Annotated in this window: 54 protein-coding genes and 1 pseudogene; 12 read left to right on the forward strand and 43 right to left on the reverse strand. The window is 56.4% G+C overall.

The genetic code is table 11. The annotated features are described in order from the left end of the window. The first annotated feature begins 349 nt into the window (after positions 1-349). The gene (locus tag FE783_RS30470) at positions 350-805 is read left to right on the forward strand and encodes an NUDIX hydrolase (RefSeq protein ID WP_138883174.1); all 456 of its coding nucleotides are present in this window, start codon (positions 350-352) and stop codon (positions 803-805) included. 148 nt (positions 806-953) lie between these two features. Further along, positions 954-1,703, forward strand: a complete 750-nt coding sequence (locus tag FE783_RS30475) for an MBL fold metallo-hydrolase (protein ID WP_138883175.1) — start codon at positions 954-956, stop codon at positions 1,701-1,703. 80 nt (positions 1,704-1,783) lie between these two features. Here the strand turns inward: FE783_RS30475 and FE783_RS30480 are convergent, their stop codons facing one another. The 10 genes from FE783_RS30480 to FE783_RS30525 form a co-directional block, all read right to left on the reverse strand. After that, complete coding sequence (locus FE783_RS30480) at positions 1,784-2,353, reverse strand: GNAT family N-acetyltransferase (protein ID WP_138883176.1); 570 nt, start codon at positions 2,351-2,353, stop codon at positions 1,784-1,786. Positions 2,354-2,587: 234 nt separating this feature from the next. Further along, positions 2,588-3,058, reverse strand: coding sequence for a GNAT family N-acetyltransferase (locus tag FE783_RS30485; RefSeq protein WP_138883177.1), 471 nt, complete (start codon positions 3,056-3,058; stop codon positions 2,588-2,590). An 11-nt stretch (positions 3,059-3,069) separates the two neighbouring features. Then, on the reverse strand, positions 3,070-3,501 hold the full coding sequence (locus FE783_RS30490) for a GNAT family N-acetyltransferase (protein ID WP_138883178.1): 432 nt from the start codon (positions 3,499-3,501) through the stop codon (positions 3,070-3,072). 19 nt (positions 3,502-3,520) lie between these two features. Then, entirely contained in the window at positions 3,521-4,315 is a 795-nt protein-coding gene (locus tag FE783_RS30495; RefSeq protein WP_138883179.1) for a class I SAM-dependent methyltransferase, read from the reverse strand. A 157-nt stretch (positions 4,316-4,472) separates the two neighbouring features. Next, complete coding sequence (locus tag FE783_RS30500) at positions 4,473-6,419, reverse strand: hypothetical protein (protein WP_138883180.1); 1,947 nt, start codon at positions 6,417-6,419, stop codon at positions 4,473-4,475. 27 nt (positions 6,420-6,446) lie between these two features. Continuing rightward, the gene (locus tag FE783_RS30505) at positions 6,447-7,775 is read right to left on the reverse strand and encodes an extracellular solute-binding protein (RefSeq protein ID WP_138883181.1); all 1,329 of its coding nucleotides are present in this window, start codon (positions 7,773-7,775) and stop codon (positions 6,447-6,449) included. Positions 7,776-8,033: 258 nt separating this feature from the next. Then, positions 8,034-9,755, reverse strand: coding sequence for an extracellular solute-binding protein (locus tag FE783_RS30510; RefSeq protein WP_138883182.1), 1,722 nt, complete (start codon positions 9,753-9,755; stop codon positions 8,034-8,036). Between the two features lie 145 nt (positions 9,756-9,900). Next, positions 9,901-12,183 (reverse strand): AraC family transcriptional regulator, encoded by a 2,283-nt coding sequence (locus FE783_RS30515; protein WP_138883183.1) that lies wholly within the window; start codon positions 12,181-12,183, stop codon positions 9,901-9,903. Positions 12,184-12,467: 284 nt separating this feature from the next. Beyond that, the gene (locus FE783_RS30520; protein WP_158302128.1) at positions 12,468-14,648 is read right to left on the reverse strand and encodes an NAD(P)-binding protein; all 2,181 of its coding nucleotides are present in this window, start codon (positions 14,646-14,648) and stop codon (positions 12,468-12,470) included. After that, a complete protein-coding gene (locus FE783_RS30525) occupies positions 14,612-15,427 on the reverse strand; it encodes a hypothetical protein (RefSeq protein ID WP_138883185.1) in 816 nt (271 codons plus the stop codon). The genes FE783_RS30520 and FE783_RS30525 overlap by 37 nt, the downstream gene beginning before the upstream one ends. Positions 15,428-15,749: 322 nt before the next feature. Between FE783_RS30525 and FE783_RS30530 the strand changes: the two genes are divergently transcribed. The 5 genes from FE783_RS30530 (at position 15,750) to FE783_RS30550 (ending at position 22,791) form a co-directional block, all read left to right on the forward strand. Beyond that, complete coding sequence (locus tag FE783_RS30530) at positions 15,750-16,154, forward strand: GNAT family N-acetyltransferase (RefSeq protein ID WP_138883186.1); 405 nt, start codon at positions 15,750-15,752, stop codon at positions 16,152-16,154. Positions 16,155-16,350: 196 nt separating this feature from the next. Continuing rightward, the gene (locus tag FE783_RS30535) at positions 16,351-16,797 is read left to right on the forward strand and encodes an NUDIX domain-containing protein (protein WP_138883187.1); all 447 of its coding nucleotides are present in this window, start codon (positions 16,351-16,353) and stop codon (positions 16,795-16,797) included. A gap of 275 nt (positions 16,798-17,072) precedes the next feature. Further along, positions 17,073-21,827 (forward strand): InlB B-repeat-containing protein, encoded by a 4,755-nt coding sequence (locus tag FE783_RS30540; protein WP_158302129.1) that lies wholly within the window; start codon positions 17,073-17,075, stop codon positions 21,825-21,827. Between the two features lie 226 nt (positions 21,828-22,053). Continuing rightward, complete coding sequence (locus tag FE783_RS30545; protein WP_138883189.1) at positions 22,054-22,425, forward strand: hypothetical protein; 372 nt, start codon at positions 22,054-22,056, stop codon at positions 22,423-22,425. A gap of 27 nt (positions 22,426-22,452) precedes the next feature. Then, positions 22,453-22,791 carry a helix-turn-helix domain-containing protein gene (locus FE783_RS30550; protein ID WP_138883190.1) on the forward strand — a complete coding sequence of 113 codons (339 nt, stop codon included), beginning with the start codon at positions 22,453-22,455 and terminating at the stop codon, positions 22,789-22,791. Between the two features lie 293 nt (positions 22,792-23,084). Here the strand turns inward: FE783_RS30550 and FE783_RS30555 are convergent, their stop codons facing one another. The 6 genes from FE783_RS30555 to FE783_RS30580 all read right to left on the reverse strand — a co-directional run bounded on the left by FE783_RS30555 (position 23,085) and on the right by FE783_RS30580 (position 32,418). Further along, entirely contained in the window at positions 23,085-23,681 is a 597-nt protein-coding gene (locus FE783_RS30555) for a hypothetical protein (RefSeq protein WP_138883191.1), read from the reverse strand. Next, the gene (locus FE783_RS30560; protein WP_138883192.1) at positions 23,672-25,636 is read right to left on the reverse strand and encodes a glycoside hydrolase family 15 protein; all 1,965 of its coding nucleotides are present in this window, start codon (positions 25,634-25,636) and stop codon (positions 23,672-23,674) included. Before FE783_RS30560 ends, FE783_RS30555 begins: the two co-directional genes overlap by 10 nt. A 247-nt stretch (positions 25,637-25,883) precedes the next feature. Beyond that, a complete protein-coding gene (locus FE783_RS30565; RefSeq protein ID WP_138883193.1) occupies positions 25,884-26,123 on the reverse strand; it encodes a hypothetical protein in 240 nt (79 codons plus the stop codon). Positions 26,124-26,296: 173 nt separating this feature from the next. Continuing rightward, positions 26,297-28,702 carry a sugar phosphate nucleotidyltransferase gene (locus FE783_RS30570; RefSeq protein WP_138883194.1) on the reverse strand — a complete coding sequence of 802 codons (2,406 nt, stop codon included), beginning with the start codon at positions 28,700-28,702 and terminating at the stop codon, positions 26,297-26,299. A gap of 252 nt (positions 28,703-28,954) precedes the next feature. Continuing rightward, entirely contained in the window at positions 28,955-31,894 is a 2,940-nt protein-coding gene (locus FE783_RS30575) for a 1,4-alpha-glucan branching protein domain-containing protein (protein ID WP_138883195.1), read from the reverse strand. Between the two features lie 20 nt (positions 31,895-31,914). Further along, on the reverse strand, positions 31,915-32,418 hold the full coding sequence (locus FE783_RS30580; protein ID WP_238403317.1) for a DUF4912 domain-containing protein: 504 nt from the start codon (positions 32,416-32,418) through the stop codon (positions 31,915-31,917). A gap of 324 nt (positions 32,419-32,742) precedes the next feature. Between FE783_RS30580 and FE783_RS30585 the strand changes: the two genes are divergently transcribed. Beyond that, positions 32,743-35,016: a helix-turn-helix domain-containing protein gene (locus FE783_RS30585; protein ID WP_138883197.1), complete on the forward strand. Its 2,274-nt coding sequence runs from the start codon at positions 32,743-32,745 to the stop codon at positions 35,014-35,016. Positions 35,017-35,035: 19 nt separating this feature from the next. On the opposite strand, the gene FE783_RS30590 is transcribed toward FE783_RS30585, so the two are convergent. From FE783_RS30590 to FE783_RS30605, 4 genes are all read right to left on the reverse strand, one after another. Next, a complete protein-coding gene (locus tag FE783_RS30590) occupies positions 35,036-36,637 on the reverse strand; it encodes an extracellular solute-binding protein (RefSeq protein ID WP_138883198.1) in 1,602 nt (533 codons plus the stop codon). 80 nt (positions 36,638-36,717) lie between these two features. Beyond that, a complete protein-coding gene (locus FE783_RS30595) occupies positions 36,718-38,043 on the reverse strand; it encodes an ABC transporter substrate-binding protein (RefSeq protein ID WP_158302131.1) in 1,326 nt (441 codons plus the stop codon). Between the two features lie 14 nt (positions 38,044-38,057). Next, on the reverse strand, positions 38,058-39,392 hold the full coding sequence (locus tag FE783_RS30600; protein WP_158302132.1) for an ABC transporter substrate-binding protein: 1,335 nt from the start codon (positions 39,390-39,392) through the stop codon (positions 38,058-38,060). Between the two features lie 32 nt (positions 39,393-39,424). Then, a complete protein-coding gene (locus tag FE783_RS30605) occupies positions 39,425-41,506 on the reverse strand; it encodes a glycosyl hydrolase family 28-related protein (RefSeq protein ID WP_138883201.1) in 2,082 nt (693 codons plus the stop codon). 487 nt (positions 41,507-41,993) lie between these two features. Between FE783_RS30605 and FE783_RS30610 the strand changes: the two genes are divergently transcribed. After that, complete coding sequence (locus FE783_RS30610; protein WP_138883202.1) at positions 41,994-42,785, forward strand: sugar phosphate isomerase/epimerase family protein; 792 nt, start codon at positions 41,994-41,996, stop codon at positions 42,783-42,785. 95 nt (positions 42,786-42,880) lie between these two features. Here the strand turns inward: FE783_RS30610 and FE783_RS30615 are convergent, their stop codons facing one another. The 11 genes from FE783_RS30615 to FE783_RS30665 all read right to left on the reverse strand — a co-directional run bounded on the left by FE783_RS30615 (position 42,881) and on the right by FE783_RS30665 (position 71,394). Continuing rightward, positions 42,881-46,117 (reverse strand): right-handed parallel beta-helix repeat-containing protein, encoded by a 3,237-nt coding sequence (locus FE783_RS30615; protein WP_158302133.1) that lies wholly within the window; start codon positions 46,115-46,117, stop codon positions 42,881-42,883. A gap of 42 nt (positions 46,118-46,159) precedes the next feature. Further along, complete coding sequence (locus FE783_RS30620) at positions 46,160-46,993, reverse strand: AraC family transcriptional regulator (RefSeq protein WP_138883204.1); 834 nt, start codon at positions 46,991-46,993, stop codon at positions 46,160-46,162. Positions 46,994-47,073: 80 nt separating this feature from the next. Then, a complete protein-coding gene (locus FE783_RS30625) occupies positions 47,074-48,930 on the reverse strand; it encodes an FAD-dependent oxidoreductase (RefSeq protein WP_138883205.1) in 1,857 nt (618 codons plus the stop codon). Beyond that, entirely contained in the window at positions 48,908-49,753 is an 846-nt protein-coding gene (locus tag FE783_RS30630; protein WP_138883206.1) for a hypothetical protein, read from the reverse strand. Before FE783_RS30630 ends, FE783_RS30625 begins: the two co-directional genes overlap by 23 nt. A 43-nt stretch (positions 49,754-49,796) precedes the next feature. Continuing rightward, positions 49,797-51,113: an ABC transporter substrate-binding protein gene (locus tag FE783_RS30635; protein ID WP_138883207.1), complete on the reverse strand. Its 1,317-nt coding sequence runs from the start codon at positions 51,111-51,113 to the stop codon at positions 49,797-49,799. Between the two features lie 576 nt (positions 51,114-51,689). Then, entirely contained in the window at positions 51,690-54,626 is a 2,937-nt protein-coding gene (locus tag FE783_RS30640; RefSeq protein WP_138883208.1) for a TIM-barrel domain-containing protein, read from the reverse strand. Between the two features lie 118 nt (positions 54,627-54,744). Continuing rightward, entirely contained in the window at positions 54,745-57,822 is a 3,078-nt protein-coding gene (locus tag FE783_RS30645; RefSeq protein ID WP_138883209.1) for a hybrid sensor histidine kinase/response regulator, read from the reverse strand. 50 nt (positions 57,823-57,872) lie between these two features. Beyond that, the gene (locus tag FE783_RS30650) at positions 57,873-59,039 is read right to left on the reverse strand and encodes a response regulator (RefSeq protein ID WP_138883210.1); all 1,167 of its coding nucleotides are present in this window, start codon (positions 59,037-59,039) and stop codon (positions 57,873-57,875) included. Between the two features lie 198 nt (positions 59,040-59,237). Then, entirely contained in the window at positions 59,238-66,299 is a 7,062-nt protein-coding gene (locus tag FE783_RS30655) for a DUF8202 domain-containing protein (RefSeq protein ID WP_158302134.1), read from the reverse strand. Positions 66,300-67,085: 786 nt separating this feature from the next. Then, entirely contained in the window at positions 67,086-68,408 is a 1,323-nt protein-coding gene (locus FE783_RS30660) for an ABC transporter substrate-binding protein (RefSeq protein ID WP_158302135.1), read from the reverse strand. A 22-nt stretch (positions 68,409-68,430) separates the two neighbouring features. Continuing rightward, positions 68,431-71,394, reverse strand: a complete 2,964-nt coding sequence (locus FE783_RS30665; RefSeq protein ID WP_138883213.1) for a hypothetical protein — start codon at positions 71,392-71,394, stop codon at positions 68,431-68,433. Positions 71,395-71,727: 333 nt separating this feature from the next. On the opposite strand from FE783_RS30665, the gene FE783_RS30670 reads away from it, so the two are divergent. Then, positions 71,728-72,564 carry an AraC family transcriptional regulator gene (locus FE783_RS30670; protein WP_138883214.1) on the forward strand — a complete coding sequence of 279 codons (837 nt, stop codon included), beginning with the start codon at positions 71,728-71,730 and terminating at the stop codon, positions 72,562-72,564. 278 nt (positions 72,565-72,842) lie between these two features. Here FE783_RS30670 and FE783_RS30675 read toward each other — a convergent pair whose 3' ends face one another. The 3 genes from FE783_RS30675 to tnpB form a co-directional block, all read right to left on the reverse strand. Next, positions 72,843-74,360 carry an MATE family efflux transporter gene (locus tag FE783_RS30675; RefSeq protein WP_138883215.1) on the reverse strand — a complete coding sequence of 506 codons (1,518 nt, stop codon included), beginning with the start codon at positions 74,358-74,360 and terminating at the stop codon, positions 72,843-72,845. A 127-nt stretch (positions 74,361-74,487) separates the two neighbouring features. Then, positions 74,488-75,042: a helix-turn-helix transcriptional regulator gene (locus FE783_RS30680; RefSeq protein WP_202916293.1), complete on the reverse strand. Its 555-nt coding sequence runs from the start codon at positions 75,040-75,042 to the stop codon at positions 74,488-74,490. 74 nt (positions 75,043-75,116) lie between these two features. After that, positions 75,117-76,208, reverse strand: coding sequence for an IS200/IS605 family element RNA-guided endonuclease TnpB (tnpB, locus tag FE783_RS30685; RefSeq protein WP_138883217.1), 1,092 nt, complete (start codon positions 76,206-76,208; stop codon positions 75,117-75,119). Positions 76,209-76,445: 237 nt separating this feature from the next. Here tnpB and FE783_RS30690 point away from each other — a divergent pair, with 237 nt between their 5' ends. Then, positions 76,446-77,390, forward strand: a complete 945-nt coding sequence (locus tag FE783_RS30690; protein WP_138883218.1) for a hypothetical protein — start codon at positions 76,446-76,448, stop codon at positions 77,388-77,390. Positions 77,391-77,685: 295 nt separating this feature from the next. Here the strand turns inward: FE783_RS30690 and FE783_RS30695 are convergent, their stop codons facing one another. The 4 genes from FE783_RS30695 to FE783_RS30710 form a co-directional block, all read right to left on the reverse strand. Next, on the reverse strand, positions 77,686-79,731 hold the full coding sequence (locus tag FE783_RS30695) for a right-handed parallel beta-helix repeat-containing protein (protein WP_138883219.1): 2,046 nt from the start codon (positions 79,729-79,731) through the stop codon (positions 77,686-77,688). Positions 79,732-79,768: 37 nt separating this feature from the next. Beyond that, entirely contained in the window at positions 79,769-81,118 is a 1,350-nt protein-coding gene (locus FE783_RS30700) for an ABC transporter substrate-binding protein (protein ID WP_158302136.1), read from the reverse strand. Positions 81,119-81,250: 132 nt separating this feature from the next. Beyond that, positions 81,251-82,366 (reverse strand): AraC family transcriptional regulator, encoded by a 1,116-nt coding sequence (locus FE783_RS30705; protein ID WP_138883221.1) that lies wholly within the window; start codon positions 82,364-82,366, stop codon positions 81,251-81,253. Beyond that, positions 82,324-82,947 carry an AraC family ligand binding domain-containing protein gene (locus tag FE783_RS30710; protein WP_158302137.1) on the reverse strand — a complete coding sequence of 208 codons (624 nt, stop codon included), beginning with the start codon at positions 82,945-82,947 and terminating at the stop codon, positions 82,324-82,326. The genes FE783_RS30705 and FE783_RS30710 overlap by 43 nt, the downstream gene beginning before the upstream one ends. 386 nt (positions 82,948-83,333) lie before the next feature. Here FE783_RS30710 and FE783_RS30715 point away from each other — a divergent pair, with 386 nt between their 5' ends. Beyond that, entirely contained in the window at positions 83,334-84,056 is a 723-nt protein-coding gene (locus FE783_RS30715; protein ID WP_138883228.1) for an AAA family ATPase, read from the forward strand. Between the two features lie 91 nt (positions 84,057-84,147). Here FE783_RS30715 and FE783_RS30720 read toward each other — a convergent pair whose 3' ends face one another. The 5 genes and pseudogenes from FE783_RS30720 to FE783_RS30740 form a co-directional block, all read right to left on the reverse strand. Continuing rightward, on the reverse strand, positions 84,148-84,378 hold the full coding sequence (locus tag FE783_RS30720) for a hypothetical protein (RefSeq protein ID WP_138883223.1): 231 nt from the start codon (positions 84,376-84,378) through the stop codon (positions 84,148-84,150). A 174-nt stretch (positions 84,379-84,552) separates the two neighbouring features. Then, on the reverse strand, positions 84,553-84,846 hold the full coding sequence (locus FE783_RS30725; RefSeq protein ID WP_138883224.1) for a hypothetical protein: 294 nt from the start codon (positions 84,844-84,846) through the stop codon (positions 84,553-84,555). Positions 84,847-84,874: 28 nt separating this feature from the next. Next, positions 84,875-86,962 (reverse strand): hypothetical protein, encoded by a 2,088-nt coding sequence (locus FE783_RS30730; RefSeq protein ID WP_138883225.1) that lies wholly within the window; start codon positions 86,960-86,962, stop codon positions 84,875-84,877. A gap of 77 nt (positions 86,963-87,039) precedes the next feature. Then, positions 87,040-90,246 carry a DUF4838 domain-containing protein gene (locus FE783_RS30735; protein WP_138883226.1) on the reverse strand — a complete coding sequence of 1,069 codons (3,207 nt, stop codon included), beginning with the start codon at positions 90,244-90,246 and terminating at the stop codon, positions 87,040-87,042. Between the two features lie 192 nt (positions 90,247-90,438). Continuing rightward, a pseudogene (locus FE783_RS30740) lies at positions 90,439-90,903 on the reverse strand (hypothetical protein); the annotation flags it as partial.

The following is a 90,903-nucleotide window of genomic DNA, read 5'->3' on the forward strand; positions in this document are numbered from 1 at the left end:
TTCGTTCGATCTCTTCCGGACTCATTTTCATCAGTGGTCCCCTTTTCCATTTGAACTCGGTTACCCATTATTAACCAAGTTTTCTACGTTTGAAAAGGGGGGACCTAAGTAGTAACACAAATGCGCACTATATCCGCCAAAACGCCGCCATTTCAGCAAACTAGTGTTCAAATGTACACTAACTATTCCATTCGTGGAGGGGGGGCCGATCCCGAGGGGGATTCGCTCGCCCGTATACGAGAATATCCGCTCCTGTTTCGCGGCAAGCGGGTCGCGACCTTCTCAAACCGCCCGTCATTTGGTACACTAGGCTGAATGATAGCGGCAGTTATTCGAGGAGGCTGAGGCAGTGGGGTACATAGAGGAGCTTAGAGCCGTTGTAGGGCATAGACCGTTAATTTTGGTCGGGGCGGTAGTCGTCATCATGGATGAACGGAATCGCATCCTGCTCCAGCAGCGGGTTCATCCCCGCGGCAAATGGGCATTCCCCGGAGGCTTGATGGAGCTGGGGGAATCGGCCGAGGACACCGCCCGCAGGGAAGTGCTCGAGGAGACCGGCTTGGAAGTCGGCGAGCTGCGGCTCATCGACGTATTCTCCGGTCCGCAATCGTTCATGACCGCTCCGAACGGCGACGAGTTTTATGCGGTGACGATCGCCTACAGCACCCGGGAAGTGCATGGCGACATGGTCATCGACTTGTCGGAATCGATGGATTTCCGGTACTTCCCCTTGACCGAGCTGCCGGAGGAAATCGTGGGAAGCCATAAAATGATCTTGGACCGGTTTCTATCGCAACTTCCATAAGGTTTCCTACGAATATTATCTATTGACAAAATTTTATTTTTGTGGTATAATTAAAATTTATGTTATTTACAAAAACCCTCCTATTTGTTAAGCTATGAAGCAGCTTCGAGCGAAGCCGATTCATAGCCGAACACTAGGAGGGTTTTCTATGCAAATCGCGAACGGAATAGCGGTGCTCCCCATTTCCGCAATCATGATGGGAAGAACTGAAACGATCTATCCTGCGCTTCTATGGGACTCGCAGACGATGGTGCTAATAGATACGGGCTATCCCGGCCAAGCGGACAAGTTCCGCGATCAATTTGCCGTCGCCGGACCGGCCGGCAGGAAGCTGGGGCAGATCATCATCACCCATCAAGACTTGGACCATATCGGCTCGCTCCCTGCCCTGCTGGACAGCGCCTCCGGTACAATCGAAGTATTGGCCGGCGCTATCGAGCAGCCTTACATTCAAGGCGAGAAGCCGCTGGTGAAAATCACGCCGGAAACGATCGCCAAGGCGATGGAATCGCTGCCGCCGGAAGTGCCGGAAGAATGGCGCCAAGCGTTCAAGCATACGCTGGAGCACCCGCCCCGCGCCAAGGTGGACCGGACGATAGCCGGCGGTCAAGAACTGCCTTATTGCGGCGGCATTACGGTTATCGATACGCCGGGACATACTCCCGGGCATATCAGCTTGTACCATAAACCGAGCAAAACGCTGATCGCCGCAGACGCCATGATCGTGAATGACGGCCAACTATTCGGCCCGACGCCCGAGCACGCTTATGACATCGAGATGGCCCGACAATCGCTGCGCCAATTTCTCCGTTACGATATCGAGACCGTCATCTGTTACCATGGCGGGGTGTTCCGAGGCAGCGTCAACGAGCGAATCGCTCAAATCATCGGCGAATAACCCGGGTTCCGGCGAACATTCAAGAGCGGCATCCGCGATCGGCCGATCCGCAAGATGCCGCTCCGTCTGCCACCCCGCCCTCATAGCAGATGCTTAATTAGAGCGAGTGCTTCCTTCGTTTGATTCATGACGCCTCCTGGCTCCGGCTCGTCCAGCTCCAATTCGAAGCCGGCCCACCGGTACAGCTTGATCGCTTTATGGCTCCACGTCTGGGTCGGAATGTACATGACGCAATCGCCCTCCAAGTCCACCATCAGCCGTACGCCCCTCGCTATGATCGCCTTGCCGAGGCCAAGCCCTTGATAGCTCGGCTTCACGGCTACCCAATGCATGAACGGATGACGGCGGCTGCCCGTATAATTCCACCAAGCCGTGAACGTAGCCACTTTCCTGCCGTCGTCGCGTTGGACGAATAAGGTTCTGCGTCTGACTTCGCTGTCATAAGGGACATAATGTTTGTTGAAGTAGTCCACCGCGTCTTCGACCTGATCGAATTCCAGCACCGACGCCTCGATCTCCCCCCAAGCTTCGGCGTCTCCGTCCCGGTACATCACGAAGGAGTAGCCTTCCGGCAAAGGCGCCTGCGGAATCGGGGTTCCCGCCGTCCTCTTCATAATGACTCTGTAGTAGTCCAAGCTTTTGTCCAGCACGATAACCGCCTTCTTTCCGCTCGAATGCTAGTCTTCATGAAACGGATGGGCCGCAACTGCCGCTTGATGCCTTTTCGCCGATACTGACCCTGTTCCGAACAACCGTAGCGCGACGCTGCCGGGCTTATCGCTCCTGATCCCCCTAGCCCGGACCGCGAATCCGGCCAACAATCCGGCACTTCGATTGCTCCTACGGCACGATATAGTCCAGCTGGCGCCAATCGAGCGCCCGTCCTAGGGAAGCCGTTTCACCATCGTTACGCTTTCGCCATCCAAACCGCTCTTGGAGTAACCCATTCTTTCATAGAAGCCGACCGCATCCGACCAATGATGGATCGTCTTCAGCATGACACTCGAATATCCCCGTTGCGCCGCCATACGCTCCAGCGTCCCGAGAAGCAGGCTTGCGTAGCCGTTTCTCCTGAACTCTTTGCGCACCGACATGCGCACGATCCGCCCCGTCTCCGGGTCGACCTCCTTCAAGGCGCCGGTGCAAACGACCCGCTCCTCCAGCGTGCCGACGAGGAAAATATGCCCGGCCTCCACGTAGCTGTCCATAATATCGCGCAAATCCGGGTTCAGCGAGCGATCCAGAAATCCGAAATGCTCCTTCAGACCTTCGAGAATCATCTCTTCGGCTTCGGCCTGATTGCTTCTCTGAACCGGCCCGATCGTGATCGCGGCAGCCTTCCTCTCCTCCGCCATACCGATCCCCCTCAGTCTTCCGTTTCCGTCGTATCGTACGTACACTTGAATCGTTCGACTCCCGGGTATTTCTCCCCCAGGCTTTCGATCGTGAAGCCGATGCTCCTATAGAAGCCGACCGCTTCGTCGTCCGTCTCCGCAGCGATCCACCGCGGATGTTTCAGCTCGATCAGTCCCAGGACGAGGTCTCTTCCGTACCCCTTGCCCCGATAATCGGGCCGCACCGCGATGTGCTTGATTACCAGACCGCCTGCATCGTCCATAGTAAATCCGGCTAACGCTACGACGGCACCTTCCTCTTCCGTACCGTATAATTCGTGACCGGCACCCGATTCATACGTCCGGATCGCTTCTTCTATCCGTTCGGGGTCCGGGAATACGGATTGGCCTAACAATTCCGCAACGGCGTCGTCGCGCAATTTGGAGTGAATATCGATTAGCATGGGAGCCTCCATTCTTCTTTCACGCTTTCTTGAACCGCAGCACGATCACGGGAGGGATTTCGTCCCACTCGAACTTGCCGCCGCCGCTTTCTTCTTTACGGAAAGTCGGCTCCTCCATTCCGTCCAGCACGAGGCCGTGCGAACAAAATAAAGCGATATAGGCCGTTAAAGGCCGGTGGAACATATAATGCGGCACGGGCTGGCCCTTGATGCCGATGCTTTCATAAGAGCCCGGCGTCGTATACTGTGAAATGTGGATGACGCTTCGCGATAGGAGCGCTCCATCGCGGTCTTCCGTCTCGTAAGCTTTTCTCGTGCCGGGAGGCTGGAAGCAGGGGTGGGGGATGGAGAATACGAACACGCCATCCGGCTTCAGACAGTCACCTAGGGATTGGGCCAAAGGCGCAATGTCGGCGATGTCCATGAGCGCCATATTCGACACCGCGCTGTCGAACGGCCCCTCCGCCTTCACCCCGTCCAAATCGTCGCGGTTCGTCGCATCGACCACCTTGTATTCGATGCGGTCCGCATAAGCTTGAGACCGCTGCCTGGCCCGCTCGATCATCGTAGGACTGTAATCGAACGCCACGACGTTAGCCCCGAGCTCGACAAGCCTTCTGGAAAAATTCCCGTTGCCGCAGGCGATATCCAGCACGATATGGCCTTCTTGTACGTTCAGCAGCCGCTCGGTGGCCGGTCGGATCAGCTCGCGATGCCAGCGATTGCTTTTATCCCCCATATAGTCATCCCAAAATCCGGCGTTGTCCTCCCACCTCGATTTCGAAGCTTCGTTCAAATGGCTCCATTCGTCCATCGGTATCTCCCCTTTCGCTCTCACCGACATAGTCCTTCGTCTTATTAATACATTCGCGCAAGAGCCGCTTTTTCCTTGTTTCCGTGCCTGTCCCGGCAACAAGAACCCCCCTTACAGCCGCTGCTATAAGGGGGGCGATGCGTTATACCGGCCGCCGCTATCCGACCTGCACGCCTATGCGGACATCGGCACCGGTGCCGCCGGCCTGGGAAAGCTTAATCTTGAATACGAGATTCGCCGCATCCGCGGCTTGAAGCCGAATATACTCGATTTGGCCGTCCCATGTCGCGGACCTATCTTCGACGCTCCATGACACTTCGCGGAAATCGGGCTGGTAAATCAAACGGTGCGGCACCGTAATCGTCTGCTCCGCGACATCGGACATATCGAACGTGAAATAGACCCGGGAACGCGTTCCGTAAGGGGCATTGCTCCATGCGGCGCTGATGTCCCAATGCTGCGCCCGGTTTTGCACGTCGGGCCTGCTGCCGGCAAACAACGGCTTCGGTGACGAATTGTTCAACACGAGCCGGATGCTTTCGCAGGTAGGGGTTCCGGTCGATGTAAAACCGATAGCGGCCTCATTCACCGTTCCGGAGATACAGTTGCCCCTGTTGACGTTGCCGCTGCCGGCGTCGCGGACAAGCCCCGAGCCGTTCGTCACATCGCGCACGTTCAGTTCGATAGAGGACGTAACCGCCCGGACGACGACCGCATCGCCGTTGATGCGGTGTGCGTTGACGCGGACCGTCTGATTGACGCCTTCGATCACGGCAGCGCTGCCTGCGTAATACGCTCCCGTTGCCGCATTCGCGTAGCCCCGGCTCGTCAAGTGGACCGTGTTGTAGGCGCCGCTTACTTTCAGCGAAGGCCAGCCGTCCTGGCTCGGCCCGTTGCGCTGCACGTGCAGGCCGGAAATCTGCATCCCCCACGACGATTCGCACAAGCAGCCTTCGAGCGGGGGCAGCGGGGGAGAGCCGGAGATCGAGGCTTTGTACTCCGGAGGAATTCTCCCGTTCGCATGAACCTCCAGTATCGAGACGACGCCCCAAGCCCCATCCTGGAAGCGGGCGCCTCCGCGGTTATTTTCGCTGACGAGATGCTCCGCCTTGATTCTGCACACGCCCCGGGTCCGAATGCCGTAGCCGTAGTAGACGCCGTAAATGTGGACGAAGCCCAGCTCGCAATGGCCGTCATATGGACTCGTCTCATCGAGCACGACTCCGTCCAGCGTATCGCCGGCGAACAGCGAAGACGTTCTGCTTGCGATCGCGTAGTAGTCCGGCCTCGGCTTGACCCCGACTACGCCGAAGACGATTTTGTCCAATACGATGTCGCCGGGTCCGCGAAACACGACGGCCTCCTCCCCCGATATTCTCCCGTGCAGCTCTACCGTCGAATACCGCTCGAACTGCTGGCCCGGGTCGCCCATACATTCGCTGTACAGGGCGTGGGTGGCGATATTGTACACTTCCGCATTGATCTGGTATCCCCATCCGTATATGGCGATGGCGGAGCCTTGCGTATTGTTGCAGCTGTTATCATCCTCTCTCCAGCCCTTCGCCATATAATTGCCTTCAATCGTCAAATGCTCGATCCCGAAATATCTCGGGGCGAGCGCCGCCCCGTTCGGGTTGCCTTTCAGCATGTCGAAATCTTTCGTCCGGAATACGTCGCAGTTGGAGCCGGCCTTCAGCCGGATGACCGTATTGCCTTTGCCTGAGCCATGCACATAATTGCCGGTATCCAGGATGAGGGGAGACGATATCTCGAACACGCCGCACGAAAATAGGATGGCGCATTTGTTGCCGAGCGCGGTATTGATCGCGGTTGTGCAGTCATAGGACGACGTTCCCGTGATGATGCCGGCACGCTCCTCCGGCGGAATGTAGTCCATGACATTCACGAACCCGCCCGTGCTGCAGCCGTCGCCTGCACTGGAGCCGGGTCCGCCATACGTATGGCGGGTGACGGTGGATCGCCCGCTCTCGGCCCCCATCGCCGCTTGCCCGAGTATGACCCCCGCCGCCAGCGCGGTCCCGGCCGCACCCATTTGCACAAGCAGTCCTCTTCTGCTGATTTTGTTGTCCGATTGATCCGACATGCGCTGCACCATCCTTTCCCTGTCCTTTTATTTTTTATCGGCTTCGATCAGTTTATTGATTTCTTCATCCGCTTTTCGGAGCGCCGAATTTAAGTCCATCTTTCCTCCAATATACTCGTTCATATATTTCGTAACCGTATTGAGGGAAGCGGTATCATATCGGCTCCGGGAATAAGGTTTAGCTTCTTTCATCTTGTAGATCGCGGCTAACACATCTTTAGGAATTTGATTCACGATTGCGGAATCCTCGTAAATATGACTCCTGAGCTCCGGCTTATTCACGCTCGGTACCATGCCATCCTTAGCCATTTCTATTTGTCCTTCGTCCGACAGCAAGGTCATCATGACCTGCAGAGCAAATTCCGGGTATTTATTCATTTTCGTAATCATAAATCCGCCGGAAATACCGGAGGGTCCTACTCCCGGGGCTTCTTTGAAAGCAGGATAGGTCGTTGCTCCCCAATTTAATCCGCTCTTCACTGCATCTTCGAATAGCTTGTCTTGCGCCAACAACAGAAAGTGAGGAAACATCGCCAAGTTTTTGGTTTTTAAGAAATCATTTACGCCATTGCTGAATTTCGCGCCACTCGGATAATTACCTGGAATATCGTAGACTTCCTTCCATTTCTCGAACATTTTCTTCCAACCGTCATTCGAGACGATAGCCGCTCTTCCTGATTTGGGGTCGACATAGGACAAAGATAATTGCGTCGCCATGCGGTTGATGATCGTACCCGTCGACATCCCCATATAATTGACTCCTGCGTCGGTGCGGGATAGCTTTTTGGCTAATTGTATATTATCATCCCACGTATTGCCGACCGCCGGATACGGCACACCGAACCGATCAAAAATATCCTTATTGTAAAACAGCACCAACGGAGGCGTCAGATTCGTTGGAAGCATAAACAGCTTCCCGTTATAGGAACGAATACCTTCGATCGTTTGCTGATCTAAGTTGCTGATGTTTAAGTTTAGTTTTTTAATAATGGGATCGAGATCAATAGGAAAGTCGAGATCAAGCAGTATGGGGGTATTGGTGGTAGCTTCGTCGATAATATCCGGAAGGTCGCCGGCAGAGATCATGTCTTGAAGCGTTTTCTCGTTGTTTTTGTAGCTGGACATTTGTTCTAATGTAACATTCGGATATTTCGTACGGATCACTTTGTTTACTCTTGCAAAACTTTCTTTTGTCCTGTTCGAAGCGACTTTAAAAGTAATGGGGCCTTGAGGAACTTCCACCTTCACCGGCTGCGATGCCTCTGATTTTTTCTCTTCCTTCACAGAAGCACATCCGGATACGAATGAAACGACGCTTGCCGCCGTTACTGTCAACACGATCTTTTTTGTAAACATACTTATATCCTCCCTTTCTGATTGTCGCCATGCCAGCTTATTGAACAAATCCGTAAAATAGCGTCGCGCTTCACTTGAAAAACGCCTCGAATCCACGGTCGTGAATGATCCAACTTACAACTTCATTTTGTAATTTAAGTATATATTTGTAAATTAACGGCGTGGAGTTCCCTTCTCCTGCCGGAGATACCGTCCTAACGGCGGGATTTCTACTGTCGTCCCGCCGGTAGTCGTTCGCCAGCCCCGTTTCCTGATGAATCAAAAGCGCCGATATGCGTCGTAGGCGTCCTGATGAATCCGTATTTTGCGGTCCAGCCCCATCTTGTGCAATTCGGCGATATAGCGATCCCATTCCTCGTCGATGCCGCCCTCGATGATCCATTTCGCTTCCATCGCGCTTTGATACGACTGAATGTCGGCATCCAGCGTTTGCAATTGCTGAAGCTGCCCGACCGTATAATACATATACTGCGGATAGGTCTCCTCTTCGCTGACGATATAAGGCTTATACAGCTTGTAGGCATCGTTCCGCAGACTGCTCGTCTCGTCCAGCACGTAGTTGTCCATCATCGTTTTGGTGAAATAGAGTGGAAACGAGTTGTACGGAGCGGCCTCGCCGATCCACGCTTCCAGAACCGTTTTGCGCTCGGGCAGCGGATTTTGCCTGATTTTTCCGTCGGCCTCTTTCCGAATATGGCTGCCGTAGGGGCCGCGCCACAGCTGGAACGCGGTATCCTCCTCGTTCATGGCGTCGATCAGACGCATCGTAGCTTCCGGATATTTGTTGGTGGATGTAATGGAGAACGTATTCGGCGTAATCCGGTTATCCTGCCTTCGCCAAGTACGGTGCCCGTCCGGACCGGCAAGAGGAGGAACGAACGTGTATCGCTTCAGCCGTTCCAGCGATCCGAGCTCGACATTGCCGAGAAATGCGGTAAATGCTCCGTAAACGATCTCCGCGGCGCTGCCCTTGGCCATGAACCGCTTCGCGTCCTGGGTGAACGTCTCCGGGTCGATCAGCTGCTCGGCATACAGCTTATGGATGTATCGGATCGCATCCTTATATTCCGGCTGGATCGGCTCGTAGCGGACAATGCCATCTTTGACCGCCAGCTTGCTGCCGTCCGGATTCAGTACGCCGAACGCGTTGAATAAGGCGTGGAAGTTTTGATTGATGCCGCCGTACAGCGAAGCGAGCGGAATTTCGTCCTGCTTGCCGTTGCCGTTCGGGTCCAGGTCCTTGAACGCCCGAAGCACCCGGTACAATTCGTCGGTCGTCGTCGGAACCTCAAGCCCGAGCTTATCCAGCCATTCCCGATTGATCGCCAAATGATTGCGATACACCATGTAGTCGTTCGCTTCCATAAACGACAAAGAATAGATGTGGCCGTCGGGCGTAGTCGACGCCTTCCTTACTTCCGGATACGCATCGAATACTTTCTTGATATTAGGCGCGTATTTGTCGATCAGCTCTTCCAACGGAATAAGCAAGCCCTGACTGCCGTAACGGACGACGTCGCTCGAGGTCAGACCGGAGAAGAAGACGTCCGGCAGCTCATCGTTCAGAAACATCCATTTTTTCTTCTCGGTATACGTTTCACTCGGAATTTGATCCCATTCGAATCGGATGTTGGCCGCTTTCTCTAGATCCTTGATCGTCTGCATCTGCGAGAAATCACCGTGTGTCACCGTTTTCCTTACGGCTGCGCGCAGGGTAATCGTTTCCCCGACGATCGGCATTCCCGATGCGTACATGCGGCCGTCCATTTTTCTCTGCGGATTGGAGTATCCGGCCGTCCCCTCCATCCCGACAACTGCTGTGCGCCCTCTATGGCCTTCATAGCCGGCCCATGCCGACATTACGAGCATTGCGCCTCCCAGCAGCAGCAGCCTCTTCGTCCCGAAGGCCCGCTTAATCCGCGTCATCCGTTTCGCCAATGCCGTCCGCACTCCTCGCCCCTTCGGAAATATCCGCCGCATTCTCTCCACACTCCTGTTTGCCTATTTGACCCCTCCCCCGTATTCCCGTAATTCGGAAACAACTCCACTATAAAGCCATCGGGGGGGAAGCTGTAAATCATCCGTTGCCGCCGGTATGTGCAGGCCGTTACATTCGCGCCGTTGTTCAGCCGGAGCCCGATGTGCCATCCTTTACATACAGCCGCCTGTATTCGCCCGGGGTCATGCCTTCGGCTTCGCGGAATTTGCGGATAAAGCTGGACGGACTCGCATATCCGATCCGCTTGATCAGCTCCTGGATGTTGTCATCGCCTGTGCGCAGCAGCTCTTTCGCTTTGTCCAGCCGCACCTCGTGTACATATTGCGAGACGGTCAACCCCGTCTGATCCTTGAAGTACCGGCTCAAGTAAGAAGCAGACATCGACAGTGTCTCCGCCATCGTCTGCAGCGAAAAATGGTAATCCCCATAGTGCCGTTCAATATAGTCGATTAATTCTTCCTTAAGTGCGTAATTGCGGCTTTCCTTGCTCTCCTTGATCCGCCGGCCGATGTCCAGACTGATTTTGCAGACGAGCTCCGACAGCTCCTCCACCGTCTCGAACTCGAAAAGCGACAGCACGTCGGGAAGCGGCTTCCGGCTTCCGCGCATGTTCATTTCGTCCAGCGGGCGTAAAATCGTATGGATCAGCTCATAGCATATCGATCGGGCCATAAACAGCGACGGACCGTTCCGGTGAATGAGCCGCATGACCGCATCCAGACATTCCTTGATTTTGTCCGCATCCCCTTGCTTCAAGGAAAGCTCCAGCTCGGCCAGCTCTTTCTTGGAATATCCGCCGGGCACCGATTCCCCGATGTCTTGGAACGGGATAATCCGGTTTTTCCCTTTCACGAGCCTGTACTCCAGCGCCGTCGTCGCCTCGATGCAAGATTTCCCGATATCGGAAGCTTCGCTGTAAACGCCCCCCAGTCCGACGGTCGCATGAAGCTGCCATTTCGCCCCTATCGATTCGCGGCTTCGCGCCAACGCCTCCAGCACCCCATCATCGTCGGCGCTGCCGGCAGCCAGAAGTAACAGAAACCGGTTAGTCTCCATGCTGTCGATCCCGTATCCTTCCACACCTTCGGGCAATTGCCGCTCCACATAAGCGATCACGTTCTCCTTCACCGATTTGCCTTCCCCGCCGCCCAGTCCGTCCAGCAGAAAAGCGGCTACCCGGTAATACGTTCCGGCAAAGCCGATGCCGCAGCCGCTTCCGGAGCGATTGAACTCCCCGATGTCCCGGAAATGCCCTTTCAGCAATTGGTCGAGCAAATACGCTTTGAGCGCCGGCTTATTATGTTTTAGCTGCTGACGCAGCAATTGGCTGTTCTCGGACATGTCGCTTACCGCGAGACGGATCGCCTCGATCTCGTCGCGCCCGGCGGCTTTGCGGCCGGCTAACGTTTCCGCGAAATGTTTCAGACGGAGCAGCGGGTTGTAATTCAGATTCATCATCAGCCAGATGACGGCGGCTCCGAGCAGCAGTGTAATCGCAAGCCCTGCGAGTGCGTTCTGCTTGATCCGAACGACCGGAGTCATCACCCGGGCTTTCTCGACGAGCGTAATATAAGTCCAGCCCGTATGTGACGAGCGGATATAGGTGACGAAATAGTCGTCGCCGTCCAGCTTCACAGAGGTCGATCCGCGTACCGCATCCGGCCCGACGCTCGATAGAAAGTCCGGAATGTCAAACCGCGAATCATCCTCGAGCGACGTCACAATACGGCCCTGCGCATCGGCGATGAACGTATTTCCGCCATAGTCGCGCAAAATATTCAAAATCAGCTTCCTCACCGACTGCTCCGTCAGCAGGAAGATGACGTTGCCGTAAGGCGCCTCGTCCTTGTACGGAATCGGTACCATATAAGGAATGACCCGGCCTTCCTTCACCATGCCGGCATTCTCGGCCGGGCGAAGCAGGGAGCCTCTGCTCCCGTCGAGGTCGCGCTCGAACTGTTCCTGACTCCAGCTGCGAAACCGGTAAATTTCGCCCGCGAACCGGTCCGCCGGGTAAGAGCTGAATGACGAATAAAGCATCGGATGATCCCGCATATGCAGCACCAATTCGTAAATAAAGCTGTTGCCGGCGGCATAATTTTTCAACTCGCGGATCGTATTCATGCCCTGATAGGCGTTTTTGGTCGCCATGTAAGGCGTCAATTCGGGGTTTTGGGAAATTTGATAGGCGATTTTATCCAGCTCGTCGATTTTGACATCGACGATCTCCTTCACTTGACTGAGCATGTTCAAATTGCTGCCCGTCACCTCCGCCTGCAGCGTGCGGATGAAATCGTTATAGACGAACAGACCGATGACCAGCAGTGGGACGGCCAATATCGCGATATAGGACAACAAGTAGCGGTAAAACCATTTGGAGCGGATGCCGGAATACGAAAGCGATTTCAAGACGTTGAACCCCCCAGGTTTGATCCATGTTTCTTATTGAGGAACCGTGTTCCATTAGAAGTCTGTGTTGCGTTGACGCTGCATACCTATGCTTATTCATGTACCGCTGTATGAATCATTCGCGGCGCGTTTGAAATTTCCTTTACGGCTGAACGAAAAGGTGCTGATGCATGTGGCGATTCCTCTTTTCTTCCATAAAAAAAAAGCCGCGCTAAACGCGACTTTGGACGTATTCAAACGGAACGGGGAGCCTATTCGCGGTGTATGACGGAACCTACCGACCGCTAGCGGTCGGTTGTCGCCGCTGCGAGCCCGGCCCCATGTCCGTACTTGACCAATAGCGCGCCGACCGCGGTTTTGGCCGACACGACGCAGCCTTCCATATAGCCGATATTCACGCCGTAATCGGTCCAGTCTCCGACAAGATACAGATTGGAGAAGCCGGAGCCGTCGGGACGCAGCCGATATCGCTCCGTCCCCGGCAGGGCGATCATGTACTGATTCGTCGGGGCGCTGTTGGACGTGAAAAATTGGTCCGCGAATTTGACGCGCGGATCGGTTTCATCCGGATCGCGGCCGCGCAGCGCGCTCAGGTCTAAGCCTTGCGGGTAAGCGGCAGGCACGGCGTTCCGTAAGAAGAAGCCCATATGGTCCATCAGCCATTGGAACGTCATCTCCCGAACTCGCGCATCTTGACGCAACGGATAGCCGCGGTCGTCAAAAGAAGGCGCCCCCGGCTCGTCGGGCAATATGCCCGTGAACATCGCCAGCGTCTTCGGCGCGCTATCGGCGGGCCAATCCTCGTTGTCCACAATCTGACTTTGATCCAGCCAGGAAAACAGTGGGTTCGCATAGGTGACGACATTCGGCACACAGTTGGCCGGCCCCATCCCCCAGCCGGCAAGCTCGAAGCCCAGTTGCTTCAAGGAGCGGCCGAACCACAGCTGCGCGGACATGACGCGCGCCGAGCCGAGCCGTTCGACCATGTTTCGCCAGTCTTCCCGCCGGGCGATGATTTCCGTGCAGCACTCGGCAAGTGCCTTGGCCGGAATGCCCAAGATGACATCGTCGAAATCCCGCCCCCGTTCCATCGTTATCGACTCGCCCTTCCATCCCGACCAAGGCGACTCCAGATCGATGCCGCCTTCCCGGAGCCGGGCGGCGTCCGGCGGATCGAGCTGCTCGTACAGCGGTTGAGCGGGCCAGCACGGATTGCCCTTGATCCATATGCGCGGGTCGTACGAATCGCCGACCGGCTTGACTTGACGGTCGATCTCGATCCGGTCGATGCGATCGGCGGACGTATAGGCGATATTGGCGACTTTGTGGAAGAAATGAAACTTGACCCCGCGGGCGGCGAGCACCTCGTACATCGGCATAATGAGCGTATCCGCCGTACCCAGCCGCAGCTGGTAGCAGAATGCGCCCTTGTAGCCGAGCGCTTGGGCGCCGAACTGCAATGCCGTCCCAGCCGCGAGAAGTCCGCCGCGTCCTTGGTTGTCGGCAAGCGCCTCGAACGTGCCCGTATAGAAAAAAGTGACGATCGGGCCGAATAAAGTAGCTTCCGACGCCCCATAATCGCGCAGCCAACCGCGCAAATCGCGGTCGTTGATCCGGCGGAACTCCATCGAGCCGGTAACGTCGTCCCATACATCGGCTGCGATCCCTTTCGCCAGCGCCAGCCCGAAATCCAGCATCATCAGCATGCGGCCGGAGCGGGTGCGCGCGGTAATCCTTTTGCCGCTTTTGCCGCCGAGAGCGGCAAGCAGGTGCTCCATCGCCGCGATGACCCGCCCGAGCGATTGCTTGGGCGTGCCGCGGTTCAACCTGCGTACCGCGCCTCTAATCGCGCCGAATAGCCGGGATTCCCGGCCGTCCTTCGGCGGTTCGCCTTGCGCCTTGGCGAACGCGCGGTCCAGAATCGACTGCACGAGCCGATTGTGTTTCTCGTAAGGACTGCCGAGCGCCGTTTCCAGCAAGATGGCAACGACTCGGCGAAACAACTGTTCCGGTGTCAGCGGCGAACCGTCGCCGGGGTGCCCTGGAGTCGTCGGAAATACGAGCGGCCAATTGATCCACCGCCCCTCGTCGGTATCATACGTGACGAGCAGCGTAGCGTTATTCGGAACGATCGCGTCCTGAAGCGTCCGAAATGGGCTGTGAGGCGCCAAGCCGCGCTCGGTCCGTTCCCTGTAGACATCGGCGAACATCGGGAAGGCGTGCTCGTAAAAGCCGAGCAGCAAGTGAAGCCCCACCTCCTCGACTCGACCGTTCGGTCCGCGGCCGCTCGCCATTTTGCCGCCCAGCCTCCAGCCTGTCTGGTAAACGTTGATTTCGTATTCGTCCTGCCAATTCGGCAAGGACGTAAGCTCATAGGCGGCTGAAAGCGAAGCGATGCCGCCGCCGAGAATAGTGATGCGTTTTTTGTTCAGGATGCGAATCGACCTCCTCCGATGAGCGACCACGGATAAGCGGGACAGTTATTGTGCAGGAAGCCCGCCAATTCCGGGATGAGATTCCATTTAGCCGCCTGCCGGTAAAGAGCGGAGGCTTGGGGAAGGATGAGAATATTGTCCAGAATATGGACGCCGAGCTCGTCAAGTGCGGCAAGAGGCCGTGTGAGCGGGGAATGTTTTGTGCGTGCGGGATACAGGATCGGATAAAAGGCCGATCGACGAAGAAGAGCGCCGATTACCGGCAGCGTCGGATGCGCAAGCCTCCAGCCCAACGCCTTCAAGCCGTCCCGCTTCCCTACGATCCACTGCGCATACAACAGACGGGAGAGAACGGCATTCATGAATTTTTGTTCATCCCGCTGTTCATCGGCCGCTATGCCGGCATGCTCGATGTAGGAACGGACGACAGAGCTGTTATGGGCCCGGTACCAAAGACACTCGCTCGGACGAGCCATATAATCGAGCCACAAGCGGACAGGCGCTTCCCACTCCAACCCACCGGCGTCTTGTTCGCAAGCGAGCCTCGCGAGTTCGGCATGATATAAATTCATACCGCTGACCGCTTTCCACCAAGGGCTTCCGCCCCGCGGATCGAGCACCCCTCGGCGGATCATCCATTCGATAAACCGGATTTCGGAAGTCCCGAAACCGTAGCCGGGTCCGAAACCGTACTTCCGGTAAAAGGCCTGGCGCAGCGCAAGCCGGCCGCACGGATCGTTCCATACGGACCTTGCATTCGCTTGCGCCCGCAAACGGAGCTGCTCCATCTCCCCGTGATCGGGTGCCATAACATCACTTCCTAGTAGCGTCTGCTTCGGAAAATGATTATAGTACCGCCTTCTTACAATTTTCTTACTATCACCGTCATCGTTTCTGTAGATGTGACTGCGAGCGAAATTTCAACAATTCGACACCCAGTCCCCTGGGACATTATGGGATAATGGACATAAAGCCAACGGTTAGATTGTGCGTTGTGCACGCTCTCGAGCGATTCACCGGGCAGCAACAAAGACGCCGAATCAGCTCTGACTTTGTACCGGAGGCAATGCTACAAATTCGCTTGACTTGGACGGATGTTTACAGATCTAACTTCGCACTTAAGGAGAACATATGAGCATCGTTTACAAAATGGAAGAACGTGCGGACCCGGCAGCCGTGTCCGATCTGTTCGCCAGATCCGGCATCCGAAGGCCCGTCGGCGATCTCGAGCGCATCGGCAGAATGATCGACCATGCCGACGAGCTGATTACGGCTTGGGACCAAGATCGTCTGATAGGCATGATCAGAGCCGTCACCGACTACTCCTACTGCTGTTACATATCCGATGTAGCGGTAGATCGGGACTACCAAGGACAAGGCATCGGCAAGCGGTTGATTCAACGGTTGAAGGACAAGCTCGGCGAGGAAGAAATCCAATATGTGCTGACTTCGGCGCCGAAATCGGTCGGCTTCTATGAGAGGATCGGCTTCGAGAGAGCGGACAAAGCGTTCGTGATCAAGAGGAAAGTCAATTAGTATGCAGTGTTCATACGCAAGTATGCGTGACGCTTTCTAGCGCAAAATAGGAGCTGCCAGCGACCGCTATTTCGGCATACCGCTGTGCCGCGCATTCTTTTACACCGTTAAAAATGAACGATGTAAACCTGCCATTGCCTGCTCGACCGGCTTATGCTACTATGTTTTTTTATGTAAAAAGCCGGGAGGGGAAACGATGGACCGTTACGATTTTCGCGTACGCGTGACCGGAGTATTGATGGAAGACGATCGGATCTTGCTCGTCAAGCAGCAGGTCGGCTCCCGCGGCTGGTCGCTGCCAGGCGGCAAGGCGGAAGCCGGCGAGACGCTCGCGCAAGCGGTCGTCCGGGAATTGGCCGAGGAAACCGGCCTGGTCGTACAGGTGGACAAGCTGCTGTACGTATGCGATTTGCCGGAGGTCGAGCCGCCTGTCGTACATGTTACCTTTTTGCTGAGCAAGCTGTCCGGGGAACTGCGCATGCCGACCAACGAGCTGGAGACGACGCCGATCGCGGATATTCGCATGGTGCCCGTCTCCGAATTGACGGAATACGGCTTCAGCGCCACGTTTGCCGAGCTGGTCCGGGCCCGTTTCCCGGATGCCGGAGCATACCGGGGGCACAAAAGCGCCATCGGCCTATGAGCCGCCCCCGGCGGACACGCCTTCTTGACGGAACGACAAGTTCCGCAAGGGGGCTTTTTTTCGTTTCATGAGCACACGGTCTTGTGAGAATTTTGTGAGAAGGGGTCGGTATAATGGAGCTGTTTGGCTGCTTGCGGCCATAGGCGGCGGCACAGCCATCAACCAAATCAACGAGAAAGGCGTGAGAATGAGCTTTGAGGGTACTACGCGGCATTGCATTATTGTTATTCATGCTGGTAATGGCCGGATCGTTACGAGCTTACGCTTCCGAATCCTTGGATCATTGGAATCCTCGCCATCCGCTTCCTACCGAGACGGACGTGATCGCGGCAACGTATGGCAACGGCACATTCGTCGCCGTAGGCTATAACGGTACGCTTTTTGCTTCTAACGACGCAGGCGCCACATGGATGAAGGCTCCGGGGAATGGATTTGAGGGACGTTACGAAGGCGTTACTTTCGGAAACGGCATGTTCGTCGCCGTAGGCGAGCAAGGCGTTATCCAAACTTCGACAGACGGCCTTTCCTGGACCCGCCAATTGTCCGGGACACCGCAAAATCTGAATGAAGCGGGTTTCGGCAATAATCTGTTTATCGTGGTCGGCAACGAGGGTACGATTCTGACATCGGCCGACGGGGTGAACTGGATAAGCCGGGTAAGCGGGCTGTCCGGCTCCTTCGCCGAATTGAAATCCGTCGCCTTCGGCAATGGAAAGTTCATTGTCGCATCGCAATATGATGTCCTGACATCGAGCAACGGGGTCACTTGGACGAAAATAAACTACATCGGAATGCCGGTATTCGGAATCACTTATGGCAACGGAATGTTTGTCGCCGTAGGGTATGATCAAATCGGGACGTCGGTTGACGGTATCGTTTGGAACACGCAATCGTTCCCGATCATCCCGCCCGATCTTCCTTTCGCGGCTCCTTTTCAAGGCGTAGCATACGGCAATGGCACCTTTGTTGTCGTAGGGGGTTACGGGGCGATCGCGACATCGGCCGACGGAGTAACATGGACAGCCCAAACGTCCGGACTCGACACCTATTTCAGAGGCATCGGCTTCGGCGGCGGTACGTTCTTGGCCGTCGGAGACGGCGGTGCGCTTCTGATGTCCGCCGACGGGATCAGTTGGGCCAACCGGGGCGGCGACACACGTCTGTTTTTCAGAGACATCGCATTCGGGGGCAACCGGTTTGTAGCCGTAGACGGTGGCGGAACACTATTCTCCTCGGAGGACGGACGTACGTGGAGCCGGCAAAAGCCTTACACCAACAAGAAGTGGACAAGCGTCAGCTACGGCAACGGCACGTTTCTTGCGGTGGGTGACAGCAACGAGAGAACCGTTTCGAGCGACGGCTTAAATTGGACTTTAATTCCATATATTCTCGGCAAGAGCGATCATCTGTACGGCTCCGATTATGTGAACGGCAAATTTATGGCCGTCGGAGACGAGGGCACGATCGCGACTGCGACTAACCCGGCCGATCCTCGGGATTGGAATTATATAAAACTGAGAAGAGCGCCGTCAAATGATCCTTTTGTTCTGTACAGGGCCAGCTATGGCAACGGTACAACCGTAGTAGTGAGCAATGGGAAAATCTACTATGGAAATAATGAGCCCGTTTTCTCCGTCTACTCCCCGGGCATTGTCAATATGTACGATGTCGTCTACTACAAGGATAAATTTGTAGCGGTGGGTGCGAATGGCACCATTGCGACATCGACTGACGGAAGCTCATGGATCCGGCGGGACAGCGGCACGACCAAAACACTTTGGGGCGTCGGCTACGGAAGCAACCTGTTCGTCGCCGTTGGTGACGGCGGAACGGTCCTGACGTCGAAGGACGGGATCATCTGGACGAGCAGGAAAACCAATACCGGGCAATCGTTGACGGGTGTAGTGAATGGCTTCAATACGTTTATGGCCGTGGGCGGCAAAGGGGTTCTTCTGCAGTCCGATATCATTCGTTACCCGGTCTATTATAATCCGGGGGCGCACGGAACGGTAAGCAGTACGGTCGAGAAGGTCGTCTACGGAGAAAGCCCGGCCGGCGTACCGACGGTAACGGAGAACGAGGGCTATGCGTTCGACGGCTGGACAGTCGACGGCGGCGTGACGAAGCTGACGAGTTCCGAAGTGGCGGCTACGATCATCACCGACGATATTACGTACACTTCGACTTACTATCTCAAAAGCTATCCGATTACGTATAGCGAGGGACTGCACGGTACGCTCAGTACCAACAGCGTCTCCGCATCGGTCTATCAGATCGGCGGCACCGTCACCGATGTAGTCTACCATTTCCAGAACTCCGTGAACGCGCCGATCGTCACACCTAACGAGGGATATACATTCGCCGGCTGGACAAGCGACGGCGGCGCGACGATGAAGTCCAGCGAGGAAATAGCCGCGGTGATGGTCAGAGGCCCGGTCGCTTACACCGCAATCTACTCGCATAACCGTTATCCGGTTACATACCAAGCGGGGCTGAACGGCACGATCAGCGTCAACGGAGCGGTCTATCAGCCCGGCGGCAGCGTCACCGAATCGGTTTATCACTTCCAATATCCTGTGAGCGTGCCGACCGTCATACCGGACGAGGGATATACGTTCGACGGCTGGAGCAGCGATGGCGGTGCGACGAAGCTGACGGGCACCGAGGTCGCGGCGACGATGGTGAAAGGACCGGTCACTTATACGGCATTCTACTCGTACAACCGTTATCCGGTTACATACAGGACGGGACTGCACGGTACGCTCAGCGTCAACGGAGCGGTCTACCAGACGGGCGGCAGCGTCACCGAATCGGTTTATCACTTCCAATATCCCGTGAGCGTGCCGACCGTCACGCCGGACGAGGGATATACGTTTGCCGGCTGGAGCAGCGACGACGGGGTAACGAAGCTGACAAGCACCGAAGTCGCCGCGACGATGGTGAAAGGACCGGTCATTTATACGGCGTTCTACTCGCCTAACCGTTATCAGGTTACGTATAAGCCGGGACTGCACGGCACGATTGCCGGCAGCGTCTCCGAATCGGTTTATATGAGCGGCACCAGCGTCATCGAATCGGTGTACTACCTTCAGTCCCCGGCCAACGTGCCGACCGTCACGCCGAATGCGGGCTATACGTTCATCGGCTGGAGCAGTGACGAGGGTGCAACGCAGCTGACGAGCGCCCAACTCGCCGCCACGAAGGTGACGGGCGCCATTACGTACACCGCGCACTATGCCGTCTCTTCCGGCAATGGCAACGGAGGCGGAGGCACCGATCCTGCTTCCGGCGGCTTGGCCTTGAGCGCGCTGAGCATCTCCGGCGTAACGCTCAGCCCTGCTTTCGACCCGGGCACTACGGCTTATACGGCAAGCGCGGGTAATAGCGTATCTTCGGTAACGGTAACCGCAACCGTGTACAATTCCGTGTACGCGTCCGTAACCTCCTCGGTATACAATGCCGTTTACGCATCCGTGACGGCGAGCGTGTACAACCCTGCGGGCGTGCTCATGCTGGGCCCTGTAACGCTGACGAGCGGCCAAGCTTCGGAGCCGCTTCCGCTTGACGTTGGGAGCAACAGAATCGAAGTAACGGCCGCCCTTCCCGATGGTCGTAAGAGAACGTATGCGGTCACCATAACGCGATTGTCCGAGGATGGAAGCGGCAATGGCGGAAATAACGGGAACGGCGGTAACGGACGGCCTACCGGCAGCGGGTTCAGCCAGTCTTCCGGCTCCGGCACTGCGGCCGGACGAACATCTGCGGATTCGGGCGGCGGAGTCAAAGTCGTGATCGATTCGTCCTTCATACAGCGCAAAACCGGTCCGGACGGCAAAGTATACGAGCTATTGGTCCTATCCGAGCAAGCGTTGAAGCAAGCGCTCGACATGTTGAAGACGGCCGATAAACCGGTCATCATCATCGAATTGAACGATAAGGAACCAAGCGTGCAGGTACAATTTCCGTCTTCGCTGCTGTTGGCCGCAATGGCGGCCGCCCCGGATGCCGTCTTCGAAATCAGGCTGAACGGATCCAGCTTTCAGCTGAAGGCCGGCGCGCTTGATTTGAAAGGTTTGGCGGCGCAGCTCGGAGTGAAGCTGGAAGATCTGACCGTAAACGTAATGATCGAACGGGTGGACGGACAAGCGAAGGAGGGGATGGAACGCAGCTTCCTTTCCCAAGGTTTGACCCAGATCGGCAACGCCGTCGATTTTAAAGTAACGGTCGAGGCAGGCGGCCGAACGGCGGAAGTTACCGACTTCGGAGGCGCTTATTTGATCCGATCGATCGTACTCGAAGGGAATGCGCAGGGCACCGGCTTAACGGGCGTGCTGTACGATCCGGTCACCGGAACGCTTACCTTCATGCCTTCCGTCCTGACAACGGCACCGAACGGCAAGCCGGAAGTCGCGATCAATTCGCCGCACAACAGTATTTATACCGTCATGGCCTCCAAGCCGAGAGCATTCGCCGACATGGGCGGACACTGGGCCAAGGCCGACGTCGAGCTGCTGGCATCGAAGCTGGTCGTACAAGGCGCAACCGACAGCATGTTCATCCCCGACAATTCCGTTACGCGGGCCGAATTCGCCGCACTGCTCGTTCGGGCGCTCGGCTTGTCGACCGGCGGGAAGCCGGCAGGCTCCCGCTTCGCGGATGTTGCCCCGGATGCCTGGTACCGGTCTGCCGTAGAAGCGGCGGAGAAGGCGGGACTGATCAACGGGATTACCCGGAATCATTTTGCACCCGACGAGCGGATTACCCGGGAGCAGATGGCGCTCATGTTCAGCAGGGCGCTCGTGACCGCAGGGAAAGTGGCCGACGGTGCGAAAGCCCGCAGCCAGCTTACCCGCTTCGGGGATCGCACGACGATATCACCCTGGGCGGAAGATGCAGTTGCATCGGCTCTTGCCTCCGGCATCATGAACGGGATGGACGAAGGCAGAATCGCTCCGTCCGACTATGCCACCCGGGCGCAAGCCGCCGTCATGCTGAAGCGGTTCCTGCAATTCGTGAAATTCATGGATTAGAAAATGTCCATCAAAGCATTTCCAGGATGAGCGGTTGCCTTTCACCCCGAATACTGGAAATTTAGCGAAGTTAATTTTTCGAAATCGATGAGAAAAGCTTGAGCGCTTGCGGGCCATGAACTAAAATGAAATCAGTACGAATATAGTCCGGAGTGAAGCACACCCCGTCGGCAGGAACATTTGGTTCCGCTGCGGGGTGTTTTTATGTTCCGGCGATAAGGGGGCGTTGGCGATACATCCGAATCTTGTCCGATTTATCGAGCAATTCGAGCGGGAGGCAGTGCATGGCGGCCTGTACCGTCGCAATCTGGGGAAGGCGGAGCTTTCTTTTCTGGAGAACGTATGGGGACCATCGTTCCAGTACCGTTACGAGGGGCTGAAGGCGGAATATCCGTTGAAAGATTTCAAAGGAGGGCAGCGCTTTGCCGATTTCGTCTATGTGAAGGATGGAATGAGGCTGCTGTTCGAAATCGACGGGTTTACGACACATGCAAGGGACATATCGCCGGGGGAGTTCGATGACCATTTGATGAGACAGAATGATCTACCCTGTAAATTCATTGAATTTACAGTTATTCCGCATTCACCGCGGACATAAGCAGCTATCTTGTCGGGATGGCTTGTTTTGCGTTTTTCGGCCAATCAGGTGGAGAAGCGTCCTCACATTTGCCAGCGCCAATTGAAGCAAGCTTTCGGACATTGGTGGTCGATGTCTTTAAGCAGCCTGCCCGCCGATGAAAGCGGTGTGTGGCATTTGCGCAAAGCGGCCCTTGTCCAAATGGCGGTGCGTAACCGGGATGTAGTCAAGCCCGCGGACGTAGCCAAACAATTTAATGTCAGCGGCCGGACCGCGGCCATATGGCTGAGACGCTTTGAGCAGGAGGGGCTATTCACGGCTGTCTCCGGGAAAAGCCGGGTTACGGCTTACGCCTTGAACGACAGAGCAGACAAATCCGGAACGTAGCTGCTCATCGGCGGAACCCGTCTCTTTACATGCAATCCGCAGAATAAAGAAAAGAAGTCCGGATTGCCGTGGCAGTCCGGACTTCCAGACGGATCGCCGGGACTTAGCGTCCGTAAGCTTCGGCTATTGTTGATGCTCTTGCCCTTGCTGCACTCGCATTCATTTGCGAACCCGGATTCACTAATACTGAATGCAATTTGCCTAATTATGCCGATTCGATCAAGTAAGGAGAGTTAGCGAATCTGGTTTCCTTATTTATATACTTATGTTCATTAATTGGGAATCCAGGTTCACTAATGGGCTATTTTCATGAGAAGGTGAGAAATTAGCGCAATGAAGGTAACAAATAGTGAACTATGGTTCATTGTTATGAACGGGACCCTCCGAATATAGCGGCGAACCGTCCACCCAGCCAGCGGGCGTTCGACCAGCAGGGCGGCCGAACAACAGGACTCCGATCGGCGGGCCTCCGGCCAGCGGATGAGTCGCCGAGACGGCCTTCCGCTCGCCCTCCTGCGGATGAGTCGCCGAGACGGCCTTCCGCTCGCCCTCCCGCGGTCGAGCCGCCAAGCCGGCCCTCTGCACACCCTCCCGCGGATAAGCCGCCAAGCCAGCCTTTCGCACGCACTCCCAGCGGATAAGCCGCCGAGACGGCCTTCCGCACGCACGCCCAGCGGTCGAGCCGCCGAGACGGTCTTCAGCACGCCCGCCCTGCGGATGAGTCGCCGAGACGGCCTTCCGCGCACTCCCGCCGATGAGCCGCCAAGCCAGCCTTCTGCTCGCCCGCCCAGCGGATAAGCCGCCAAGCCGGCCTTCAGCTCGCCCGCCCAGCAGTCGAACCGCCGGACCGCCCGAAGCGGACGGCCCGGCCCCTCGCTGCTCACCGGCACGCCAGCTCCCCCGCCTTGTTCAAATATTTGACCACGGCCAAGACGTACGTAGCGTGCGACCACGTGAGCGGCGCGACGGACAGCGGGCTGCCGTCGAACGGGTCGAGCTGCTCGGGCAGCACGCCCGTTTCCAGTGCGCGCTGCGTCACCCACTCCAGCGTTTGGCGCGGAGCGGCCAAATCTTCCGGCGATTTGGCACACTCGATCTCCCACTCGGCCATCCACAGCGTGCAGATGATCCACGGATTGCCCGGGATGCGGTCGATGTCCGGCGAGCGTTGGAAATAGTAATCGTTCCGGTAGCGCGCGATGCCGCCTACGCCGGTCTGGACCGTCAGCTGCTCCCGCAAAACGCGCATCGTGCTCACGACACGCGCCTCGTCGGCCGGCAGCACGCCGAACTCGAATATGCCGTACACGCTGCTCTCGGGCGTCATGTCTTTCACCCAAACCCCGTCCTGGCGAAACAAGCCGCGCACGAACCGTCCGCTTTCTTCGTCCCACAGGTGCTGCAGAATGCCGGACTTGACGCTTTCGGCCACTTTCGTATACCGCTCGCTCCGTTCCTTGTCTCCGAACAATCCGCAGAAATTGGCGGCCGCCGTCAATCCGCCATACACGGCGGAGGCGGTAAACGTATAAATCCCGTAACGTTCCTCCCACAAATCGTAGCTTGGCTTCGGCAAATTCAGCTCCGTGTCGATATAGCCGCGCATGAATTTGGCCGCCTTGCGGATCAGGCTTCCGTACAACGATTGGCACAGCTCGATATTGCCGGACTGCCGGTACAGCTGCCAGAGCGAGAACAGCACGAGCGCCGTCTCGTCCTCCTGAATCGGCAGCCGCGGCTCCCCGTCCACCATGAAAGGGTGCCAGCTGGAGCCGACCGTGCCGTCCGGGTTGTACTTGTGATGCAAGTACCCCTCCGGCGTAATCGCTTCAGCGCAAAACTGATAGAAGGGAACAACCGTCTCGTGGTACCCCGCCATCGACATGGCGTAAGCGATGAGCGCTCCGTCCCGCGGCCACATATAGCTGTAATGATCGCGGTTGTAGTTCATTATATCGGTATCGTTGGCCGCGATGATCGCACCGTGCACGTCGGTTTGGGTCCGCACGAGCAGAAGGCTCTGCTTGAACATCGAGACGACCGCCTCCGGAAGATCGGCATAATCGCGGTCGAGCTTATTCGACCACCTCTGCCAATATACCTGTACCCGGTCCAACAGCTTGCCGGGATCGTTATCGTGCACGTACCGGTCAAGCCGCTTCACTTCCTCAAGCGTATCCCCGACGGACAGCCAGTAATAGCAGAAGTCCGCCTCTCCCGCTCCGAGCCGCATCCGGAAGCCGATCGTACTGTCCACCGACCCCTGTGCGATCGAGTTCCCCCCCAGATGGCCGTCCTCCGCATCCCGCCAAGTCCCTTCCGCCAGATGGAACCGTTTGACCCCCATCGAATATTGGGTAATGCCAACGCCGCCGCATAACCCGTTGGCCATGAAATAACGGTTTTTCTTGTAATGGAACACGGTACGGTTATGCGGATAAAAAGCGGCCGTATCGCCGACCTCGTTTTCGTTGATGGCGAAATCCTGGGTGAAAAAAAGCCGGATTTCCCGCTCGCCCTCCGTCTTGTTCACGACGCGGATGCGCTTCAAATAAATGTTGTCCCTCTGATGGACGCCGTCGTTCATTTCCAGCGCTATGCCCAGCTTATCGTGCTCCGCCAGCACCCGCGTCACGAGTGAATCCGGCACATATCCGGGCGTCCAGCGCCATCCGTCATCACTCAGCCAGACGAAGGTGCCGTCCGCCCATATGCCGATCCGGCACGGATAGCCTCCGACATGATTCAATTGCCCTACGTACGGATAATACAAATCGCGGATACGGGTATACCGATCCAAATTGATTAGCATGCTGCCGTTGCCGATGGCGTAATGGCGGGGCATAAGTGTAAAGATCACCCTTTCTTCTTGCTTGCCTGATCAAGAACGCGCTGGACCGTGTCATCAGCCGACACGGCCCAGCGGACTGCGCTTTACGACTCGTTTACGGTTAGGAACTTTAACGGAATAACGTTTCTGCTTCCTGACGACCGGGACTTGCCGGTCCGTAAAGCCCCGGCCGTCAGTCAGTGCGGTAATTCCGTTAAAGTTCCTCAAGCATTCGCATTCCAGGCTGCGACGAATGGATGAGTCAAGACAAATCGGCACCTCTTCTGAACGACAGATCGGGGGTTGGCCGAGTGGTTCGGCCGCAAGTCATCCGAACGAAGCAATCGTACTTGTTGGACGCTCTGCCCAACACGGTATATTCTTCCCACGACACGGGATACACCCGCACTTCCCCCGTCGTGAAATGAGCGATCATGCAAGAGCGCTCGATGTCATATTCGACGTAACCGATTTGCTTCGACTCGATCGGGATCACATTCATTCGCCGCATTCCTCCTATTTACGAAATCCCCGATTGTTCAGCTATGGTCGTACATCAGGCTCGTGTTCCTTAGGAACTTTAACGGAATTACCGCCCCGATTGCCGACCGGGGCTTTGTGGACCGGCAAGTCCCGGGCGGCAGAGAGAGCAGGTCGTTATTCCGGTAAAGTTCCTTATTGAAAATGCCGGATCAATTCCAGTTTGTACCGTTCCGCGAGCTTCATCGCCGCTTCCTCCCGCTCCCCGTGGGCGATCAGCGTAAAGCGCGGCTCGTCGGATTCCGGCAGCAGCAGCACCCAGCCCGTTTCGTCGTACACCTTGATGCCGTCCAGCAAATCGGCCTGCCGGTTCTTCGCTTGCTCCGTCAGCAGGCGCATAAGCCTGCCCTTCTCGTCCCACGGCACTTCCACGAACGTGCTGTGAAGCGAGAACGCCGGCATAAAGGTGAGCAGCCGCGAGACGGTCAGTCCGTTCTCGAGCAAATTCCGCGCCAGCAGTCCGATGCCGAACAGCGCATCGTGGACCGGGTGGAACGGATGGGCGGTCGACGCCTCCAGCACGGCCCGCTGGCTGCGTTTCGTCCGGACTACGGCGTTGCCGAGTCCGGCGGCGGCCGAATCAAGGAACGTAGGCGCGCTTAGCGGAACCCCGATCGTCCGGCCGCGGAAGCATTGGAAATAAGACATGTAAAGCAGGACGTCGACGCGTTCACGGGATACCGGTTCGCCGCATTCGTCGTACAGAAGGAGCGACTGTCCGCCCGGATCGAACCGGACGCCGAAGTCGGCGCGATGCTCCAGCGCGGCGGTGCGCATGCCGGAATCGGCAAGAAGAGGATCGACATACGTCACATCCCACCGGAACGATGCCGCCATCGCTCCGATCAAACGGCGTATGACCGGGTCCGCCGCCGTCACGGCCAATCGAAGCGGATTTCGTTTGAGATAGCCGAGCTCGGAGATCAGCTTCTTCCCGTACGATTCGATGAGGCCTGAGGCCGTACCGGTTTCCGGAATGGCCATGACGTCCGCGCGGCTGTAATCTTCCATCGCGTAGGCGTTATCCGCCTTCCGTTCCGCGCTTTTGCCGATCGGCAAGCCGGAGGAATCCATGCATTCCAGCCGGCAGACGGTACGCCCGCCGGAATCGGAGCATTGCACATGGATGCCTCCGTCGACGCCCAGCGCCTTGACGCCGAATCGTGCAACCGAGGAAGAGCTTTCGCCCGCATCGGTGACGCCGACCCCTACCGCTTGCAGCGCCGAGATGATGACCGAGCGGATCAGCCGGGCGAAGCCGTCGCCGGACGAACTGACCGCAAGCCGCTTTCCTTTGGCGACGCTGCCGCCGTACGCCCCGGCGAATTTGGCCGCAAATTCCGGCGTTATTTCCTCATTGGCAAACCCCCGGACGGCTCCGTCCGCAAACAACGGCTTCACCGCACTCTCGCCCCAGATGACCGAAGCATTCAGCATGGCGTGCTCGCGCACCCGTTTGTGCGGCCATATTTTCACATGAGGCAGCACTTGCGTCTTCGGTCCGATCGTACAGTGGCTCCCGACGACGACTCCTTCCGCCAGAACGGCGTCAGCGTAGCTGTGAATCCGGCTGCACAGCGTCGCCCCCGATATTTCGTTATGATCGGCTATCACGTTGTGGTCCCACAAAACGGCTTGGCGAAGCGTGCTGCCCCGGGCGATCCGGTTCCCCGATCCGATGACGCTGTACGGTTCGACCGTCGCCGTCTCTTCGATGACGGTATGCTCTCCGATATAGATCGGGCCTCTCCATTCGGCGGCTCCTGCCGGAAGCGTCACGTTATCGCCGGCGTATATGCCCGGATACAGCTCCCTTCCTTTAATGGCCGCCTTCACTTTGCCGTCCAGCATATCGAATTGCGCCTGCCGGTATTGCGCCATACTGCCGATATCCGACCAATAGCCTTCGGAGATGAAGCCGTACAGCGGCTCTCCCCGCTTCATCAGGAGCGGGAACAGATCGTTGCTGAAATCCTGCTCTTTCCCCTCTCTGACCCATTGCAGCACTTCCGGCTCCAGCACGTAAATGCCGGTGTTGACCGTATCGCTGAATACCTCGCTCCAATCCGGCTTCTCCAGAAATCGGACGATTTTCCCTTCCTCATCGGTCATGACCACACCGTACTCGAGCGGACGGTCCACCCGCGTCATCACGATCGTCGCGAGCGCCTCCTTGCGTGCGTGGAATTCGATCGCGCGTCCCAAGTCGAAGTCGGTCAAAGCGTCTCCGCTAATGACGACGAATCGTTCGTCCAGAAAGGCGCCGGCGTTCTTCACGCTCCCCGCCGTCCCGAGCGGCGACTCCTCGTCGAAGTAATGCAGCTCGACGCCGAAATCTCGGCCGTCCCCGAAATGATTGCGGATCACCTCCGGCATAAATTGCATCGTAACGCCGATTTGCGTAATGCCGTGCCCCCGGAGCAGATCGATAATATATTCCATGCACGGACGGTTCAACAACGGAACCATCGGTTTCGGTATGTGGCAAGTAAGCGGACGCAGCCGCGTTCCTTTACCGCCTGCCATGATGACTGCCTTCAAGCGTTTCCCCCCTGAATGTTTGTTGTGTTTCCGATAGCGGCAAAAACCGCCCTTAATCCGGTTCCGATCAACCCGCGGTCATAAATAGAGGAAAAAATCGCCACTATTTGCGGAGTTTTTCATAAAAAGCTGCGATTTTCCGACCCCATAGGCAAAATAGGGTCGAAAATTTCCTCTATTTCTCTAAAACATCCTCCAAATGGAGAAATAAGATCATTTTTTTCCGCTATTGCACTTCCTCGCGGTCGGCGGTCATTTGCTTCCTCCGCTCTGCACCGGCTCCCCGTATAATCCCGTCCGTGACACGGGCTCCGGCACGGGGCGCTTCCGATCGGTCAATCGGTCGTAATGCGCCTGAACCTGCTCCGCGATCGCCGCGGGGTCATACTGGGTCAGCACCTTCTCATAGGCGCGGGCCGCCATGTCCGCAGCGCGCGCCGGGTCCAGCAGCTGCTCGGATACGTGCCAGGCGAGAGAATCCACGTGGCCGGGGAGCGCCTTGTAGCCGTCCGTGCCGTGCTCGACAATGTCGGCGAGCCCTCCGACGTCCGAGACGACGAGCGGCTTGCGCGAAGCCATCGCCTCCAGCGCCACGATGCCGAACGGCTCGTATAGGCTCGGGAAGACGCACAAATCGGCGGCGGCGTATAGGCGCGATTTCGTATCGTCGTCTATGAAGCCCCAACATGCAACGCGGTGCGAGACACCCGACTCGGCAACCTGGCGTTCGAGCGACTCGCGCATCGGTCCCGCCCCGACGATGACCAGCCTCGCGCCGGGCACACGGGCCAGCACGTTAGGCATGGCCGCGATCAGCACCTGCACGCCCTTCTCGTAGACGAGACGCCCGACGTACAAAATGACGCGGTCTCCGGGATCGAACCATTCCGAACGGTTCGGCCATCCCGATCGCCCGTCGGCTCGATCCCGTCCGGCCACCGGAATCCCGTTCGGGATAATGTCGACCTTGTCTTCCGGAAGCTGGAACAGACGAACGACTTCCTCTTTCATGTGCCGGCTGCAGACGAATACGCGGTTCGCTTCGTAAGTCAGCTTCCACTCCAGCCCGTGTATCCGGTGCTGCAGCTCGCCGTGCAGCTTGCCCTGCTGCCGTCCCCATTCCGTGGCATGGATCGTCGCGACGAGCGGCAGCCCGTAGCTGTGCCTCAGCTCTCGTGCGGCATGGAGCACCATCCAGTCGTGAGCGTGCAGCAGATCGATGCGCCCCCCGTTTTCTTTCCAGGAGACGAGGTAATCGACCATCGCCAAGTTCATTTCGAACGTCCAATGGTAAAAATCCGTATCCCCGGAGCACAGTACGGGCAGTCTGTGCACGTAAACCCCGTTGCGGATTTCGAAGGCGGGGGCGCCCTCGAACGAGGTCGTTACGACGTGGACCGCTTCTCCGCGCGCCGCCAGCGCCTCGGCCAAATCGGCCACGGCCCGGGATAGTCCGCCGACATGCTTGGGCGGATATTCCCATGCGAGCATAAAGGTGTTCGGCCTATCCCGGATATCCGGCAGAAGCGGGATCGGGGAAGCCGGCAGCACCGATACGTAATCTCTATAATCAAGCCCGGGAAAGCAGTTGTTTCTGTGTTCCAGGGCGATAAGAAACGTCTCGTCGATCTTTCCGTCCTCGATCATGCCGCACAGCCGATTGAAGCAGCCGAGATGATGTTTCGTCCGGCGGACCGCGTAATCGACGACCGTACGGCTGTCCATGATGAACGCCCAATCGCTGCTTTGCGCAAGCATCAGCTCCCGCGCCGCCTGATTGAGCGCCCGCTTGAGCATTGCCGTCGGCATCCTCCCGCTTCCTTTCGGATGGGAATGGCGCGTGGCGAGCCCGATCATCCGGTCCTCGGCCTGATGCAGATGGCGGTATATCCAATCGTTATCTCCCTGCAGCCAAACCTCAGTGGAATGGTTTCGGCCCCAGCTCGATTCGTTCAAGCTGCCAGTATCGGATACCGGGTACGTCTCCAAATATTCGCCCGGCGTAATCATCCGGACGTTGTGCTGGTCATGGTACGTTTTCCTGCACAGCATCTCGATCCATGTCGGGCCTTCGTACCACCAGTGTCCGAACAGTTCCGCGTCATACGGCGATACGATAATCGGCCGCCGATCCAGCCACCCGCTCCATGTGTCGGCCTGCCGCCCGCGGCACCGGAGGAAATGGTCGGCCTGATCGGCCGCCGCCTTCCGCGCCCATTCGGGGTTGTACGGCTCGCGGTGCTCGCCGGTCCCCGTAATCCGGTAATATTTCATACCGGTATTGACGCGTTCGTGGGTCGGCAGCACGTAGGGACGAATATGCTCCCATTCCTCCAAGTCGTTCCAGCCGAGATCCCAGCCGATGTCCCGGTAATATTCCCTGTAATCGAAATGTCCGGGATATCCGTCGGTCGCACTCCATACTTGCTCGGACGATTCCGGGTCGCGCGGGAACACCGTCACGCCGTAGCGCGTCATGAGAGGCGCCAGCAGCTTCCGGTTCGGGGCGGGCGAAGCATATTCGACGGCCGTCGTATCTCCTATGAAATACAGAATGCCCTCCATCTTCAGCAACCGGTCGATTCCCGGCGTGTAGGCGCACTCCGGCAGCCATATTCCCTTCGGCTTGCGACCGAAATGCCGTTCGTACTCGCGAATACCCGTGCGGAGCTGCGCCCGGATCGCTTCCTCCGTCTTCATCAGCGGCAAATAGCCGTGCGTGGCCGCAGACGTCATAATTTCCAGCTTCCCGAGATCCTGCAAGCGGCGGAACGCCGTAACGACATTTCTGCCGCAGCTCTCGTACAGCTCCATTAACCGGCGGAACCGCTCGGCGTACATCGCCGCGAGCGGATACAGCCGATCGTCGTTTCGAAGGCGTGCCTTCTCCTTGTCCGCGAGCCCGATCAGCTTCTCCAGATGCGCGGCGTACCGCTGCTGCATGAGAGGATCGGCGCACAGCGCCAGCAGCGTAGGCGTCATCGAGAACGTGATACGGTAGTCGACGCCGTCGCGCACTAACCGGTCGAACACCTCGATCAGCGGCAGGTACGTCTCGGTCATCGCTTCGTAAAACCATCGCTCCTCCATGACGTCATCCCGGTCGGCATGTCGGATGTAAGGCAAATGAGCATGCAGCACCAAAGCCAAGTAACCTTTATGCTCCGGCTTCGTTTTCCATCGTTTGTACATCGGAACCCCCGTTTAGGTTTTTATATGGATGTTCGATACGGTGCGAAATGCTCCAGCGTGTAGGGAGGAATATAAGCCTTCGGGTGGGAAATGGACGCTTCGGGTACGACGGGGACGAGAGGGCGCCCCCAGCCGGCCGGGCAGTCTCGCGGAGTTTGCACGACATTGGACCTTATGAGGGGAACGAACTGCCGCTCCCATGTGTACACCCCGAGATCGGCGGTGTAGGCCGCGTCGGCATTTAACCCGGTTATGTACCAATTGTCGGCTTCGGGCGTAAGCTCGACGTCGATGACCCGGTTGGCATTGCGGCCGTTGAACAGGACATACGTGACGTCATATACCCGGAGCACCTTGGGCAGATGCCCATAATCGCATTCGAAATGCTGCGCGGCCAGCCATTTTCTGCGGTCGGACACTTCCCAGTACGCGTAGAGCGTATGGGCATTCCGAACGAGCAGGCGCAGCATGTCTTTATGGAAGGCACCGGGAATTTCATAGCCTTCCGTCAACAGATCGTGCAAATGGGTTCGCCTTCCTTTCTTTTTTGTGGTACTTCTAACCATACGACCGCTGTTCGCGAAATATGCCTATCGCCCGGCGGGAAATTATTCGGTATTTGCGACGGCCAGTTCGGCCGCATACCGATGCGCCTTGCCCTGTAAACTCGCTCTTATTCCGCATGTCACCGCGGACAGAAGCATCTTTACGATCTCTTTACACACCGCGGATAATTGGCGGTTCTCCATCGCCCGGTTTTCCTGTACAATAAGAGGAAGGCTTTTTCCGTTTCACATCCAAACGCGCCGATTAAGCGCTTTCTTTATAGCAAAGGGGTCCGGATTGGATTGTTCAAAATTCCGATCAACGTCAATTCTTTATTCATCAAAAGCATGATCAGCTTCATGGCGATCATCGTGCTGCTCGCCTCGTTCAATTATTTGTCGTTCGCCTTCTTCAAAACGAACATTCAGCGGGAAATTATCCAGCATAACCGGGTCGCTTTGGAAAATGCGGCGGACCGGTACGAGAAGCATCTGTCGATCATTGAGACGCTGCTGTTCAAGCTGTATCAGGACGAGAACGTCGTCTCGTTCGGCAGACAGCTGGCCGAGAAGGAGACGGGCCAGGTCAATTACTTGAAGCCGGCCGACATGATGGAGCAGATCCGGCGGGACGTCAACAATCCGTTCCTCTATCTGGACAACATCATCGTATTTTACAATTCCGCCTCGTTTACGGTGGACAAAAACGGGACCGGCGACGCCGACAGAACGTTTTCCCGGTTCTATGCGAGCGAGCCGTACGGACACGCCTTCTGGCAGCAGCAGTTCAAAGAGCCTTATACGTCCGCGCTGCTTCCGAGCCGGCTGTTCTCCGTCGTCTCCTCGGACAAGCAAAACAAGCTGCTGTTCCCGATGGCGGTCAAGCTGCCCGGCTACAGCCATCTCGTCATCGGCTTGCTCGACGCGCAGCAGCTGTTCGAATCGTTCTACAGCAACGACAGCCCGGCCTTCAGCGTCGTCCGGCAGGACGGTACGGTTCTGTTCGATTCCTCGGGCCCGGCGTCGTCCGACAAGCGGTTTATTCCATCGGAAGCGGGCGATTACGTCGCGATCGATAACATTTATTACTTCTACAAGAAGAGCGGCGAATCGGGCTTGACGTATATGACGTCGGTTCCCTACGCGACGATCGCCGGGCAAATCGCCAAGCTGAAATGGACGCTGCTCGTCCTGTTCGTCCTGTCGGTCATCATCGCGGCCACGGCATCCGTCGTGTTCAGCCGGAAAATCAACGCCCCGGTGAAGCAAATTATCGCCTCGCTGCGGCATCGCAGTCCCGAGGTCGTGCAGAGCAGCATTTACGAGTTTGCGCTGATCAACGAAATATCGCGGGAGCTCATCCAAGAGCGCAACGACATCCACGTCGACCTGCAGAACAAAACGTCGCTGCTCACCGACTTCGGATATATAAGCAAGCTGAAGATGATTGCGACGGGAACGGGGGCGGGCGAATGGAACGAGGCGGTCACGCAGCTCCGGGAGTTCCGGATCGTCCTGTTTCAGCTGAATTTCCGCCATGCGCTGCTTCAAGCCGCCCAACTGAAGGCGGACCGGCTTACGTACGCCGCGCGCGAATGCGTCGATCTGATGATGTCGGATGGGTTCGAGCATTCCCGTACTTTGCAGACCGAGAGCAATCAGCTCGTGTCGGTCGTTTATGGGGAAGAAGGGCTGCACAAGCTGGAGGAGACGCTGTCCGTGCTGAAAACGATTTTCGACCGGGATAAAGAACATTATCTCGTCACGGCGGCGGTCAGCGACATCTTTCAGGAGGCGTCGGACTTCAATCGCGCTTATACGCAGGTGTCGAACCGTGCGAAGCAAGCCGCGCTTCGGGACGAAATGCAGATCGTATGGGAGGATGCCGCCCACGCGAACCACTTCGTGTTTACGGCGGAGCAGGAGCAGGAGTTTTATGTCAACATGCAGGAAGGTAACGGACCGGCATGCGAGCAGCTGATCGGCCGGATGCTGGAGCAGATGTATAAGAAAGAAGCGTTTCGCCTGCAATTCCGCGCTTTCGCCCAAGGCGTGACCGCCAAGATGATCAAGATAACGGAGAAGGCCAAAGTCGATCCGGACCTGTCGGAGCAATTGAATGCGATGCTTCCGGAGCTTGAGGAATGCTACACGCTGGACGACTACAGGCTTTTTTTCGACAACTTCGTATCGGTGGCGGCCGATTCGATCAAGCGGAAGCGCGACGAGAAAGATCCCGTCGTCGAATTTTTCGCCGACTATTTGGAGACGCATTATGCCGAGGACTTGTCGCTCGATTCGGTAGCCGACCGGATGAATATGTCGAGTAATTATTTGTCCGCCTATATCAAGGAAAAGACGGGAACGAACTTCAGCGACCATCTGAACAACGTGCGCATCCGCCAGGCGAAGGAGATGCTGTACGGCACGAGCCTCACGATCCAGGATATCGGCGAACGGATCGGGTACCGCAACGTCACGTCGTTTATCCGGATGTTCAAAAAAATAACCGGCCTTACTCCCGGCGATTACCGGAAAAGGTCGGCGCTCGAAAGCAAAGCCGGACTGCAAGCGTAGTCCGGCTTCTTCCTTGCTTTTATTTGCTGTTCATATACGCTTGGAAAGCGTCGTTGTACAGGTCCATATATTTGTCGAGCCCGATCATCTTCAGCCCGCCGACGTATTTGTCCCAATCGGTGAAAGGAACTTCGCCGGTAATGAACTTGGAATGCATGTCCTGCACGTACGAGAATATTTCGGTGCCCAGGCTGCCCGGGGTGAAGTTGAACGTCGGCCATATTTCCTTGACCGCGTACGGCTTCACTTTGCGCGCCGCCTCCAGCGATTCCGGCATGCTCTCCGAGCCTTTGAACATCGGCTGACGGACATGGCCCGGATAGCTTCCCCCGAGCCACGTGACATAAGGAGTAAGCGCCTGCTCCATCGTCAAGCCGTCCGGGTTGTTCATGATCGAGTCTACGTACCGCAGCTCTCCGTTCGCGGTTTCTTCGTAGCTGACGGATGGGACTCCCATGTAAAACAGCTTGCTCCCTTCCTCGCCGAAGAAATAGTCGATCCATCTCATCGTCGCTTCCGGATATTTGTTCTTGCTCGTAATCGCGAAGGCGCCGATATGGACGAACGGAGACTTCACGTGCGAATACAGCTTGTCGCCATGGGGGCCTTGCAGGGCGGGCATCCCGACATAGCCGGTCTGCTTCATGAGCGTAAACGGGCTCGGCATCACCATGGAGCCGTACAGGCGCTGGGAGCCTTTGGCATAAAACTCGCTGCTTCCGATCGTAAAAATATCTTTCTCGATCAGCCCTTCGGCATACAGCTTATGAATAAACTGGAGTACTTCCTTGTACGCGGGATCGGCGGGTATGAACCGGAGCCGGCCTGCGGTTTCGTCCCAGTCCACCAGCGTATGGGCGAGTCCCCTGTTGCCGAGTCCCCACGCCCCCTTCAGATGATAGATCAGCTCGTTGATGCCTATGCTTCCGAAAGGCACTTCGTCGGCGATGCCGTTGCCGTTCGGATCGCCTTCCTTCACCGCCTTCAGGTAGGCGTAGAAGTCGTCGGTCGTCTGCGGTTCGGGCAAATGCAGCGCGTCGAGCCACTCTTTGTTGACCCACAGCGGCATGCCGATCAGCATGGATAGGAACTCCGTGTCGTAAAAAGAAGGGATCGAATAAATGCCGCCGTCCGGCATCGTCAGCCAATTCCGCAAATCCGGGTAGCGGTCCAGCAGCTTCTTCAGATTCGGCGCCGATTTGTCGATCAAGTCGTTCAGCCGGATCAGGACGCCGTCCTTGCCGTATTTCATCAGCTCGGAGACGGTCAGTCGGGCCGCATAGAACGCATCCGGGTAATTGCCGGTGGCGAGCGCGAGTCTCCTCGCCTCCCCCAAGCTTTCGAACGGCACGAGCCGAAACTTGACGTTCATATTGGTCATCCCGGCATAATGTTTCCACAGCAGCACTTCATTCCAGTTGGAGGCGCTTGTCGCCGACTTGCCGGCCAGAAACGTAAGCTCGACCGGCTTGCTCATAATGGGCATGCCTTGCGGAAGCGGAACCGGAGGCTCATCGGCCTTATCCGCGTTATACGCATGCTTGCCGCCGTACCAGGCCAACGAGCAGGCGACGACCAGCGCCCCGGCAGTCGCCGTTATCCACTTTTTGCCTCGGGCCATATGTTCTCCTCCGCTTCCGTTCGGCAGCTTTGCGCCGCTTTTCCTATTCCCTATCTAGCATTATAACAGAAACATACGGATTACTTGCTCTGCTCGGCGATATATTTGTCCATCAGCTCGTCGTAGCTGCGCAGCGCGGTGTTCACGTCCACCTTGTTTTTGACGACTTGGGTCATCACCTTCGTAATTTCGTTAAACGCCTTGTTCGCGTGAATCGTCGACGGGAACGGCTTGGTCGGAGCCGATTTGAATACGGCCGGGACATTTTTCCCTTTCAGGAACTCGAGGTTTTTGCCGAACTCGTCCTGGTACTTCTTGTCCTTCAAGATCGATACCCGTCCGTTGCGGGCCATATCCAGCTGCACTTCCTCGGACACGACCGTCTCGATGACTTGGGCGGCCGCTTCCTTATGCTTGCTCGTATTCGGCACGACCATAACGTGCAGGTCGATCTGGGTGCCTACGCCGGGCTGGTCCTTCCATGTCGGATAGGAGGCCATGTCCCAATTCGGGAACTGGTCCTTCACCTCGGCCAAATTCGGGAGCCAGTTCAAGCCCGCGAGCATCGCCAGCTTCCGATCTTTGACGAAGGCGTTGACGCCGGAGCTGAACGTTTGAATCGTCGAGTTGCCGGGAATCTCGTAAATGTCTCTGACCATCTCCGTTACTTTCTTCCACTGGTCGGTATTGCCGAGCGATTTGAACGTCTTCGGGTCCACGAGCGGCAGCCCGAGCTGGGAGCCCGCCCGGTATACCGAATCCGGCTCGAACCCGCGATACTGTACGCCGTCTTCCTGCCGCGTCACCTTCTTGGCGAGCTCGGTTAATTCCTGCCAGGTCATGCCGTCCTTCGGATACGACGCGCCGAACTTGTCGAAGATGTCTTTATTGTAGTAGAGCGCATTGAAATGCATCGTGTACGGAACGCCCATCAAATAGCTGTTCTCGCTCGTAATTTTGACCGCTTCGAGCGCGGTCGGATTAAACTTGTTCAGATCGATGTTCGTTTTTTTGATCGACTCGGTCAAATCCTGGTCGGCCTTCAGCCGTTTCAGGTCGGGAAGGAGCAGCGACGTATGGAAAATGATGTCCGGCAGCGAATTGCTGGCCAGCAAATTTTCGAACGAGTTCGCTTTATCGTCCAGCACGATCCGGTTGATCGTAATGTGCGGATATTTCTTCGCTACCGGCTGCACGATGTAGCGCTGGATTTCGTCCTCGGTCAAATACCCCGTCGCCCGCACTCCGATCGTCACCGTTACCGGATCGGGCTTCTTCTCCACCTTGTCCGCAGGCTTGCTTGAGCCGCCTGAAGCCGCCTTGTCGCCGCCCGCTCCTCCTCCGCATCCCGCCAAAATCGTCGTTGCCGCCAAGCTGGCCGCGAGCACTTGCATCCACTTTTTCATCTCTATTCGTCCTCTCATTTCTGCTTGTTTTCCTCGATATATTTATCCATCAGCTCATCGTAACTGCGGAGCGCGGTGTTGATATCCACCTTGTTTTTCACAACCGTTGTCATCACTTTCGTAATTTCATTGAAAGCCTTGCTTCCGTATACCGTCGGCGGAAACGGCTTCGCCGGGGTCGTTTTGAAGATGGCCTGCACATTTTTCCCTTGCACGTGATCCATCTTCTTGCCGAATTCATCCTGGAATTTCTTGTCCTTCAGCACGGAAAGCTTGCCGCTGCGGGCCATGTCCAGCTGCACTTCGTCCGATACGACGACGCTAGCCACTTGAATCGCCGCATCTTTATGCTTGCTTACCGACGGGATAATCATCAGATGCAGATCGTACTGCGTTCCGATTCCGGGCATTTCCGGCCATACGGGATAAGAAGCGAGATCCCAATTGGTGAATTCGTTCTTCACTTGGGCGAAATCGGCCAGCGGGTTCACGCTAGCAAGCATAGCGAGCCTCCGGTCCTTGGTGAAAGCTTTCATGCCGCTCGTGAACGTTTGAATGGTACCGTTGCCGGGAATTTCATAGATGCCCTTTACCATTTCGACGACTTTCTTCCACTTGTCCGTATTGCCGATCGACTTGAGCGTCTTCGGATCGACCAGCGGAAGTCCGAGCTGCGAGCCTGCCCGGAAGACGGAATCGGGCTCCAGCCCCCTATACTGCTCGCCGTCTTCGACTCGCGTCAATTTTTTGGCGAGCTCCGTCGCTTCGGGCCACGTCATGCCGTCCTTCGGGTACGACACGCCGAATTTATCGAAAATATCTTTGTTGTAATACAAGGAGTTGTACAAGTACGTGTACGGGATCGCGATTAAAGCTTCTTTCTCGCTGGCCAGCTTGACCGCCTCGAGCGTCGCCGGATTGAAGCGGCCGGTGTCCAATTTGTTGCTCTGGATCAGCCCGTTCAAATCTTGTTCCAGTCCGAGCCGCTTCATATCGCCGAGAAGCAGGGACGTATAGACGATAATGTCCGGCACTTCGCCCCGCATGACCAAATTATCGAACGAGTTCGCTTTATCGTCGAGCCAGATTCGATTGATCGTGATATGGGGATATTTCTTCTTCGTCGGCTCCACGAAATAACGCTCGATCTCTTCATCTGACAAATACCCCGGCCGTACGCCGAGCGAGATCGTGACCGGCTCCCGGCTAGCGGCTTGATTGGATACGGTGGTTGTACTTGCGCTTGTGCTTCCCCCCGCCGCCGTTTGCTCCTTTTGTCCGGAGCATCCGGCTAATACCGCTACCGCCGCAGCAACTGCGACCAAGCTTTTGAACTGTTTTCCGACCATCGTTACTCCCCTTCTCGTCTGCCGCATATCAATCATTGGATTTTTCTTGTCGTCAATACGCCTGCGTCATCCACCGTCACCTTATAGCAAGAGCCGTTCGGGGAATACAGACAGTAAGAGTCGGATGAGGTCGTCGAGCTGTTGCGGTAATGGCCGGAGGCGCCCTCTACGATATTGTTGAACGTATCTATGTTTTTGCAGCTGGCGGTAATCTGGATGCCGTAACGGTTCGGGTTGCCGTTAACCGCTTTCCTTACCGTGTTGCTGTGAATCGATCCGTTCTCCACTTTGCTGCTCAGCATAATGCCGTCATAACGGTTCGCTTCGCCTATGCCTACGGAATCCGCAATGTTGTGATCGACCGTAACCGCCGTAATCTCGTTAAGCAGAATGCCGTAAGAGCCGCAGCGTTTCATCGTATTGCCATGAACGGACAAGTTCGAGCCTTTGGACAGCCAGATGCTGTCCGTCAGCGCGTTCTCGATCCGGTTGCCCGCCACTCGGCAGTCCATCGTGTTCTCGGTATAGATACCGCGTCTTACGTTGCTGACAATGTTCCCTTCCATTTGTACATGTCTGCACCATGAAGTCGTAATGGCCGTCTTGCTCTCGGCGACGTCGCGCACGATATTGTTCGTGATGGCAATTTCTTGCGCGTAAACTTGATCCGCACCGTAACAGCTTATGGCGGCGAACTGGGTCGTCCCGACGATCACGTTGTCGGAAAGGTTCATCCGGCTGCCCGCTTGCGGCGTACCGCGCTGAATCCCGTCCTTGTCCTTGGTCGACTCGCTGTTCGGGGCGGGCGTGCTTACGGTAATCCCTCCGCCGCAGCCGAGCATCGTGTTTCCTTGGACTAGGCAGTCGTTCCACTTGAACAGCCGGACCGCCCAATACGTCAGCCGATCGAAGGTATTGTTCACGATGCGGATATCGTGCGCCCACGCGTCGTGAATGGCGCCATGCGTCCCGACTCCCGCCGGCCAGGCGGTCGTGCCTTCCGTTCCGCTTGCGCCGAAATAGCAGTCGCGGACCGTAATGTTCCGGCTCGGAGTGCCGTCGTATTTGCCGAAGGCGGTGAAGCCGAGCTTCGTCATCGCGTCAATTTGAATCGCTTCGGAGAAGTAACGGGAGCCGTCGGCCGCATTTTTGTACCCGAGAAACTTGCAATTTTGCACGAGCACGCCGCTGCTGGCATCGATCTCGATTGCATGGGCCCAGGAAATGTCCTTGATCGTCATATCGCGGATCTTCACGTTGGAGGCGTGGCCGATGTTGATCCCGTTGAACGCGTCGGGATATTGAACGATGTTGCCGTCCAGCGTGCCGCCTTCCATGACAATGTTGCCATGACCCTCATAACGGTCATATTGCGCCCCATAGTCCCCGTTCAGAAAGAAGCTGTCATTGTGATGGCGCTTCAAAACCGCATTATGGTTCAGCGACAATCGGGTGTTGCGGTAAATGAGCAGCATCCGGGTTAATTTGTACACGCCTTTCGGAACGACGACGGTAACTCCGCCATTCGTCTTGGACAAGTTCAGCACCCGTTGCAGCGCGGTCGTATCGTCTGCCGAGCCGTCGCCTTTCGCTCCCCACCATTGCGGATAAAGGTCGCTGGCGCCAAAGCTCCCTGCAATGCTTCCCTCTCCCGCGAAAATTTGCGTCATGGCTGCCTCGATCGAAGCATCCACCGTCAAGGCGATCCCGGAAGCCGGAGCCAGCATCGCGCCTTGGTCGAACAACAGCCGGACCGTCCGCGGGAAAGTCAGATTCGCCCCGATGCGGTACGTCCCCTGCGGGAAATATAGCGTCGCATTGGCGCCGGCGCCGAGCCCTCCGATGAGTTGATTGAGCGACGCAAAATCGTCGGCGACCCCGTCCCCGACCGCTCCGTAGTCGGTAACGTTATACCAGTGGATGCGTACGGACGGCTTCGGTTTGTTCGTTTTCTCGTCTTTGCCGTAGACGTGTTCCGACACCCCGGATGATTGCGCGCTCGCCGAGCCGTTCAGACTGCCGGCCAACAAGCTTTGCGAGGCCAGAGCGACCCCTGCCGCACCGAATGCGACCAGCAGCTTTCGGCGGCTAATGTGTTCCTGATCTTGATCCATGTTCGACCCTCCATGATCCGGATATAGGGAGACCGTGCTTGAGCTGCCTCCTTCACGCGAACTTCCCCTTCAGTGTAAGCCGCCAAATGAAACCGCCATATACACACCTTCCACGATACCTTGCAGATGTCGGGCCGATCGTAACGTTTGAATAGATTCGTAAGAAATGGCAACTGTTTCGGGAGCGGCGGGAGAGCGGGATAGTGTGCAAATGTACCTTATTGGCGGGGAAAGGGGGGCTCGGCGAGTACATAGTGTTCAAATGTACCTTATGTGCTCGTCGACGGGGTTAGTGGGCGGCAAATCGGCACAAAGTCGGCGGGATAGTGTGCAAATGTACCGCCCTCTGCCCCAATTTCCGAACTTCCTGAACAACTGTACAAAATGCGAAAAAGTGTCAATTGCATCATTCCGGAATCGGACCTAGGATAAACTTGGCATCGCCGATTCGGCGGCTATAACAGGCTATAGACGGAGGAACTATACGATGGAGCGCGTAATCAGCTATTCGGATTTACTGTTGCTGGGCGGACAAGCGGAGGAGAATGTGGACATCCTGCTGCGGGAAGGGGCAGCGCATATCGAACTGCTGCTGGACGGCAAATCGTGGGACGATATGGAGGAAACGATGGCGAGGCTCGTGCCGTATTTGCTCGGAACGAAGGCGTCCTACACTGTGCATCCGCCGGCGTGGGATACGAACTTGACGAGCGAGAACCGGGCGATTCGCGACGCTTCGTTCGAGGAATACCGCAAATCGATCGAGTGGGCCCACCGGATCGGAGCGACGCATGTCGTCATCCACCCCGGCTTCTGCTTCTCGCCCGCATTCTGCAAGCAGACCGCCGCGCTCCGGGCCGAGGAAGCGGTCAACCGGCTGTGCCGCGTCGCCGCCCCGCTCGGCATCAAGCTGGCGGTCGAGAATGTCGGCTACCACGGAAGCTCCCTGTTCAGCCAAGACGAGTACGTAAGCTTCGTCGAGCGGCTGGAAGAAACAGCCGTCTACTTGGTAGATACGGGGCACGCGCATATAAACGGCTGGGACATCCCCGCGTTGATCCGGCAAACGGCGCCAAGGCTCGGCTGCGTTCATCTTCACGACAACACCGGAGACGCCGACGATCACCTGCCGATCGGCGAAGGAACGATTCAATGGGCGCCGGTCTGGGAAGCGCTCCGCGACGCCCCCGGCTGCCAGCTCATTTTGGAATACGCCCCCGGCACGGCATTGTCCAAGCTGAGCGATGGGTACAAGCTGCTGCGGGAGATCGGCTGCTGAACGCGACAAAAAGCCCCATCGAACAAACAACAAAGCAACGGACGCGGAAGCGGCCATTCGTGCCGCAAACGCGTCCGTTGCTTTGCAGACTACTTCTACTCCGTCAAGTTCTCGATGACGATATTATCGAAATAAATTTGCTGATTGTAAGCGTACAGTCCCGGATACCCTTCCGCGAAAGATGCGTCCACCGCCGAAACAACCTGCATCTCATCGAGGTACAGCGCCAGCGACTGCCCGTTCAGCTCGAAGATAAGCTCTCGGTAGTTTCCAATAAAATCCGTAGCCATCGGCCCCGAACTAGCCAGCGTTGAAACGACGCCGTTCGCGATTTTGAACAGCTTGAACCTCTCAGACGAATGCTCGTATACGGCATAATAGAAATTGCTGCTGTCCACGTACCTGCCCATAAAACCGAGCCGGACCGGCGTCCCCGAGCCCCATGCATCGACCATGATACGGGCGGTCATCCGATAGTCGGTCCGTTTCTCATAGTTCATACTCCTGGCCGTGTTGGCCGCGTTCGAATTGTAGTACGCCATATTGCCGCTGCCGTCGTCCTTCACCTGCCAAGTTCCGGCTACGGGAGCCCATCCGACCGTTGTCCCGTCTTCGAAATCGAATACTCCCGGACCGTCGACCGGCTCCACTACTTCCACCTGCGCCGTCGTCCCAAGCGTACCGTTGCCGGTCGCCACGCTAACGCCCAGATGAAGCGCGCCCGCTGCATTCCCGGTCAAACGGCCTTCCGTATCGACACTGGCGATGGCGGGGGAATCGCTCACATATTGAACCGGATAACCGGACAAATCGATGTACCCTCCAAGCGCGGATACGCCGTACACGATCGTACCGACGGTTTGGCCTAAATAAACTTTATCCGGTATGATGACGCCGACCGAGGCGAGCGAGTCGTTGACCAGCACATGATAGCGGCCGATAATCGTCTTGCCGCCTTTGGTGACGGATACGGCAATTTCGGCCACGCCGGTTCCCGCCGCCGTCACCCGTCCGCTCGAGTCGACGGTCGCCGCAGCCGGATTACTGCTCGTGAAAGCGATCAAAGCCCCCGACAAATCGGCCGCGAAGCCCGTCGCCGTCCGGACCATCATGCCAAGCTGAGCCGATCCCCCCGTTTCCAACCGGGTCCAGGAGCGGCTGCCTTCGTCTCCTTGACGTTTCACGAACACGGAAGCGATCGGATCGGCGGCATCGGCATACGCGAACGTTTCCGGCAATCCGATGCTTTCCACGGCGATATCCCGGAACCCCGTCCGGTAAGCGGGAGAATCGTAGCGAAGACGATAGTCACCCTTGGCTGCATCCATAAACAGCGGATCGGCAAGCAGCGAGTGACCGTCGTACTTCCCTTTATCCAACTGTCGCCACTCTTCATAAGTGCCGGCCGGAATCGTTCCGCCGAATCCGTAAATCTGGTCCGCTTTGTAGTACGTATTGGCGTCGGCGTAAGCGACCTTGTGCCCGTCCCAGTAGTTGATATAGTACAACCGTGAACTGTTATCGTAGAATACGTTTCGCGAGAACTCGAGGGCCGACGCCCGCTCGTTCCCGGTTTGGGTCGAGCCTGCGGTTCCGTTCGTATCGCGGTTGTCCGCCATGACGTTGTTGTCGACGCGAATGCCGATTCCTTTCAGCATGAGCGTATTGTTCAGGAAGCCGCCGCCGTTTTGCTGCAAGCCGTGGATCACATTATTTTGTACAAGGATGTCGTCGGAATTGTCATCGAGATAAATCCCGAAGCCGAACGAACGATTCGCTTCCACCGTCAAGGCCGGTATGTCGCTGTCATGGATCCGGTTGCTGCGGATTACGCTGCCCGTGCCTGTGCCCCATGTCGCGATTACACCGGCATCCTGCGAATCTTGGACCGAGTGGGAGACGTCATTGAACTCCACGATATTGTTCCGCGCATGCTGAAAGTCCCGGTAATTGCTCTCCGTAACCGTTACACCGCCGATCGTCGAGCCGATGAGAATCCCTTTCCGCTGCCCTTTCAGGTGGATCGCATAGCGGGGTGAATCGTGTACCCGGTTATACGAGATGACGTTCTCTCCGCTGTCATAGATGCGAATGCCGCCGCTGTTGCCGTACAGCTGCCCGACCCGGAAAACGTGGTTGCCGCTGATCCGGTTGCCGGTGCTTATATGCGCGCTCGTCCGCCCGTTGCCTTCCACGCTGACGCCGTTATAGCCGGTATCCCTGATTTCGTTGCCCTCGATCGTGTTGGACTGCGCCCAGCCGAGCAGGCGGACGCCGTGGTCTCCCGTATTGTAAATCCGGCTGTTCGTGATCGCGACGTTCCGCACATTTTCCCCGCGTACGCCGTCCTTACCGATATCCGTATTGCGAATCGTCAGCCCTTCCAGCCGGATGCCGCTGACGGGCGCCTGCTCAGAGCTCCCTTTCAGTTCCACTACGTGTCCCGCATAAGGCGCGCTTACGCCGCCGTTAAGCTGAGAGACGTCGCGAGGATAGTAATACAGCATGCCGGCCGCCCGATCCAAATAAAACTCGCCCGGCTGGTCGAGCAGCTCCAAAGCGCCTTGAACGAAATAGCGGGAGCCCGGTCCGATCACATAAGGAACCGGACTGGCGAGCTTCGCGATACGATCGGCGTAATCGATCCCGGCGAGATCTACTGTATACGAATACCAATATTCATACCCTTTGCTCCCTCCGGGCCATATAAGCGCTTCCATGTTGCTTTTGTCGGCAACGGCCGGAATATCGCCCGCGTAAAACTTGAACTCGCTTTTTTCTTTACCGGTTACGGAGCTTTCGACCCGGTTGTATGCGTTCCCGTTCGCTTGAATGTTCGGATAGCGCGCTTTGACGGCACGAACCGAATTTTCATAAAGCGTATCGAAATTCCAGGACGTTCCGACATTCGCCTTATAAATCGTCGCGCTGTGCGGCACCCAGCCGGTAATCGCTTTGCTTGCGTCGAGCCCCGCCGATTCCCCCGGATAGCTCCGGTATACGACCTCGTGCCCGTCCCTGCCGGAATCGGCCCCCGTCAGTGTAAACGAAGAATCGAGCCGGTACACGCCCTCCCGCATATACACGGTAACGTCCGAGCTCATTCCGCCTGCTATACTCTCTCTGACGGCATCCCTCGCTCTCCCGGGTGTACGGAACGGGGAGCCGATCGTACCGTTCCCGCTCCCGTCATCCCCCGACGGCGCAACGTAATAGGCGGTCTCCGCTTCCGCCGTCCCGGCAATCAACCATTGCTGCATCCCGAACCCCCCGAACGCAATAGCCGCCATCATCGCGGCTTTCTTCCATCGCTTCCGATCGTTATTCCCCACTGGACGCCCTCCCTTATCGGCGAACCGCGCACTGCGCATCCTCTATCCGTTGCGGAACTGGCGCGGCGATATGCCTACTTCTCTTGCAAACAAACGGGTGAAATAAAGCGGATCTTGGAAGCCTACTTCCCTCGCGATTTTGGAAATCGGCTCGCGGGTCGAGCGCAGCATCTGCTTCGCCGTATCGAGCCTGACCTTATTCATATATTCAAGCGGCGTATAGCCCGAATATTTCTTGAACAGCACCGAGTAATAGCTGGGCGAAAGAGAAGCCATCCGCGCCAGCCCGTCGCGGGCGAGCCGCTGCGTGTAATGGTCGCGGATATACCGCATCGAATCGGAGATGAGACCGGCTATCTCGTCATCCGTCCGGTGCTTGCTGTCGAATTGCTCCGCGAGCCATAGCAGCAATTCCGTAAAATGCTGCCGGACCGCCCATTCGAAGCCGGCTTTTTGGCTGTCCCACAGCTCGTGCAGCTTCCTCATCCGCGTTTCCATGCTTTTGTACTCGGCGGCCATCGAGAACGACGGCTCGAACGGAAGCCGTTCGTGCTCGGAACCGACTTTAAGCTGCATCCCTTCCCATTCCAGCAAATAATGCATAAAGTGTACCGTGTAATACCTGAGAGGGGAGGCGGGCGACGTCGCTATCCGCATATGATCTCCCGGACGGAGGTGATAGATCGCGCCTGCCGCCAGCTCATAGGCCGCACCGTTCAGTTCCAGCGTCCCTTCGCCGGATACGACGAAAGTAAAGTTGAACAGATTGGTCGGTTTCCGCTCCACCTTGTATTGATACTCTTCCCAGAAACGGACGTCCCGGAATTGCACATCGATCATCTTCGGGAAAAAACGTTCCAAAAACTCGTACCTCATCCCGCCGTCGCCTCCCGTCAGCCGTATTGCGGCAAATTGATTCTATAGCGTGCCTTGCTCAGCGGGCAAAAACTCCGCTTCTACAGCCACCCACCCTGCGCCTGCTCCATGGCCGACAATACTTTGTCCCTCATCGAAAATTTGATGTTCGTGCTGCCTTTGAACGAAATGTTCAGCTCCATATCGCTCCTTTCGCGGAAACGCCGGAACGACCCCGCGATTGCCGGACGGGCGGCCGGATGCTTCTGTCCGATTTTGGCCAAAGCCATGACGGTGAACGAAACGTATTGAAAGCCAAGCTCCTCCTCGTCCGCCAAAAATTCCTTGTTGTCGTCGGAATACGTCCAGCCGCCCGGATCGTCCAAAATGCCCGTAAGCTCCGGCACGCTCTCCTCGTCGGACAGCAGGCCGAGCAAATAAATCGCAGCGTAGCCGCGCACCTGATTATATTTCCGGCTCGTGCCGGGAACGAACGGGTCCCGTTCCCGCACCGTCTCGCGGAGCACCGGAGCGGCCTGCGGATCGCCGAGCAGCGCGAGCGCGAAGGCGCTATGCTTGCGCAAATGCCCGCTCTCTCCCACCCGCATCCATTCCGCAAGCTTCGGGCGCGCCGACTCCCCCAATCGTTTGGCCGACCAAATCGCGAGCCCCGGCTTCGTGCCGTCCAAGCCTTCGCGGATATCGTTCCAATTACTTAGCCAGCCGACAACCGGATTCTTCTCATCGGCATGGGACAGCGTTTCCTTGAACCCGACGCCCGCGGATTCATCGAGACATCCGGATTCCCGAAGCATCGGCAGCAGATCGGAGTAGGCTACGTTCCGGAGCGGCACCCGGTTGCGGATCGACAGCAGCGCGGCATAAGCGGCCGCTTCTCCGGATTTCTGCATATCCCGCTTCATGCGCACGCAGGCGGCCATATCGTGATCGACGCTCAAGCATCTGCCCGCTGCCAGCAGACCGTCATAGCCCCGCGGAATAAGCGCTCCGAGCGGAATCGGCACCGTAAAGTTATAGCCCCACATGCTGCAGGCGACCGTCCAGTTTTGCTGCGCCTCGCTTTCGAAGGCGACATCCTTGCTGTGGTTGTCGATGTTGGAATAAGCGTAGAACAGCGGCTCATCCTCGTAATTCTCTTCCAGAAAAGATTGCAGCGTCACCTGCCGTTCGCCGCGTATAAACCGGCCTTCGCGTATGCCGAGCAGAGGGGCGAGACGCAGCAGCCGTTCGGATGCATCATACGAGGGCCGAAGATGGGTCGGCAGCAGCGCGGATCGTATGATCGCCTTCGCCATGCTCGCGGCGTCCCGCGGATCGGCATAGCCCGAATCGGTATATTTGAAGCGCACCCTTCCTTGCGAGAGGCACAGGAGCACATTGGAGAAAGGCTGCGCCTGGCCGTCGAACGGCCGGCCTCCGTCCAGCTCGCATCCGGCCATGGCGCACACGTCCGCTTCGCCGGTACAATCGATGACGACGGCTGCCGACGCCGCTCGCCGCCCTCCGTGCGTGAACCATTCCACGCCCTTCACGATCGACCCTTCCATGAAAACCCCGGTGACAGTGGAGTCATAGCAGATTGTCACTCCCGCCTTCAACGCTTCCCGCTCGAGCGCGATCCTCTTCGTCTCGCCGTTTACGCCGAACGACGGAGTATATACGTCCTTCTCCAACTCCCCGGCTTGAAGGTCAAGCTCCTCGTGCAGGCCGCCTCTGCCGCCGAAGTAGTAGCCGAGCACGCCTCCGGCGGTTCCCGTGCCTCCCATGCAGTTCAAACGCTCGATGCCAAGCACGCGCAGCCCTTGACGCGCTGCGGCGATCGCCGCGATGCTGCCGGCCGTGCCGAGGCCGGCCACAATGACGTCATACCGTTCGGGCAGCGTGTGCTCGTACGGCGTTCTTACGACTTGGCCGTCATATAGCCTCGACAATTTCACATTCCCCGCCCCCTTTCTCCCGCACGAGCCTATAGCCTTGATCGAGCGCCTGAAGCGGACTGTCGAAGCCGGCCGACGGCAGCCACGTCCAACGAGCCGAGAGCGGGTGCGGACCCGGCGGAACCCGGCTCTCAATGACGCCCGCAACGGCGGCGATCGTCCAAGCCGACAGCTGCTGCGGACGCAGCCGCCAATAATCGTGCAGCCCTTGACGCGCCTTCGGCCAGTCGCAGTCCGCAGGTACGCGCCATTTCAAAATATGCTCCTCCTCGAATCGGCCTTGCGCAATGATCGCGCTTCGATCGTCCGGCTGCGAAACCGGCACATTCGCCGGACCGTGCAAATACGCGTTGAGTGTCAGCCGCTCCGACGAATGCGGATTCGCGGTGTCGGACAGCCGGCACGTCGTCGTATCCAGTATCCGGTCCGCGATCACGGTACGGAAGCCGCTTACGTTGTATAATACGACTTCATACCCCGATGCCAGCGCTTTTACCTCGACAATCTCCGTCATGAACAGCACGCCGATATGTTGCGCGAGATCCAGATGCCGACACAGCACCGGCGCCAAGCCCGGCAAATGAACGATTCCGTTGTCGCCGATCAAATTCCGTTCCGCAAGCTCCGACCGAAACCGTTCGCCGAAAGCCGACAAAACATAGTCCGCAGTCGTCAAGCCCGGGTTAAACGCTTCGATAAACTCATGGCCTACCGTCGAGCTGCGTTCCACGATGAGGACCTCTCCGCCCGCGGCCAATGCCGCCCCGATCCCGGCCAATGTAGCGCCGCATACGAGCAGCGGACAGTGTTGCAACGTTGTCATGATCCGATACCGTGCCTTTCCATGTTTGTATGCAAGCGGCGGGTCATTTCGACTTCTCCGCGGCGATCGCCTTGTTGATCGCTTCTTCGGCGGCGCGCAGCGTTGTATTGACGTCCCGGCTTTCGAGAATCATTTTCTCCATCTCCTTCATGAACGGGGTGGAGGCGTTGACGTTCGCGAGTCCCGGCTTGCGCGCCGGCACGAGCGGAGTTTCTTTGTTGTAGCGGAAGGCGCCGACATTTTTCCCTTTGTAGAGCGGATCGTTTTTCAAGAACGATTTCCGCACCTCTTCGTTCGTAACCGAAGGGAACATGCCGAAGTCCGAGGCGAGATAGCTCTGCATGTCCTCCGACGTCAGCCAGGCCGCGACCTGGAAAGCCGCCTTCTTGTGCTTGCTGCTGTTCGTCATATACAGGTTGAGGAAGTCGGCGGGAATGCCCGCGCTCAGCTTATCCTTGTAGACCGGAGTTCCGACGACGTCCCAGTTGAACTTCCAATCCATAAAGTTTCTGGACGTGAATACGGTCATGGCGCCGAGTCCGGTCGTAAACAGCCGCCAGTCCTGCTCCGTATTGATCGTTTTGGCATCGAAAGTAAGCCCCGGCATCGTATAGAACCGCTTGAAGTTCTCCGCCACCTTCTTCCAGCCGTCCGTCTGCACGGCGGCTTTGTCCTCCGACAAGCTCAAATACGTTTCGCCATACGGGTTTTGCGCGAAAAACGTGTTCATCCACCGTTCCACATAGCCGCGATAGACAACGCCGTCCTCCGTTCTCGTCATCCGTTTGGCGACTTCATAGACGTCGTCCCACGTCATGCCGTCCTTCGGGTAGGCCACGCCGAATTTGTCGAACAAATCCTTGTTGAAGTGCATCGCCTGCGTAGAAGCGCTGATCGGGATCCCGACGAGCTTGCCGCCGGCATCGTTTTTCATATGCTCGATCGAGACCGGGTTGAGGCGGGACAAGTCGAATTTCTCCGTCTTGACCAGCTCGCTTATATCGAACAGCAAGTCCCGTTTCGCCAGATCGGCGGCGCTGCGCGTCACGAAAATGTCGGGGACCGAGCCGGTTATCATCATATTGTCGATGGACGGTCCACCCGCATTCGTGTTTGGAACCGATTTCAAAGTAATGTGCGGAAACTTGGCCTTCGCCTTCTCGGCGATCGCATCGAACGTCGCTTGCGGCAGCGACAGGAGATAGAAGCTTACCTCTTCCGGCTCGGCTTGCGCTTTCGCTTTCGCCCCTACGGTATCGGCTGCACCCCCTTGTCCGGCATTGCTACCGCAAGCCGCGGTCAGCAGCAAGGCGCCTGTCGTTAACGACAGCATAAGCCTGCTTCTCGTTTCTTTCTTCATGTGTTGCCCCCTTTATACGTTTTGGCAATAGAACGGGATACCGCTTACCTTGAAGCAGCTTTGTCTCTGTATCAACAAACATGCACATTTGTTACGATACAATTTTATTATATTTCCTTTAAAAACCATGTAAATGGATGGGAATTTTTCATTTATGGACGATTGTTTGAACTCACGAGACGGTAAAAAGCCGGGGCGACCCGCAATGGGAAAGACCGCTATCGGCTCCGACCGCCGATTGCCCGGGCTATCGTCTAATTAGCGGAACCGTTGTATGTTATTCGAGCCGTATATGAGTTTGTGTAAAAAATAAAGGAACTGCATTCCGCTATTGAGCCCAATAGGCGCACATTCGCCTCTTACACGGCCCTTTAGCGAAAACCAGTTCCTTTATTACCGAAAAAAACGGGAAATATCAACAGTAACGGAGCCGAGTTCCGCTATTGCAAGCACCTACGCCACATGGAGGGAATATCGTCCGCTTAATGGAACGTAATACGTTATTCCACCCGTATATGAGTTTGCGTAAATAATCGCACGGATGCGCCCGCCTCCCCCTTCTATCCATTCTCCCTCTCACTCCAGCCCCGGCCGGCAGTTTACCGGAGGGACGCCCCAATATTTGCTGAACGCCTTGGAGAAATTCCCGGCGTCCTTGAAACCGCAGAGTGCCGCTGCCTCGTAAACTTTGTAGCCGGCTTCGAGCAGCTTCCTGGCCCTTATCATCCGGATCGACATAACGTAGTCGGAATAGGCGCGGCCGATTTCCTTCTTGAACAGGCGGCTTAAATGAAACGGATGCAGCGCGAACCGCTCGGCCATCGTATTTAACGATAAGTCCCGATCCGGCTCGCGCTCCACGATCGCGACCAGCTCGCGGACTACCGGATGCTTCGCCGCGGGCCGGCGGGCTTCGGCATGCCCGACAAGCCGGTTCACGAGCCGCAGCAGCAGCTCGTACCCTTGTTCGGGCGAGCGGAGCTGCGCCAGCGCAAGCGTCGTATCGGTCATTCCGCCGAATACGTCCTCGGCTGTCGATCCGCGCCGCGCCGCTTGCCGGACGATCAGATGGCACGCATTCATGACGTGCAGCGGCCATACGGCGTCCGACGAGCCCTGCCTTATTCTCGCTCCCCACCACGCGGCCAGAGCCGCTTCGGCGGCCCGGGGCTCGCCCGCAGCATCCAATGCCGCGATGAACGCCCCGTCCGCATCGTCACCCTCATCACCCGCCTTGCCGCCGGCTGGAACCGTTCCGATGGAGCCGCCTCCGGCAGCAGTGCCGCTTCTCGCCGGCTTGACGATTTCGATGCATACTTCCGCCGCCTCGCCTCCCGCTTCTTCCACATGCAGCCTCACCGTTCCGGCCAGCCGATCGTATCGCCAGCTGCGGAACGGATCCGACTTAACCCGTCTCGTCTGATCCGGGCGGCGCTGCCCGTCCACCCGAACCGCCGCCGGCTTGCCGTCCGTATGGACGATCAGCTCATAGCTGCGCTTGCGCGCCATTCCGGCATAAGCTCCTTCGCGCCGCGAAATACGCACCGTCGTCGCCTCGCGGCTCGTTTCGCAAGCGATATGCGTCCGGGCGACGCATCCGTCCAAATAGTCGAAGGTGGTCCCGTCGTCCTCGTACAAAACAAATTCGCTGTGCGCCCCCGGATACACCTCCAGCGTCACCGTCTCCACCTGCAGCTGACCGATATAGTCCATCGGCGGCCACATCGGAATGATCGCCCCGGCGCGGACGAACAGCAGGCCTCCCGCCTCGGGCGGAATGCGGCATGTGAACGATTGCGGTCCGATGTAGCGCTCCCCTGTCCAATAGTCCAGCCACTCCCCCGCGGGCAAATAAATCCGGTCGGTATAAACGGCGGCGAGCAGAAAGTCCCCCAGCATATATTGCTGGCTCAGCTCCCGGCAATTCCGGTCATCCGGGAACATGAGCGGCATGGCGCGCGTAATCGGCATGCCGGTACGGGCGGCAACGTGCGCCGTTGCGTACAGATAAGGGATGAGACGGTAGCGCAGCCGGGCATACCGCTGAAACAGCTCCTGCAGCGGACGCTCCAGAAAATCCGGGTGATGGAAATGATCTTGGCAGTTGATCCGCGACCATGCCAGCAAAAAATCGGAATGGATACCTTCGCGGGTAATCAAATGCATATTCGTCGACGTATGGACGTGACCGGAAAGACCGTAATTGAGGATGGCCGCGATCGCATGCTTGGCGTTATAGAACGTGCCCGTCGTGCTGACGATGAACTGCTGCATCCCCAAGTAGCCCTTTTCCATATGAATGACCGGCCGCATTCCCGTCTGCCCGCGGAAGCCGAGATGCATCTGCTTGCCGAGCAGAACCGGATATAAATTATGCAGCTCGGCGCTGCTCATTCCATTGCCCCATATCCGGTCGGGATGACTATACATCGGGTTCGTCGCGCTCAGCACGAACCCCGATATGCCGTCGTCGACAAATTTGCGCAAGTGATCATACCACGGCTCATCCTTCTCGTCGCCTTCTCCCGCCTCGTTTACGCCGGCCAACCGTTCCTCAAGCAGCGTCAAATCGTAGTCGCAGCCCAAATTCAGGCTCAGCTTGAACCCTTGCTTCTGCAAAATGCCGATAAACGATACTTGGCGCAGCAAATCGTTCGTACTTGTCGGAAACCGCTCCGGGTGCCATCGCTTGGAAGTCGAGAAGTCGTTGACCGTCTCCATCCAGTCCGCATTGAGGCCGATCAGGTCGCACGGCGTTCCCGCACGGCGGAACTTGATGGCGTCGTCAAGCACGTCGCGGGCGCTCGATTTGACGCGCGAGCAGAAGTTCAGGCCGTACATCCAGATCGGCATAAGCCGAGGCTTGCCGGCTATGTCCGTATAGGCATGGAGCAGCTCGGCTAGGCTGCTTCCGGCGAAGACGAACATGTCCAGCTCTCCCGCCTGTCCGTCGATGCTCAACCGGTCGTCGGCCGAGCTCCCGATATCGAACGTATGCCGCCAGGTCGTATTCATCATAATCGCCCAGCCTCTTGTGCTCATCAAGTACGGGAGCGGGGCGCTCCCCCAAAGGGTCTTCTCCGCCCATACGGACACGCGCAAGCCTCGCCGCTCCACTCGCTCCGGAGCGATATTGCCGAGCCCGTACATCGCTTCGTCGGCATGAAGCGAGAAGCACACCCCGAATCCCGACGACCGGCTCGACCGTGGCGGGCCGAACGTCCGCAGCTTCTCCGTCCCGTCCGCCCCGTATAGGCGAAACTGTCCATCCGTCCCGTCGATATGCAGACTCGCCCGCCCGGCTTGAAGTTCCGCGCCGATACCCTCCGGCATCATGCGCTCCTGTTCCTCCGACCCGATGACAGCGTTTACAATGCGATACCGGATTAACGGCGGCTCCGCGAACAGCCCCGTATCGTTCATCCGAATCCGAAATGCGCCTGGGGCGATCGCTTGTACCCGCATGCATCCCCCATTACGCAGCGATAATCGAACGTCCGCCATTTCACCCATTCCGAATGCCTCCCTCCATTGATCCCATCATAGCATGAAGGAGGCAAGATGTTATCGAAGCACATGAAAAAGCCACACAAGCAGCCGCTTTCCCGGCGGCCGCCGTGCGTTCGGAGCTTCATTGCTTCAGCACGGAGAACGTAACCGTCGTCCCTTTGCCGGGCTCGCTTTCGATCAGAAGCCCTTTGCCGTACAGCTGCTTCAATCTTCGGTCCGTATTGCGCAGGCCGATGCCCGATCGCGGGGCCGGTTCGCCCTCCAGCAGCCGTGTGCGCGTGCTCTCATCCATCCCCACTCCGTTGTCGATGACCGCGATCTCGGCATGGCTGTCATAGTCGGTGATGCGGATGCGCAGCTTGCCGCCTTGAGGCTGCGCCAGCACGCCGTGCTTTACGGCATTCTCGACAAGAGGCTGGATCGAGAGCGGGGGCAGCCGGAGACGGAGATGCTCGTCCAACTCCCACTCGATTTCCAGTCTTTCCTCGAAGCGCTCCTTCTCGATAAACAAATAGGAACGGACCAAGCCGATCTCGTGCGACACCGGAACGAGCCGGTCCAAGTTCCGAAAGTCGAAGCTCGCCCGCAAATAATGGCCGAAATTGCCGAGCAGAGCGCGCATCCGGACCGTATCGATCTCGCTGAGCGCCGCGATCGAATTCAGCGTGTTGAACAAGAAGTGCGGCTGAATTTGCGCCTGCAGGCATGCCGCTTCGATGCGCATCTGCTCGCGCACCGATTGTTTCATGGCGGTCAGCGCTTTGACCCGGGCTCTCAGCTCCATCGCCTCCATCGGCTTCATCACGTAATCGTTCGCTCCGGAAAGGAAGCCGGCCACAACATCCTCCGGACGGCTGCGTGCGGTCAGCAGCAGAATCGGAAGCTCCGAGATCGAGAACCGCTCGCGGACGGAACGCGTCAAAGCATAGCCGGACATATGCGGCATCATAATATCGGCGATGATCAAATCCCACTCCCTCGTCATAAGCATCGCCAGCGCTTCGTTGCCGCCCGTAACCGTCGTGATATCGTAGGCCTCGGCCGACAATATTTCGGACAAAATTGCCAAATTGACCGGGTCGTCATCGACGGCCAAAATGTTCGGCCTGTCCGAGGACGCAGCCGGTTTCGGCATCGCGCCGGCTGCCGCCGGTTCGGAAGAACCGCGTACAATCGTTTCCTCGGCCGCTGTCCCAGCTGGAAGCAAGGCCGACTCCGGCAAGTCGAAGGGGCGGCCGGCGAGCGGCAGTGTAAAGGAGAACACCGAGCCGCGGCCCGGCACCGACGAGACGAAAAGCTCCCCCCCCTGCAGCTCGACGAGCTGCTTGCAGATGCTCAGCCCGAGTCCGATACCCCCGCCGACCGCGGCTTCACCGGAATCGCCCTGCTCATAAGGCTGGAAAATGCGCCGCTGCGTTTCCTCATCGATGCCGATCCCCGTATCGGTAATCCGGACGACGGCTTGGCCGTTCCGAATGAACGCTTGAATCGTAACGGTGCCCTCGCGCGTAAATTTGACCGCATTGTGCAGCAGGTTGAACATGATTTGAATGAGCCGATTCTCGTCGGCAAGCACCGGAGGAAACCGCTCCGGGACGTAATGGACAAACCGGATCGGCTTGCCCTCCGTCATGAAGCGGAGCATATCGAGCACGCCTGAAGCGACGGCTTGAACTTGCACGCTGCCGGTATGCAGACGAATGCCGGTCTCCTGAAGCTGCTTCCTATCGAGCAGATCGTTCAGCAGGAGCGACATGCGGCGTCCGATCGAGATCAGGAGACGGATGTCCTCGGACCCCTTTTTGCCTAAGATGCTTTGCTCACGCTCCAGCACGGACTCGGCAATGTTTAATATCCCGTGCAGCGGATTGCGCAATTCGTGGGACGTGTTCGCCAGAAAATCGTCTTTCCGTTTATTCTCCTGCATAAGCTGTCCCGCGAGCTTCTCCGTTTCCTCCGCCGTTCGAATATAGTGCTTGAACCAAAACGAAGCAAAAGCCAAAACGCAAGCGAGCAGATCGATCGGATAATACCGGATCTGGAGGTCCGTGAAAGTACCGACAACTCCCCATACGGTGCTGTTCGCCATGGCCGTTATGCCCATCAGCAAATAAACGGCATCCTTCATCCCCTCGAGCGCGCTCCGAAGCACCAGCCACCAAAATACGAAGCAGGAGGCCACAAACAAGATCACGATGAAAATACCGATGACCGTAAGCGCCGATATGGGCAATAGAAGCGTCAGCATTACCGACAGGACGAATAGGGCGGAGAGCCGGCGCATCCCCCGTAATACCGTATATTTGGGAAGCAAATGTCTGAGGAATTGGAGCAGAAACCACGGAATCGCGACCATGGAAAGACATAGAAGTCTCACCCCCCATTCGAAGCCGATCGGCGTCCAGTTGAGCAGCAGCTTGTCGTCATCGGCCGCAGTCATAAGCACGGCGGACAAAATGAGCAGCATGAAGTAGAGCAGCGCCTTCTGGCGGTTCCCCATCATAAAGAGCAGTCCGGCGTAAACGGCATGCAGCAGCAGCACGACAATAACAGTCAACTGCATATTGTGGGAAAACCGCTCCTCGTTATATACCGCGAGAGCACTGCCGAATTTGACCGAACGGATGATGCCGCCCTGACGGGCATTATCGAAGTTCGCCGCTTGTATGACGATCTCAAGCTCTCCCCCGTCGGATGTGAACAGCATGGAGTAAGGTACGTTCCGGGGGGTGTAACGATCTTGGTCCGCAGCCGGCTGACCGGAAGAAATCCGCAGCTTGCCGTTGACATACAGCGCCGATGCAGTCGGGAGATTGGTGACGCGTATGCCGAACGCTTGTCCGGGGGCCTGATCCAATGTAATCCGAAGACGATAAGTGCCGAAGCCGTAAGAAGCAGGCGCGGATGGCGACAGGGCGGAATTCCATTCGGAGGGTACCTGAATGAAGCTCCGATTGACGCCGGGAGCCGGAGTAGAGCCGGTTTGAGGCACAAGCAGCGCATTCGGGTAAAACTCCCACTCCCCGTCCAATGTTATCGGTTTTTGTGACGCGAAGTTCCACCCCCGCAGATCGAGCCGGCCTTGCACGGCGACCGGGTGGTCCGGGACGGCCTGCAGCGCGATCCAGACGATGCGGACACCGGTCAGCAGCAGGAAAAAGAGCAGCAAGGGGACAAATATGTTCCGTTTTTTCGTCATGGGTCGCAAATGTTCGGCCAGAGCCGTCATCTTCTTTCTGATTGGGTTTATCAAAACGGAGGTGCTTTAAAGTCCCTCCTTTTCCAGGCATCGAACCATTCGGAGATCGACTCGCTTACAGCGGATTCCATCTCCTTCTCCACTCTGGAAGTCAGCAGCCAGTATTGCTCCTCCACTCCGGCTATGTCGCCCGAATCATCATAAAGCAGCATCAGGGCGAAATAACTCTCTTCCTCGTAAGGAAACATTTGCTGAATGAGCCGGTTGATCCGGATTGCCGCTTGCAGCATCTGCTGCTCCATGTAAAATTCGCTCACGCTTCTCGCATGGTTCAGCCACATCCGCCTGAGCCGTTCCCTTTCGTGCTCGGCCCATAAAAACTCGAAATCTCCGAAATAATCGCCTTTGTACAATTCCAATACTTTCTCATACTGTTCGATATGCCGAATATCCAACGCCCCGAGACTGTGTACCTGTTTCTCCCATTCGTCGCTGTCGATTCGGGCCGTCCCTGTCGTCAACCGGTATCCCGTCTCCAGGTTGCCGCTCGTTATCGTCACCATTTCCAATCCGCAGCTTCTGAGCGTTTGACGGATATGATAGACGGTCGTATACAGCTGCTGCGCCGCTTTGGACACCTCGAAGTCCGGCCACAGCAGCTCGATCAGCGTGTCCCGCTCAATGATCCGGTCCCGGTGGTGCAGCAAATAAGCAAACAGCTCCTGCGCCTTGCTCGTTCGCCATTTGATCGTTCGGGGCTCCTCGCCGGACTGTTGAACGCGGATTTGATTGAAGCAGCAAATGAGAGGCGGTTCCGCCTCCCGTTCGCGTTCTTCGTCCCGGTTCGCCCTGTCGCCGATCTTCCTCCTTAGGCGCTGCATCGTTTTTGACAGACGGTCCGGTTGAACGGGCTTCATAATGTAATCCAGCGCGTACAGTTCGAACGCATGGACCGCGTACTGATCATATCCGGTCACGAACACAATCTCCGCGATGGGGACGCGCTCCTGCAGCAGTTCGCCCAGCTTCACGCCGTTCATGCCGGGCATGTGGATGTCCAGGAATACGACATCCGGCGCAAGCTCTTCCGCTATGGCGACGACGTCGGCCGGATCCGAATACATGCCGATCACTTGAACGCCGCCCACATCGCGTTCCAATATTTTTTTAAGCTGGGCCAAGGCCAGCCGCTCGTCGTCAACTAGTATCGCACGCATGAAATGATCTCCACCCGGTACAGCTTTTTTTGTCGGGATATTGCGGTTCCCGTCCCATTATATCTTGCCGCCGTTAAAAAAACAGCCACCGCCGGCTTTGAACCTGCCGGCAGTGGCGCTCTTGCATGCAGAAATCAATCCGTCATGCTTTAGGAACCTTAGGAACTTTAACGGAATTACCGCCCTGACTGACGACACTTAATCGATCAATTTCGTCGTTTGCAGCAACCTTCTCATCAGCGCGGCCGCTTCCGCACGCGTCATGCTGTCCAGCGGCCTCAGCAGCTGTCCTTCGCTTCCTTCGACGATTCCGGCCGCAATCATCCGGGCTACGGCTTCTTTCGCCCAATCGGATACATTCGACGCATCGCCGTAAGCGGACAAAATCGATGCGATTTCCGATTGGCTCTTCGTGCTTTGCGATTCGACCAAGTCGTATGCCCGCGCAATCATGGCGATTCCCTGCTCGCGTGTAATTTGCCGATCGCCGTGGAACAAGCCGTCTTCGTAGCCGTTTACGATGCCGAACTCGCTCGCGATCGCGACCGCGTCATGGTACCAGGAAGAGCGAGGAACGTCGCCGAACGTAGTTCCGGCAACATTTTGGCGCATCAACCCCATACCCGTCGCCACAATGGCGGCAAATTCGGAACGGACCACGTTCCGATCGGGCGTAAACGTGTTGTTTCCGGTTCCGGCAAGAACCAGTCTCGCTACGATGTCGTTAACGTCCGATCTGGACCAGTGGCTTCTCACATCATCGAGGTCTTGCGGGTTCCAGATGACGGAATACGTACCGCTGCTGCGCAAATCGTTAATCATCGCATAATAACGGCTGTTGATTTTCGTCACGACCGTCGGCACGTGGAATACGGTTCCGTCCGGATTGACGATTACGCCTGTCGTGATCCGGTTCGGATCGATTCCATCAGGCAATGCGATGTATCTTACGCCGTATCCGTTCAATTCGCCCGCTCCGACCGTCTGGCCTTTGTAGCTGTAGCTCAACCCCAGATCGACCGGGTCGACCAGCAGCTCATAGCCTTGTTCTTTCGCCTTATCCTTGGCTGTACCGATCAACGCGTCGGACGCCCGCTTGATCCCGACATGGACTTCGATATCGCCAAGCGGTGCATTGTTCCATTGCTGTGCTGGTCCATTCAAGTCCAATTGGCTGCCCGGAACCGGATAAATGGCGAGATGATTGCCTACTTCGAGACTCGACCCGCTATCCGCGAGACGTTTCACCTGTGCGGCCGTCAAGCCGTTCACTCCGACATCGCCGTCGTTCGGAACCCGGATCGAGAGCTGCTGTCCGTTGCCTTGCGATAAAATACCGTCCAGCTTAGCCGGATCGATCTGTACGGTCGTTTGCGTGCGTCCGTCGGTTTGTCCCGCCGTTCCCGTTGCAAACGGATTTTCGTTTCCGTTCAAGTTGGTCGCGATATCCGCAGGTTTTCCGGTTCCCGTACCCGTTCCGCCCGTACCGGTTCCTGTACCGGTTCCGGTATTTCCGCCGTCCGTCCATACGGAGGAGCTGGCTCTTGTTACGGTAATCGTGTATTGACGGGAATTTCCATTGCGGTCCGTTACTTTGACGACGAAGGTGTTGTAGCCGACGTTTAGTCCGTAAAGACCACTTTTCACTCCACTAGCAACCGGTGTAAAGCTTTCGCCTCGAACGCTTATTTCGATCGTCGCATTCGGATCGAGCGATACCGGCGTCCAGGACAGTTCGGCAACACCGTACGATACTCTCATCGTATAAGCGCCGGTTTCCGGATTGAAAGCCGGTTCGAGATTTCCGCTCGAAGGCGTCAGTGAGACCAGCTTGCTCGTAGTGCGCATCATTTCAATCGTATACTCGTTTTTGCCGCCTTCCGGATCGGTCACTTCCACCTTGATCGTATTCGGGCCTTCCTTAAGCGGAAGCTTGCTCCAATCCGCTTCGGCCGCCGGTTGTCCGTTCAACGTTACTTTGATCGTGCTGTTCGGGGTATGCGCGACCGGCGCGATACCGACTCCGTATACCGCGTTCGATACGACTCCCGCATAGTTCAGGCTTTGATTCGGGTCGAATGCCGGAGACAACGCGACCGGCTTACCGCTGTCGGTCTCGACAACCGTCAACGCCGAGAGCTTCGCCCCTCTTGCCACGATATTTTTGCGGGCCGCCTCCAGAGCATCCCGTGCCGCATCGACTTGCTGCTGCGTCGCGTTCGGGTCGTTCAGGACGACCTCCGCCGCGGCAAGCGCCTGCTTCAGCGCGGCCAAGCTTTCCGGCGTATAATCGTCATCCCGCAAATTCTCGCCTTTAACCTCGTTTGCTTTTGCAAGCAGTGCCGCTTTATTAGCCGCCGGTACCAGCGCCGCTCTCGCCGCTTCCAGCTTAGCCAATGCTTGCCCCAGCTCGTTTTCGGAAGCTTGCGGCGTACGGCTGAGCAGCGCCTCGGCTTCGCCAAGAGCCCCGGTCAAAGCTTGCCAGCTGTCGGCCGTATAGTCGCCCGGCTTCAAAACTCCGGTATCGATTTCGCCCTTAACGGCGTTTACTTTGTCTTGCAGCTTGGGCAGCGTGCTGCCAAGTCCCGCAATGGCCGCTTCCAATGCCGCTTTGGCCGCATCCACCTCGGCTTGCGTCGCATTCGGATTGTTCAGTACGTCCTCGGCTGCGGACATAGCCTGCTGAAGGGCTGCCCAGCTTGCCGGCGTATAGTTCGCTTCCGTAAAGCCTTTGACTTCGTTTGCTCTCGCGATCAGCGCGGTTTTATCCGCTCCCGGCACCAATGCCGCCCTTGCCGCCTCGAGCGCCGCTTTCGCCGCATCTACTTCGGCTTGCGTCGCATTCGGATTCGCCAACACCGCGCGCGCATCGGTCAACGCTTGCTGCAGCGCCTGCCAGCTGTCGGCCGTATATTGGCCGGCCTTCAGGTTCTCGCCGACAATCTCCGCTTCTTTCGCGCGAAGTTTGCTCAAGTCGACCAGTGTCCCTCTTGCCGCTTCCAGCTTGGCCAACGCTTGTCCCAGCTCGACCGCTGTCGCTTGCGGCGTACGGGTGAGCAGAGCTCTCGCTTCATCTAGTGCCCCGGTTAATGCTTGCCAGCTGCCCGCCGTATAATCGCCAGGCTTCAGGCTGCCGAGCGTTATTTCGTTTTGAACCTCGTCCGCCTTGGCTTTCAGCTTGTCCGCTCCGGTGCTCAGTCCCGCACGCGCGGCTTCCAACGCGGCCAACGCGGCATCCACCTGCTCTTGGGTAGAGGCCGGATTGTTCAGCACCGCTTCGGCGTTTGCAAGCGCATTTTGCAGTACAGCCCAGCTGTCAGGCGTATAGTTTGCCTCTTTCAAGCTTTTGGCTTCGTTCACTTTCGCTTTCAGCAAATCCTTGTACACTTTGGCGAAGGTGAACGTGGAGCCGTTCGCCAGCATGCTGCTGTTGATCGTAACTTGACCCGCTGCATCCAGCTTCATGCCCGTATTCGCTCCGTCGATGATGAGATAGTACAGAACCGCCGGAGTTTCTGCCGCCGTACTCAGCTTCAATGTGATGTTTTTGTCCTGCCATTTCGTTTTCTCTACTTTAAATACGCGGTTCAGCTTCTTCAGCGTATGACCCGGCATTTCCAGTACGCTTACTTCATACTTGGCCGCAGCGCCGTTGTCGCTGAAAGTGAAGAAAGACAAGTCCGTATCGATCGTGTTCGCGTTAAGCGCGTTCGTCGGCTGGATCGCATCGCCCAATGCGATTGTGACAAGCGCGTCTTTATCCTGCGACTTCGATTGCTTCTGCAACAAGTCGCTGCCGTCGTCACGGCCGATGCCGGTAATCCGGTTGCCGTAGCCGGCGTTATTCCCTGCCGTCCACATCGTATCGGTGCCGTTGCTTGCCACATAGTTCGTCTTGCCGCCATTCAGCGTCAAGCCGTACTTGAGAGCCAAATAGCTTTCGACCCGCTGCTTCTCGAGCGCAGTATTGCTCGCCGGGAACAGCACGATTTCGGCGATATCGCCTTTATAATGGTTCCAGTTGTTCGCATTCCCTCCACCGAACGTACCTCCGATGACGGGGGTGAAATCGATCTTGTTGAACGTATTGTTGCCCGAGACGGTTTGCGGCGTTCCGTTCAGACGGCCTTGTGCGTCAATCGCAGCCGCGGCGTCGAACGATGCCATGTAATAGCGGGAAGCATCATTGAAAGCAAATCCGCGATACGTACCGCCTGCCCCGTTGCCGATATACGTTTTGCTGCCCCATTTCGTAAAGACGCCCACTCCGTAACCGCCTAAGCGAGGCGCCGCTGATCCGACGATCGTCCCGTCCTGCTGCTTGAATACGGCGTATCCGTCCTGATACGTAATCGGGCTGTTGCCTTTCAAGTACACGTTCGGATTTTGACTGGCCGAGGTCGTATTGTTGAACGTCACGGCCGGATTGAAGTTGACTGCGTCCGCTTTAAAAGCGGGTGCGCCGTTTACGGTAAATTGGTTCGTGCCCGTCTGATCGGTCCAGCCGGTAAGCTGTCCGGTTACATCAGCCGCAGCGTCTTTGTCCGCCTTGATCCACAAGGAAGCGCCGTTTACGCCGCCCGGAGCTTTCGCTTGCACGACGGCCTGAGCGAATGTGAAGTATGCGCCGTCAGCCAGCTCGGAGCTGTTGAGCGTTACTTTTCCGTCAACGAGCGGCTTCGTATTCAATGTCCCGGTAAAGCCGGAATCGCTGCCGATGACGAGATAATTCAGTTGTCCGGCTTGCGTGCCGTCGAGCTGCAAGGTGACATTGCCGTCGTTCCAGTTCGTTTTGTCCACCTTGAACGTGCGCGCCATCTGGTTCAGGTTCGTATTGGCGATAAGCGTGCTGTATGCCGCATCTCCGCCGTTATCGCTGAACGTCAGGAACGAGCGGTCGTTCGTGATGGTGTTGTCCGGATACGCTTCATTTGAAGCTTTGATTTCATTGCCTGCTGCAATGGTTACGAGCGCCCCGGTTTCCTGGGACTTGGATTGCTTTTGCTCCAAACCGCTCGCGGAATCTTTGCCGATACCGGTGATGCGCTTGCCGTAACCCGCGTTATCCGCAGCCGTCCACATTTTGGTTCCGGTCGTGCCGTTGAAGTCGCTGGCTGCGTAATCGGTTCCCCCATTGTTCAACGTCAAGCCGTACTTGAGCGCCAAATAGCTGTTAACCTTCAACTTGTCTGCGTCGCCTAGCTTGCGATCGTAAACGACAACTTCGGAGATGTCGCCTTTGAATACGCTAAAATGGCCGGCTCCGATGTAATAAATATGATCAGGATTCTGCTTAGTCGGAGAATCGAAGTTGACGCTGTTGGATGTTTCGTTGAGCAACTGTTTTCCATCGACTGAAAGCGCCCACTCCTGATTTGTTGCGAGCACGTCCAGCAAGCGAGGTTTCTTCAGATCGATGTCGCCGACTCCGACAGATCGGATAACGTCGGATCCGAAGCGCGTAGCGATGTTGCCCTTGCCATCTTTGTTGCCGTAAGTTGAATTCTGTAAATAAAAGTTGCCTCCGAAATCCCACGGGAATCTGTTGGCTGTATCGGTCGTTGTACTGGTCTGCACCGAAAATATTTCCCGCTGCTGATCCGTAGTCCCGAACGAAGGTGCCTTATAATAGCTGTTGCCCGGAGCTTGGATCCCGGCATTGGAATTGATCGCCGCGGCATCGTACCGCATATTTCCACCATTGGACCAAGTTCTGGCTGGATCGGCCAAATCTTGCAGGCCGCCGACGGTTGTCTTGCTATTGGCGCTCTTCTCCACATTTACCCAAGAGATCAGACCGCTCGCCACTCCGCCGGGTGCCTGGACAGGCGCTTGCGCTTTGGCGAATGTGAAGTAACCGTTAGGCAATACGACATTGTCGGCTACAAAAGCGTCACCGATTTCTTGAACCGCGATTGCCGCAGCCGTTGCAAAGCTTGCGTCGCTGCCGACGAGCAGCTTGATATCGCTCGCTGTCGTACCGGTCGGAAACGCGCTCTTCGCGATGCTAAGCTGGACCGTACCGACATTGTTCGTGTTCTGTACTTTCCAGACGCGCTCGGCAGGCTTCCAATTGGTGCTGTCCGCGATTTGGATCGTTTGGCCGAACGTTGTCAACGTCTTGCCATTGTCGCCCCAGATCAAATATTGCTTGTCCGTCGGGAACGATGCCGCATTGTCGGAATTGGTCGCCGCGATGGCGTTCAAGCCGACCGTAACTTGCTGCCCGCTGTTCGTGCTGTGGCTTTGTTTTTGATTCAGCGAACCGCCGTCGTCACGCCCGATACCGGCAATGTTGTTTTTATAAGCCGAGTTAGCAGTGGCGTCCCATACAACGCTAGTGCCGTCGGAAGCGATGTAATTGCTGAACTGGCCTTGAGATTGATCGATCATGTAGCCGTATTTGAGCGACAAGTAAGTGCTGATACGTTGACGCTCGCTATCGGTGAGAACGCGGTTGTATACCATAATATCCCCGATCGCGCCCTGCCAGCGTTCGTTGCCTCCTACTATATTCCCAACCACAGCACCGTTGCTGCCTGTATTCCAAGCCGACACCGTACCAGTTTGTAACAACTCCATTTTGCTGTACAAGTTTGCGCGCTTATCTCCGTCGCCATTCCAGGAACCGAATAGCTCATTTGGAATTTTGGGTTTCCAAAATCCGGCTGCGCTTGAATAAGGATTGCCGTATCCGCTCAATGTTCCTGTTGTCCCGTATTGCATCATGCCCATAAGTGCATTGGTAGAACTCGTTCCCCAGGAAACGATATAATGATTGCCGCCGCCCACTTCGGATTGCGCTACAGCTATGATCGTTCTGGGGGTCGTTCCGACGGGGAGCTTGCTCACTTGAAGATTCATATAACTGCTGCTGCCGTTAAATTTTACGACCGGGTTAAAGTTCACATTGTTGGCCGCATTATCGTAGAAGACAGGCTGATCGGCATATACGGACTGCGTAGCGTTATTTTCATTTACACTCAGGTCATTCCATGTCCCTACCGATCCGCCGCTCGCTACATCATTGCCTATTACAGCGGGGTTGAGCCACAAAGCCATACCGTTACTCACTCCGCCAGGAGCGCCATACGTACCGTATGTGGCGGTATTCACACTACTACTCCCGCCTCCGGCAGCGTCAGCCGCTTTGCCCGGGGTTACAACGCCGGTCAAGCTCCCTACTGCCATTGAAAAAACAAGCAGTTTGGAAAGCCCCTTTCTCACACGTTTGCTATTCGTTAGCAACGCTAATGCCATTCTTTCCATCCTCCAGTTCGCCTTCCTGTTCCACTTCCATCCCGTAATCGGACCCTTCTATAAAGGTCACTCTACCCTTCGTCTTCCTGCAACCTCCGACTGTCACGCCATTCAGCCGCTCATAACTGTATACTCCTTTCATCGCTTGTGAACTTGAATTGTTCCTTGCTCGACAACAAACGACAGATGTCTACTCCAAGTTGTTACAAAAAAGCATAACAAGGGAACCTATACAAAACATATACAAGCCCTGTCACTGATGCGGCGCATCATTTATTGCCGTCGTTCGCTTGGACCGAAATGGCCGAAGCCCTAAGGAGAGCACGACGATAAGTGTGATAATGATTTCGGCAATACCCCTTGGCGTAGTGCTTCGCGGGGCAATCCTTTATGTGGCATCGTCTCGGCGTCGATGATCGTGGCCGTCCCATTCATATGCCGCTCCTTCCATCAGTCATGTCTTCGAATACGTATATCAGATTAGGATAGCAACCCCGCCTATACCGAAACTATACAAGGGCGGAACGGCCGACTTCATGCGGGAAACGGCAAAAAACCCGTCCTTCATGGGACGGGCTCGTTAATAACGGAACTGTATTCCGTTATCGACCGCTGCAACAACTATGCCGCCAAAATTACGGAACTGCAGTCCGTTATTCAGCCTTTTTAACGCCAGCGAAGCAAAAAAAGTATGTTTTAGCGCACTACAGTTCCGTTATAAACAAGAAAGGCTATGAAAAGTCCACTTTAGCGCACTACAGTTCCACTTTCCGCTAGTTGATCCGGTCATTTCTTCCCTTCCGCCTGAAGAAACTTCTCGGCTTCCTCCTGCGCGCTGCGCAGAGCCGAATTGACATCCGTTTGGCCGGTGACGATTTTGAGCACGTTTGGCGTAAACAGGTTCAACAAATCTCCGTCGTATATGCTCTGGTACGACTTCGGGGCGATCTGGTTATAGTAGACGGCCTGCCAATTTTTGCCCTTGAACTGGCTTTCCGAGCCAATCAGCTTCTTGACGCCCTCGTCGTTGAGCACCGTCATATAGCCCTGCTTGGAAAACTGCGTCTGCATCTCGAGCGAAGTCAAGTAGCGGATGATAGCCATCGCCGCATCTTTGTTCTTGCCCGTATTCGTGATCGCGAACATGCGCGGCGACGCTTGCGAGCCGACCTTCGGCTTCTCCTTCAACGTCGGCAGCGAGACGAGATCCCAGTCGATATTTTTCACATACTCGGGACCGTCGAACGGAAATTGGGAATTGAACACCATCATGGCCAACTCTTGCGACGTCGTCATTTCCGTATAATAAGGCAGCTTTTTCTTGGCGGTCGACCATGCCTGATAGTTGCTTGTCGCTTGATTCAAAAAGTAAGTGTCGAACATCGTTTTCCAGCGCTCGTCCGACAGCAGCGGCTTCTTCGTCTTCGGGTCATAGAGCGGCAGCGACAGCTGGTTCATGCGCAGGATATGGTTCGGCGAGGCGGAATACCCCATGTAGTTGACTCCGCCTTCGCTTCTCGTCAACTTCTGGTTCAGCTCCTTCACGTCGTCCCAAGTCATGCCGTCCTTCGGATAAGGCACACCGAATTTATCGAAAATGCCTTTGTTGTAAAACATCACCTGCACCATCGTCGTGACCGGCAAAAAGTAAAGCTTCCCATCCCCCATCGCCCGGGCTCCGTCGATCGTCGTCTGCTCGAACTTGGACAAATCGACGCCGTGCTTCTTGATCAGCTCGGTCATGTCGTATTGTTGGCCCGAGCCCATCAGCGGACTCGATATCGTCTCCATCGAGCCGTATACGAGGTCGACATTTTGCCCGGATGCGGTCAGCTCCGGCAGCTTCGTCCCCGTTTTCCACGGAATGAACGTCACTTTGAAGTTCGGAAACTTCTTCTTGATAAACTCACCGTAGGACTGGTTGAACTTCTCCTCCGTCCCGCCGGACAAGTCCTGGATGACGACTTCCGCCGCCATGGTGCTGTAATCGATTTCCGGCTGCGCCGCCGGTTTCCCCGCTCCGCCCTTCCCGTCCGTTTTGCCGCAAGCGGCAGCAAGCATTAGTGCCGTCGTACATAGAATTGTGCGTGCCCTCCGTTTGTTGACCATGCTGTTAACCCCCTTATTCGGTTCAAAGCTCATTGGTATAGCTGACGTACAAATCCACCGTCGCATATGCGTTTGCCGGCAAGCCCGCCGTAACCCCGCTGATCCGGACAGATAGCCGATCCCCCGCCTGAAAAGTTGCACCGCTAGGAACAGCCGCTAGGAGCGGATTGGACGAAACGGTCGGGCCGGCTATTCCGCCGATCCAGAGCGAACCGTTTTTCCACAGCTCGAATGTAAAAGCCGCCCCGCTCGTCCCTGCGCTGGCATAGGCCGCGAATTGGGTCAGCGCGCCCGCCCGGGGAACGACGTAAGCTTGCGCGGGATGCGTCTCCGCCCGCTTCATCGGGTCTCCTGCCGCGACGGAAGGCAAGTCGTCGGAATAGAAGTGCAGCGTATCGCCGGACTTCCCCGAAGCTACCCACACCGTTCCGTTCCAGACGACCGGTTGTCCGAGATCCGTGTCGAAATAAGCGAAGCCTGTCTCCGAACGGAACGACGAGGGAGCCGGGCGCTGTGCCGTCGTCCCTTTGCGGGCGGCCACTTCCTCGCTCTCTGCGGCGTGATGGCTTTTCATCATCGCGACGAATTCCGGCGTCAAGGGTGTCCCCGCATTTGCCAAGTAAGATAAAAGTGGCGCGGACAGCCGCGTATTCAAATGGTTGCCGCGAAGCGTCCGGTTCACTTGAATGAAGCCGTACCGGTCGACCAGATCGGGACGAGGCGCGCCGTTTACAATCGGGATATGGATCGTGCAGTTGACGAAGGATACGCCGAGATCGGTCGTGAGAAAATAAAAGTCTCTCCCGTCGTCCGCCACATCGGAACGGATATCGCAGTTGTCGAACGCGATCCGGCCGCGCATCGGGCCGCCGTTGACGGCGTCTACGCAGTTGACCAGACTGCGGCTTATGCTCACGTCCGCGACGCTGCCCTGGAAATGTCCGAAAAATTCGCCGACCTGCACAAAATCGATTTTCGGATAGAGCGAGTATTCGTCCTGATAGGCTGCCGTGCGCAAACCTTTCAGCAAAAAGTTGACGTTGGCCTCGGCTTGCGAAATTTGCCCGGTTATTTTCTCGCACTGGATGTTCTCGAACCGCATGTAGCAGTTCGCCGTCACCTTCTCCCCGTCCATGCCGCCCGGCTTGCCCAGATCGAGACTGTACGGATGCGGGATTTGCAGGATGCGCACCCCTTTCTCCCGTCCGCTTACCGATATGTTCCGAAACTCGATCAGCTGCGGGAAGAAGAGGCGTATGTTCGTCCCGGTCACTTTCGAGAACGAGGCGATCCGCATAACCCGGCAATTCCCTGTCGGATTCGGGACGCCGGTATAGTCGAACGTCAAGTCTTCGATCCGGATGGAGCGCCCGTAACCGACCGGGTATTTGTAATCGAAGTCGGCCGGATTGAAGTCGAGCGCTATCGTCTCCGCGGCTCCGTCCTCCACGACGAGCCGGCAGTTGCGCAACCGGATATGGCCATCCCACTTCGCGCCGTAATCCCGGCGGAAGCTGATGAACGCATTGCCGAACCGCTTCGTATTCTCGATGAACAGATCGCCGCCTCCGGTAAGCGTCAATCCTTTGTAGCCGATCTCCGAATCCTGGATGTACAAGTTCCAGCAGTGGAAATGGACGTCTACCCGGTTCAGGCGGCAGTTCTCGATGCGGAAATTTTTGAACAAATTCGTGCCGAACACGCCCCAATGGACGGATGAACCTTCCGCCGTGACGTTGCGGAATACCGCATTCAGCACCCGCGTCCCGCCTATGCCGTATGTCCCTTGCGGCACGTCGCGGTCCGTCCCTTCTCTGTCTTTCTCCCAAGGTATCAGCCGGACGTTTTCCAGCGTAATATCGAATACGCGCTGGAAGCTGTGGAAGCCGTTCCGCGGATTGAGCGCGACATCGTCTCTTCCCTGCTCCAATCCGACCCACTGGTTGCGGATGATCGTCCGGCTGCGGCTGACCGTGATGCCGTTCGTCCAATAGTCGCCCGTTTGCAAGCCCGGACTGTCGCCGGACAACAGCAGAGTGCCGCCCTCGATCGTCAAATAATGGTCGTCGCACGGATACGCCCAGGAGCTCGTATAACCGGAGAACGTCCAAGCGATGTCCCCGATAATCCGGCCATGCTCCTCGACATAGAAAAATTCCTCTCTGCTCCAGCCCGGATGATTGGCGTACCCTTGGCGAATTCCGATCTTGTCCTGGCTGTCCGCGAAGAAGACGAGGCAGTTCTTATAAGGGGCGAGCTCGGGTATAAGCGTCGTACCCGGCTTCAGCTTGGCGAGCACGGACTGCTTCTTGGACGCGTCCAGCGTGATCGGGATCGGCTCTTGGCGGCTCGTCACCCGGAAGCGGGGATTTGTTTTCGTATTGAGGCTTTCGTCGATATGCAGCTTCGTATGTCCCCAGCGAACATTGGTTTGAATCACGATCTCGTTCGTCTGCTTGATCCAATATTCGCCCGTTTCATTGACGACCGGCAGCTGTCGGCTGTTTGCATAAGCATGCGCCGCTTTGATCTGGACGCCGTCGTCGTTCACGCCGTCTCCGACCGCGCCGAACTGCTTGTAGTTAACGCTGTCCCCGGCCATCAGGACCGCCTGCAAACCGTTCTGCAGCGTCAGGACGCTCCCGCCGTCATCCGTCAACGCGCCCGCCTGGATCGCGTACATCGCTCCCCCTCCATCACCGGGAGCGAAGTAACCCGCCGTCCACACAAACCGGCCGGACGACAATTTTGAATCCGCTTTCATGTCGGCCACTGACGAATATACATAGCAGCAATGCGGAGGACCTCCTTCTCCATAAGTCGCCCCGGTCACGGAGACTCCCCACGCGGGGCTTTGCAGCATCGCTTGGGCGGCCAGAACCGAGCCAGTCCCTCCCAGAACGGCCAAGAGCTGCCGCCGGCTGATCGAGTCTTGCCCGTAATCGCTCCGTCTTTGCTGTTCCTGATTGAACCTTTGCTCCGTCATGCGTTGTTCCCCCTAACGGCGAATATGGCCCTAGTACAATGTCAGACCTTGAATTGTGCATCGTACAGGCCCTTGCTTGCTAAACCGAGCCTATACCGAGGCACAGAATTAGCTCTGACTTTGTACACTAGTGTAGCACGGGCTTATCGGGGGTGAACATGACTCAATCCATCTTGGATGCACTATCCGATTATTGTTCTTTCCTCGGTTGCCTCGCTCTAGTCTCTTGTTTTATCATAATAGTTGACCGAGTATTTTCAGTAATTACAGAATAAGTCATGTCGATCAATCAGGCGGGCCCCACTGCAGCCCCGCCGCTTGGAGGCTTATATCATGCCGATGTACGACTCGCCGCCTGCCGCACAAGTGTTGTTCTCCAGATACATTTTGCACAAGAAGCCTTTCCTGACACGTCCCGCAGCTCTCACAAGCTACTATATCCGCCTGCAAGTCGTGGGCCGGTGCCAAGCGCTCATCGACGGCGAATGGCATGCCCTGCAGCCCGGCGATTTGCTGCTGTGCGAGCCGGGCCGATCGTTCCAGCTCGCATTCGGAATGGATAAAAAGAAGAAAAGCGAAGAGGAGACCGGAGCGATCTTGAGCGGCAACTATTACGCGGGCTGCGGAGGGGAATGGCTTGCCGATTGGTGGAACCGCAACCGCTATCCGCAGCTGTCGAGAATTATTCCGAGTACGAGTCTGATCGCGATATTCAAGGAGATTGCCGAGGAATACGTGAGGAAACGTCCGAATTGGCGGGAAGTGTCCGGCTATTTGCTGCAATCGCTATGCCTTCATATCGACCGCGCCATGCATGACATGCAGTATAAGACGAAGAAGCAAGCCGTTGTGGTGGAGCGCATGAAGCAATACATCGAAGAAAACGCCTGTTCCTCCTTGAAAGTAAGCGATGTGGCCGTTCACGTGGAGTTAAGCGAGTCGTACACCTCCCGTCTGTTTAAGGAAATGACGGGGCAAAGCATCATCCTCTACGCGCTCGATCGGCGGCTGCTGCTGGCCGGCGACCGGATGCTCGATACCGAGTACACGCTCGAGCAAATAGCGGAAATGTCGGGCTTCCACAGCTACTCTTATTTCCACCGCGCCTTTTGCAAAAAATTCGGCCTCACCCCGAGCGAATACCGGAGCAAGACCGAAAAAGTGAATTAGGTGCAATTTCGAGGCTGTTGAAAAGTCTGCAAAGAGCGGAAGCGCTGAAGGCAAGAGGTGGGGGAATGCACTCCACTTCCGTTAAAATCATGTTGTTTTTTTGGAATTTTAGCGGGTACAACACGATTTTAAGCATATCCTTCCGAAGCAAGCTTTGCATACGCAAAGCTCTCAAGTCAGCCGCTTCGCTTTACGCACATCTCCCCCACCTCTTTTTGTATGACAAGTCTCTCTTTTTGATTTTCTCAACAGCCTGAAATTTCACTGTTGTTAAAGGATCACACCCCAACCGTCTTCCAGGCACCCTTCTTAAACCGGTTGAAGATAAGAAACGAGCGCACGAACTGGTCGGCCGCCGCGGCGAGCCATATGCCGTACAAATCCATCTTGAAGCCGTAGACGAACAATAGGCTCAGCACGACCCGGAAGCCCCACACCCCGATAAAGGTCGAGTACAGCGGATACCGCGTATCGCCCGCTCCCCGGAGCGCGCCGCTCAAGATGAACTGGGTCGCCTGCGACACCTGGATGAAGCCCATAATGCGGATCGACAGCGCGCCCTTCTCGATGATTTCCGGTTCGATCGTGAATAGCTTCATAATTTGCGGAGCAAGTAGAATAAACCCGACGCCGAGCAAGCCGGCCACGTAAGCGCCGATCTTCCGCACCTGCCATCCGTATTTCTCGGCGAGGTCCGGTTTCTGCGCGCCGAGCGCCTGACCGACGAGCGTAGAGGCGGCTATCGCGAACGCCATCCCCGGCATGAACGAAAGTCCTAATATAGTGAAGGTGATCTGGGTCGCCGCCACGGCCATCGTCCCTAAACTAGCCGCTACTTTGATGAAGATGAGCATGCCGAGCCGCATGACGATCTGCTCGATCGCCGATGGGAACCCGATCCTGCCGATTCTGGCGACCATTTCCCGGTCGAATCGGAACAGATGACGAAATGACAGCCGCACTTTGAATTTGCCGCTGAACATGACGGTCGTCACCCATACCATCGACACGAGCTGGGAAACGAATGTCGCCACGCCCGCCCCCGTAATGCCCATCCCGGAATAGCTGCCGATCCCGTAAATGAGCGGGAATCCGATCAGAACGACCAAAATATTGGCGACTACGTTAATCTTCATCGGAGTTCTCGTGTCCCCCGCGCCGCGCAGCGTAGCCGAGAACGACATCGATATCGTGGTGAAGCCGATCGACAGAAATACGAATTTCGCATAAGAAAGCCCATGCGCCACGACATCCTCCGAGCCGCCCATCAGACGAAGCAGGTCCGCCGCGAACGTATAGCTGAAGACGATCATAATGACGGACAGCACGATATTAAGCAGGAACGCCTGCCCGGCCGCCCGTTCCGCCTCGTCCAACCGGCCCGCCCCGATCGAACGGGCTACGATGACGGTCGTGCCGACGTTGAGCGTGGAGAAAATCGCCAGAAAAAGAAAAAAGGGCTGGTTGGTCAAGCCCACCGTAGCCACCGCTTCGGCACTTAACCTCCCCACCATAATCATGCTGAGCATTTGCGTGAAATTCGCAAGCATCATCTCGACGAGAGACGGACCGGCCAATCGCAAAATAGACTGCCGAACCGCCTTCTTGTCGTCCGGATCGACGAGAAACGCCTCGGTCCCTTTCGATGCCGCATCGGTTGTGTCCGAGCCCGCTTCAGCCACATTCGCACCCGCTGCGTCCGCAATCGATCCCGCTTCTCTCGTTTCCGCCTGCGGCTCCGCAAGTCCGGACGCCTTAATCGGCGACTGCTGCTGCCGTTCGATATCCGCTTTCATAGATCCGCACCCTCGTTTCCGCTGTCATGTGGACATGTAATGGACATGTAATGATGTCATATTCATCATACCACAGATCGGTGTGGACGAACGGACCTTTATGGCGAACTTCATCTTCTTCCGCCTGCTAACCGCCTTGCCCCGTCCCGGCTCCGTCCCCGGAAGCTCCCTCTCTGCCGCTTCCTCTTGCGCTTCGGTACTCGAGCGGAGTGACGCCTTCACGCTTCTTGAATTTGCGGAAAAAGTTATTCGGGTCGGTAAGTCCGACCTGCTCGACGATCTCTTTGATTTTCAAGTCGGTCCGGATCAGCAGCTCCTTCGCCTTCGTCATGCGGATTCCGTCCACGTATTGCATGAGCGGGATGCCCGTCTGGTCTTTGAAGTAACGGGACAAATACGAACGCGATACGCCGAGCGTGTCGGCGATTCCTTCGGAAGACAAGCCCGCGTCGGTGTAATGCCCGTCGATGTAGGCGAGCGCCTGCTCCAGCAGTCCGGCATTTTTACTCTCCTTGCGGGAGGCGATATCGTCGCACACGCCCCGGCAAAACCCGATGACCGCCGTCTGAAGCTCGGCGATCGTCTCGAACCGGGTCGCGAACAGCTTCGTCAAGCTGGCCGCCGCTTCTCGTGGCAAATCTTTTGTAAGCGGATGCTTGACAACCCCCACGGCTAAAGCCATGGGATTCTTGGGAGCAGCCAGCTGACGCCAGCTTCGTATCCAAGCTATCCCTGTGTGTCCCACAGTTCGCCCGCCTACGCGAGCAGTCGAAGTCCTTCTTCCAAAATGTTTTGCGCCGCATTCACGTCCCGATCATGGTGTGTCGCGCATGCCGGACATGTCCACTCCCGTACATTCAAGCGCTTGACATCCGGGTTTCGGTGTCCGCAGCGCGAACAGAGCTGACTGGACGGGAATCTCTTCCCTACGATGCTTACCGTGCGTCCGTACCACTTGGCTTTGTACGTCAGCATGGCGCGGAATGTCGCCCAACTTGCGTCGGCTATGCTTCGGGCAAGCCTATGGTTCTTGACCAGATTCTCCACTTGCAAGTCCTCCAGACAGATCACTTGGTTTTCGCGAATCAGTCTTGTGGACAGCTTGTGCAGAAAATCATTGCGTGCGTTCGCCACCCTCTCGTGCAAGCGTGCGACTTGAATGCGAGCCTTCTCTCGATTGTTCCCGCCTGTCTTCCGTCTGGACAGCGTCTGTTGTGCCTTGCACAGCCGCTTCTCCAGTTTGATCAAATACTTCGGACTGGCTATAGTCTCGCCATCCGACAGCACCGCAAACGCTTTAACGCCGAGATCCACACCCACTGCGCGTTCAGATTGAGGCAGCGGCTGGCTTTCCGTTTCACATAGCACCGATACAAAGGTTCTTCCGCTCGGATTTCGCCGAATCGTAGCGGAGAGAATACGTCCCTCGATGTCGCGGGACTTGGCATAGCGAATCCAGCCTAGCTTAGGCAACTGGATCCGATTGCCTTCTACGCGAATCGCGCCATTGTTCACGCTGGTGTAGCTTTGGATTGGGTTCCGCCTGCTTTTAAACCTCGGATAGCCATTCTGCTCGCGGTGGAACGCCCGATACGCTTCATCCAGCGCTCGCAGTCCTCTCTGCAAAGCGGTGCTGTCTACTTCTTTCAGCCATTCTTTCTCGCGTTTGAGGAGGGTCATTTCGGCGGAACAAGCGGTGTACCCGAGCGTCTTCCGCTCTTGCTCGAAGATGTCTTTGCGGCGTGCCAGAAAGTGATTGAACACGAACCGCACGCAACCGATTGTCTTGTTGATGATGGCGGCTTGTTCCGGTGTAGGATACAGTCTGAACTTGAATGCTTTGTGCATCTGCGTTCACCTCCTATCCCCAGTATATCACAGATACGAGAATATATGTTCCCCTCAAATTTATGTCGGATGCTTGAACGGCTATCCCGTCCCGCATCCGAAGGCCTCATATCCCAACGTCTAAAGACGTGGGTTTAACGGCTTGTTCTATGAACGGGGAATATTCTCAACAATGTCGTAATCAGCGATTGCGACTATTACATTTACGGAACGGGCGATCACGCGGCGCTCAACCAAGTGGACGGCAATACGTTCAACAATGTACAGCTGCAGTACAACGCCCGCTGCAAAGAAATGATCCATCTGGAAGGTCGGGCCAATATCGTGAACGGCTTCCTATGGGATGCCGCCGGTAAAAATTGCCTGATGGTGAACTTGACCGCTTCCACCAGACAAAATCAGATTTACTTGAACTTTCTGGACGGCAGCAACTACATAGACGCGGGGCAATACAATTATTTGAGCTTACGCGACCTGAACGGCCACAAAATTCCGTACAAGGACAAGCTGACTTATTTGCCGAGCGGCGATTACCGGAAGTACAACGGGGATTACGAGGATATTTTTCACGCCGCCCACGTGCTTCACGATGTATCGATTGTAAGCGGTTCGCAATATATTTCGGGCGGAAATCTCGACAACGTCTTTCAAGGAAAGAACAATCAATATTTGAGACTGAATTTGGCCGGGGGGAGCGTCTTTTCTTTCGAAATCGAGTTCAACGGCGGTCATTACTATGGCAACACGACCGATTACGTGACCGGCGGCATCGAAAATGTAGGGTTATACTTCATGTACAATCGTTGTCCGGAGCAAATCCGGCTGGACGTAACCGACTTGGACGGAATCGTGTACACGACCGTGCAGGACATGCAGCATATGAGATATTTGCCCGCTTATATGCTGAGGAGCAACGTGCTGAACGGGCTGATGAAAGGGGTCCGCAAAATCAAGTTTACGTTTACCGGGCAAGTTTCGAGCGACGTACGGTTGGGTCGGGTATTCGGTCATTCCTACTATATCGGCGGGAACAAATATTTGGCCAACAGCGGCGATTGTGTCGCCGGGGATTTGACGTTTGTCCAAAGCGGCCATGGCGTCGTGCTCACTTCGCCGAACGGAACCCAATTCAAGCTGAAGGTGTCCGACAGCGGAGAGTTGAGCGCCGTCCAGCTCCTCTAGTCGGTGATTGGCAAAAGAGTGAGCGGCCCGACTGCCGGGCCGCTTGTTCTCCTTGTTGAAAAAGGCAAAAAGAGAGATTTGGAATACAAAAAGGGGTGGGGGAGATGTGCGTAAAGCGGAGCGGCTGACTTTAAAATCGAGTAGTAACCGCTAAGAATATAATGAAAACAACTCGATTTTAACGGAAGTGGAGCGCATTCCCCCACCTCTTGCCTTCAGCGCTTCCCTCTTTGCAGACTTTTTCAACAGCCTCAACGAGCGGCCATCACTGCCTTGGCCGCTCGTTCGCCTTCCGCTAAAAGTTTCTCGACTCCTCGAACCAAATGTTTGCCCGTCTCATGAAGGTTACGATTTTGCGGCCCGCCGTGGAATCCCCCGTAATATTGGCCGCGCCCTTCAGCCGGATCTTGCCGTCGTCGTTCACGATCGTCGCCCCGGCGAACAGCCGGACCGACAAGCGCTGGCCGTTCGCGCCGTCGACAAAATCGGTAATCGTCGAAGCATCCCCGACCGCGATATTCGGGCCCCGAAACACCGACGGGGTCGAGCCGGTCACTACAATCTCGCGGGTCGGGTCCTCGAAGCCAACCGCATCGGCGATGCGCCCGAAGGCGGCCCGCCCAATGCTCGAATAGTAGCCCGCGCCCGACGGATAAGAGCCGCCGATCCCGGATACGTCGATAGAGCCGGGAATGAGCGATGCCGCATCGGCGTACACGTACAAGACGTGGGAACGCGCCGAGCCGCGAACCGTTTCCGTCCCGATGCCGATTTCCCGCAGCGACTTGCCGCCGAATGCCGCCAGCGATATCGCCGCCGAGGTCCCGCCGTGAACGTTGCCGCTGATCGTTCCGTTATACGTATCCGTCGCGGCGGCCACGGCGCTGCGGGCTTTCGAATAAATCGCCGCAGCCGGAACGGTCGGAGCAAAATCGGTCTCGATGCCGATATTCGCGAGCGACCCGCCGTCGATGAAATTGTTGCCGGTTACCGTGAAATGTTTGACCTGCGACAGAAACACGCCATATTTCCAGTCTCCGGAAATATTGTTATTCGCGATCGTAATGCCCGTGCCGTCCTTATACACCTGAATCGCCGCATCATCCGTATTCTCCGCCGAAGAGACGTAAGACGAGATGACATTGCCCTCCACGATCACGCGTTCGCAGCCCCAAGCGACATTGACGCCGCTCGACCTCGCATTATGAAGCTGGTTACCGTATACGGCGATGCGTCGGCATGCCGGACTCAGGTTGATATTGCGGTGCGAGGAGCCGTTGATCGTATTGCCGCTCATCTCCCCGCGAACCAAGCCTCTGACATGAATGCCATGGGTTCCGTCATAGATCCGGTTGCCGCTGCAACGAATATCCGTCGTCGTGACGGCGGGATAGACGGGGGCCCCGGCCGTATCGACTCCCCCGTAATCGGAGGCGATCTCGGCCGTGATCAATATGCCGTTCAGCGTCACGTAAGTGCCGACCGGATTGTCTTTGCTCATCCGGATCGTATTGCCGGACAAGTCGATATTGCTGCAATTCGTCGCAACCCTGATGCCGTTGCCTCCCGATACGGACAGGCCGGTTACCGTACATCCGGATACGGTCGAATCGGATACGCCGTTAAGCAGGATGCCCTGGCGCGCTTTGCCGTTGCAATTGACGTATAACTCTTCGATGTCGCACCGGATATCGGCCGTACCGCCAAAAATCGGACCTTTCGTATAAAGAAGCTGATCGACGACCGATTCCGCCCGGATTTCGCCGCGTCCGTACACTTTGGCCACTCCGGAAGGGATATAGAGGCTCGCGACGCGGTACACGAAGCCGTCGGTAAACCGGAAGGAACGGCTCGCCGTCCCTGCGGCGGCCAGCAGCCCGGCTTGGCAAGCCGCCTGGCTGTACTCGCCGTTTCTCGCGCCGAACATCTCCGGAGCGAGCGGACTCGTATCGATCCGCTTCCAGCGCGTTCCGTCCGCCGCTACAATGGCCGTTCCTCCGTTGTCCGCCGTGGTTGTATCCGTCAGATCCGCGAGGAAAGCCCCGCCCCCGGAGCCCGGGGTATCGGCGTAATAGCCGACGACCCACACCACATCCCCGCTTCCGGCTGCCGCCGTATTCCTCAACTGCTCTATGGAAGCCGCCATGACCGGCCCGCAGCATTCTTCCTCGTTATTCTTGTTATTTCCGTTGTTCCCGTTATTCTCGCCGCCGTATACCGCCTTGCTGACAGAAATTCCGCTCCCGCTCACTCCCGACGCGAGCAAGCTGATCGCCGCCCCCGCCATCCCGAGTGCAGCCAACGCTTTGCGCCGGCTGATCGGCGCTTTCGCCTCCGACATATGCAACACCTTCCCCCGCAGCATGTGCCAATCGTCCTTACTTCATCTTGCTCTTGTAGTCGGCGATCGTCTTCTTCGCCTCTTCCTCGGCGGATCGCAGCGCCGTATTCAAGTCCATCTTGCCCATCTGCGCCTGCTGCGCATATTTCAGGTACACGGATACGAGCTGCGCGTCATACAGCGCCTTCGGCGGAATCGGAGCGAATTTGTTATAGAACATCGCCGAGAAGTTTTTATCCTTGAAGACCGATTCCTGGCCGAGCTGCTTCTGCGAGTCGGTGTTTTTCAGGACGGGCATGATGCCTTTGCGGGCGAGCTGGGCCTGGAATTCGTCGGAGACCATATATTTCAGCACTTCCATGGCCGCGTCCTTGTTCTTGGCCATATTCGTAATGCCGAAGTAGCTCGGGTAAGATTGCGAGCCGACGCCCGGCTCGGATGCGGGCAGCGCGGTCATATCCCAGTTCAAGTTCTTTAGCTGCTCTTGGCCGACATAGACGTAACTGGCCAAATAAGGGAAAAGGGCGACAGTCTGGTTGACGGAGAAATCGTCCAAGCCCAATATTTTATTGTTTTTCTGCATGTAGTCCATCGTCAGCGGGTCCTGCGAAGGGGCGATCATATATTTCTGGAAAAACGTTCTCCACCGTTCGTCCGTATTGATCGTCGGCGTATCCGTTTTCAAATCGGCCATCGGAATCGACAGCGGGTTCATGCGGATCAGGTGATCCGGCGAACGGGCGAAGCCATAAAACTGCTTGCCGCCGTCGTCGCGGGTCATTTTCTTGGACATGTCGATCAGTTCGTCCCAGGTCATGCCGTTTTTCGGATAGGCCACCCCGAATTTATCGAACAGCGATTTATTGTAGTAGAGCACCATATTGTTCGTAAAGATAGGAATGCCGTACAGCTTGCCCCCGGAAGCTTGACGGACGGAATCGATGATCGAAGGCTCGAACCGGTTCAGGTCGACGCCGTGCTTCTGGATCAGCTCGGTCATGTCGTACTGGATGCCGTTCGGGAAGGCGTTGCCCTCGAAGTTGCCGATCGACTGGAAGAAAATGTCGAACCGGGTGCCGGAGGAGATCATTTCCGGCAGCATAAACCCTTTCTGGCTCTGGATATACTTGATCGTATAGTTCGGGAACTTCTTGCGCAGCGCGTCGCCGAACCGGTTATCGAAGCTCTCCACCGTATCGTTGTTGTTGGAATAGAAAATCACTTCAGCAGGCTCGCTCGCCTTCTGCCCGTTCGCTTCCGAAGGCTTGCCCGCCGGATCGCCTTCCGCGGCGCTTTTCCCGCCGTTTCCGTTCGAGCAGGCGCCCAGCATAAGCGCGGCCGCGCCGAGCAGCAGGAGCTGCCGGGTTCTATTGCTTGGTCGGTTCATGTTCGTATCCCCTTGTCCATATCGAAACTTAAGCGCTTTATCGCCGGAAGGCGCCGTTTCCGCCATATGCAGCGCTTTCAATTTCATTATATCGGCAGCGGGTGCGTACGACTATTGCCGATACAGACTACCTTATTGCCGATTTGGACTCGGGCGGACCGTCTCCCTGTATTTGCCCGGAGGGCAGTTCGCTTCGCGGGTGAACAGCTTCGTGAAGAAAGCCGGGTCCTCGTAACCGACCAGCTCCGCGATAGCCGCGATTTTCTCGTCCGTATCGGCAAGCAGCCGTTTCGCATGGTCGATCCGGATCCGGTGCAAATAATGGATGACGCTCGTCCCGATATACTTGTTGAATTGCCGGTTCAGCTGCCGCTCCCCGATATGGAACAAGTCCGACAGCAGAGTAAGCGTAATTTTCTGATTATAGTGCCGCTCCACATACCCGCATACGCGGCGTACGAGCAGCTCGCCGGGCGAACGGGTTTCGGGCTTGTCCTTACGCGTGTTGTAATGACGGGATAGCAGGATGAACAGCTCGACCATCTTCAACCGAATGAGCGACTGAAATCCGGAGTGTCGCCGGCGCATCTCCCGCTCGATCTCCTCGAGCAGGTCCATCGCTTCCTTGGCCGTTTCTCCTTGCAGGTTCAGCTTATGGTGAAAACGGGCTTCCCCGTTCAGGAAAGGCTGGACGTAGAAAAAATCGAGCGAGTCGGACAACTGCATCTCGCGAAGCAGCGAGCTCGGGATGAAGTCGGGCTGAAACAGGCAGTTTACGATTTCGATCCGCTGATCGTCCTTCAAAGCGTATTCGTGCATTTCTCCCGGATTGATCATGAAGACGTCGCCCGCCCTCAGGTCGAATGCGGCGTCTTGGATCAGATGCGTCGCCTGCCCTTCCATGACGAAGATCAGCTCGACAAATTCGTGAATGTGCCAGCCCGGCGTATCCAGACTGTTATGGCCGTTGCGCTGAATCCAGAACGGAAAATCGCGCGGATGCGAGTAATGGTTCATCAGCTTCTTCTCCAACGGCGGCACCTCGCTTTCGTGAACGGTTAGCCCCATCCTATCATATACACACCCGGACGGCGACGCTATTGCCGATCCGGACTCGTTCGTTGCCGATCCGGACATGGCGAACATAACGAAAATGACCGGATCGGCGGCACCTATGACCGATTCGCCAATCGATTCACCGCCGATTACCGTGCTAGTCTGGTGCTGTACCGGCGGATCACGCGCCAATAGCGGGAAGGGGGCCAGTGCTGACTATCGGATAAGCATGGGCAGGGCAATCTTGTAAGCGGTTTAACATATCCAATCGGGGAGGGTGCTTGAATGGCACATAACGACGGCTGAAACCCGGAGCGCCGCCGCTTCATCTCGGCAAGGATGCTTTCCGAAATATCCAAAGCGGCGGCGGCGTCCGACCCGCACAAATTCAATTTGTGGTAGAAACGCGCCTCCCCGTTGAGAAGAGGCTGAACGTAGAAAAAATCCATCGAGTTGGATACTTGCAGCTCGCGCAGCAGCGAAGTCGGAATAAACCTCGGCTCGAACAAACAGTTCACGATCTCGATGCTCTGGTCCTCCTTCAACGAATAGCCGTGAGCTTCGCCCGGATTAATGACGAACACGTCGCCTTCCGTCACTTCGTAATAGATATCCTGGAACAAATGCGTGGCCCGCCCTTCGACTACGAAGATCAGCTCCACGAATTCGTGCACGTGCAGTTCGGGTACGTCCTGCAGATCGTGGCGGTTGCGCTGGATCCAGAACGGAAAGTCGCGTGGGTGGGAATATTCCTCCCTCGATTTCGTTTGCATGTCTGCACCGCCTTTGCTCGCGCCGCCGCAAGAGGATCGGCAGCTCCCCCGACCCGGCGGCCTTTTATTTAAGAAAGCGTATACAAAAAGCCGTGGAAAAGCAACATCCCCCGTACGGCAAGCATACGCTTCCATCACCACCATTGTAGAAACAACGGACTTCGCGCTCCAGCGGCAATTCGGTCTACCGGATGGCCGATTCGGTCGTCGCGGACTTCTTTGCTGTTTCGGGGTGGCAGCCGACTCCATATTTGCGGACATGCATCCGGTACCCTTTCATAGTATACTTATGGCAACTGGCAGGTCATTCGGGCTAAGACATCCGATGGGAGCTGATGGACAAGTTGTTTTCCCGCGACCCTTATTTGCGATACGTCGAACTGGACATGTCGGGCATTCCCTCTATGGAACAATATCCGTTCAACCTGGCCGCCACCAGGAGTCTCGGCAGGCTGAAGCTTCACCCTAATGTCACATATATCGTCGGCGAGAACGGAATGGGCAAATCGACGCTGATGGAAGCGATCGCCGTGGCATGGGGCTTTAATCCGGAGGGCGGCACCCGCAACTTCTCGTTCTCGACGCATGCCTCTCACTCCGAACTGCACCGTTACATGAGGCTGACCCGCGGGGCACAGAGGCCGAGGGACGGCTTTTTCTTCCGCGCGGAAAGCTATTACAACGTGGCGACCCATATCGAGCAGTTGGACAACGAATTTTCTTTCGGCCCTCCGATCAAAGCTTCTTACGGCGGCAAATCGCTGCACGAGCAGTCCCACGGCGAATCGTTCTTCGCGGCGTTCGTTCACCGGTTCGGCGGACAAGGCCTCTATATATTGGACGAGCCCGAGGCGGCTCTATCCCCGCTTCGCCAGATGGCGATGCTGGCGCGCATACACGAGCTGGTGCGGAAAAACTCCCAGTTCATCATCTCGACGCACTCCCCCATCGTGATGGCGTATCCGGACTCGGTCATCTACAACTTGACGCCGGACGGCATCGAGACGAGAAGCCTGGAGGAGACCGATCATTACATCATTATGAAGCAGTTTCTCGGTAACAAGGAGAAGATGATTCGCGAGCTGTTCGACGGGGCGGATAGGGTCTAATGGAAGTACAGGAGATCGAGGGAAAATTGCGGGATAGGGTAGCTATAGCGATGATCCGGAGAGCAAAAAGATCATCGCTACAGCTATTGCATCAGGATAACGGAACGAGCTTCAAGGCGTTGCCCGAGTATATTTTGGCAAGAACGTCGTCCGGCAGATTAAGCGACCCCAGCACTTCCTGGTGAACGTTATCGAAATAGTCGCGGCCGTACAAGATGCGGTCCTGGAATTCGATATAAACTCTCTCGCGAATTCCGGATCCCGGCTGAACGCTCTCGCTCCCGAGCCTGCGGATATATCGCAGTACAGGTTCCGGTATCAAAAAACTAACATTTTGTACATATGTCTTAAAAGCGACAAATCTCTTGTCAACATTATCTTTGTATTTAGTGTCATACACTATATACGATATATTTTTTACTCTTAAAAAATAAGTTCCACACAATGCTGCCCATCGACCATTGTCTTGGGTCGTCAGTACGAAGTCGAGGAAGTCTCAGGCTGCGAGCATGGCTTCCAGTCCTTCATTACCTTTCGTGTTTGCCCTCTTATATTCGACCGTAATATGCGGATACTTCGCTTTAATCGGCTCCTTCACCAACTTGTCAACCTCCTCATCGGAGATCACCGCAACATCGGACATAAAGACGAGCGCAACAGGACTCGTGGGCGCAGACGAAGCAAGGGTTTCGCTCCCTTGCTTGTTCCCGTCGGATGTTCCTCCGCAAGCAGATGCAGTAAGTGCAATCATGATCGTTGCAATGGACAGGGCGATTCTTTTTTTCAACATATCAACAGTCCTCTGTAATTACGAAGGCTTAGTGTCCAATTCTGCGCATGGAAATATTCAATTCCGTTCCGCTAACCAAGCCATCAAGAATACCCAAGAATTTCAAGCGTATAACAAATGTATTTAATGCAGCTTGCGATGCGCTTGTTGCCGGTGTTTCAACGGATCCGTTCCACATTGTAACGCCAGTTGCAATAATCGGAGTTGCTTGCTGTGATTTACTTACATCAACTTTAACTACTTGAATGGTTGCACCAACACGTTTAACGAATATTTGAAAAACGCCAGCTTCGTAAATGGTGTTTGTTCTATCCGCCAAGATGTTCCACCGAACCTCATAAATGGCATGCATTTGCGGAACTGCTTCTGAATCTAGCGCATAGTCATATTTGCCTGCATTCGCTGTTACTGTTTTGGTGTAGGTTTGATGTACCACAGAATCTGACATCAATGTTCTGCGTGTGCCGACATAGCGATATATAGCCGGTTTTGACTTCGCAATGGACGACTTGTTATTAATCCAGAAGTCACCCTCGACTTTATTTCCCGGTAAGTTTAGCGGATTGTCGTTACCATCATCACCACTGACACAGAAAATATTTTCGCCAATTCGCAAACCGCCTTTGGACGTTCTGTTGGACTCCGTGATGTTAAAACCATTCAATCCGGTTAGAACGGATAGATTACCCTCGTAACCCGTGATCGGGTATGCCCCGCCCGTTCTACCCCATTGTGGAGCAACTTCAACAACGGATGCAGCGTTCGGTCCGATTTCGATGCCATGAAGGGCACACCCCACATGTACAAGTTGACACTGATGCCCCAGGTCCCAATAAATCGACATCGGTTTCGCTTGGCCGTTATCCGCACGATGGCGAATGTTTTGCAACAATACGGTGCGTGTTGGATAGATGCCCGTACCACTTACTGTCTTTAAGAACCAGTCTGACTGTGTTTCAGCGTGTGTTACGGTCAGTTGCGGGCTGATTGCCCCGATGTATGGCTGTAAATAAATATCCACCGAGCCAAAATTGCCATCGAAGCAAGCCGAATTGATATTTACAGAGCCGGCGCGTATGTGAAAAAAGTTGTTCGGGTATCCGGCGCGTGCAAACAAGCAGTTGTCAAAATCGATGGAGTACGATTGAGGCGCATCAATAAAAATACCGGATGGACATGCTGATGTAGTATTTCCGCTGTAATAATCAAATTGGCAAGAATCAAACTTGATGTTGATCATATCCTCATTGCCGCCGTCACCAATGACCACTAGCTGCTTATAAGCGGATCCAAATCCACATCGTACAAAATTATGGCGATGGGAGGGTCTTACCGGCAATCCATTAGTCTCAGCCCGTAATCTTACAATGTTTGTAGCTCGATCTGCGGCATTGAAGGAGCAGTCTTCAAAGGTGATCCCCCATGATTGCAAAATATCAAACATCACTCCGCCATCTGCCGCACCTGTCCATTTGAATGTTGCAAGACTTGAATCTCGGCTTGCAGTGCCTCGTGTGCCAATGATTTTTAGCGATCGATGTGCTGATGTAATGTTTACTGTCGTCCCGATGTTGATTTGCGCTGAACTCGTTAGTGGAATCCACAGAACGCCGCCGCTTCCAAGCGAATCTATAGCTTCTTGAAAATAGGGAGAATGATCAAGCGCTTTAGCGCCAAAAACATCATCTATAACAGGTTGAGGCATGAACTCGAAAATGGTTCTAACGTAGGGCGTCCCGTTGGTTGGACTATATAGGAGATTATTTAATTGTTGCTGAGTTTTTCCACTCGCATCCAAAATCGCGCTAGCTGGATGCGCCTCAGCCATATCACGATCAGCCAACACATTATGTTTAAATGGAGACTGGGGTGGAGACGGGTGCTGCGCATCTTTATGCGGAAGACTCGAGTCCGGTCCGTACACTTGTTCACTCACGGACTTTGCCCGCAGTAAATTGTCGCCGGCGCTCAGAATTTCATTCGCCGCGAAGGCGGCGCCGGTCATACCCAGCACTCCGAGAAGCTTCCGTCGGCTGATTTTGGTATTGCCCGGCTTATCCGCAGTCGGATCGCTCTGTAATCGTCTTTCGTCAACGGTTTGTTCGTGATTTTCCATATCAAGGATCTCTCCCCTCAAAATGAGTCAAAAGTTCTACAGGATTATGAAGCGAACGAATCGGCGTCAATATCAGGTCAAGGGCTCGCGGGCGTCATATACAAGTACACGTCGTCCACCAGAAGCTCCGCCCCGTTCGTCACCTTGTCGGCCACGATGACAAGCTGCAGCTTCTTCACCTCGCTGCCGCCAGCGGTCGCGGGAATGACCCCTTTCAGCCGGATCGGCTCCCATGAGCCGGGAGTGGAGGCGTTCAGCGCCCGGACCTCCGAGAAAGCGGTAGACAGCGTCTTCCCTTGCGCATCCTGGAAGTTGACCGCCAGCTGAATCGTGCCGTTCGCCGGAGCGCCGTCCTTCACTTTATAGAACGCTTCCGCCGCGAAACGTCCGGGAGCGGCGTTAATCAATTGCACCGGTCCGCCCCTCACCATATTCTGAATGAGCAGGCCGTACTGTCCGGAACGGAAAGCCGCATTCGATCTGGCGATGCTCCCCGTCGTGCTGACCCAGTATGTCCACGGTGCCGCTGCCGTTCCCGACCCGGACTCGAACGAGCTGTTGGCCGATGCGGGTGGACCGCCGTCCGCCATCGTCAGCAGCAGCCGCGCCCATTCCCGCTCCGAGCCGTAGACGGAGCCATAGACGGTATCCGTAACCGCTTGCCTGATATCCCCCGCCTGAGGCCCGGAAGACCGGATATAGTCCAAAACGGGCCAAAACGTCGATTCCAGATTGAGGCTGCTGTGGTTCTGGAACACGGAGACGTCGTCCAAATAAACCGTGCCATCGGTCAAGCTGTCGACGATGACGATAAACTGCGTGCTTTTGACGGCGGCGCCGCCCACCTGGGCCGGGATGTCGTACAGCATAATCGCTTCGTTCCATGTCCCGGCGCCGCCGGCAAGCCTAACCTTCTTGCCCTGGGCCGAACCGATCACCTTGCCCGCGCTGTCCCTCAAGTTCATCGCGAGCTGAATCGTCCCTTTGCCCGCATAACCCGTCAAAACTTTGTAATACGTACGCGCGGAGAGCAGTCCCGGCTCTACCGGGAATACTTGTACGGGCCCTCCCCGGTCCAAGCCTTGGATTTTCAAGCTTGCCGTACCCGAACGAGCGAGCTCCGACGTCCTCTGGATCGTACCGGTGCTTTGAATCCAATTCGTCCAAGGCGCCGCCGCTGTCGATCCGGACTCGAACGACCCATTGGCCGCCATCTGGAACAAACCGCTTCGCGCTTCCTTCAGCAAGCGGGCGAACGACTGGATTTGCGGATTCGTTCCGCCAGCGGCCAGCGCGGCTACCCGATCCGTAACCGGTCCTCCGTTCGGCTCGTTCCGCTCGATATAGTTCGCCATATCCCAATATGTTTTTGCATTCCAGATGGACCACGTCAGCGAATACGTTCTCGGATCGAGAGAGTGGACGAGAACCGGATCGTTTTTGAACGCATCGACCAAATCCAGACGCTTTTGCGCCATCAACTGCTTCGTTCCGAGCGTCCGATCCATCTCGTTCAGCAGTTCCAGCGCGGAGGCGCTGTCCGCCAGGGCCGCCGCCTCCTTCGGATAGCTGAGCGCCGAAGCCTCATAATATTCGAACGCCCTCAACAGCAGGTACGCACGGGCCTTCTGCGGCGCCGTTTGCGCTTTGGCCGCGACCGATTCGAGCAGCGCCCGGCTGTCGGCCATTTCCCGATCCGTGACGATGTTTAAATAGTCGGCGGAAGTGAACGCCAGATAGGTACCCGTTTTACGGGACTCGAACCAGTCCGTCGCCTTGACCCGCTGCGTCCAGAACTGCTCCCAATGGTCGTAATACGCGGCAAGGTCCGCCGCCGCTGCCGGTCCCACCGCCCGGACGTACCATTCCTGCAGCAGCGCGTCGACATCCGCGGACGGGTTCCATTGCAGCTTGGCCGATATCCACGGCTTCGGTCCTTCTCCCCAGTTCGGATACAGCTCCGCATAATGGGCGGTTACCCCGGACTGCGCGGCGAACTTGTAGTTGTCGGCCATCTGATGGTTGTATACCCTCGGCACCAAATACGGCGTACCGTACATGTAATCGTACCAGGCCAAGTTGGACGTCACGGCCGCCCATTGCTGCACTTGCGCTTGGCCTGCCGCTTCTACGGCGGAATCGGCCCACGCCATCCGGTCTTTCGTCAGAAACGGAACGACGCGCGCGTTCAGCGGAAACGATGGCGGGTCCATCACCTCCTGGTACGCGAGCAGACCGAACCATTTGTCCGGGTATACGGCCAGCACGCCTTCCGCCACTTTGTTGACCCAGTTGTAGTAAAGGTCCGACATATTCACGAGGCCGATCGAATTGAGCTTGCCCGGGTAATCCGGATGATCCGGGTTCGCTTCGCAGTAGCCGCCCGAGTCGTTTACGCCGAGCGAATAAGACGTTTCGTCCGGGTTGTTCGCGAAATAGCGGATGATGTTGCTTACCGCTTCCTCCACGATGCCGGGCGCGGTAAAGCAAGGCTGCCACCCGTGCGTCGTATCGGTAGGCGGAATATATCGCTGGCCGTTCCGGATCGGGAAATACTCGGGATGCGTCGTGCCGTATTGCGAAGGCGGGAACAGCTTCAACAAATTATGATGAAATTGGATCCGGTTGTGCAGCCGGTTTTTGTCCAGCCAATCCGACCGCTCCGGATATTGCGTCCAGCTCGTTCCAGGACTGAACACTCTGGAGAAGAAGACGGGTTCCTCTTTCACGTCCTGTCTCGGAACGGACAAATTGGAACTCAGCGGAACGTCCTCCCCATCGGGACCCGGCAGCAGCCACCGGACGCCTGCATAACGCTCCAGAAAATCATAGACGCCGTACGCGGTGCCTGACGGAGTCGGTCCCGCGATTACGATACAGTTGCCGTGAGGATGAATGACGAAGCCGTCATCATCGAGCCCTTGCAGCAAGTTCGCCATGTGCGGGTCGGAACCGGAGTCGCCTACATACAGACGGACATGCCCGTTCAAGCTTCCTCCGTTCGTACGCAGCTCCTGCTCCGTCATAACCGGCAGGACGGCGCCCGTCGACTTCCGGACATACTCGACCAATTCGTCCGCGGCACGGCGGGTCGTATCGTCCGCCTGCTCCGCCACGATCACGACGGCATGGGGAGCGCCGTTGTCCACGATTATCAGGCTCCCGCCCCCGTTCGATGCGGATGCCGCCACGGGTAGGCCCCCGCTCCATACGATCGATGCGGACAATGCCATCAGCAGGACGGCAATCCATTTGCCCGCAGCTTGTTGCAGCTTCTTTCCCATTCGATTCACTCCTTGACCATTGGAAATGTTATTCTCCGGTCTGACTAGAAGTTATCTAGGGTGTAAGCTTACGGAATTCGCGGCCAGCGCCGTCCCGACATCCCCAAGTCATAAAATTTACGTAGGCATAGCGTTATACCTACGTAAATATAAGATTTCCCGTTATCACGCTGTTTTTCAGCGCTATGCCTGTTATTTGGACATTGCTTCCTTAACCGCTTTTTCAGCTTCTTCCTGGGCGCTTCTTAAACCGGTGTTCATGTCTATGTCGCCGGCAATGATCTTATAAGACCATGAATACAACTTCGGCGCGGCGGCACCGACATATATCGATCGCGATGGCGACGGAGCCGGCTTGGATTTTGTCCATGGAATAAACGCATGGACATTTTTCCCTTGAAAGATAGGGTTGTCTTTGCCAAATTGATTTATAATATCCGGTTTAACGGTAATAGGGACAATGCCTTGGCGAGCCAGCTTCGTCTGAATCTCATCCGAGGTGATGTAGGCAATGACGTCAAAAGCATCCTCCTTATGCTTGCTTTGCCGCGTAATTTCGGCATACCATGGCTCCAATTGCGAACCGACGCCTGGAGCGTCTTTAAAGAACGGAAGCTGCACGGCGTCCCAGTTCATCGTTTTTGTCATTTCCCATAT

The sequence above is a fragment of the Paenibacillus mesophilus genome, assembly GCF_005938385.1.
Lineage (GTDB): Bacteria > Bacillota > Bacilli > Paenibacillales > NBRC-103111 > Paenibacillus_AB > Paenibacillus_AB mesophilus.

Excerpts from the sequence above, each read along its gene's own strand:
- FE783_RS30475 (WP_138883175.1), top strand. The coding sequence starts at position 954 with ATGCAAATCGCGAACGGAATAGCGGTGCTCCCCATTTCCGCAATCATG.
- FE783_RS30485 (WP_138883177.1), bottom strand. The coding sequence starts at position 3,058 with ATGGCGGAGGAGAGGAAGGCTGCCGCGATCACGATCGGGCCGGTTCAG.
- FE783_RS30490 (WP_138883178.1), bottom strand. The coding sequence starts at position 3,501 with ATGCTAATCGATATTCACTCCAAATTGCGCGACGACGCCGTTGCGGAA.
- FE783_RS30495 (WP_138883179.1), bottom strand. The coding sequence starts at position 4,315 with ATGGACGAATGGAGCCATTTGAACGAAGCTTCGAAATCGAGGTGGGAG.
- FE783_RS30500 (WP_138883180.1), bottom strand. The coding sequence starts at position 6,419 with ATGTCGGATCAATCGGACAACAAAATCAGCAGAAGAGGACTGCTTGTG.
- FE783_RS30505 (WP_138883181.1), bottom strand. The coding sequence starts at position 7,775 with ATGTTTACAAAAAAGATCGTGTTGACAGTAACGGCGGCAAGCGTCGTT.
- FE783_RS30510 (WP_138883182.1), bottom strand. The coding sequence starts at position 9,755 with ATGCGGCGGATATTTCCGAAGGGGCGAGGAGTGCGGACGGCATTGGCG.
- FE783_RS30525 (WP_138883185.1), bottom strand. The coding sequence starts at position 15,427 with ATGGCACCCGATCACGGGGAGATGGAGCAGCTCCGTTTGCGGGCGCAA.
- FE783_RS30530 (WP_138883186.1), top strand. The coding sequence starts at position 15,750 with ATGAGCATCGTTTACAAAATGGAAGAACGTGCGGACCCGGCAGCCGTG.
- FE783_RS30535 (WP_138883187.1), top strand. The coding sequence starts at position 16,351 with ATGGACCGTTACGATTTTCGCGTACGCGTGACCGGAGTATTGATGGAA.
- FE783_RS30560 (WP_138883192.1), bottom strand. The coding sequence starts at position 25,636 with ATGCCCCGCCATTACGCCATCGGCAACGGCAGCATGCTAATCAATTTG.
- FE783_RS30565 (WP_138883193.1), bottom strand. The coding sequence starts at position 26,123 with ATGAATGTGATCCCGATCGAGTCGAAGCAAATCGGTTACGTCGAATAT.
- FE783_RS30575 (WP_138883195.1), bottom strand. The coding sequence starts at position 31,894 with ATGTACAAACGATGGAAAACGAAGCCGGAGCATAAAGGTTACTTGGCT.
- FE783_RS30590 (WP_138883198.1), bottom strand. The coding sequence starts at position 36,637 with ATGGCCCGAGGCAAAAAGTGGATAACGGCGACTGCCGGGGCGCTGGTC.
- FE783_RS30595 (WP_158302131.1), bottom strand. The coding sequence starts at position 38,043 with ATGAAAAAGTGGATGCAAGTGCTCGCGGCCAGCTTGGCGGCAACGACG.
- FE783_RS30600 (WP_158302132.1), bottom strand. The coding sequence starts at position 39,392 with ATGGTCGGAAAACAGTTCAAAAGCTTGGTCGCAGTTGCTGCGGCGGTA.
- FE783_RS30605 (WP_138883201.1), bottom strand. The coding sequence starts at position 41,506 with ATGGATCAAGATCAGGAACACATTAGCCGCCGAAAGCTGCTGGTCGCA.
- FE783_RS30610 (WP_138883202.1), top strand. The coding sequence starts at position 41,994 with ATGGAGCGCGTAATCAGCTATTCGGATTTACTGTTGCTGGGCGGACAA.
- FE783_RS30620 (WP_138883204.1), bottom strand. The coding sequence starts at position 46,993 with ATGAGGTACGAGTTTTTGGAACGTTTTTTCCCGAAGATGATCGATGTG.
- FE783_RS30630 (WP_138883206.1), bottom strand. The coding sequence starts at position 49,753 with ATGACAACGTTGCAACACTGTCCGCTGCTCGTATGCGGCGCTACATTG.
- FE783_RS30635 (WP_138883207.1), bottom strand. The coding sequence starts at position 51,113 with ATGAAGAAAGAAACGAGAAGCAGGCTTATGCTGTCGTTAACGACAGGC.
- FE783_RS30640 (WP_138883208.1), bottom strand. The coding sequence starts at position 54,626 with ATGGGTGAAATGGCGGACGTTCGATTATCGCTGCGTAATGGGGGATGC.
- FE783_RS30645 (WP_138883209.1), bottom strand. The coding sequence starts at position 57,822 with ATGACGAAAAAACGGAACATATTTGTCCCCTTGCTGCTCTTTTTCCTG.
- FE783_RS30650 (WP_138883210.1), bottom strand. The coding sequence starts at position 59,039 with ATGCGTGCGATACTAGTTGACGACGAGCGGCTGGCCTTGGCCCAGCTT.
- FE783_RS30655 (WP_158302134.1), bottom strand. The coding sequence starts at position 66,299 with ATGGCATTAGCGTTGCTAACGAATAGCAAACGTGTGAGAAAGGGGCTT.
- FE783_RS30660 (WP_158302135.1), bottom strand. The coding sequence starts at position 68,408 with ATGGTCAACAAACGGAGGGCACGCACAATTCTATGTACGACGGCACTA.
- FE783_RS30665 (WP_138883213.1), bottom strand. The coding sequence starts at position 71,394 with ATGACGGAGCAAAGGTTCAATCAGGAACAGCAAAGACGGAGCGATTAC.
- FE783_RS30670 (WP_138883214.1), top strand. The coding sequence starts at position 71,728 with ATGCCGATGTACGACTCGCCGCCTGCCGCACAAGTGTTGTTCTCCAGA.
- FE783_RS30675 (WP_138883215.1), bottom strand. The coding sequence starts at position 74,360 with ATGAAAGCGGATATCGAACGGCAGCAGCAGTCGCCGATTAAGGCGTCC.
- FE783_RS30680 (WP_202916293.1), bottom strand. The coding sequence starts at position 75,042 with ATGGCTTTAGCCGTGGGGGTTGTCAAGCATCCGCTTACAAAAGATTTG.
- tnpB (WP_138883217.1), bottom strand. The coding sequence starts at position 76,208 with ATGCACAAAGCATTCAAGTTCAGACTGTATCCTACACCGGAACAAGCC.
- FE783_RS30695 (WP_138883219.1), bottom strand. The coding sequence starts at position 79,731 with ATGTCGGAGGCGAAAGCGCCGATCAGCCGGCGCAAAGCGTTGGCTGCA.
- FE783_RS30700 (WP_158302136.1), bottom strand. The coding sequence starts at position 81,118 with ATGAACCGACCAAGCAATAGAACCCGGCAGCTCCTGCTGCTCGGCGCG.
- FE783_RS30710 (WP_158302137.1), bottom strand. The coding sequence starts at position 82,947 with ATGCAAACGAAATCGAGGGAGGAATATTCCCACCCACGCGACTTTCCG.
- FE783_RS30715 (WP_138883228.1), top strand. The coding sequence starts at position 83,334 with ATGTCGGGCATTCCCTCTATGGAACAATATCCGTTCAACCTGGCCGCC.
- FE783_RS30725 (WP_138883224.1), bottom strand. The coding sequence starts at position 84,846 with ATGTTGAAAAAAAGAATCGCCCTGTCCATTGCAACGATCATGATTGCA.
- FE783_RS30730 (WP_138883225.1), bottom strand. The coding sequence starts at position 86,962 with ATGGAAAATCACGAACAAACCGTTGACGAAAGACGATTACAGAGCGAT.
- FE783_RS30735 (WP_138883226.1), bottom strand. The coding sequence starts at position 90,246 with ATGGGAAAGAAGCTGCAACAAGCTGCGGGCAAATGGATTGCCGTCCTG.